96 protein-coding genes, 3 tRNA genes and 3 rRNA genes (2 of these 102 running past the window's edge) are annotated in these 115,343 nt (G+C 61.7%); 57 read left to right on the forward strand and 45 right to left on the reverse strand.

The annotated features are described in order from the left end of the window. The 4 genes from NFH97_RS11295 to speB all read right to left on the reverse strand — a co-directional run. Positions 1–969: the 5' portion of a 5-guanidino-2-oxopentanoate decarboxylase gene (locus NFH97_RS11295; RefSeq protein ID WP_222517091.1), read on the reverse strand. It extends 672 nt beyond the left edge of the window; only the first 969 of its 1,641 coding nucleotides appear in the window; it begins with the start codon at positions 967–969; the stop codon falls past the left edge of the window. After that, positions 966–1,649 carry an HD domain-containing protein gene (locus NFH97_RS11300; RefSeq protein ID WP_222517090.1) on the reverse strand — a complete coding sequence of 228 codons (684 nt, stop codon included), beginning with the start codon at positions 1,647–1,649 and terminating at the stop codon, positions 966–968. Before NFH97_RS11300 ends, NFH97_RS11295 begins: the two co-directional genes overlap by 4 nt. Before the next feature lie 13 nt (positions 1,650–1,662). Continuing rightward, positions 1,663–3,048 carry a YjiH family protein gene (locus NFH97_RS11305; protein ID WP_349624816.1) on the reverse strand — a complete coding sequence of 462 codons (1,386 nt, stop codon included), beginning with the start codon at positions 3,046–3,048 and terminating at the stop codon, positions 1,663–1,665. Between the two features lie 92 nt (positions 3,049–3,140). Further along, positions 3,141–4,091 (reverse strand): agmatinase, encoded by a 951-nt coding sequence (gene speB, locus NFH97_RS11310; protein WP_349624817.1) that lies wholly within the window; start codon positions 4,089–4,091, stop codon positions 3,141–3,143. A gap of 231 nt (positions 4,092–4,322) precedes the next feature. On the opposite strand from speB, the gene NFH97_RS11315 reads away from it, so the two are divergent. Then, positions 4,323–5,825: a sigma-54 interaction domain-containing protein gene (locus NFH97_RS11315; protein WP_222517089.1), complete on the forward strand. Its 1,503-nt coding sequence runs from the start codon at positions 4,323–4,325 to the stop codon at positions 5,823–5,825. A gap of 30 nt (positions 5,826–5,855) precedes the next feature. Here NFH97_RS11315 and NFH97_RS11320 read toward each other — a convergent pair whose 3' ends face one another. Then, positions 5,856–6,371, reverse strand: a complete 516-nt coding sequence (locus NFH97_RS11320; protein WP_222517088.1) for a DUF805 domain-containing protein — start codon at positions 6,369–6,371, stop codon at positions 5,856–5,858. A gap of 160 nt (positions 6,372–6,531) precedes the next feature. Further along, entirely contained in the window at positions 6,532–7,446 is a 915-nt protein-coding gene (locus tag NFH97_RS11325; protein ID WP_108449236.1) for a mechanosensitive ion channel family protein, read from the reverse strand. 266 nt (positions 7,447–7,712) lie between these two features. On the opposite strand from NFH97_RS11325, the gene NFH97_RS11330 reads away from it, so the two are divergent. Genes NFH97_RS11330 through NFH97_RS11340 form a run of 3 tightly spaced genes read left to right on the forward strand, consistent with a single transcriptional unit; the run spans position 7,713 to position 11,113 of the window. Then, the gene (locus NFH97_RS11330; RefSeq protein WP_045993637.1) at positions 7,713–9,101 is read left to right on the forward strand and encodes a YfcC family protein; all 1,389 of its coding nucleotides are present in this window, start codon (positions 7,713–7,715) and stop codon (positions 9,099–9,101) included. An 8-nt stretch (positions 9,102–9,109) separates the two neighbouring features. Further along, entirely contained in the window at positions 9,110–9,811 is a 702-nt protein-coding gene (locus NFH97_RS11335; RefSeq protein ID WP_222517087.1) for a DUF1028 domain-containing protein, read from the forward strand. Positions 9,812–9,862: 51 nt separating this feature from the next. Further along, positions 9,863–11,113 (forward strand): allantoate amidohydrolase, encoded by a 1,251-nt coding sequence (locus NFH97_RS11340; RefSeq protein WP_222517086.1) that lies wholly within the window; start codon positions 9,863–9,865, stop codon positions 11,111–11,113. Between the two features lie 180 nt (positions 11,114–11,293). Here NFH97_RS11340 and NFH97_RS11345 read toward each other — a convergent pair whose 3' ends face one another. Then, positions 11,294–12,088, reverse strand: a complete 795-nt coding sequence (locus NFH97_RS11345) for a FadR/GntR family transcriptional regulator (protein ID WP_258183966.1) — start codon at positions 12,086–12,088, stop codon at positions 11,294–11,296. A 256-nt stretch (positions 12,089–12,344) separates the two neighbouring features. Here NFH97_RS11345 and NFH97_RS11350 point away from each other — a divergent pair, with 256 nt between their 5' ends. From NFH97_RS11350 to NFH97_RS11365, 4 genes are all read left to right on the forward strand, one after another. Beyond that, a complete protein-coding gene (locus NFH97_RS11350; RefSeq protein ID WP_349624818.1) occupies positions 12,345–14,042 on the forward strand; it encodes a diguanylate cyclase domain-containing protein in 1,698 nt (565 codons plus the stop codon). A 521-nt stretch (positions 14,043–14,563) separates the two neighbouring features. After that, the gene (gene drt3a / locus NFH97_RS11355) at positions 14,564–15,805 is read left to right on the forward strand and encodes an antiviral reverse transcriptase Drt3a (protein WP_349624819.1); all 1,242 of its coding nucleotides are present in this window, start codon (positions 14,564–14,566) and stop codon (positions 15,803–15,805) included. Further along, positions 15,795–17,777, forward strand: a complete 1,983-nt coding sequence (gene drt3b, locus NFH97_RS11360; RefSeq protein WP_349624820.1) for an antiviral reverse transcriptase Drt3b — start codon at positions 15,795–15,797, stop codon at positions 17,775–17,777. Before drt3a ends, drt3b begins: the two co-directional genes overlap by 11 nt. A 1,562-nt stretch (positions 17,778–19,339) precedes the next feature. Continuing rightward, positions 19,340–19,978, forward strand: a complete 639-nt coding sequence (locus NFH97_RS11365; protein WP_349624821.1) for a recombinase family protein — start codon at positions 19,340–19,342, stop codon at positions 19,976–19,978. A 134-nt stretch (positions 19,979–20,112) separates the two neighbouring features. Here the strand turns inward: NFH97_RS11365 and NFH97_RS11370 are convergent, their stop codons facing one another. Further along, a complete protein-coding gene (locus tag NFH97_RS11370) occupies positions 20,113–20,679 on the reverse strand; it encodes a hypothetical protein (RefSeq protein ID WP_349624822.1) in 567 nt (188 codons plus the stop codon). Positions 20,680–20,949: 270 nt separating this feature from the next. Between NFH97_RS11370 and NFH97_RS11375 the strand changes: the two genes are divergently transcribed. Then, positions 20,950–21,228: a hypothetical protein gene (locus NFH97_RS11375; protein ID WP_349624823.1), complete on the forward strand. Its 279-nt coding sequence runs from the start codon at positions 20,950–20,952 to the stop codon at positions 21,226–21,228. Between the two features lie 207 nt (positions 21,229–21,435). Here the strand turns inward: NFH97_RS11375 and NFH97_RS11380 are convergent, their stop codons facing one another. Continuing rightward, positions 21,436–23,106, reverse strand: a complete 1,671-nt coding sequence (locus tag NFH97_RS11380; RefSeq protein ID WP_349624824.1) for a recombinase family protein — start codon at positions 23,104–23,106, stop codon at positions 21,436–21,438. On the opposite strand from NFH97_RS11380, the gene NFH97_RS11385 reads away from it, so the two are divergent. Continuing rightward, positions 23,105–23,728: an EAL domain-containing protein gene (locus NFH97_RS11385; protein ID WP_349624825.1), complete on the forward strand. Its 624-nt coding sequence runs from the start codon at positions 23,105–23,107 to the stop codon at positions 23,726–23,728. The two genes, NFH97_RS11380 and NFH97_RS11385, sit on opposite strands and share 2 nt — an antisense overlap. A 17-nt stretch (positions 23,729–23,745) precedes the next feature. On the opposite strand, the gene NFH97_RS11390 is transcribed toward NFH97_RS11385, so the two are convergent. From NFH97_RS11390 to NFH97_RS11405, 4 genes are all read right to left on the reverse strand, one after another. Then, a complete protein-coding gene (locus NFH97_RS11390; RefSeq protein WP_349624826.1) occupies positions 23,746–24,489 on the reverse strand; it encodes an SDR family oxidoreductase in 744 nt (247 codons plus the stop codon). Positions 24,490–24,571: 82 nt separating this feature from the next. Then, positions 24,572–25,534: an SMP-30/gluconolactonase/LRE family protein gene (locus NFH97_RS11395; RefSeq protein ID WP_349624827.1), complete on the reverse strand. Its 963-nt coding sequence runs from the start codon at positions 25,532–25,534 to the stop codon at positions 24,572–24,574. An 88-nt stretch (positions 25,535–25,622) separates the two neighbouring features. Further along, positions 25,623–26,771 carry a galactonate dehydratase gene (gene dgoD, locus NFH97_RS11400; protein ID WP_108449241.1) on the reverse strand — a complete coding sequence of 383 codons (1,149 nt, stop codon included), beginning with the start codon at positions 26,769–26,771 and terminating at the stop codon, positions 25,623–25,625. Between the two features lie 69 nt (positions 26,772–26,840). After that, positions 26,841–27,656, reverse strand: a complete 816-nt coding sequence (locus tag NFH97_RS11405; RefSeq protein ID WP_222517084.1) for a FadR/GntR family transcriptional regulator — start codon at positions 27,654–27,656, stop codon at positions 26,841–26,843. A gap of 144 nt (positions 27,657–27,800) precedes the next feature. On the opposite strand from NFH97_RS11405, the gene NFH97_RS11410 reads away from it, so the two are divergent. Further along, positions 27,801–28,544, forward strand: coding sequence for an Rpn family recombination-promoting nuclease/putative transposase (locus tag NFH97_RS11410; RefSeq protein ID WP_349625500.1), 744 nt, complete (start codon positions 27,801–27,803; stop codon positions 28,542–28,544). 71 nt (positions 28,545–28,615) lie between these two features. Here the strand turns inward: NFH97_RS11410 and NFH97_RS11415 are convergent, their stop codons facing one another. From NFH97_RS11415 to NFH97_RS11515, 21 genes are all read right to left on the reverse strand, one after another. Then, positions 28,616–29,443, reverse strand: a complete 828-nt coding sequence (locus NFH97_RS11415; protein WP_222517083.1) for a 4'-phosphopantetheinyl transferase family protein — start codon at positions 29,441–29,443, stop codon at positions 28,616–28,618. Beyond that, positions 29,424–29,864 carry an excinuclease ATPase subunit gene (locus NFH97_RS11420; protein ID WP_222517082.1) on the reverse strand — a complete coding sequence of 147 codons (441 nt, stop codon included), beginning with the start codon at positions 29,862–29,864 and terminating at the stop codon, positions 29,424–29,426. Before NFH97_RS11420 ends, NFH97_RS11415 begins: the two co-directional genes overlap by 20 nt. A 53-nt stretch (positions 29,865–29,917) precedes the next feature. Beyond that, positions 29,918–31,177, reverse strand: coding sequence for a beta-ketoacyl-ACP synthase (locus NFH97_RS11425; protein WP_213230398.1), 1,260 nt, complete (start codon positions 31,175–31,177; stop codon positions 29,918–29,920). After that, a complete protein-coding gene (fabG, locus tag NFH97_RS11430; RefSeq protein ID WP_222517081.1) occupies positions 31,177–31,902 on the reverse strand; it encodes a 3-oxoacyl-ACP reductase FabG in 726 nt (241 codons plus the stop codon). The genes NFH97_RS11425 and fabG overlap by 1 nt, the downstream gene beginning before the upstream one ends. Further along, positions 31,899–32,396, reverse strand: a complete 498-nt coding sequence (locus NFH97_RS11435) for a hotdog family protein (protein ID WP_108133502.1) — start codon at positions 32,394–32,396, stop codon at positions 31,899–31,901. The genes fabG and NFH97_RS11435 overlap by 4 nt, the downstream gene beginning before the upstream one ends. A 32-nt stretch (positions 32,397–32,428) precedes the next feature. Further along, on the reverse strand, positions 32,429–33,637 hold the full coding sequence (locus NFH97_RS11440; protein ID WP_348814916.1) for a beta-ketoacyl-ACP synthase: 1,209 nt from the start codon (positions 33,635–33,637) through the stop codon (positions 32,429–32,431). Next, a complete protein-coding gene (locus tag NFH97_RS11445) occupies positions 33,622–34,161 on the reverse strand; it encodes a DUF3261 domain-containing protein (RefSeq protein ID WP_213230404.1) in 540 nt (179 codons plus the stop codon). Before NFH97_RS11445 ends, NFH97_RS11440 begins: the two co-directional genes overlap by 16 nt. A gap of 146 nt (positions 34,162–34,307) precedes the next feature. Next, complete coding sequence (locus NFH97_RS11450) at positions 34,308–35,561, reverse strand: NAD(P)/FAD-dependent oxidoreductase (RefSeq protein ID WP_348814915.1); 1,254 nt, start codon at positions 35,559–35,561, stop codon at positions 34,308–34,310. Beyond that, positions 35,545–37,899 carry an MMPL family transporter gene (locus NFH97_RS11455; protein ID WP_349624828.1) on the reverse strand — a complete coding sequence of 785 codons (2,355 nt, stop codon included), beginning with the start codon at positions 37,897–37,899 and terminating at the stop codon, positions 35,545–35,547. The genes NFH97_RS11450 and NFH97_RS11455 overlap by 17 nt, the downstream gene beginning before the upstream one ends. After that, positions 37,896–38,534 (reverse strand): LolA-related protein, encoded by a 639-nt coding sequence (locus tag NFH97_RS11460; RefSeq protein ID WP_222569638.1) that lies wholly within the window; start codon positions 38,532–38,534, stop codon positions 37,896–37,898. Before NFH97_RS11460 ends, NFH97_RS11455 begins: the two co-directional genes overlap by 4 nt. Beyond that, positions 38,531–38,971, reverse strand: coding sequence for an acyl-CoA thioesterase (locus NFH97_RS11465; protein ID WP_045993622.1), 441 nt, complete (start codon positions 38,969–38,971; stop codon positions 38,531–38,533). Before NFH97_RS11465 ends, NFH97_RS11460 begins: the two co-directional genes overlap by 4 nt. Next, a complete protein-coding gene (locus NFH97_RS11470) occupies positions 38,961–40,514 on the reverse strand; it encodes an HAL/PAL/TAL family ammonia-lyase (protein WP_349624829.1) in 1,554 nt (517 codons plus the stop codon). The genes NFH97_RS11465 and NFH97_RS11470 overlap by 11 nt, the downstream gene beginning before the upstream one ends. Further along, entirely contained in the window at positions 40,498–41,436 is a 939-nt protein-coding gene (locus NFH97_RS11475; protein ID WP_349624831.1) for a lysophospholipid acyltransferase family protein, read from the reverse strand. The genes NFH97_RS11470 and NFH97_RS11475 overlap by 17 nt, the downstream gene beginning before the upstream one ends. Continuing rightward, positions 41,433–42,173, reverse strand: a complete 741-nt coding sequence (locus NFH97_RS11480) for a glycosyltransferase family 2 protein (RefSeq protein WP_349624832.1) — start codon at positions 42,171–42,173, stop codon at positions 41,433–41,435. The genes NFH97_RS11475 and NFH97_RS11480 overlap by 4 nt, the downstream gene beginning before the upstream one ends. Continuing rightward, positions 42,166–43,938: an ApeI family dehydratase gene (locus tag NFH97_RS11485; protein WP_222517073.1), complete on the reverse strand. Its 1,773-nt coding sequence runs from the start codon at positions 43,936–43,938 to the stop codon at positions 42,166–42,168. Before NFH97_RS11485 ends, NFH97_RS11480 begins: the two co-directional genes overlap by 8 nt. Beyond that, on the reverse strand, positions 43,935–44,477 hold the full coding sequence (locus tag NFH97_RS11490; RefSeq protein WP_261395575.1) for a COG4648 family protein: 543 nt from the start codon (positions 44,475–44,477) through the stop codon (positions 43,935–43,937). The genes NFH97_RS11485 and NFH97_RS11490 overlap by 4 nt, the downstream gene beginning before the upstream one ends. Before the next feature lie 8 nt (positions 44,478–44,485). Further along, a complete protein-coding gene (locus NFH97_RS11495; RefSeq protein ID WP_213230422.1) occupies positions 44,486–44,749 on the reverse strand; it encodes an acyl carrier protein in 264 nt (87 codons plus the stop codon). Beyond that, the gene (locus NFH97_RS11500) at positions 44,739–45,008 is read right to left on the reverse strand and encodes a phosphopantetheine-binding protein (RefSeq protein WP_045993617.1); all 270 of its coding nucleotides are present in this window, start codon (positions 45,006–45,008) and stop codon (positions 44,739–44,741) included. Before NFH97_RS11500 ends, NFH97_RS11495 begins: the two co-directional genes overlap by 11 nt. Next, positions 44,980–45,768 (reverse strand): lysophospholipid acyltransferase family protein, encoded by a 789-nt coding sequence (locus NFH97_RS11505; RefSeq protein ID WP_222517071.1) that lies wholly within the window; start codon positions 45,766–45,768, stop codon positions 44,980–44,982. The genes NFH97_RS11500 and NFH97_RS11505 overlap by 29 nt, the downstream gene beginning before the upstream one ends. Further along, a complete protein-coding gene (locus NFH97_RS11510; RefSeq protein WP_349624833.1) occupies positions 45,765–46,433 on the reverse strand; it encodes a beta-ketoacyl synthase chain length factor in 669 nt (222 codons plus the stop codon). The genes NFH97_RS11505 and NFH97_RS11510 overlap by 4 nt, the downstream gene beginning before the upstream one ends. A 488-nt stretch (positions 46,434–46,921) precedes the next feature. Beyond that, positions 46,922–47,569: a YajG family lipoprotein gene (locus tag NFH97_RS11515; RefSeq protein WP_124805126.1), complete on the reverse strand. Its 648-nt coding sequence runs from the start codon at positions 47,567–47,569 to the stop codon at positions 46,922–46,924. 393 nt (positions 47,570–47,962) lie between these two features. Here NFH97_RS11515 and katE point away from each other — a divergent pair, with 393 nt between their 5' ends. The 8 genes from katE to NFH97_RS11555 all read left to right on the forward strand — a co-directional run bounded on the left by katE (position 47,963) and on the right by NFH97_RS11555 (position 58,502). Continuing rightward, positions 47,963–50,113 carry a catalase HPII gene (katE, locus tag NFH97_RS11520; protein WP_213230428.1) on the forward strand — a complete coding sequence of 717 codons (2,151 nt, stop codon included), beginning with the start codon at positions 47,963–47,965 and terminating at the stop codon, positions 50,111–50,113. A 451-nt stretch (positions 50,114–50,564) separates the two neighbouring features. Next, positions 50,565–51,728, forward strand: a complete 1,164-nt coding sequence (locus NFH97_RS11525) for a Fic family protein (protein WP_349624834.1) — start codon at positions 50,565–50,567, stop codon at positions 51,726–51,728. 555 nt (positions 51,729–52,283) lie between these two features. Beyond that, positions 52,284–53,069 (forward strand): IclR family transcriptional regulator, encoded by a 786-nt coding sequence (locus NFH97_RS11530; protein ID WP_071211132.1) that lies wholly within the window; start codon positions 52,284–52,286, stop codon positions 53,067–53,069. Between the two features lie 228 nt (positions 53,070–53,297). Continuing rightward, positions 53,298–54,257 carry a C-terminal binding protein gene (locus NFH97_RS11535; RefSeq protein ID WP_124805122.1) on the forward strand — a complete coding sequence of 320 codons (960 nt, stop codon included), beginning with the start codon at positions 53,298–53,300 and terminating at the stop codon, positions 54,255–54,257. A gap of 95 nt (positions 54,258–54,352) precedes the next feature. Then, positions 54,353–55,336 (forward strand): DctP family TRAP transporter solute-binding subunit, encoded by a 984-nt coding sequence (locus tag NFH97_RS11540; RefSeq protein ID WP_071211131.1) that lies wholly within the window; start codon positions 54,353–54,355, stop codon positions 55,334–55,336. Between the two features lie 92 nt (positions 55,337–55,428). Further along, a complete protein-coding gene (locus NFH97_RS11545; protein ID WP_045993609.1) occupies positions 55,429–55,923 on the forward strand; it encodes a TRAP transporter small permease in 495 nt (164 codons plus the stop codon). A gap of 1 nt (position 55,924) precedes the next feature. Then, positions 55,925–57,205, forward strand: coding sequence for a TRAP transporter large permease (locus NFH97_RS11550; protein ID WP_108133517.1), 1,281 nt, complete (start codon positions 55,925–55,927; stop codon positions 57,203–57,205). A gap of 112 nt (positions 57,206–57,317) precedes the next feature. Continuing rightward, positions 57,318–58,502 (forward strand): alpha/beta hydrolase, encoded by a 1,185-nt coding sequence (locus NFH97_RS11555; RefSeq protein ID WP_349623001.1) that lies wholly within the window; start codon positions 57,318–57,320, stop codon positions 58,500–58,502. On the opposite strand, the gene NFH97_RS11560 is transcribed toward NFH97_RS11555, so the two are convergent. The 3 genes from NFH97_RS11560 to ispB all read right to left on the reverse strand — a co-directional run bounded on the left by NFH97_RS11560 (position 58,499) and on the right by ispB (position 60,534). Next, a complete protein-coding gene (locus NFH97_RS11560; RefSeq protein WP_213230446.1) occupies positions 58,499–59,125 on the reverse strand; it encodes a hypothetical protein in 627 nt (208 codons plus the stop codon). The two genes, NFH97_RS11555 and NFH97_RS11560, sit on opposite strands and share 4 nt — an antisense overlap. A gap of 204 nt (positions 59,126–59,329) precedes the next feature. Next, a tRNA-Pro gene (locus tag NFH97_RS11565) sits at positions 59,330–59,406 on the reverse strand. A gap of 129 nt (positions 59,407–59,535) precedes the next feature. Next, on the reverse strand, positions 59,536–60,534 hold the full coding sequence (gene ispB, locus NFH97_RS11570) for an octaprenyl diphosphate synthase (RefSeq protein WP_124805119.1): 999 nt from the start codon (positions 60,532–60,534) through the stop codon (positions 59,536–59,538). A gap of 287 nt (positions 60,535–60,821) precedes the next feature. On the opposite strand from ispB, the gene rplU reads away from it, so the two are divergent. The 17 genes from rplU (at position 60,822) to NFH97_RS11655 (ending at position 76,727) form a co-directional block, all read left to right on the forward strand. Continuing rightward, the gene (gene rplU, locus NFH97_RS11575; RefSeq protein ID WP_045994439.1) at positions 60,822–61,133 is read left to right on the forward strand and encodes a 50S ribosomal protein L21; all 312 of its coding nucleotides are present in this window, start codon (positions 60,822–60,824) and stop codon (positions 61,131–61,133) included. 62 nt (positions 61,134–61,195) lie between these two features. Next, a complete protein-coding gene (rpmA, locus tag NFH97_RS11580) occupies positions 61,196–61,453 on the forward strand; it encodes a 50S ribosomal protein L27 (protein ID WP_045994440.1) in 258 nt (85 codons plus the stop codon). Positions 61,454–61,576: 123 nt separating this feature from the next. Beyond that, positions 61,577–62,764 (forward strand): Obg family GTPase CgtA, encoded by a 1,188-nt coding sequence (cgtA, locus tag NFH97_RS11585; protein WP_108133520.1) that lies wholly within the window; start codon positions 61,577–61,579, stop codon positions 62,762–62,764. A gap of 59 nt (positions 62,765–62,823) precedes the next feature. Further along, the gene (gene proB, locus NFH97_RS11590) at positions 62,824–63,966 is read left to right on the forward strand and encodes a glutamate 5-kinase (protein WP_108133521.1); all 1,143 of its coding nucleotides are present in this window, start codon (positions 62,824–62,826) and stop codon (positions 63,964–63,966) included. A gap of 207 nt (positions 63,967–64,173) precedes the next feature. Then, on the forward strand, positions 64,174–64,947 hold the full coding sequence (locus tag NFH97_RS11595) for an SDR family NAD(P)-dependent oxidoreductase (protein ID WP_349624835.1): 774 nt from the start codon (positions 64,174–64,176) through the stop codon (positions 64,945–64,947). 344 nt (positions 64,948–65,291) lie between these two features. Beyond that, positions 65,292–65,558, forward strand: a complete 267-nt coding sequence (rpsT, locus tag NFH97_RS11600) for a 30S ribosomal protein S20 (protein ID WP_045994444.1) — start codon at positions 65,292–65,294, stop codon at positions 65,556–65,558. A 345-nt stretch (positions 65,559–65,903) separates the two neighbouring features. Beyond that, positions 65,904–67,427, forward strand: coding sequence for a murein biosynthesis integral membrane protein MurJ (gene murJ, locus NFH97_RS11605; RefSeq protein ID WP_124805193.1), 1,524 nt, complete (start codon positions 65,904–65,906; stop codon positions 67,425–67,427). 116 nt (positions 67,428–67,543) lie between these two features. After that, complete coding sequence (ribF, locus tag NFH97_RS11610; RefSeq protein WP_349624836.1) at positions 67,544–68,596, forward strand: bifunctional riboflavin kinase/FAD synthetase; 1,053 nt, start codon at positions 67,544–67,546, stop codon at positions 68,594–68,596. A 10-nt stretch (positions 68,597–68,606) separates the two neighbouring features. Then, positions 68,607–71,453 (forward strand): isoleucine--tRNA ligase, encoded by a 2,847-nt coding sequence (ileS, locus tag NFH97_RS11615; RefSeq protein ID WP_349624837.1) that lies wholly within the window; start codon positions 68,607–68,609, stop codon positions 71,451–71,453. A 37-nt stretch (positions 71,454–71,490) separates the two neighbouring features. Further along, a complete protein-coding gene (gene lspA, locus NFH97_RS11620; RefSeq protein WP_231498700.1) occupies positions 71,491–71,997 on the forward strand; it encodes a signal peptidase II in 507 nt (168 codons plus the stop codon). 62 nt (positions 71,998–72,059) lie between these two features. Continuing rightward, positions 72,060–72,506 carry an FKBP-type peptidyl-prolyl cis-trans isomerase gene (gene fkpB / locus NFH97_RS11625; protein WP_045994447.1) on the forward strand — a complete coding sequence of 149 codons (447 nt, stop codon included), beginning with the start codon at positions 72,060–72,062 and terminating at the stop codon, positions 72,504–72,506. A gap of 101 nt (positions 72,507–72,607) precedes the next feature. After that, on the forward strand, positions 72,608–73,561 hold the full coding sequence (ispH, locus tag NFH97_RS11630; protein ID WP_185696479.1) for a 4-hydroxy-3-methylbut-2-enyl diphosphate reductase: 954 nt from the start codon (positions 72,608–72,610) through the stop codon (positions 73,559–73,561). Positions 73,562–73,900: 339 nt separating this feature from the next. Continuing rightward, positions 73,901–74,275, forward strand: a complete 375-nt coding sequence (locus NFH97_RS11635; protein ID WP_162816485.1) for a type IV pilin protein — start codon at positions 73,901–73,903, stop codon at positions 74,273–74,275. Further along, on the forward strand, positions 74,262–74,771 hold the full coding sequence (locus NFH97_RS11640; RefSeq protein ID WP_349624838.1) for a GspH/FimT family pseudopilin: 510 nt from the start codon (positions 74,262–74,264) through the stop codon (positions 74,769–74,771). The genes NFH97_RS11635 and NFH97_RS11640 overlap by 14 nt, the downstream gene beginning before the upstream one ends. Next, a complete protein-coding gene (gene pilV / locus NFH97_RS11645) occupies positions 74,768–75,187 on the forward strand; it encodes a type IV pilus modification protein PilV (protein ID WP_253553893.1) in 420 nt (139 codons plus the stop codon). Before NFH97_RS11640 ends, pilV begins: the two co-directional genes overlap by 4 nt. Further along, positions 75,184–75,666: a PilW family protein gene (locus NFH97_RS11650; protein ID WP_349624839.1), complete on the forward strand. Its 483-nt coding sequence runs from the start codon at positions 75,184–75,186 to the stop codon at positions 75,664–75,666. Before pilV ends, NFH97_RS11650 begins: the two co-directional genes overlap by 4 nt. After that, a complete protein-coding gene (locus NFH97_RS11655) occupies positions 75,663–76,727 on the forward strand; it encodes a pilus assembly PilX family protein (RefSeq protein WP_349624840.1) in 1,065 nt (354 codons plus the stop codon). The genes NFH97_RS11650 and NFH97_RS11655 overlap by 4 nt, the downstream gene beginning before the upstream one ends. Positions 76,728–76,836: 109 nt before the next feature. Here the strand turns inward: NFH97_RS11655 and NFH97_RS11660 are convergent, their stop codons facing one another. Further along, positions 76,837–77,457 (reverse strand): GspH/FimT family pseudopilin, encoded by a 621-nt coding sequence (locus tag NFH97_RS11660; protein ID WP_349622996.1) that lies wholly within the window; start codon positions 77,455–77,457, stop codon positions 76,837–76,839. An 87-nt stretch (positions 77,458–77,544) separates the two neighbouring features. Here NFH97_RS11660 and thiO point away from each other — a divergent pair, with 87 nt between their 5' ends. After that, positions 77,545–78,651, forward strand: a complete 1,107-nt coding sequence (thiO, locus tag NFH97_RS11665; protein ID WP_287165640.1) for a glycine oxidase ThiO — start codon at positions 77,545–77,547, stop codon at positions 78,649–78,651. 93 nt (positions 78,652–78,744) lie between these two features. Here thiO and NFH97_RS11670 read toward each other — a convergent pair whose 3' ends face one another. Further along, complete coding sequence (locus NFH97_RS11670) at positions 78,745–79,041, reverse strand: PP0621 family protein (RefSeq protein ID WP_108133534.1); 297 nt, start codon at positions 79,039–79,041, stop codon at positions 78,745–78,747. Positions 79,042–79,139: 98 nt separating this feature from the next. Between NFH97_RS11670 and NFH97_RS11675 the strand changes: the two genes are divergently transcribed. The 3 genes from NFH97_RS11675 (at position 79,140) to NFH97_RS11685 (ending at position 84,676) form a co-directional block, all read left to right on the forward strand. After that, positions 79,140–80,771 carry an NAD+ synthase gene (locus NFH97_RS11675; RefSeq protein ID WP_213230469.1) on the forward strand — a complete coding sequence of 544 codons (1,632 nt, stop codon included), beginning with the start codon at positions 79,140–79,142 and terminating at the stop codon, positions 80,769–80,771. Between the two features lie 715 nt (positions 80,772–81,486). Further along, entirely contained in the window at positions 81,487–82,812 is a 1,326-nt protein-coding gene (locus NFH97_RS11680; RefSeq protein ID WP_249743014.1) for an ABC transporter substrate-binding protein, read from the forward strand. A gap of 97 nt (positions 82,813–82,909) precedes the next feature. Then, positions 82,910–84,676: a purine-cytosine permease family protein gene (locus NFH97_RS11685; RefSeq protein WP_108133538.1), complete on the forward strand. Its 1,767-nt coding sequence runs from the start codon at positions 82,910–82,912 to the stop codon at positions 84,674–84,676. A gap of 248 nt (positions 84,677–84,924) precedes the next feature. Here the strand turns inward: NFH97_RS11685 and NFH97_RS11690 are convergent, their stop codons facing one another. Next, complete coding sequence (locus NFH97_RS11690; protein WP_045994250.1) at positions 84,925–85,743, reverse strand: outer membrane protein assembly factor BamD; 819 nt, start codon at positions 85,741–85,743, stop codon at positions 84,925–84,927. A gap of 165 nt (positions 85,744–85,908) precedes the next feature. On the opposite strand from NFH97_RS11690, the gene rluD reads away from it, so the two are divergent. The 3 genes from rluD to clpB all read left to right on the forward strand — a co-directional run bounded on the left by rluD (position 85,909) and on the right by clpB (position 90,363). After that, positions 85,909–86,868, forward strand: a complete 960-nt coding sequence (gene rluD, locus NFH97_RS11695) for a 23S rRNA pseudouridine(1911/1915/1917) synthase RluD (RefSeq protein WP_213230473.1) — start codon at positions 85,909–85,911, stop codon at positions 86,866–86,868. Further along, the gene (gene pgeF, locus NFH97_RS11700; RefSeq protein WP_045994252.1) at positions 86,865–87,620 is read left to right on the forward strand and encodes a peptidoglycan editing factor PgeF; all 756 of its coding nucleotides are present in this window, start codon (positions 86,865–86,867) and stop codon (positions 87,618–87,620) included. Before rluD ends, pgeF begins: the two co-directional genes overlap by 4 nt. Positions 87,621–87,780: 160 nt before the next feature. Continuing rightward, positions 87,781–90,363 (forward strand): ATP-dependent chaperone ClpB, encoded by a 2,583-nt coding sequence (clpB, locus tag NFH97_RS11705; RefSeq protein WP_349624841.1) that lies wholly within the window; start codon positions 87,781–87,783, stop codon positions 90,361–90,363. A 399-nt stretch (positions 90,364–90,762) separates the two neighbouring features. On the opposite strand, the gene NFH97_RS11710 is transcribed toward clpB, so the two are convergent. Then, positions 90,763–92,139: a sugar porter family MFS transporter gene (locus NFH97_RS11710; protein ID WP_348814887.1), complete on the reverse strand. Its 1,377-nt coding sequence runs from the start codon at positions 92,137–92,139 to the stop codon at positions 90,763–90,765. A gap of 739 nt (positions 92,140–92,878) precedes the next feature. On the opposite strand from NFH97_RS11710, the gene NFH97_RS11715 reads away from it, so the two are divergent. Both NFH97_RS11715 and ilvN read left to right on the forward strand, forming a co-directional pair. Next, entirely contained in the window at positions 92,879–94,603 is a 1,725-nt protein-coding gene (locus NFH97_RS11715) for an acetolactate synthase 3 large subunit (RefSeq protein ID WP_045994255.1), read from the forward strand. Then, a complete protein-coding gene (gene ilvN, locus NFH97_RS11720; RefSeq protein WP_045994256.1) occupies positions 94,603–95,094 on the forward strand; it encodes an acetolactate synthase small subunit in 492 nt (163 codons plus the stop codon). The genes NFH97_RS11715 and ilvN overlap by 1 nt, the downstream gene beginning before the upstream one ends. 74 nt (positions 95,095–95,168) lie before the next feature. Here ilvN and ilvY read toward each other — a convergent pair whose 3' ends face one another. Continuing rightward, the gene (ilvY, locus tag NFH97_RS11725) at positions 95,169–96,056 is read right to left on the reverse strand and encodes an HTH-type transcriptional activator IlvY (protein WP_045994257.1); all 888 of its coding nucleotides are present in this window, start codon (positions 96,054–96,056) and stop codon (positions 95,169–95,171) included. An 83-nt stretch (positions 96,057–96,139) separates the two neighbouring features. Between ilvY and ilvC the strand changes: the two genes are divergently transcribed. From ilvC to rrf, 7 genes are all read left to right on the forward strand, one after another. Then, complete coding sequence (gene ilvC / locus NFH97_RS11730) at positions 96,140–97,300, forward strand: ketol-acid reductoisomerase (RefSeq protein ID WP_258184008.1); 1,161 nt, start codon at positions 96,140–96,142, stop codon at positions 97,298–97,300. Positions 97,301–97,562: 262 nt separating this feature from the next. Then, positions 97,563–98,384: a CDP-diacylglycerol--serine O-phosphatidyltransferase gene (gene pssA / locus NFH97_RS11735; RefSeq protein WP_045994259.1), complete on the forward strand. Its 822-nt coding sequence runs from the start codon at positions 97,563–97,565 to the stop codon at positions 98,382–98,384. A gap of 798 nt (positions 98,385–99,182) precedes the next feature. Further along, positions 99,183–100,720: ribosomal RNA gene (locus NFH97_RS11740) — 16S ribosomal RNA — on the forward strand. Positions 100,721–100,821: 101 nt separating this feature from the next. Next, positions 100,822–100,898: transfer RNA gene (locus tag NFH97_RS11745), tRNA-Ile, on the forward strand. A 127-nt stretch (positions 100,899–101,025) separates the two neighbouring features. After that, a tRNA-Ala gene (locus tag NFH97_RS11750) sits at positions 101,026–101,101 on the forward strand. A 200-nt stretch (positions 101,102–101,301) separates the two neighbouring features. Continuing rightward, a 23S ribosomal RNA gene (locus NFH97_RS11755) occupies positions 101,302–104,189 on the forward strand. Positions 104,190–104,284: 95 nt separating this feature from the next. Further along, positions 104,285–104,400: ribosomal RNA gene (gene rrf, locus NFH97_RS11760) — 5S ribosomal RNA — on the forward strand. Together the 16S, 23S and 5S rRNA genes with 2 tRNA genes alongside form the textbook arrangement of a ribosomal RNA operon. 548 nt (positions 104,401–104,948) lie before the next feature. Here the strand turns inward: rrf and NFH97_RS11765 are convergent. Then, positions 104,949–105,506, reverse strand: a complete 558-nt coding sequence (locus tag NFH97_RS11765) for a HutD/Ves family protein (RefSeq protein ID WP_349624842.1) — start codon at positions 105,504–105,506, stop codon at positions 104,949–104,951. Positions 105,507–105,675: 169 nt separating this feature from the next. After that, positions 105,676–107,745 (reverse strand): TonB-dependent receptor family protein, encoded by a 2,070-nt coding sequence (locus NFH97_RS11770; RefSeq protein ID WP_349624843.1) that lies wholly within the window; start codon positions 107,743–107,745, stop codon positions 105,676–105,678. 321 nt (positions 107,746–108,066) lie between these two features. Here NFH97_RS11770 and NFH97_RS11775 point away from each other — a divergent pair, with 321 nt between their 5' ends. From NFH97_RS11775 to NFH97_RS11795, 5 genes are all read left to right on the forward strand, one after another. After that, positions 108,067–109,092 (forward strand): TRAP transporter substrate-binding protein, encoded by a 1,026-nt coding sequence (locus NFH97_RS11775; RefSeq protein WP_349624844.1) that lies wholly within the window; start codon positions 108,067–108,069, stop codon positions 109,090–109,092. A 4-nt stretch (positions 109,093–109,096) separates the two neighbouring features. Further along, the gene (locus tag NFH97_RS11780) at positions 109,097–109,624 is read left to right on the forward strand and encodes a TRAP transporter small permease (protein WP_045995308.1); all 528 of its coding nucleotides are present in this window, start codon (positions 109,097–109,099) and stop codon (positions 109,622–109,624) included. Beyond that, positions 109,614–110,903 (forward strand): TRAP transporter large permease, encoded by a 1,290-nt coding sequence (locus tag NFH97_RS11785; RefSeq protein WP_349624845.1) that lies wholly within the window; start codon positions 109,614–109,616, stop codon positions 110,901–110,903. The genes NFH97_RS11780 and NFH97_RS11785 overlap by 11 nt, the downstream gene beginning before the upstream one ends. Positions 110,904–111,096: 193 nt before the next feature. Beyond that, positions 111,097–112,398 carry an ATP-grasp domain-containing protein gene (locus NFH97_RS11790; RefSeq protein WP_348827140.1) on the forward strand — a complete coding sequence of 434 codons (1,302 nt, stop codon included), beginning with the start codon at positions 111,097–111,099 and terminating at the stop codon, positions 112,396–112,398. 138 nt (positions 112,399–112,536) lie between these two features. Then, positions 112,537–114,576: a CocE/NonD family hydrolase gene (locus NFH97_RS11795; RefSeq protein ID WP_045995305.1), complete on the forward strand. Its 2,040-nt coding sequence runs from the start codon at positions 112,537–112,539 to the stop codon at positions 114,574–114,576. Here the strand turns inward: NFH97_RS11795 and NFH97_RS11800 are convergent. Further along, positions 114,573–115,343 carry the 3' portion of a helix-turn-helix domain-containing protein gene (locus tag NFH97_RS11800; RefSeq protein WP_108450166.1) on the reverse strand. Its footprint extends 162 nt past the window's final position, so 771 of the gene's 933 nt are visible here — the last part of the coding sequence; its start codon lies off the right edge, out of view — the gene reads right to left on this strand; it ends in the stop codon at positions 114,573–114,575. The genes NFH97_RS11795 and NFH97_RS11800 overlap by 4 nt on opposite strands.

Genomic DNA, 115,343 nt, shown 5'->3' on the forward strand with positions numbered 1-115,343 from the left:
GGCCACCAGTGCCAGGTCGGCATGCTGGTTGCGGGCAAGCTGCTCGGGGTCCAGGTCGATGCGAATCAGTCGACCGTCGAGGGTAAAGCCGTCGTCGAACACCACGTCATAGTCGGTCTCGCCAAGCTCGGTGCCGATGGCCAGCACCACGTCGGCTTCATGGGCAAGCTCCCGCACCGCTGGCAGCGAGGCGTTGGCGCCCAGATCCAGCGGATGGTCGCGGCCGAGCAGGCCCTTGGCGTTGATGGTGGTGACGGTGGGGGCGTCGAGGCTCTCGACCAGACGACGGGCGGCGTCCGGGGCATCGACGCAGCCGCCGCCGAGCAGCACCAGCGGGCGCTTGGCGTCGACCAGCCAGTCGAGCGCCTGCTCGAGTGCGGCGGGGGCCGGTGCGGCCTTGGCCAGCGCCGTGCGGCGCGTGCTGACAGGCTCGCTGACCGGGGCGTCGAACAGGTCGATGGGGATCTCGATATGCACCGGGCCGGGGCGGGCGCCATCGAACACGGCGAAGGCACGGGCCAGCACCTCGCCGAGGCCGTTCGGGTCGAGCAGGGTGTGGCTGAAGCGCGAGACGCCGGCCATCAGCTCGCGTTGGCCGGGGAGTTCGTGCAGCCGGCCCTGGCCGCGTCCCAGGGTGTCGCGGCGGTTGACGCTGGAGATCACCAGCATCGGCACCGAGTCGGCCAGGGCCTGGCCCATGGCGGTGGCGATATTGGTCATGCCGGGGCCGGTGATGATGAAGCACACGCCGGGCTTGCCGGTGGTGCGGGCGTAGCCGTCGGCCATGAAGCCGGCGCCCTGTTCGTGGCGCGGGGTGACGTGGCGGATGCCACTGCCCTGGTGGTCGTGTCCATTGCCGCCTTCGAGGCCACGATAGAGCTCGATGGTGTGGACGCCGGGGATACCGAAGACGGTGTCCACGTCGTAGGTGTCACGCAGCAGACGGATCAGCAGTTCAGCGCAGGTCATGCGGTACTTCCTTGAGACGGATCAGGGGCTTGAGACGGGCCAGGGGCTTGAGACGGATCAGAGGCTTGAGACGAGCCAGGGGCGAGGGCGGGGTCCGGGGCCACCGAGTAGGGGGCTCTTGCAAAGATCCGCCTGACCATGGGCTCGAAGTGCGCCAGCGGCAGGGTGTCGTAGGCGGGGTCGAAGGACGGGCAGTCCCAGTCACGACAGAAGGCTTCGCAGTCGTCGAACCAGGGATGGCCGCGGAATTGCTCGCGGGCGTCCTTGTCGCCGCCGACCTTGTCCCAGTAGTAGTGCCCCTGGAAGACGTCGTGATGCTGGACGATCCAGTGGGTCTTCTCGCTGACGAAGGGTCGCAGGATCGAGGCAGCGAAGGCGGCGTGGTCGAAAAGCGCCAGTTCGTCACCGATGTCATGGACCAGGGCGGCGACGATCATCTCTTCGTCGGCGCCGGCACGCTCGGCCCGGGTCGCGCTCTGCAGGCAGTGCTCCAGCCGGGTGATCTGGTAGGGCTGGTGGCCCTCGCCCAGCCGGGCGAGGGTGTCCAGTACGCTGTCGGCGAGGCCGGCCAGGTAGTCGGCGTCGTGGGCGGCGATCACCGCCCAGTCTTCTGCCGTGCTTTGGTCGATGCGGGTGAAGGCCGCCTTGCCGGCGGCGTGAGCATCGTTTGGGTCTGTCATGTCGGCCTCCCGATCAACCCACCAGCCAGTGGGCCATGACCACGATGATGGGCAGGGTGATGGCGGTGCGCAGCAGGAAGATCACCACCAGTTCCCACAGCTTGAGCGGGATCCGTGACTTCAGCAGCAGGGCGCCGATCTCTGACATGTAGATCAACTGGGTCAGTGACAGACAGGCGATGACGAAGCGAGTCAGTTCGCTCTCGATATCGCTGGCCAGTACCGCCGGCAGGAACATGTCGGCGAAGCCCACCAGGGTCGCCGGCGCGGCGGCCTCGGCCTCGGGCAGACCCATCCACTCGAGCACCGGCACCATCGGCATGGACAGCCAGGTGAACAGCGGAGTGAACTCGGCCAGTACCAGCGCCACGGTACCGATGGCGATGACCAGCGGCAGCAGCCCGAAGAAGATGTCGGCGACGTTGAACAGTGCCAGGCGGGCGAGCTTGAGCGGGCCCGGGGCGGTCTCGGCGCGGGCCACGGCGATGCCCAGGCTGTAGCGCAACAGACTCTGGTTGCCGGTGTTTTCTTCCTGGATCTGGCAGCCCACCGGCTCGTAGTAGGTGTTGGCCTTGCGTGACAGCGGCGGCAGGCGCGGCACGATGACGGCGGCGACCAGGCCGGCCACCACCACGGTCAGGTAGAACGGCACGAACAGGTGGTTGATGCCGATGAAGCTGGTCACCAGCAGGGCGAAGGCGATCGACACGATCGAGAAGTTGGTGGCGATGGCCGAGGCCTCGCGGGCGTTGTAGAAGCCCTGCTCGTATTGCTGGGTGGTGATCAGTACGCCGACGGTGCCGGAGCCCATCCAGGAGGCGGTGGCGTCGATGGCGCTGCGCCCGGGCAGCCCGAAGATCTTGCGAAAGGGCGTGCGCACCATGGAGCCGATGAACTCCATGAAGCCGAAGTCCACCAGGAAGGGCAGCAGGATGGCGGCAAAAAAGAAGAAGGTCAGCAGCACCGGCGCCAGGTCATTGAGCATCACCCCGCCGGTGAAGGAGGCGGTGACCATCTCCGGGCCGACCTGGAAGTAGGTCATCAGCGCGAAGGCGGCGCCGAGGGCGCGCATCACCACCCACAGCGGGGCGATGTCGAACAGCTCCTTCATCGCGCCCTGGCGGGCCCAGCCTGGTTTGGTCAGCTTGACCACCAGGGTCAGCACGATGGACAGGGTGAGCACGACGGTGGCGATGGCGGGCAGGGCGTCGCCGAGGGTGGCCTTGAGCCAGTCGGCGGCCAGACCCATGCCGATGTTGATGGTGTTACCGACCGAGAAGGGCACCAGGAACAGCAGGATGCCGATCAACGACGGGACGAGGAACTTGATCAGACCATGGGTGCTTAGCTTGCCCCCGTCGGTCGTGATCTTGTCGGCAGAATGCAGGTGGGAGGACATGGGCGATCACTCTTTGCTGTTGTAATGGTCGGCGCCCTGACGCGGGCGCCTCGTTGGCTGTCGCCAGGGCCACTCCCTGGCCCTGTGAGGATTCAGTCGCGGCGCGCGACTCCGGGGAGCACGCACAGCATTTCATAGAGCAGGGTGGCGCCCATCAGGGCGGTGTTGCCGCTGGGGTCGTAGGGCGGGGAGACTTCGACCAGGTCGCCGCCTACGATATTGAGCCCCTGGGCGCCGCGCACGATCTCCAGGCCCTGGGTCGAGGTCAGGCCGCCCATTTCCACCGTGCCGGTGCCGGGCGCCACCGACGGGTCCAGGCCATCGATGTCGAACGAGATGTACACCGGGCCATCGCCCATCTGCTCGCGCACCTCGGCCATCAGCGGCTCGAGAGACTTGTGCCAGCACTGTTCGGCCTGGACCACGCGGAAGCCCTGCTGGCGACACCAGTCGAAGTCCTCGGCGGCGTAGCCGGTGCCGCGCAGGCCGATCTGGACGACCCGGTTGGCGTCCAGCAGCCCTTCTTCCTGGGCACGCCGGAACGGGCAGCCGTGGGCCACCTCTTCACCGAACATGTGCTCGTTGACGTCGGCGTGGGCGTCGATATGGATCAGCCCGACCGGGCCATGCTTCTTGGCGATGGCGCGCAGGATCGGCCAGGTAAGGGTGTGGTCACCGCCCAGGGTCAGCGGCACGCAGTCGTGGGACAGGACGTCGTCGTAGAAGCGGCTGATGATGTCCAGGTTCTTCGGCAGGTTGAAGGTGTTGATCGGCACGTCGCCGATGTCCGCCACCTGCAGGCTGTCGAAGGGTGCAGCACGGGTGGCCATATTGTAGGGGCGCAGCATGCGCGATTCGTCGCGGATCTGGCGCGGCCCCAGTCGGGTGCCCGGGCGGTTGGAGGTGCCGATGTCCATGGGAATGCCGATAAAGGCGGCGTCCAGACCCTCGGCGCTGGTCTGGGTGGGCAGACGCATCATGGTGGCAGGGCCACCGAAGCGCGGCATCTCGTTGCCGCCGAGAGGTTGATTGAAGTCGCTCACAGGGAACTCCTGGCATCGTGGATGGGGACGGTCGCGGCCCTGGGCCTGACGGTTGTTATGGGTGATGCAGACGTCGTGCCATCTTTTAAGCATTTATACTAAAGATGTAATAGAGGTGCAGGGATTCCAAGGGAAGGTCTGCTGTGGTGATAGACGTGATCCAGAAGTGAATCGCGATCCCGACGCATCGTGATACACTTCTGAATCAATGATGCATTTATGGATCGCTGGATGAGCGACGACGACACCAAGATTCTCAAGACCATCATCGACACCGCCCACGACCACTTCTTCATCGTCGCGCCGGATGGTCGTATCCGCGACGTCAGTCCCGGGGCGGCGGCGGTCTACGGCATGTCCTGCGAAGAGCTCTGCGCCACCAGCGTGCAGCGGCTCGAGGCCGATGGCGTGCTGACCCCGTCGGTCAGCCTGGAAGTCATTCGCAGCGGGCGGCCGGCCCAGCTGGTCCAGCGCACCGGCACCGGACGCAGGGTCATCGCCCAGGCCCATCCGGTATTCGAGGGTGAGCGGCTGGTGGCGGTGGTCAGCCGCTCCATGGACTTGACCGATCTGCAGCTGCTGCAGCAGGAGTACGCGCTGTTGCAGCGCCGCTTCAGCGAGCACTTGCGCCGGGGCCATGCGCTGGAGAGCGACAGCGAAGCACTCGAGGCCGAGCTCGATGACCTGGAGGTGAAAAGCCAGCTGATGCGCGAGGTGGCGCTGCTGCTCAAGCGGGTCGCGCCCACCGACGCCACGGTCTTGATGCTGGGCGAGTCCGGGGTGGGCAAGACCGCTTTCGCCCGCCAGCTGCACCGTTGGAGTTCTCGCCGCGATGGCCCCTTTATCGACGTCAACTGCGCCGCCATCCCTGAAAGCCTGTTCGAATCGGAGATGTTCGGCCATGAAAAGGGCGCGTTTTCCGGCGCCGCGCCGGGGGGCCGCAAGGGGCTGATCGAGCAGGCCGAGGGCGGCACCCTGTTTCTCGACGAGATCGGCGAGTTGCCCCTGGCGGTGCAGACCAAGCTGCTCAAGACCATCCAGGACGGCAGTATTACGCGGCTTGGGGACAGGGCCCCGCGACGGGTCGACTTTCGCCTGGTGGTGGCCACCAATCAGGACCTGTCGGCACGGGTCGAGCAGGGCCTGTTTCGCCTGGATCTGTACTACCGGCTGAACGTGATTCCGGTCACCCTGCCGCCCCTGCGCGAGCGCCGCGAGGATATTCCCGGCCTGGTCGAGCGCCAGCTAAAGCGCCTCAATCGGCGTTATGGACGCGACAAGATGCTGGCGCGAGACGTGTGGCAGGCACTGATGGGCTGGGATTGGCCGGGCAATGTGCGTGAGTTGGAAAACACCCTGGAAAGGGCCTGGTTATCCAGTGACGATGTCATCCAGGGCGATCTGCTGGTGCCGCCCACGGGGGCCTCGTTAGGGCCGCTCGGCTCGCAGCAGCGTGAAGCGCAGCAGACGGCGGCGTCTGTCACCGGAGCCTCCGCTGCGCTGGCTGATGGCGCTACTTCACCCGCGACACTATCCGCACCAGGTGCAGCGCGACCCGAGCTGCCGCTTGCCCGGGGCGAGGGCCTGAAGGCCGCCCTGGCCCGGCGCGAGCGTGAGATCCTTGCCGACTGCTGCCGTACCCTTCCCACCACCTACGCCATCGCCGAACAGCTGGGCATCAGCCAGCCAAGCGTGGTGCGCAAGCTCAAGCAGCATGGGTTGCGGATCGGGTGACTGGTGATGAAGGGCCGAGCTCTGCGGCACTTACTGACGGAAGACGTAAAAGAACCCGACCCAGGTGGCCAGGATCAGCAGTGGCTTCAACACCAATACCGCACCGCTGGTGGAGCCCTGTTCGTCGTGCTCGGTGTCGCTGGACTCCCCGGGCTGCATGGCGAGTACCACCGTCAGCAGCAGGTTGGCGCCGGGGACCAGCAGCATCAGGCTCCACAAGCCCGCCTGGCCCAGGTCGTGCAGGCGACGAGTGCCGTGGAGCACCAAAGGCTGAAGGCTGATGACAACCCACCAGATCCCCAGCAGGCCTGCCTTGATCGTCAATGCGTCCTCGAGGGCGGGGGCGGTGATGGTGGTCGCCCACAGGGCGGCATAGTAGAACGATAGCGCCAGGGTAGCGTTGAGACAGAAGTCGAGACGACTCTCGCGCCCCGCCAGGCTGTCGAACCAGTAGCCCGGCAACACTCGCCTGAGCTCGAAGGCCTGGGGCGATGAGTGACCGGGGGCGACAGGGTCGTGAAATCCGGGAGCAGTAGGGCGATGCATCGGTATCTCGTCCTGTAGATCCAGCGTGATGCCGGTGTGCAGTTGAGGGAGACTGGTTCGATAAGCTGCGTCCTTCCGACTTGAATCCTACCCATTTTCTCCCTTGGTCTAGATAGGCGATCACGTAGTTTCTAGTACGAACCGCGTAAATAGTGCTGGTTCATAAGTCTGGTGGGCGACCTGCTTCCGAAGGATGGAAGCGTTCGGCCTCTGCCTGGTCCTTGAACACCAGAGTGCGGTAGGGGAAGGGAATCTCGATATTGGCCTCATCGAGCGCGCGCTTGATGGATGCCACCACCTGATCGCGGGAAGCGCGGATGTCGACGGGGCGGGACCCGGTCCACCAGGCCACCTCGAAGTCGATGGAACTGGCGCCGAAGGCCTTGGCGAAGACCTGCACCGCACGTACGTCGCTGCGCACCGAGTCCACCTCGGCGACCGCGCCCTGGATGATCTCGCGAGCCTGGTCCACGTCCTCGTCGTAGGCGACGCCAACGATGATGGATGTGCGCCGGATATCGCGGTTGGTGCGGACGATGACCGGCTGCTGGAACAGCAGGGCGTTGGGCACCACGATCATCTGGCCGTCGGTGCGGCGGATACGGCTGTCGCGCACCGTGATCTGCTCTACCTGACCTTCCACGTCGTTGGCCTCCAGGGCGATGTGGTCGCCGATCTGGAAGGGTTCTCGCCACAGGATCAAGAGGCCGGCGAGGAAGTTCTCGAACACGTCCTTGAAGGCGAAGCCGATGGCGATGGAACCGAGGCCCAGGGTGGTAAGGGCCTTGCCGGGAGTGACGGTGGGGAAGATCAGGGTGATGGTGATCAGAAGTCCCCCGAGCCAAAGACAGAGCCCCGTCAGCATGGTCAGGACATCGCGCAGATTGCGTCGGAGCTTGGCCTTGTCGGCCACCCGCGCCACCAGGGCGCGGCCGAATCTCGCCACCAGCCAGGTCACCAGGATCAGCAGCAGGCCGGCGGCCAGTCGTGGGCCAGCAGAACCAATGTCTGACAGGTAGGCCTGAACCTCTCCCAGCAGCAGCGACACGAAGGGTAGTTGTTCCAGTTCTTCCATCGCATCCTCCCGGGCCATGTTCAGGCGGCGGGCGCACTATCCTGCGCCCTTGTTGCTGAGCATAGCGGGGCGCCAGGCAAATCGCGCGTCACCTGCCAACGCTGGCAGTCCGGATACCTCGTCGGTTCCGACTTGACCCTCTATTTATCATGATAAATACTTTTGTTCATCTGGAGGTGGCCGCGATACGCTCGCGGCGTCACTCCATCGCCAGGCCTTCTTCGACAAACGATCCAGAACGGTTCTTCCACAACAAGGACAACTCCATGAGTGCCCACGACCAGACGCTGAAAGAGCGCAAGAAGTGGTATCGCACGGTGCCAGACCCGATGGTGCTGATCTTCCTGATCCTGCTCGCCACCTATGCGCTGACCTTCATCATTCCCGCCGGCGAGTTCGAGCGGGTCATGCAGGATGGACGCACCCGCGTGGTGCCGGACTCCTTTCATTATCTGAGCGACGTGGCGGCGATCTCGCCTTTTGACATCTTCGTGGCGATTCCCAAGGGCTTGAACGCGGCCTCGCTGTACCTGTTCATCGTGTTCATCGCCGGCGGGCTGTTCCATATCCTTCAACGCACCGGCGCCCTCGAGAACGCCATCGGGGTGGCGGTCAATCGGGTCGGCGTCGAACGGCGTAACGTCATCATCACCGCCGGCACCTTCATCTACGGCTTCTTCGGTGTGGCCGTCGGCTTCGAGAACAATATTGCGCTGGTGCCCATCGCGGTGCTGATCGCCAGCGCGGTGGGCTGCTCCAGCCTGGTGGGCACCACCATGGCGGTGGGTGGCATCGGCGTGGGCTTTGCACTGTCGCCGATCAATCCCTATACCGTGGGCGTGGCCCAGGGCATCGCCGAGCTACCGACCTTTTCCGGCGCCTGGCTGCGCGCCTTGCTGGTGCTGACCTCATTGGGCCTGTTGTCCTGGTATATCTGTCGCTTCGTCACCCGCATGGACTTCGAGGAGCCCAACGACGCCAAGGCCATGAGCAAGTCGCTGGACGAGTACCACATGAGCAAGCGCGACAAGCTCACGCTGGTGGTGTTCGTCGGTGGCCTCGCCGCCATGCTGGTGGGGGTCTTTACCCAGGGCTGGTACATCAATGAGATCGCCGGCATGTTCCTGCTGATCGCCATCGTGATCGGCATCGTCAACGGCCTGTCGGCCAACGAGATCGTCAAGCAGATGATGGAGGGGGCATCCGGCGTGACGGCGGGCGCCCTGGTCATCGGCCTGGCCGCCTCGATCCAGGTGATCCTCAAGGACGCCCAGATCATCGACACCATCGTCTACGCCCTGAGCGGTCTGATTCAGGATATCCCGGGGGCGCTGTCGGCGATCATGGCCAGCGTCGTCCAGGGGGTGATCAATCTGTTTGTGCCATCCGGCTCTGGCCAGGCGCTGGTGACCATGCCGATCCTGGTGCCGGTGGCCGACCTGGTCGGCATGAGCCGCCAGCTGATGATCACCGCCTTCCAAGTGGGTGACGGCCTGACCAACCTGATCGTGCCGACCTCCGGTGGCACCCTGGCGATGCTGGCGCTGGGCCGGGTGTCCTACGAGAAGTGGCTGAAGGCTATCCTGCCCTTCATGGCGCTGGTCTACCTGCTGTCCTGGGGTGGTCTGGTGATCGGCCATATGGTCGGCTACTAGGTCGCGCCATGACACTGTCGCTGCTGCATGTTCATCCGGCTACCGGCACGGTAGCCGCCCTCACCGCCACCGGAGGTGTGGCGGTGGGCGGCTACGTTCACCATGTGTGGCGTGGCGTCGGCGCCTGCGCGACCCAGGGGCGGGTTACCCACCCCTGGTATCCCGACGGTGTCCGCCGGGCGCTGGAACGGGGGGAGGATGCCCGCGGTGCGCTTGCCCGGCAGGTCGACGCCGACAAGGGTGCCTCGTTGCGCCAGTGCCTGGTGATGGATGCCCGGGGGCGCTCAGCGCTGCATAGCGGTGCCGACAACCTCGCCACCGTCGCTTCCTGCTGCTACCCCGGCGTGGCCGCGGCGGGCAACCTGCTGGCCAGCGCCAAGGTGGTCGAGGCCCTGGCCCACGCCTTTGTCGACACCTGTTGTACCAACGCCGACGCCGTGCGCCAGGGCGCAACGCCCGAGTACCGCGACGACTATGAGGCGTACCTGCTCGAGGGACTGATCGACGCCCTGGAGGTCGCCTTGGTAGAGGGAGGCGACGTCAGAGGCACGCGCTCCGCCGCCCTGCGTATCGAGTCGTTTACCCAGGCCCCCCTCGATCTGCGTGTCGATTGGTGTGAGGGCGATATCGCGGGCGAGTTGCGCGCCCTGGCCAGGCGTGTGCGCGCGCCAGCCTTTGCCGACTTTCTGGCGTCCCTGCCGCGTCGCTGACGCCATTCCTTCGTTATTCCGGTGCCTCAAGGCACCCGATCTGGAGATATCATGACCGCTGACCACGAGACCATGACGCTCGGCGCACAACTGCTCGAGCGCCTCGACGAGGCTGCGTGTTTCTCGGAGCCTGGTGCCGGCGTGACCCGGCTGTTCTGCTCGGAGCAACACCGCCAGGTACTCGAACTTATCGCCGATTGGATGCGCCGGGCCGGACTTGAGCCCGAAATGGATGCCTCCGGGAATCTGGTTGGGCGATGCGACAAGGCGCGCGCCGGCGCGCGCACGCTGATCATGGGGTCACACCAGGACACCGTGGTCGAAGGTGGCAAGTATGACGGCATGCTCGGCGTAGCGCTGCCGCTGCTGGCGCTGGAGCGATTGAAGAAGGATGGGATCGAGCTCGACTACGGCGTCGAAGTGGTGGCCTTCGGTGATGAGGAGGGGACCCGTTTTCAGTCGACGCTGATCGGCAGTCGTGCCCTGGCCGGTACCTTCGATCCTGCCAGTCTGGAGGCCAGGGATGCCGATGGCATCAGCGTGGGCGAGGCGCTTCGGGCCTTTGGTGGTGATCCTGAGCAAATTCCGTCATTGGCCCGAGATCCTGACTCGGTGCTGGGCTTCGTCGAGGTCCACATCGAACAGGGGCCGGTGCTGGAACGGCGCGATCACGCTCTCGGCGTGGTGACCTCCTTGACCGGGATCGAGCGTCACCGGCTGACGGTTGCCGGCAAGGCAGGCCACGCCGGCACCACGCCGATGCCGGGCCGTCGCGATGCGCTGGTGGGGGCTGCCGAGATGATCGCCGAGGTCGACCGCATCCTTAACGCCACCGAGGATTTTGTCGGGGTGGTGGGTAAGCTGGAGGTACGCCCCAACGCGGTCAACGTGATTCCTGCCGAGGTGGTGTTCACCCTCGAGCTGCGCTCTCCCCACGCCGAGGTTCGGCGTCGTGGTCGCGAGGACATTCTGGCCGCCTGCCGACAATTGGCACAGGCGCGCGAGTTGTCACTGACGGTGGAGACGACCTATGAGGCCGAGGCGGTGGCCTGCGCGGACTGGCTGATCGAGGCCTTGGGGGATGCCTGCCAACGGTGCGATGAGCCGGCTGATCTGCTGTTCAGCGGCGCCGGTCATGACGGTCTGGCGATGTGCGACCTGACCGGTATCGGCATGTTGTTCGTGCGTTGTACCGATGGCCTGAGTCACCATCCGGACGAAGCCATCACCGCGGCCGACGGTGAGGCGGCCACTCGTGTACTGATGCAATTTCTCAAGGACCTGACCGTGAAGGAGCAATAAGCGTCGCCGAGACTCGCACCTCCGCAACTACTAGGCGCTGTCCGAAAAGTCGACGAGCGAAGGTTAGACAAGGCAAAAATCGGTGAGAAAGCGCAGTTTACGGGGTGTAAATGAGCATTTTGATCCGATTTTTAACGCCGTATTACCGAGCGCAGGCACTTTTCGGACGAGCCCTAGTGGTTAACCTTCGTTGAGAAACCCGCGTCTTACCTGCGCCTCGTTGTCGTGCATCACCGCCTGGGCTTCCAGCAGATGCTCGCGCATCAGGGTGCGGGCGCGTTCTCCGTCGCCGGCCTCGATGGCGTCGAGCAGCCAGGCGTGATACTGGCAGCCGGCGGGACCGATATGATGGTCGCCGGGCTCGTACAGCCGCCGATAGACGGTAAGGTCGGACAGCACCTGGGCGGTGAAGCGGATGATGAAGGACAGCAAGGGGTTGCCGCCGGAAAGCTGCGCCAGTTGTTCATGAAAGTCCAGCGAGTCGATGTGCTGCTGGCGCTCGGCGTCCAGGTCACAGGCGGGCTCGGCGTAGCTCGCAAGCGACTGGCGCAGCCTGGCGATCTCTGAAGCCTCGACCTGCCCCGCCAGCGAGGCTACCAGCTCCGGCTCCAGCGCCAGGCGGATCTGGTAGATGTCGCGGATCGAGATGTCCTTGAAGTACAGATAGTGGCTAAGCAGTGAGATGGCGCGGGATTCGCTCATTTCCCGGATAAACACGCCGCCGCCGGGTCCGGTACGCGTCTCGACCAGCCCCTGGGCTTCCAGCACCCGGGTGCTTTCACGAACGGTGCCCTTGGAGGCGCCGAGGATCTCCATCAACTCCGCCTCACCGGGCAGGCGATCACCCGGTGACAGCTCGCGTTCGACGATCCAGCCCTTGATGGTCTCTGCCAATTGATAGGGTCGTCTGCGAGGTGTCGATCCGGTCATGTTGGTCTCTCGTCGGTGATGAAACCACAGCATATCAGAGCTCATGACGGACTGGCCGCCACCTCGTCGGTCAGGGCTGCCGCGACTGCGCAGGGCTGGACGGCAAAGATTTTGTGAATATTAGTTACATTTAGTAACAGTATGGCTATTCTAGAAGCCAAAGGGTGAAGCCTGTGCCTGAAGTGGCCTAAGCCGGTTAGACCGCAGTGCCCGTGAGGGGGTTACGGGTGACTTTATCTGCCACTCTGTGTGCAGCGTTTGTGTGGTGGTGGCGCCATCGACAATCTGTGGAGGCCTTTCGATGTCCTTTCGTGCTCGGCTACTGCTGGTGATGCTGGTCCTGACCATCGGGATCCAGCTGGTCGTGTCATGGGCGGTACTCAGTGCGCTCAAGACGACCGCCATGGAGCAGGGCGAGAAGGAACTGGGCGTGGCCTCCGGCGTGGCGCAAGCCCTGCTCGATGGCTGGGGCCAGCAATTGCTGCACAGTGTGGATCTGCTGGTGGAAGATCCGCGTTTCCGCGAGGCCATCGACCCGCTCGACAGCGCGGTGCGAGTGGACGTGCTTGGCGAGTACGCGGAGCGCATGGGTGCCAACATGGTGAGCCTGCTCGATGATGAGGGCCGTGTGATGGTGTCGAGCCATCATGATGCCGGGGCCACGGATGCTTTCCCTGACCTCCGGGATCAGGCGAGACGCACCGATGGGACCATCACCCTGTTCATTCATGATGGCGAGGCCTTTCAACTTGTCCTGCATCCGGTGCGGGGGACGACGTCCGTGGGCTGGCTGGTCATGGGGTTTCGCCTGGACGAGGACATGGCAACGGCGCTGTCGGCGCTGATTCGTAGCGACACCCATTTCGAGGTGCAGGTGGGTGAAGGTGAGGACGTTGGCCTTGTGGGGAGCGAGGGTCTGCGCCGAGCCTCGACGCTGTTCGAGGATGCAAAGGGGCGTATCCAGCTCGTGGTGGAACGTTCCTACGAGACTCTGCTGGCCGACTATCAGGCGATAAAGCGCCAGCTGGCCATCATCCTGGCGATCAGCCTGGCGCTGATGCTGGTGGCCGCCAGCTTGATCGCTAGAGGCGTGAGTCTGCCGCTGTTGCGGCTGGTCGGGGCGGCCAAGAGTGTGGGGCGTGGGGAACCTCTGGATCTCGATCGACTTCCCCGCAAGGGAGAATTTGGTCTGCTGTCCTCGACCATGCTGAAGATGCAGAACGACCTGGTGCGCCGGGAAGCCGACATTCGCAAGCGCTCACGCCAGGACCAGTTGACCGGGCTAGGCAATCGCCAATGCGCCAACGAGGATATCGAGGCTGCCATCGCCACCGGGCGTCCCTTTACCCTGCTGCGGCTGACCATCAACCATATGCGCCGGATCAACGACACCTTCGGCCATGACTTCGGTGATCAGGTACTGAGTACGCTGGCCGGACGCCTGGCGGATCTGCCGGCACCCAAGGCAGGGGCTTACCGTCTCAGTGGCGACGAATTCCTGCTGCTGCTGTCAGTGTCTCACCTCGACCCGCTGTGGCTTGAGGATACGCATCGTCGACTGACCCGGGCGATCCGTCTGGATGGGTCGCCGGTGACACTCGATTGCGCCATGGGCGAGGCGCGCTATCCGGAGCATGGCGGCGAGGCCAACCTGCTGCTGCGGCGGGCCGAGATCGCACTGGATCGAGCACGTCAGCTACGCCAGTCCTATCAGTGTTACCTGCACGGCCAGGACGAACGCCATCTGCGCCATCTGTCTCTGGTGCGCGATCTCCAGCACGCCGCCAGCAACGGTGAGTTCTCGCTGCGTTATCAACCCCAGGTGTCGGCCCTGACAGGACGGGCCCTCGGCATGGAGGCACTACTGCGGTGGGATCACCCCAGGCTCGGACGCATCCCTCCGGATGAATTCATTGCCCTGGCCGAACGCTCGGGGCTGATCCACCAGCTGACCCAGTGGGTCATCGACACCGGCTGCCAGCAGCAAGCACAAGCATGATGAATCATAATGAGAACTAAAACTGGTGATAATATGCTGATTTTTTTGAAATTTTTACATAACTGGCTCGCCAAACGTCCTATGAATATAGGTAAAGTTGCTCTTTTAGAAGTACATTATCGGTATTGAAGTATGTTCGAGTGGAAATGAGAAGGGAAACTAAGCAGTAAGTGCTGCATTGTGTATGAGATGGCACGACACCCACATTCCGTTACACGCATCCACCATATCAGTTGTCGAAAAGTGTTAAGGTTCTGTTTTTTAAATGATTTTATATTGATGTGAACAGTTGATAGAATTCGCTAAACCAACCTTCCTCATCCATGTGCCCATACGCGATGAGACCTTGACTTGAGCCTTAAACGTGACCTCTTGATTCATGAGGGCAGCAACGCCCTTTTGGCATCCGACTACCATTTGAGTTTACAATACACATGATCATAAGCTTATACTCTATGATAAGAACCCTTAGTTACAATTAGAAAATCATCTGTCGTAAAGAACCACAGAAGGGTACATATATGGATCACTCATTCACTCCAGAAAGTTTCTTAAAGATAACAACGAGGCTTGATCCCAGAAAGCACAAAATGGGGAGAAGCAAAAACGAATATGTAAGATTCCATGCGCAAAACATTGAGAAATTGCAGGCAAAGGATTTCAAGATAAGTGAGGTAATGACTTCAAAGACCGCTCATGGCAATATTAAGCATATTGATAGTTCAGCGTCACACGCAATCTTTGCAGTAAGAAAAGCCAATCAAAACATCAAATTTACCTACAAAGTAAAGCCTGCGAACCGCGAAAAAATCGTTAGACAGGTAATAGAGTTGCTAGGTAGTCGTGAACCAAAAGCAATTTTAAGGCTAGATATTTCAAAATTCTATGAGTCGATTCCAGTAGAAAAAATCGCAACAATGATTCTGGATGACTATAGAATAAACTATGAAACAAAAAACGTGCTCCTCTCCCTTTATGAGGGAAAAAACAATTCCGAATACTCGAGTCTTCATAGAGGGCTTTCACTCAGTTCTACCATGTCAGAAATGTTTATGGAGAGCACTGATAAAAAAATTTCCATTATTGATGGAGTTTACTATTATGCGCGTTTTGTCGATGACATCATAGTTTTCTGTACTGGAAAGCCGGAAAAGTTGATTAAAGAAATAAAGCGAGTTCTACCTGAAGAGCTAAAATTAAATGCTAAAAAAACCGCTATAGTAAATGTTAAATTCGATGAGAAAAATAAACTTGCCATGTATTCATCTAGAGATTTTTTTGAATATCTAGGTTATAAGTTCTCAATATCGACATCTGGAAATACAGTATCGGTAGACGTTGGTATCGCCGAAGAGAAAAAGAAGAAAATTAAAACTCGACTAATATTGTCCGCAAAACAATTTATAAAGAATGGTGATAAAAAACTTTTTTTTGATAGAGTGAAGTTCTTGACTGGTAACCACCGTATAAAAGGCTCATATGGGCGCAACAAGCTCTTTTCTGGAATTCACTTTAACTATAGGGCTATGGAAGGAAAAACAGGTTCTTCCCAGTCATTACAAGAACTGGATAGTTTTCTAACTACACTTTTGTTTAAAAGAAACTCGATGTTAAGCCATAGTTTAAGGTTACAATTAAATAAGAAAGAATTGATTGCACTATCACAATACAGCTTCAAAGAAGGGTTTCAGAATAAAAGAGTCAACAACCTTTCAGAGAAAAGAATTTCCGAAATAAAAAAGGCTTGGAAAAATGTTGCGTAACAAATCTTGGAAGAAAAAAAAGGTAGAAAAAAAGGATTATCACCGTGTCCTTCTTACCGAAACTCTACCTTATGAGGTTCCGGTCCATTTCTCCAATTTAGGGTTTTATCAAAAAGTCAAGAATAGAGAGTTTGATTACACTAGGCTCCCTCTCCCGTTCGATAACATAAAGGGGGTGTCCGTTCCCTTTAACTACGAAATCAGGAATGGTGAAAACAAAAAGAGAGTTCTTTCCATACCACACCCGGTAAATCAAATAAACTTCATAAAATTATATGAAAAATTTGAAGAGCAAATAATTTTCTTATGTTCTAAGAGTAAGTATTCTCTTAGATATCCAGCGGCCACAGGTTCATACTTCTTTGAAAAAGGAAAGAGTTACAAAAAAGAAGATGAAAGGGCTGTGGACTCATATGGAGATGATGTTATTACTGAGAGTTCATCCTCATTTTTTTCATATGATAGATATAACTTCGTATACAAATTCTACGACTCTATCGAATACTGCGACTTAGAAACTCGGTTCGGTTATTTAAAAAAACTTGATATTAAAAAATGCTTCTATAATGTGTACACGCACTCCATATCATGGGCTGTAAAAGGAAAAGAGTTTTCCAAGAAATTAAGAAACTCGTATTCGTTACCTAACGAATTCGACAGAATAATTAGAGACTGCAACAATGGGGAAACAAATGGCATTGTGGTTGGGCCTGAAGTTTCAAGAATTTTCAGTGAAATCATACTGCAAGAGCTGGATGTAAAACTGCAAAAAACCCTCGATACCCTAAATCTCCATTCAGACCAAGAATATGCCATAAGACGTTATATCGATGACTATTTTGTGTTTTCCAACTCAGAAGAAATTCTGGAAATAGTAACAGAGGAGTTGGAAAAAATACTTGCCGACTACAAGCTTCACTTAAACGAAAGTAAAACTGAAGTCACTCGGAGGCCGTTTGTCTCAGGAGAAACGGCTGCAAAAGCCAGTGCAGCAAATTTAATCGAGAAGCAGTTCGATATAATGTCAGCCATAAGAGAAAAAAAAGATGGTAATGTGAAAAGTGCCTTTCAAAGGCCGATCAATATAGAGTCAAAACTTTCGAGCATGATCAAAGATTACAGAGTTATAATCCACGAAAAAGACATTCATGCATCAAGTGTCTGCAACTATACCCTGACAATAATACTAAACAAAATTGATGAGATAGCAGCATGGAAAAATATTGAATATAATAAATCAGGAAAGAATTTTAACAATTTTTTGACTGTTCTATTATTATTCGCGCTTTATGTATTTTCTCTTGGGGTAAAACCACGATCATGCTATATTTTTTCTAGGCTTGTGATCGCTATAGGGAATAATTTCTTGTCTCCTGAAAACCCATATTCAAAAAACATAAAATCAACGATTTCTGAAAAACTCAAAGATATTATAACAATGAAGAGCGACTCGGAAGTGCACGCTGTAGAACTTTTTGATCTTGTGCAACTTTTGAGATGGCTAGGTCAGGGTTACGAAATAGGATCGAATGACTTTAAAAAACTTATCTCTAATAAGGTTGGAGAAATAGATACATCATATTTCGGGATAATGGCCGCACTGGATTATTGTAAAAATATTCGCGGGCGAAGAAATTTGAAAATAAAAATTATAGAACATGTTTCAAGCTATGTCTTAAAAAAGAGAGTGTCAACATCATCCGCCGAGTGTTTCATGATTATCTCAGATTTAATGGCATGCCCATACTTAAGCGAAAGAATGAAAAAAAACGCTTGCAGAGCCATCATCAAAAAGTATTGGAGTGAACAAGAGATTTATAAGAAAAGAGAAATGATAGACAGGTCAGCAAAGAATTTATTCGATTATTATGACAAGATTGGCGGCACGTGGTTTTACGAATGGGACTCATTATCAGAAAGCAGCTTTGCACCAAAAGTATTGAAAAGAAAGGAACTAAGGACTGCATACTGAAACTTCCTAGCTACATTCATTTGTCTGTGATAGAATGGCCATGGTTCTGGGCTAGTAGCCGTATGCAGGTGCAACACCGGCCTGCACTCGCAGATTGATTTGTGAGGAACAGGATGGACACCTTGCCAGCCTGGTAAGATCATCATCGAGTGCTAGATGATGGTTTGTCCTGGTCAAGGGGCAGTGGCTTGAACGCTGCCCCAACAGGAGTGGCAGTTCGCTAAATGCTACCGCTAATCCTGTTTGCTGTGAGGTTTGCAGCACACACACGAATGGTGAACGTCCAGGGCCATATACCCTCCCCTTCATGGTCTTAGATTAACATCCCTTTTAGTGCTTTGTGTAGGCTCTAGGCGGCTAACGCTGGGTGTGCTCGCGGTACCAACAGCCCAGGACTGTTGTCGTCGTACTTTGATGTAGTACCGAGTAGAGCGGCTCATCATCGATCGGGCTTGGCCCAGCGACTTGAGTTGAGGTTGCCAGATGCATTTTTCCTTAAAGGACTGGAAGACGCGCTCGATAGGGCTGTTGTCAGAGCCCAGGATTAAGGTTGATGAATCCGGCCCTGTGCGCCGAATCCATGTACCAGGGCCTCTTCCAGCGCCGCTTCACCCGTATTATGGCTTCCATTGTCGGATAATCGCCCGCCGAGACTCTGTCGTATACAGCAGTTGATAACCACGGCTATGCTGGCTCTCCGGTCCTTTCCACACTACACACGGGTAAGATCGGTCGCTCATCGCTCGTCAGGCCTCGAAGCAATGTAAGCAAGGCTCTGGGCACGTGGCCGAAAGCCCTGGGGCCGCTAGCGTACCTGCCAGCCTTAAGCTTCAGGGTGTTCGGATTGGTCAGCGGTCTTAACCAAACACGCACCTTGGGCGCGATAGCCATGAATCGGACATCGCTCAAGAGTCTGCCTCACACGAGCAGCCATATACGCATTGTTCTCCCGACATCGTGGATTGCGCCGGTAGTAAATAGACCTGAGTGAGAGTGCCAGTCACGTTCGTAGCTTGACGACTGATACTTCACGTCCCTGTTGGGTCAGCTCCGTGTGCAATGACGTGACAAGCTCTCGCCTTCGTCGAACAGACGGTGCCACTTTTTTGGCGCGTAGATCTGCAGGCGGGGCTCCTCAATCCGGCCCTTGACCTCGGAAAAGATGAGGCCATGCTAGCGAGCCACATCAGCGACGGTGGTCTTGCCCTCAAAGATTTCCATGACCACGGCGACTTTGCCCTTCGCAACACAGCGTTGGACGGTGGGTTCGTTTCTCATCGCGCCATACTAATCTCTGCCCTAGAGCGTGTATTGCATTGGAGGAGGCATTTCAATTGTCCCTGCAGTAATAGAAGTAGAGGTACTAGCTACATAAATGGAGTTGAATTTTAATTAGGATGATTCTTATTTGAGTTTGTTTTATTGGGTTGCGGATGTGATTTTTTGGGTATACCGTATTCAATACGCGACTTTTCAGTCGAAATTCGTGCTGGTAAGTCGATTTTTTACGGTTAAAACAATACGTTTAGATTTCATTACACCAAACCAGCACAGAGGTCATCATGTTTATTCGCGCCTATCTTCGTGCCAGCACTCATGATCAAGATGCCAGCAGAGCTAAGGATAGCCTTGAGACCTTTACGCAGGGCTTTGAAAAGGTAATCGCCTGTCAGTACGTGGAGAATGCTAGCGGAGCCACAACGGAGCGCAGAGAGCTTCAGAGACTACTTACGGATGCGCTGCAGGGTGATGTACTGTTGGTTGAGAGCATCGATAGGCTTTCGCGACTGCCTGTCGACGACTGGAAAAAGTTACGTTCAGAAATTGATCAGAAAGGATTGCGTGTTGTGTCTGTGGATCTTCCGACTAGCCATCAAGCAATGAGAGCAAACGAGGATGATGAGTTTACTGCTAGGATGCTCGATGCAGTCAACTCGATGATGCTCGATATGATGGCTGCCATAGCAAGAAAGGACTATGAACAGCGCCGAGAGCGCCAGCAGCAAGGCATAGAGAAAGCGAAAACACAGGGAAAGTATAATGGAAGGCCTGTCGATGAAGTAAAACATAAACGCATTGCCGAGCTTCTAAAGGCTGGATTCAGTATTCGGAAGACTGCTGAGCACGCTGGCGCTAGCACCTACACAGTGCAAAAAGTGAAGTCAAATATGATTGATTTGTCGTTAGACAGTAAGGTTTGAATTATGACATGAAGTGTAATGAGAAACAATAAGGCTTCGATAATATTATTGTCATAGCGAATGCCGAAATTAAAGGAGCCTTAAATGTTGGGTGGACCAAATTCTATGTTTTTTTGTTGTTGATTATTATTCTTTCAATAAGTAGAGTCGATACCACTCAGGCTTAAAGGATAAAAGCAATCAATTTTTTCTGCTATTGATTTTCCTGGCTTTTCAAAAAGTTTTGTTAAATATTTTTCTAAAGATGAGTTTTCGTCACCAGCGTAATAATCCTGAAGGTGGAACTTTGTTATTTTGTTTAGGCTTGATTGCCTTCCATTAACTAGTCTAATTTTTTTTTCGATTAATTGCTCCATTCTGTCTTTACTAGGGAGCTTGTTTTCTTTGTCAGCGATTAATATATGGTAGTGTATATTTTCCATGCCAAATGTTGATTCTTTGATAGCTATACCCTCAATAAATTGATTGTTCTTTCCATATCTTTTTTTCAGTATGGCTCTATTCATAAATTTCATCAACATGTTTAAACAACTTTCGCTTTTTGTTTCATGCATTCCATAGGAAAAGCTAACTGTTAAATGGTACCGTGTTTTTATACTTTTCAAGAAAATCTCATATTCCTTTCTAAGTTGAATTTCTGAATTGATTCTTTTCATTTCAACCAGGCTTTCTTTATTTATTTCAGTTTTGATTTTATCCATTTCTCTTCTGATCCTTTTTCTAATCTATGTATGATGCACTTTCCTTTAGGCATTAGGATACCAATGCCGTTCGTGTAGAGAAAGCATCATTTATAATGTAAAATGTAGGTAGATGAAGAGCGTTCCCGCTGTAAAAGCGTAGACTAACTTCATTTCCCTGAAGGCTCACGGCCATACCGCATGGCTATGCATTTGTGAGACTTCAGTTGTATTTATATTTCCAGCATCAAAATCCGTAGAGGCCGCGTATTTTAAGGTAGAGGGTGGGGTATGAAACTCAACAGAAACACATCTACGGCTTCCCATCGAGCAGCCGAGGTTAAGAATGAAAAACGAGCTAAACTTCGCAATCACATCGCTCAATACGTCATTCCAGATTTTTGCCGAAATAACGATTGTCCGGGGGCTTTGAAATGTGGTAAGGAAGTTTTCATGGAATGCGTAAGTTATAATGATTTGGCCGGTTCACTTAATACACTAAATGTTGAAACTTTGGCAGGAAAAAGGGGGAATTGGAAAGCGCAAATGGTTAAAAATTTGTTTAAGTAATTCTTGTGGGTGAAAGTTTATAATCCTGGTTGCGCACCTGTCTTTATGGACCCCGGTGCGCATACTTATTTTTTCTGAGTTATTTGCTCTATGCAAACATGTTTTTTGAGTATGAGTAATTTGGAAATTGTTTCTGGGTGCGCGGTAAAGTTATCAAGTAGGCGCCAAGGCCAATGGGAATATCCACCGTTGGACCTCATATTATTTCTAATTTTCTCGTGATTTTACTTTTTCTAACTCGGCCATTAACTCATTTTCACTGGCAGACTCTGCCAAAATACCGTCACGGTTTACGGCGCGCCAAGTTATCTCGCTATCTACTGTTACGGTATCTCTCACCCCTCCTTGGTCAAGATCAATTATTTCTGTTTCGAATTCGGGTATGGTCTGCTTGATGATGTAACATTTATGGCGCTGGCTTCGTTTGGTTAGTTCAAATTTATGAAGCTTATCTGATCCAAATTCGATGGGTATGGTAGCTACCTTACCTATCATTTCAATCTGATAGCTTGTCTTGCTTAGGATGGTGCGGAGGCGTGTGTCATCCTGAAGTGCAATGGATATAAACTCGTTTCCGTCAACGGCCATAGCCTCAAGCGTCTTAACATTACTTACTTGATCAACAGATAACTCTGCTTGAATAGCGTGGGCTCTAGTTTCTAACGGCTTTCTCTGCTCTGCGAGTGTTGAGAGTTTATCTCTGACCACTTGGCTGTCTGGCAACACGCTATATCCAGTTTCCAGTACAAACTTTATTTGTGTGTCAATTTCATTAATTTCCCCATTTATGGTATCAAGTTCGGTGGCGAGGTTGGACTTGGTTTGATCCCAAGCAGCGCGGCCTAGATGTTCGATAAAAGTTACGTTGAATATGTTCATCAAGGCTTCATATGGCCATGTCGTATTGTTGTCGCAGAATAGCTTGCCACGCCTTAGGTAGGTTGAACAATTTGCATAAATGATTTTCTTTCCATTGTAGTCTCGTGTCCGGTAGTACAGGCGTTTTCTACATGATCCGCATCGAACAAGACCGGATAGTAGGTACTGCTGATCCGGCGACATCGAAAGCGATCTTGAGTTTAGGCTTCGTTGTATTTTGTAGAATGTGTTTGTATCTATGAGTGGTTCATAAACTTCTTTAATAGGGTCTCCCTTGTTTTCCCATTCTCCAATGAGTGCTCTAGACTTTAGCCAGCGCTTTAGAGTCGACGGGTGCGTTTTCTTCAGTACGGGGTGGGATGGAATAAGTGTTTGTAGGATGTTCCTCGGCCCATGCCCATCCAGATACATAGAGATGCAAGATTTAATAGCCTCTGCGCGTTCCGGGATCAGAGCCCCACTGGTATTGAGCCAGAAGGGTGTGGATTTTTTGATACCCTGACCGGCTCGCGCTTTCCTTCGCTTACTTTCATACGACGCCGAGATACGCCTTGATAAATTTCGGCTGTATTCGTTTGCTTGCTGAGCCTTACCTACTAGCACATAGATCAAAGAGGAGTTGGACTGTATGACCTCTTTCGAATAAGTCTGTTGATCTTCAAGGGTGACGATGATCACTCCTTTGGACGCAATGCTGTTGACCAACGAAACCATATCCATAGCGTCTAGGCGGCCTAGACGGTCTATCGCTTCAACAAGGATGAAATCACCAGCATTGATCTTGCCTACGTCGATTGCATCCAGAATACGGCCTAGTCCATGTTTGAGGTGGTCACCTGAGAATCCACTGCGGCCTAGATCCTGCTGTGACAATGCCGATAGGTGAACATCTGGGTGCCTATTTAGCCACTCACTGACCATGGCTTGTTGGCGCTCAGTGGTAGACCCAGCACCTTGCTGGGCTGAGCTGAAGCGGATGTAGGAGATCGCTTGAGGCATGATGAAAAATGTCTTGGAAAAGGTTCATCATATACTAGCATTCTTCCAGCAGCTGGCCAGGTGGAGCGAGGCAGGGCTCAATGTGCGCCTCGGGGTGAATATCTCGGCCATGGACCTGCAGCAGCCAGGGTTGATCAAGCGGGTCGAGCGGGCGCTGGACCGCCATGGCCTGCGCGGCGAGTGTCTGTGCATCGAGCTCACCGAGAGCGCGCTGATGGAATCGCCGGAGATGGGGGCGCGCAAGCTGCAGTCATTGCGCGCCATGGGGGTGGAGCTGGCCATCGATGACTATGGAACGGGCTATTCGTCGCTGGCCCAGCTCAAGCGCATGCCGGTCCAGGAGCTGAAGATCGACAAGTCTTTCGTCATGCAGCTGGTGAAGGGGTCCGAGGACGACGTCATCGTGTCCTCCACGATCGAGCTTGCTCACCATCTGGGGCTCAGCGTGGTCGCCGAGGGGGTGGAAGACCAGACGGTGGCGGACCACCTGGCGGAGCAAGGCTGCCATATGCTGCAGGGCTTCCTGATTTCACGACCAATGACCGCCGAGGCCGCCACCGAGTGGCTGCGCAGTCGCGTCGGGGACGGCATCCGCGACGCCGCCAACGAAGAACTGCGCTGAGCCTTGACGACGCTGCTTCAGGCGAAGCCGCCATTGGCGCGGATGACCTGGCCATTGATCCACTCGGCCTCGGGGCTTAGCAGGAAGGCGATCACCGCGGCGATGTCACGCGGTTGGCCCAGTCGCTCCAGTGGTGGCATATGGGTGAACCTTTCGATCTGTTCCTCGGTCTTGCCCGAGCGGAACAGTTCGGTATCCACCGGTCCCGGCGCTACCGCGTTGACGGTGATCCGCCTGCCGCGCAACTCGCCGGCAAACACTCGGGTCAGCGACTCCACCGCAGCCTTGGTGGCGTTGTAGAGCCCGTAGCCAGGCAGATTCAGCGCCAGCGCGCTGCTCGACAGGTTGACGATTCGGCCGCCATCTTCCAGGCGCGAGGCGGCTTCCCTCAGGGTGTTGAAGGTGCCGCGCGTGTTGGTCTCGAAGTGCGTGTCGTAGTCGTCGTCCGCCGCCTCGGCGATGGGCACCGCCTTGAGCACGCCGGCATTGTTCACCAGCGCATCGACGCGACCGAAGCGCTGCATGGCAGTGTCGAAAAGCTGCGCCACTTCGTCGGTGCGTGAGATGTCTGCCTGAACGGCCAGCGCCGCGCCGCCCTGGGCCAGGATCTCCTCGACCAGGCCGTCGGCGACCTCGCGGTGATGGGCGTAGTTGACGATCACTGCATAGCCATCGTTGGCCAGACGCCGACTGATGTCGGCCCCGATACCGCGTGAGCCACCGGTGATGATGGCGGCCTTGGGAGAGTCGGATTCGCTCATGCTTCAGGCCTCTGGGGGTGCGTCGTAAACCTGGGGGCGCCGCCGATGGACAAGCCGAAAGCGGCGGCATGTGAGCAGCGATTCAGCGCAGGGCGATCGGTGGATCATCGAGCCCACGTACGCCGGGAAGCGCTTCGCTCAGGTCGAACAGGAAGGTGGCGCCGTCCTGGCGGCCTTCCTTGTGTTCTCGCTGTCCTTCGGTGGCGGTGGTGATCAGCAGGGTGGTCAGCTCACGCCCGCCGAAGGCCGGGCAGGAGGGCTGGTCGGCGTTGACCCTGACATGACCGACCTCCTCGCCATCCGGCGTCAGCCGGGCAACCCGCCCTGAACCCCATAGCGCCAGCCACATGTAGCCATCGGCATCGATCACTGCGCCGTCCGGGTTTCCCGGGTCGTCGTTGAAGTCCGCCCAGGGTTCGGGCTCGGCCAATTGTTCGGGCCTTGCCGCCACCCCGTCCTGAAGGAAGGCGCCGCCATCCTGGCGCAACGGGAAGCCCTCGGCGTCGAGCGCCCAGCGCATGACCACTCCGGTGGTGGTGTCGGTGAAGTAGCCAAGGCGACCATCCGGTGAAAAGCACAGGGCATTGGGGATGGTGATGTCTTGCTTCAGGCAGAAGATCTCGCCGCGGTACAGGCGATAGAGGCTGCCGGCTGCGGCTTCGGCGGCCTTGCCCATGGTCGAGAACCACAGCCCGCCGTGGCGATCGATGCGCGCATCGTTGCTGCGCGTCACCGGGTTGTCAGCCTCCACCTCGCGCCAGGGTGACACGCCGCCGTGGGCGTGGTCGCGTTCCTTGAGGCCGTGTTCGGTGACCAGCAGATCATCACCGCTGGTCAAGGGGGCGGCGAAGGACACCAGCTCATCCAGCGCCTGGGACCGATGATCGCCGTCTTCGAGGCGGTAGCGATGGAAGCGGTGCCCGAGGATATCGAGCCAGCGAAACTCGCCACGCCGGGCGTCCCAGCTGGGACCCTCGCCGAGTTCGCAGGGTGCCTCGACGATGGCGCGAGCCTCGCCAAGGCAGGGGGATGCGGAACGGGACATGACGTCTCCTCGAACTTGGCGGATGGCACCTTGGGGCGCGCATCCACCAGGACTGTTGTCATTGTTCGGCAACGCGATCAGCCGTCGCTCACCACTCGGCGACGGAGCCGTCATCGTGTTGCCATACCGGGTTGCGCCAGCGGTGTCCGACCTTGGCGCGTTCCTCGACGAACGCCTCGTTGATCTCGACGCCTAGGCCTGGCCCCTCGGGAATGGCACAGAAGCCGTCCTCGATCGCCAGCGCGTTCTTGTCGACCAGATAGTCGAGCACGTCGTTGTCCTTGTTGTAGTGGATGCCCATGCTCTGTTCCTGGATAAAGGCATTGTGACATACCGCATCCAGCTGCAGCGACGCCGCCAGGGTCAGCGGGCCCAGCGGGCAGTGGGGTGCCAGGGCCACGTCGTAGGCCGAGGCCAGGGTGGCGATCTTCAAGCCTTCACTGATGCCGCCGCAGTGAGACAGGTCCGGCTGGACGATATCGACCATGTTGTCGGCGAGCAGGTCACGGAAGGCGAAACGGGTGTGCAGGCGTTCGCCGGTGGCGATCGGGGTGGCCAGATCCTGGGCGATGGTCTTGAGCACCGGCAGGTGCTCGGGAGCCACCGGCTCCTCGATGAACATCAGGTGATAGGGCTCGAGCTCGCGCATCAGCGTCTTGGCCATGGGCCGATGGACACGGCCGTGGAAGTCCACCGCGATGCCCACATCGGGGCCGACGGCGTCGCGAGCCTCGGCGATGCGGGCGACCGCCTCGTCGATCTTGCGATGGCTGTCGACGATCTGCATCTCCGGCGTGCCGTTCATCTTGAAGGCGGTAAATCCCTGATCGGTCAGTGCCTTGGCGCCGGCACCCACGTCGGCGGGACGATCGCCGCCGGTCCAGGCGTACATGCGCATGCGATCACGCACCTTGCCGCCCAGCAGTTGATGCACCGGGACGCCGAGTTCGCGGCCCTTGAGGTCCCACAGCGCCTGGTCGATGCCGGCGATGGCGGACATCAGAATCGGGCCGCCGCGATAGAAGCCGGCCCGGTACATGACGTTCCACAGGTGCTCGATATTGCGCGGATCCTGGCCGATCAGGTAGTCCGACAGCTCGTGCACCGCGGCTTCCACGGTGGCGGCCCGGCCCTCGATGACCGGCTCGCCCCAGCCGTAGACGCCCTCGTCGGTCTCGATCTTGAGAAAGCACCAGCGCGGCGGAACCTGCCAGGTCTTGAGTCGGGTGATCTTCATGGTCGATGCCTCTTGTGGGGGCCTGCTTGGCCCGATGTCGATGGGGTTGGGTGAAGCGAGCGGACGGGCTTAAAGGTGTCGCGACGCCGGTGTCGTGATGCCACTGGCCGGGAGTGTCTTGTCCAGGTCACGTGCGGTGCGCTCGAGCAGCAGTTCCGTGGCGCGGCGGGCCTGCTCTGGCTGCCTCAGGCGAATCGCCTCGAGTAGCTGGCGGTGGCGCTCCAGGCTGTCGCTGAGTCCACGCGCATGGCCGCCTGCTGCGTCGTCCGTGGGGCCGTCAGAGGAACTCCCGGCATGGCGCTGCGAGCGCTGGATCAGGGCCACGATGGAAGGTCTCAACAGCAGCCCCATCTGGCGCCAGACCAGGTTGTGGCTGGCGCGATAGATGGCGTCGTGAAAGGCCACATCGTGCTCGGCGTGGGCCAGTCGCTGTGAGGCCGCATCGGCGGTCTCCTGCATGCCTTCAAAGGCGCGTTCGATGCGTGCCAGGTCTTCGCCGGAGGCGTTAAGCGCCGCCAGCTCGCCGATATAGGGTTCCGCTGCCAGGCGAAAGGCAAACACCGCCTCGACCAGTTGCGGGTGGGGCGCGTCCAGGCTGGCCATCCAGCCGCTCATCTGCGGATCCAGCAGATGCCAGTCGACGATATCGCGCACCACGGTGCCGCGACCGGCGGTGCGCTCGATCAGACCCGCCGCGCTGAGTTCGCCCAGGGCGTTACGCACCCGATTGCGGCTGGCCTCGAAGTGCTGGCACAGATCCAGCTCCCGAGGAAACAGATCCCCCGGCTGCCAGTGTCCCGACAGAATCGCCCGTGCCAGTACCTCGGCCAGCGCCGCGGCACCGCGACCCTCGGCGGGCCTCGGGAGTGAAGCGAGAGCGTCCATCCAGGCCTCCATAATGTTCGACGTTACTATAGTTAATGTCTGACATTTTAGGCAAGGCAGGAATGCCTCGAATGGGGTAGACCTTGGTGGAAGGCACGGTGCTGAACGCGTGCGCTTGTTAACTCGCCGATTAGTGGCTGCCTGATTCTCGGCAGCCTCCGTCATTACCTTTATCTACTGATCGAGTTTCAGAGCAGCGTCGATCCCTTCATGGCGCTACGCATCATGACCTACGTGGGTCTGCTGTATCAGGACCTGGTAAAGCAGAGAAAGTTGGCCAGCAAGCGCAGCTTGCCGCCGGTACTGCCCATCGTCCTCTACAATGGAGAAAGGCGCTGGAGTGCCGCGAAGGAGCTGTCCGAACTGATTCATCCCGCAGCGGCACAACTGGCTCGCTACCAACCCTCGCAGTCCTATCTGCTGCTGGATGAAGGTGCAATCGTCGCCGACGAGCGCTGGCCTACGGACACCCGCAACCTGGTTGCCGCTATCTTTCGGTTGGAGTATCACCACAGCCAACAGGACGTGATCGACACCATCGGCCAGTTGGTGGAGTGGTTGAAATCACCCGGGCAGGCTCGGCTGCGGCGCCACTTCGCGACATGGATCAAGCGTGTCCTGCTGCCCAATTGGGTGCCGGGCGGGAACGACGACCACGAGCAGTGGCAGGCGCTCAATGACCTTGAGGAGGTACACACCATGCTGTCGGAACGTGCCAAACGATGGCCTGAACAGTGGAAGCAGAAGGGACTCGAGGAAGGGCGCGAGGAAGGGCGCCTGGAAGCCGCGCGTAACCTGCTTGCGCGCACCGCCATGGATGACCGCGAAATCGCAGAAATCTGTGAACTCGAGCTTGAGCAGGTGGCGGAGCTGAGAAGACAAGCATAAGGCAGGACAGCAGTGAATAAGGCCCACCTCCTGCTTTCCAGATGGCCCCATCCGGCGCCGATGACGCTCTCTCAATCGAATGTCTGAGGAAGCCCCGTCCAGTCCGGCAACTCCAATCCACCCAAGTGCATCTCGATGGTCAGCTCGGGTTCACGGGCGCACAGGCTCAGGGTGAGGCGGTCATCCTGGGCCTGCCAGGCGTAGAGGGGATCGCTCGACTGCTGACTATTCGAATGGCTATTGGAATGGCTATTTGAATGGCTGATTATGTCGGTCAGATCAGGCGCCATCAATGAGCCGATGCGGGTGGCAAGGACGTGGTCCGGGGGCTGGCCTTCGAGACAGCCGAGCTTGTAGTGAGCCTCGTACAGGGTCCAGGCGCGGTAGAAGGCTGCCAGGGCATCCGGCGCCCGCTGGATGGCCCTGCGTACGCTGGCTTCGGGCAGCGTCGCGATCAGGCCATCGAGGCGGCTTCGGTGACGCTGTCGCTGTCGCCGGTCGGGACATTCGATATCCAGCCCTACCGGCACCTCGGCGAGCCCAGCGACGACCAGGCTGCCGCTGTGGCTGAGGCACGTGGTCCAGGGCGAGGGTAGCCCGGGGTGGCGAGGCGGCCCGGCACCGCGGGGCGACCAGCCCGCCACAGGGCAGTCAAAGCCGAGTCCGGCGGCGAGTCGGCTGAGCCGTTCACGACCCAGGTGCGAGGCAGCCTCGCCGCGAATGCCTGCTTGAATGCGTCGCGGCTGTCGTCCGTTGTCGTGTCCTTGGCGTGCTTGCTGCGACCCAATTCCCTGTAGTCTCCCCCGTGCCGCACCCTGATCGGGCGTGCCGCTGGCCGGCAGTTCGGCGATGGCCAGCAGCAGGCGTGGGAGACGAGCCTCAGCGCAGGGTGACGACATCGCCCTTCAGCGCGACACCGGCCATCAAGGCGCCGGCGTGGCACTCGTACTCGCTGGTCGAGGCGCGTGCGTTCCTGTCGTAGAAGCTCTCGATATTGACCACGGCGTTGCCGCCCTGCTGGCGGGCACTATCCTGGAGCGCGATCAGCGCCGACAGCATGACCCAGCGACAGGCCTCTTCGTCGGTCTTGTTGAAGGCGTTGGTCTTGCGGCTGGTGACCACCTCACCGAAGTCCTGGCTGACGTTGCCGCCGGCATCGGCAAACACCAAGCGGATGTTCGGGTCCAGCTTCTCCTGGGCGGCCGGTGTGGCCAGGGCTTCCTGGATCGGCAGGAAGTAGGGGGTGTCCCTGGCTTGTGCGCTGGCGGCTGCGCCAAGGCCTGCGATCAGTAGCGTCGGTGCGAGGATTCCCTTTCTCATGGTGTCGTTTCCTTTCTTTTTGGTGGGAGGCCTGGTGGCCCCTTGGGCTTCAGCTACGGCCAGCGGCGGAAGATCAAGGAGGTGTTGATGCCGCCGAAGGCAAAGTTGTTGCTCATCACGTACTCGCAGTCGATGCGTCGGCCCTCGCCGCGCAGGTAGTCGAGCTCTGCACAGGCCGGGTCAGGATGGTCGAGATTGAGGGTGGGGTGAAACCAGCCCTCGCGCATCATCTCGATGGCGACCCAGGCCTCGAGGGCTCCGCAGGCCCCCAGGGTGTGGCCGGTGAAGCTCTTGAAGGCGCTGACCGGCTGGCGCTCGCCGAATACTGCCCGGGTTGCCTGGCTCTCGGCGATGTCGCCACGATCGGTGGCGGTGCCGTGGGCGCTGACGTAGCCGATCTGGGCGGGGCTGACGCCGGCATCGTCGAGGGACTGGCGAATCGCGCGCTCCATCATGGCGGCGTCGGGCTGGGTGACGTGGCGGCCATCGCTGTTGGTGCCGAAGCCGACCAGTTCGGCGTAGATGCGGGCGCCGCGAGCCTGGGCATGCTCCAGGTCCTCGAGGATCAGGCTACCGGCGCCTTCACCGATCACCAGGCCGTCGCGGTCGCGGTCGAAGGGGCGCGGCGTTGCCTCGGGGGTGTCGTTGCGGGTGCTGGTGGCGAACAGGGTGTCGAAGACCGCCGCCTCCGAGGCGGACAGTTCCTCGCAGCCGCCGGCGATCATCGCCTTCTGACGGCCGAAGCGGATCGCCTCGTAGGCGTAGCCGATGCCCTGGCTGCCTGAGGTGCAGGCGCTTGAGGTGGTGTGAATCCGTCCCCGTAGGCCGAGAAAGACGCCGATATTGACCGGCGCGGTGTGGGCCATCATGCGGATGTAGGAATTGGCGTTGAGGCCGTCGGTGGACTTGTTGATCAGCATGTTGCCGAAGTCGGCCACGGCGTCGGGCTCGCCGGCGGAGGCCCCGTAGGCGATGCCCATCTCGCCGCTGCCCAGCAGGTCGCTGTCGAGCAGCCCGGCATCCTCGAGCGCCAGCTCGCTGGCGCGGGTGGCCATGCGCGCGCCGCGCCCCATGCTACGCAGGGCCTTGCGATGGTAGTGGGCGGGCAGGCTGAAGTCTTCCACCGGGGCGCCGAGGCGAGTGTTGAGCCCATCGTAGACGTCCCACTCGGGAAGGTGGCGAATTCCACTTTCACCGCGCTGCAGTCGGGTCTTGATCGTGTCCCAGTCGTTGCCGACGGGAGAAAAGCCGGCCATGCCGGTGACCACCACGCGGCGGCCAAGTCCATCGGCTCGATGTCCATTGTGATGCATCAGCAGAGGCCTCCATTGACGGCGATGACCTGGCGGGTGATATAGCCTGCGTCCTCGGAGCACAGGAAGCTGACGGTGGCGGCCACTTCCTCGGCGCGACCGCTGCGGCGCATCGGAATCGCCTTCAGCGCTTCCTCGCTGGCCAGACCCTCGGTCATGTCGGTGTCGATCAGTCCCGGGGCCACGGCGTTGACGGTGATCCGGCGCTTGGCCAGCTCCACCGCCAGGGCCTTCACCGCGCCGATCAGGCCGGCCTTGGCGGCGCTGTAGTTGACCTGGCCACGATTGCCCATGATCCCCGACACCGACGACATGACCACGATGCGGCCTGGCCTGCGGCGTCGCACCATGGGCATGGTGATCGGCTTGACCACGTTGTAGAAACCGTTGAGACCGGTATCGATGACGCTGTCCCAGTCGTCATCGGTAAGCGCAGGGAAGGCGCCGTCGGCGGTGATGCCGGCGTTGCAGACCACCCCGTGGTAGGCGCCGTGGACCTCCATGTCGGCCTCGAGAGCGGCTCTGGCGGCGTCTCTGTCGATGACGTCGAAGCAGAGCACGCGGGCGTCACGGCCTAGGGCGCGAACTTCGTCGGCCACCTGTTCGGCGGCGTCACGGCGGCTGCGGCAGTGGACCACGATATCGAAGCCATCGCGGGCGAGCCTCAGGGCGATGGCGCGGCCAATGCCCCGACTGGAGCCGGTGACGAGCAGGGTATCGGTCATGGCGCTGAATCCTCGAGCATGGCCGACAGGGTCTCGGCGCTGTCGGGTTGAAAGACGTTGAGGGTGGCGTGGGCCAGGTGCCGATCCTCGGTGTCGCGCAGTTCACCACGAAAGGCGCCGAGTCCATTGTCGGCGCGGTAGTCGAGTTCGACCTTGACCTCGACAGGGGAATCGAAGACGAAATGCTCGACGTCGCAGTGATAGTGCCGTGAGCCCAACAGAAAGCCGATCCGGGGTTCGCCTCCGGCCTCGCGGGCGGCCCGCCCGGACCAGGCGGCAATGGCCTGGGCCAGCCACTCCAGGCCGACCCAGCCGGGAATGCCGTGGTCATTGGCAAAGGGGTCCTGCCGGTCGGGCGTGATACGGGCGATCAGATGTTCCTCACCGATCTCCAGCACGCTGTCGAGCAGGCACATGGCGCCGGAGTGGGGCACCAGGTCGGCGATAGGGGGCAGCGCGTCTGCACTGCCGGATGAAGAGGCATCAGTGGACATAAGGGGTGCTGTCACGGGAGTCGGAAGTGTCGTCATGGCGCGCGCTCCATCACCAGGGCGATATTGTTCCCACCAAAGGCGAAGGCGTTGGTCAGGGTACGGCGCACCTCGGTGGCTGGCGTCGTATCAGATCCGCACAGCGAAAGCGCGGGCAGTTGCGGGTCTGCTGCGTGCAGATGTGGCGGCCGCCGGTTGTGGTGCATGGCCAGCCAGCAGAAGGCTGCCTCCAGCGCGCCGCAGGCGCCCAGAGTGTGGCCGGTGAGGCTCTTGGTCGAGCCACAGGCCACGCCATCGGGGAAGGCTTGAGCGACCGCCCGGGACTCCATGCTGTCGTTCTGTCGGGTGGCGGTGCCGTGGAGATTCAGATAGTCGATCTGATCCGGACCGAGGCCGGCCATCTCGAGAGCGGCGCGCATGGCCTCCAGAGCGCCCATGCCGTCGGGGCGAGGGGCGGAGATATGGTGGGCGTCGCTGGTCTCGCCGCAGCCGCTGAGCTGAACGCCACCGGGTTCGGCGGTGACCAGGAACAGTGCGGCGCCTTCGCCCAGATTGATGCCGGCGCGATCCTCGGCGAAGGGGCGACAGGGCTCGTCGCTGACCGCCTCGAGGGCGGCGAAGCCGTTCACCGTAAGTCCGCACAGGCTGTCGGCGCCGCCGGCGATGACGGCGTCGCACAGCCCCGCCTTGAGCATCCGCCTGGCGCTGGCCAGGGCCTTGGCGCTGGAGGTGCAGGCGGTCGACAGGGTATAGGCGGTGATCAGACGGATATCCGGCCGCTCGGCGGCCAGGCGCCAGGCCAGAAAGTCGGACGCTGCGCCGATCTCGTGGCGGCAGTAGTTGAAGGGCTCCGGCCACTGGCCGCTGGCGGCACGATGGGCCACCGCCGCCTCGGTCTCGCCGATACCGGAGGTGCTGGTGCCCAGCACGACACCCAGGCGTGCCCCGGGATGGCTGGCAAGGTAGTCATCAAGGGTCGGCCGCAGACGCGCGAAAGCGGCGTCCAGCAGGCGATTGTTGCGCGAACGATGGCGCGCCGGCCAGTCACCGTCGTCGGGCAACGGCGTGGTCACGGTGCCCAGCCACAGCGGCCTGCCGGGGGTGTATTCATCGTTTCGTACCAGACCGTGCTGGCCGTCGAACAGCCGCGCGGCGATGGTCGAGAGGTCATCCCCCAGGGGGCAGACCAGTGCCGGCGCATGCAGTCGGCAGGGTGTCTGCGCAGGTGTCACGTCGAGGGGCATGGTGAATCGGTCACTGCGTTATGGTTGGTGGTGGTCGTGCTGACGCTGCTGTTCGGGCTTTTGTTCTCGCGGGCATCCGGGGAGGGCGCGAGGGTCGCCACGCTGAGCCGGTAGTCAGCCTCGATATCATGAATCACGTGGCAGGTCGGCGTCATCTCGAGTCGCACCGCCAGGCGGCCCTGATGATAGATGCGGCGCTCGTGGTCGCGCTGCGCGAGCGACCAGTCACTGCCGGCGAAGGCCTCGCGCAGGCGTGCTTCGGGCCACAGGCTGAAACTCAGGCGGCTGGCCAGCCAGTCGGCGCTGAAAGGCGGCTCGAAGGCGGCGCCCGGAGCGAAGCGCGCGCCCTCGTCATCCTGCACCAGGGTCAGCAGTCGCTGGCCCTGAGGGCTTATCAGCGCCAACTGAAGCTGCTGGTGGTCATGACGCAGCACGCCGAGCAGCACGCGGCGCTCGCCCTGGTGCTCGAAGGTCAGCCGCTGGGTCTGAGCGCTGATGGGCGCAAGCGTGTGCAGTGCCGGCATCGGCGCCACGCCTGGACCCAACCCGCAGGCGCCGAGCAGGCAGAGTATCACCAGCGCCGCGAAGGACCTGCCTGGCCCACGCAGCCTGGCCCAGGGGCACGACCACCCGCCATTTGGCGGGTGGCGCGGGAGCGTAGAGCGCACCTTCACGGAGCGACGGCCTGGCTGTCCAGTTCGCAACGCTCGGCCAGGCTGGTGAGGCGTCGACGGCTGGCGGCGACAAAGGGGTTGTCGATGTCCCAGGCGTATCCCGCCAGCACCGAGGCGATCATCTGACGCACCCGGGGCTGTTGATCCGGATGGAAGATGACGCGTGGCAGGCGGCCGTCGTACCAGGCATCGACAAACTCGCGGAAGGTGGCGACACCACGGCGCAGCGGTGCTTCAAAGTCCTGCGCCCAGTCCACGGCGTCGCCGTCGAGCTGGTCTGCGACCAGTGGCGCCGCGCGCAGCGCCGAGTCCAGCGCGATGGTGACGCCGGAAGAGAACACCGGATCGAGAAACTCGCCGGCATTGCCGAGGATCGCGAAGCCCGGCCCGTGCAGGCGGGTGATATCGGCGGAGTAACCGTCGATGCGCTGGACCTCGCGGGTGGCCGTCGCGTCCTTGAGCAAGCGAGCGTAGCGGGGCTCCTGACCCAGCATCGCCCACAGCCGCTGGTCGTCGCTGTCGCCGGCGCTCTCGAGCAGCTCGGGACTGGCGACGACGCCGACGGAGGCCCGCCCGTCACGGAACGGGATCAGCCAGTACCACACGTCCGGGTGGGTCGGGTGGACGCCGATCAGAATCTTGTCGCGGTCATGCTCGGCGCGATCGATACGGTCTTCGACGTGGGTGAACAGCGCACAGCGAGTGGCCAGGCTGGAGGGGCGGTCAAGCGCCTCCAGGCGTGCCAGCACGCGGCCATAGCCGCTGGCATCGAGGACGAAGCGGGCTTCGATGTCGAAGCACTTCCCGTCATCGTCGACACAGCTCAGTCGCGGCCTGAACGGATCGGCGCGAAAGTCGCTGACGCTGACGCCGAAGTCGACGCGCGCGCCCGCCGCCCTGGCGCCCTCGATCAGGCGCTGGTCGAAGTCGTCACGGGGCACCTGCCAGGTGGTGCCGGGGCCATCGCTGAACTTGTCACGGAAATCGATGGCCGCGTAGTCGTCGCCCCGGCAAAAGGCGGCGCCATTTTTCGGCTGGTAGCCACCGGCCTTGGCCGCCTCGAGCAGGCCGCAGCGCTCCAGGTGCACCATGCACTGGGGCAGCAGGCTTTCGCCGATGACGAAGCGCGGAAAGTGGGTGCGCTCCAGCACCCTGACCGAATAGCCCTTGCGCGCAAGCCAGGCCGCGGCCGCCGCGCCCGAGGGGCCGGCACCGATGATGGCGACGTCGGTATCAGGTCGATCTTCCATGGGATGAACTCTCCAGTTCTTGGGTGTCGCTTCCTGCGACACCCCGGTGGGCGGCCACGCCAGCGCGTTCCGTCGCGCCTCGGGCCAGGGGGACCAGGCACCAGGTGGCAACCAGTCCGATCAGGCAGGTCTGACCAAGAAAGTGCAGTGCCGGCGTGGCGCTGAAAGCCAACAGGCCGAACGCCAGCAGGCTGGACGCGCAGGACAGGCTGATCGCTAGCCATGCGCCAGGGTCTTGCGGGTGCTCGGTGCTGAAGATACCGGCGTCGAGGCCGATGCCGAGCACCAGCAAAAGGCCCAGCAGGTGAAACAGGGTCAGGCCGGTGTGGCTCAGTGCGTAGAGACCCAGGGTGATGATCACTGCGCCCACCGGCGGCAGCAGCACCCGCCAGGCGTGGCGACGGTAGCGCAGGCCGAACACCACCACCAGCAGTGCCAGGGCGAGTGCCAGCCAGCGCACCAGCTCTTCGCTGAGCAAGGCGAGCTGCTGCGACAGCGCCGCGACCCGATCGCGGTAGATCACGTCCGGTGACTCGGCGAGCTGCGTCAGCGCCTTCGATGCGGTGGCGTCCACCTCACCGATGGTGATCAGGGCGGCGGGGCGTTCGAGGCCATCGAGCCAGAGCGCACGGTCGGCTTCGCCGGCGCGGCTCGACAGCCAGGTCTGCGGGGACAGGTAGGGCACCTCGTGCAGAGGATCTTCAAGGCGCGGGATCAGCGTCGAGGGCAAGCCGGCGGCCGTCAGCAGCTCCGGCAGGGCCGCGGCGTAGCGCTCGCGCACCCGTTCGAGGTTGTGCTCCTGGGTCTGCATCGACGGTACCGCCTGGGCCAGGTGGCGATGGGAGGACAGGTGGCCCTCCCGTTCGAGCCGGGACAGCGGCTCGTCAAGCTGTTCCAGGCGCTTCAGCAAGGCATCCGGGGTCTCGCCGCTGACGATCAGGTAGCGGAAGTTGGCCGGACGCTCGAGCAGCGTCTGCACCCGCTGCTGTTCGGCGATCAGCGCAGCCGGCGACGGATTGAGCTGGCGCAGGTCATGGCTGGTGGTACTCCCGGTCAGCGCCAGCACGGCAGCCACGGCCAGCACCAGCGCCAGGGCGGGATACACCCAACGCTGGCCGCGGCCGACACGCAATCGATCGAGCCACCTGGCGATGGTGGCGGTAGCCGGGTGGTGATAGAGCGGCAGCCGTGGCAGCCACAGACGCACGCTGAGCCAGGCGCCGATCAGGCCGAGTGCGGTGAAGGTGGCCATCTGGCGCAGCCCCGGCAAGGGAGTCGCCAGTTGCACCAGGTAGGCGCACAGGCTCGAGGCCAGGCCCAACGCCAGGCCCGGCCAGAACAAGCGCAGCGAGCGCCCCGGGTTGAGCTGGCGGGTGCATTGCAGGTGCAGCGCGTAGTCCACCGACAGACCGATCAGGCTGGCGCCGAAGGCCAGGGTGATCAGGTTGAGCGAGCCGAAGATCAGCCAGGTCAGCGCGCTGGCGAAGACCAGACCGGTGGCCACCGGCAACAGCAGCGTGGCGATCACCAGCGGGCGGCGGAACACCAGCGCCAGCAACGCCAGAATGCCGAACAGCGAACCCAGACCGATGGTGGCGATCTCGTGACTCGCCTGCCTGGCACCGGCGGCGGCATGGAACACCAGCCCGGCGCGCAGCAGGGTCAGCTCGGGATGCGCCTGGCCGAAGCGCTCCAGCACCGCACTCAGCTCTTGCTGCAGTGCCATGTCGTAGGGGCTGGCCGCCAGGGTTGCGCCGATCAGGCTCCACTCGGTCTTGTCGGTGACCACCCCGGGGCCGCCGGGGTGCCAGCTGACCGGGCCCTGGAAGCGCGCCTCGAGCCAGCCGTCGAGCAGGCCGAAGGGGTCGCGCTCGAGATCGGCGTCGACGCCTGGGGCGAACAGCCGTGACAGGCCGCGCTGGCGCCAGGCCTCGGCGTCTTGGCGGGCCAGCGAATCGGTCAGCAGGCGATAGCGATAGGGGGTCAGGGTCTGATCCGGGCGCGGCGGCGACTGGCTATCCAGGCTTGCGATGATGCCGCTGGCCGTCAGCGCCTGGCGAAGCTCGTTGACCGCCTCCACGGGGGCGGCGTGCGGCGTCGCGTCGCTCGCGACCAGCAACAAGAAGCGGCGCTCGAAGGTGGACGCAAGACTGTCATCGGCGCGGGCGATCAACTCGCCCTGCTGATGTTCGGGCAGCAGGGCGGTGATGCGGGTATCCAGTGGCGCACCGCGCAGCACTTGCACGGCCAGCAGCACGATACAGGCCAGCAGCACCAGTCCCCAGCCGCGACTCGCCAGCAGCGCGCCGCGGGCTGAATCAGTGCCCCCGAGACTCATGCGCCGGGGGCTCCGGTCAGGGCGTCACAGGGCAGCGGCGACAACTCGAGGCGCAGACGATCGCCGTCGGTGAAGCTGACCTGAAGGTGCTCGACCTGCTCGGCGCCGTCCAGTTCGATCCCTTGCAGACGCTCGGCGATGGCCCTGTCCAGGGGCGCAAGTTGTGCCTGCCAGTCATCGAGGTTGCCGCCAAGGCGCACGCTGAAATGCCCTTCAAGGCTCGCCCAGTTGCCGTCGAACAGTCCCGTCAGAACGGGTAGCAGGGCCTTGAGCCCCGGTGGCAGTTCGGGGTTGTCGGCGGACAGCACGACCCGATCCTCGATCGGGCTCAGGGTCTGCCACACCAGCCCAGAGGGCTCGCGACGAAAGTAGCCGGCGCTGGGCAGTTCGGTCTGCAGGTCCGCCATCCAGCGGTTCTGCTCGAAACTCACGCAGGCCGGCTGATGCTGCTCCAGTTGCCGGCTCAACTGCGGCAGACTCGGTACCGTGCCGGTGGAGGCAACAGCAGCCGTTGCCAGCATCGGCAGCACCAGCAGGGTGCCCGCCAGGGCGCCCCTCAAGGCTCGGCTTTTCCCGTGAGCCCAGTGAGGCCAGTGAGGCTGGTGTGAACGGTGGTGCGTGGAGCTGTGGTTCATGGTTGCGCCTCCTGCCAGGCGATCAGCCGCTCGATCAGCGCAGGTGGTGAGGCCAGGCGCATCTCGCCATCGTCCAGCCCCACCGCGACCTGGACCGACCAGGCGCGGGTCAGGCGCTTGCGGCTCTCGGCGCAGCGGATGGTGTAGTCGATCTTGAGGCGGTTTTCCCATTCGCTCAGGCGAGCCTCGATGGCCAGGCGCTGGGCGAAACGAGCGGGCGCGGCGTAGCGCAGGCGCAGATCGATGATCGGCCAGGCGAAGCCTGATGCGCGCATCTGCAGGTAGTTGTAGTCGATGGCGTCGAGCAGCCGGCAGCGGGCGATCTCGAGATAGCGCACGTAGTGGCCGTGCCAGGCCACCTCCATCATGTCGACGTCGTGAAAGGGCACCTCGAGCTCCACCTCGGCTCGGGGTAGCGGGCGATCGTCAGGCGTCATAGAGCCTCCAGTGACGGCGGCGTATCAGGCCACAGAGGTGGTTGAGGTCGCTGTCCATGGCGCGGTCCTCAGCCAGGGGGGCGACGTCGCGGCGCACGCTGTCGACGAAGGCCGCCAGGCGCTCGGGAACGGCGCCGGCGTCGTTCAGTCGGCTGCGCAGTTCGACGCCCTGCACCGCGGCGTGCAGGGTCGCGGCGGCGACCTGCTCGACCAGGGTCAGCACGCGCAGGGCATCGCGCGCGGCGATGGTGCCCATGCTGACCTTGTCCTGGTTGTGGCACTCGGTGGAGCGCGAGAACACGCTGGCCGGCATGGTCAGCTTGAGCGCCTCGGCGGTCCAGGCGGAGGCGCCGATCTGTACCGCCTTGTAGCCATGATTGAGCGCGAGGCGCTCGGCACTGGCGCCGCTCAGGTTGCTCGGCAGCCCATGGTTGTAGCGGCTGTCCACCAATAGTGCCAACTGCCGGTCGAGCAGGTCGGCCAGATTGGCGGCGGCCTGCTTCAGACTGTCCATGGCAAAAGCCACGTGGCCACCGTAGAAGTGGCCGCCGTGCATCACCTTGCCGGCCTCGGCATCGATCAAGGGGTTGTCATTGGCGCTGTTGAGCTCGTTGGTCAGGAACTGCCGCCACCAGGGCAGGGCGTCTTCGACGACGCCGATCACGTGGGGCGCGCAGCGGGTCGAGTAGCGATCCTGCAGCCTCGGTGAGTTGCGCGGGGTACGCGGTGCGTGCAGGTCCTGGCGCAGCCTGGCGGCCACCTGCTGCTGTCCCGGGTGCGGCTTGGCGGCGAACAGCTCGGCATCGAAGTGGTAGGGGTTGCCGTCCAGCGCCTGAACCGACAGCGCGGTGATGCGCGTCGACAGTTGTGCCAGGTAGGCGCAACGGGTGAAGGCCAGGCAGCCCAGCGCGGTCATCACCGCGGTGCCATTCATCAGCGCCAGGCCTTCCTTCGGCTTCAGTCGATAGGGGGCCAGGCCGCGCTCGGCCAGGGCCTCGGCGGCCGGACGGCGGGTACCATTGTCGATGACTTCGCGCTCACCACACAGCACCGCGGCCAGATAGGACAGCGGCGTCAGGTCACCGCTGGCGCCGACCGAGCCTTCCTCGGGAATCACCGGCAGCACGTCGTGTTCGAGCAGCCAGGCCAGCCGCTCGAGCAACTCGAAGCTGACCCCGGACACCCCCTGGCACAGCGATACCAGGCGCACCAGCACCACCGCCCGGGCTGCCTCGATGTCGAGGTCCTGACCCATGCCGCAGCCATGGAAGGTGTACAGCTGGCGGGGCAGGTCGTCGATGTCCTGGTGGGCCACCGGTCGGGTACAGGCGTCGCCGTAGCCGGTGGTGACGCCGTAGACCACGCCGTCTTCTTTAAGCAGGCGCGCGAGAAAGCGCTGGCCGCGCTCGATGCGCGTGCGAAACTCGGGAGCTGGCGACAGCGCGACGCACCGGCGGCGCTGGGCCACATCGAGTACGTCCTCCAGGCTCAGGGCGCCGCCATCGAGGATCAAGGGGGCGGTCGGCTCAGCGGGGTGGGTCATGGTCAGTCGTCTCGTCGGCGGTCCAGAAAGGAAAGAAGTTGAACCACTGCAACGGGTGGCGCTGGACGCGCCAGGCCAGGTCGGCGCAATGGCGTTGCATGGCCTCGGCGATCCAGGCGCTGCGGCCACGGCGCCCTAACCGCGAGGTGTCGTCGATCAGGTCGAAGTCGACCACGAAACCGTCGCCATCACGCACACAGGCAAGCCGGTAGAGCCGACAGCGCAGCAGGCTGGCGAGTAGGAAGGGGCCCTCGGGAAAGGGCGCCGGTGCACCGAGAAACTCGAGCGCACGGGTACGGCCCTGGCGCAAGGGAATGCGATCGGCGGCGATGACCACGAAGCCTCCGGCGCGGATGCGCGCGTCCAGGCGCTGGGCGCTGGACGGTGAAATCTCGCTGACCTCGAGAATCTCGGGGCGACGGCGGCCGGTGGCGCGCTCCAGCAGTTCGTTGAACTTGCGCGCGTTGCGGGTGTGCATGATCACCGTCAGGTCCAGCGAGGGGTGGCGTTCGCTGAGGGCGTTGACGATGTCCAGGTTGCCGTGGTGGGCGACCAGAATCAGGCCCCCCTGGCCGCCGTCCACGGCCTGGGCGAAGTGCTGTACACCGTCGCCGGACAGCCGCGAGGGGGGATACTCGCCGTTCCAGGCGGCCACCTTGTCCATCAGCGATCGACCAAAGCACAGAAAGTGACGAAAGCTACGCGCCCGCAGCCGCAGTGGCTGTCGTTCGAGCGCCGGATCGAGCCGTGTCAGGTAGTCCTGGGAGGCGCGCCGGGCGGTGCGGTGGGACAGGTAGTACCACAGGATCACCGGCCACAGCAGTAGCTGGAAGGGCCAGTCGCCGAAGCGTCTCAGCCAGACCATGAACAGCATCCCCGAGAGGGTACCGCGCTCGCCGATGGCGGCCCAGTGGCGGTTCATGGCTGCCTCCGATGGCGCCACAGCAGACCGGGCAGGCGGGGCCACATGGCCACGAACAGGCGGGCGTGCATGGCGCTGATCTGGGCGTTGTCGCGCCACAGGGCGAAGTGGCTGACTCCTTGCTCGGGGTAGTGCACCCGTACCGGCAGGTTGGTGAGTTCGCCCCCGGCCCAGTACCAGCGCACCAGCACCTCGGTGTCGAAGGTCATGCGATCACCACAGGGGTGCCGACGCAGCATGCCATTGACGGCAGCCAGGGGGTAGAGACGTACCCCACACATGGAGTCGCGAATCCGCCGCGACAGGGTGTTGATCCAGACCCACACATGGGTGGCGTAGCGGCCGTACAGCCGGGCTCTGGGCACGCTGTCATCATAGCGGGCGTAGCCGACCAGCAGACGATGGGGCGTCTGGTGCATGGCATCGATGAAGGCAGGCAGGTCGTCCGGGTGGTGCTGGCCATCGGCGTCGACCTGCAATGCGTGGCTGTAGCCCAGCCGCTCGGCCTCGAGCAGCCCACTGCGCACCGCCGCGCCCTTGCCACGATTGCGCTGGTGGGTCACCAGCGCGTGGCCGTCGCTGGCCAGACGCTCGAGCTCCCGGCGACAGGACGGTTCACTGCCGTCGTCCACCAGGATCACCGGCAGGCCCAGATCGACGAGCCGCCCGACCACTCCGGCCACACTGTCGGGGTGGTTGTAGACCGGTACCACGGCGCAGGGGCGGGGCTCAGTCATGGCGCGCCTCCAGCCGGACCCTGCCGCCGGCGTGGCGACCCTTCGGCGAGTCGAACGAGAAAGCGATGCCATCGGTACGACGCTTGAGCGTCAACGTCAGGCGCTGGCCGGGACGCAGGACCTTCTGGAACTTCAGCCGGTCGACGCCGCGAAAGGCGCAAAGCGCCGGATACCGCTCACGCGCGTGGTGGATGGCCCACTGCACCAGCACCACCCCGGGCACCAGCGCGAAGCCCTCGAAGTGGCCTTCCAGATAGCGCAGACGCTCGGGTACCTCGAGGGTGATGCGCTGCTCGTCATCGACGTCCACTGCGCCCAGCCAGCGCGGCAGACGATCGTCGTCGAGGTCATCGAAGAAGCGACGCAGGGTAGCGTGATCGTGCTTGCCCTGGGGATTGAGTGGAAGCGACTCGACGAAGCGCCAGTAGCGCGGAATCGCCGACGGCTCGTGCTCGCTGGCGAGGTGCTCGCGCAGGGTCGAGATCAGCCGTCTTCTGGCCTCGTGCTGCTGGGGTAGCGCATCGCCGGCCACGGCCAGCACCACGCCGAGCCTTCCGTCGCGCAAGTCGAGATCCACGCAGCGGGCGTCATCGACAACCTCGTGCTGACACAGACGTTGTTCCAGCGCCGTCAGCGAAACACGCTTGCCGCCGATCTTGGCCAGTCGGTCGCGGCGCCCCAGCAGGCGAAAGCCCTCGCCCTGGCGCTCGACCCGGTCGGCCTGGTCCCACCACTGCTCCGGCCGGGCCAGAAAGGGCGAGCGCAATCGCAGGGCGCTGTCATTCAGGTCCAGTTCGACCCCGGGGAACGGTGTCCAGAGATCACCGCTCGATTGCCGACGATGGGCGATGCCGCCGGTCTCGGTGCTGCCGTAGATCTCGATCACCGGGCTATCCAGCAGACGCTCGCAGCGCATGGCGTCGTCCCTGGACAGCGGTGCCCCGGAGCACAGTACCCGGGCAATGCGCTGGTGGTGCAGGGCCAGGTGCTGCGGCAGCCGCGACAGTTGCGCGGGGCTCGCGACCAGGCAAGCGTCCAGCCCGACTGCGGTTGCCTCGCTGACCCGTTGGGCCATCACCTCGGGGAAGCGGCTGTCGTCGCCACAGAAGGGCGCGCCGTGACACAGCGGTGCCAGAATACCGGCGAGCAGGCCGTAGATATGCTGGTGACTGACCTGACAGACCACGGCTGTCTGTGTCAGCGGCCACAGTGCGGCGTGACGCTCGAGCTCTTCGTCGAGTTGGCGAAAGCACTTGGGCTCGAGGCTTGGCTGGCCGGTGGAACCCGAGGTGCACAACACCACCGCCTCTTTTTCCGCCGCCTCGCTGTCAGCCGCCACCACCGTCGCACCGGCAGAGTTCCGATCGGTTTCCCGCTGTGTAGTGGCGAGGGAATCCGGGGCAGGAAGATCCTGGGTGTCTTCCGGCGATGGCTCGGCGGGGAGTCGGCCGACGACCAGCGGCATCAGTCGCGCCAGAGTGGCGGGACGATCATCGCCGGGAAGCAGCGCGCTTTGTCCGCTTTCCCAGAGTGCCAGCAAGGCTGCAGTAAAAGTGATCGGGTCTGGGTCGAGCAGCAGCCAGCGTCCGTGCGGGCGAGGGGCGAGCCAGGCGAGCCAGGCGTCGATTCGCCGGCCAAGATCCCGGGAATGGCACCAGCGGGAGGACAGGTGCCGAGCGTCCGGCCAGGCCTGTCGCCAGGGGCGATCTGCCAGACACAGATAGCCGTCACGGGTTGTCGGGGCGCCGATGGTGGGGCGTGTCATGAGGAGGAGCTCCGCAACCGGCGACGGCACAGCCATTCGCCGGTAAACATCAGGGCGATCAGGCCATAGCTGATAACGCCGTTGTACAGGGTCCAGACGTCCAGGTCCGCAAAGGCCGCCGTCCAGGCAGCGATACCGCCATTGATCAGGAAGAACAGGCACCAGGCCTGGGTGACGCGCCTGGTATAGCGCACCCCGGCGGGGGGCAGGTCGGGCTCCTTGAGACGCGCCAGGCGTTCGATCACCGGCATGCCTCGCCACAGGCTGGCGGCGAAAGACGCCAGCAGCACCGCATTGACGGCCACCGGGTAGCCGCGCATGCCAAGCTCGGCATCGACGGCAAGCCCCACCGCCAGCAGCGCCAGGGCGGCAAGGATCGCCAGACCGCGTGTCTGGGGCAGGCGCCAGGCGATCAGCCCGCAGCCAATCAGCAGCAGTGGCCAGGGCCCCAGGGTGCCCTGCAGCCACCACACCGGCAGCGGCCAGCTCAACGACAACGCGGTGGCAAGCACCACGACGGTAGTGGACAGCGTGCGCAAGACCGGGCTCAGTCGCGCATCAGCTGATCGACGGCGTTGACCACATCATCGATGCTGCGCACCGACTTGAAGGCCTCGGGATCGATGCGCCGACCGGTGAACTGCTTGAGTTCGACCACCAGATCGACGGCGTCGATGCTGTCGATGTCGAGGTCTTCGTAAAGACGGGCCTCCGGGGTTACCTCGGCAGGAGAGACTTCGAACAGCTCGACCAGGGTACGTTGCACGTGGGTGAGAATCTGCTCACGGCTGATGGCGGCTTCAGTTGACACGGCGTTCCTCCACCAGTGCTTGCAGCGCCGCCAGGCTGGCGAAGTGGCGGCGAGTATCCTCGGCCTCGGCGTCAAGGGTGACGCCGTAGCGCTTCTGCAGCGCCAGCCCCAGTTCGAGGGCATCGATGGAGTCGAGCCCGAGGCCCTCGCCGAACAGCGGCGCATGGTCGTCGATGTCCTCGGGGGTGACATCCTCGAGTTCGAGGGTGTCGATGATCATGTGCTTCAAATCAAGCGACAGCGGTACGCTTTGGTTCATGGTGGAGGCGCTCCAGTTCCCTGTTGAAGTAGTGGCTCAGTTCCCGCGTCAGTTGTCGGGCTTGCTGGCTGGTCGGTTGGTTTGACGCCGGCTCTGGCGGCAGGTCGTCGAGTATATGCAGGTCCATCTGAACCTTGCGCCGGGGGATGTGATACCAGGGCTCACCCTTGGTCAGGGTGGTGGGCGAGCATTTGATCAGCACCGGGGTGATGGCGCTGCCGGTGCGCAGGGCGATGTTCGCTCCACCACGGCGGAACTTTATCGGGCGACCGGGCGTGGTGCGCGTGCCCTCGGGAAACAGGATCAACGAATTGCCCCGGGCAAGGCTGTCCCGCGCGGCCTCGAGCAGTGCCTGGGGATCGCGGTTGGTGATATAGCCGGCGACACCGATCGGCCCGCGGGTGAAGGGGTTGGTGGCGAGTCGGCCCTTGACGATGCAGTCGGCGTTGGGGGTATAGGCCAGCAGGAACACCACATCGATCAACGACGGATGGTTGGCCAGAATCAGACGGCCGCCACGGGCGAGTCGCCCACGACCTTCCAGGCGATAGTCGAGTACCCCGAGGCCCTTCATCAGCGCAATGAAGGCGCGAAAGACCCGCTGGATCAGACGCCTGGCCAGGCGTTGGCGACGCATCGGGTCGCGCATCCCCAGGTGCAGCAGCGGTGCCACCACCAGGCCGATGATCAAGCCGCCAATGCCGAAGGCAGTGAAGGACAGGAAGGTGCCGATGCCGCGCCGCCACTGGTCCAGCGTCATGCTTCCTCCAGGCGCCAGCCCGGGGCGGCGGCGAGACGTGGACTGCAGCCACCAAGCCAGTCGATGACGTCGAGCGGCGTCGGAGCCGCCCCTGGCGTGGCGTCCTCGGTTACCAGCGCCCAGCCCTGGGTCAGTGACAGTCGCAGGCCCACCGCGCAGGCGTGCCCCGGGTGCGGCGTGCAGTCGATATAGTCGCCGGGAAGCGTCCCTTCGCTGAACACAATGACCACCGCTTCATGGCCCTCGGCCAGGTAGCCACGGGCTTCCCACAGCAAGGCGTTGAACTCGTTGCCGCTGGCGCCGAGCGCCTGTAGCGGGCGGTAGTGATGGTTGGCGATGGCGTGGACGCCCAGGGTGGCGTTGTGCACCGACATCGAAAAGCGGGTAGGCGAGAGCGGTTCCTGATTCGCCAGAGCCTTCAGCATCGACAGAGTAAAGTTGGCGTCGCCGTGGCGGGATGCGTGGATCAAGGGACAACGCGCCTCGGGATCGAGCCCTGCAAGAATATCGCAGGTGGCCCGACCGGCATTGTCCAGTCGGCGCCGGAGCATGGCCGGTAGCGAGACTCCCGGCTTGTCTGAGGGCAGTAGTCGGGCATCCTTCGTCGCGTTTTCTTCGCGGAGAGGATCCCAACCAAGCCATTCACTTAGGCGTAGTTGTTCCATGCTTAAAATCCGCCTGAGCGAAAAGGTAAATTTTACCGCTAAATCTGCACCTATCCAAGCACGTTAATTATCAGTATTACGTCGAAAAAGGGGTGTTTGGTCGCGTTTTTTTCTGATTGGTGCAGATGTCGATAGGCGCGCGGTGTAAGCAAGGTTGGGCTCGATAAGGCCTTTCAAGGAAAGTTGCTCCGGAAAGTACCGAGATCAGACACCAAAGCCACATCAAACAGGGCTTTAAGATGCGACATATGTGGGACGACATGGTGGCGTGTTTCATTGCTGTCCAGATCACAGCGGTCGCATGTGGTGTAGGAGGCCTCGGTGGTAGTCCGTCGGCGCTATTCGGGGTGCGAGCTGCTGCAAAGGCACAACCTGACTTTCTTGTCGAACCAGAATGGGCCACCGAGGCGGCCCGTTTTTGTCCGTGTACGTCAATGCCGAGCGAGTGGCCGGGCATCGGCGCAGCGAGGCTGACAGCTCGTGCCTGATCAGGGCGTCGCCTTCTGGGCGATGGCCTGGCGATAGCTTTCAAGCGTCAGCTGATTGCTGGTCGCCCAATCGCTGTCGACCACCATCTGCATGCGATCCTTCAAGTGGGCGTGGATCGGTTCCAGCTGTCGTGCGTCGGAAAAGGTGAACTCGGTCTCGATATCGGTGTTCAGGGCGATAGCCCAGAAGCCCGGCTTGACCCAGGTCCAGAAGCGGGTCACACCGATATCCACGGTGGTCACGTCGTCGCTGGCGTCGGCGCTGTTGACTACATTCCAGCCTGCGTCCTCGAAGCCTTCGCTGGCGTAGACGCGCACCAGCTCCGTGATGGTCTTGTCTTCCGGCAGCAGCACGTCGCCGAGCGCCTTGCCGTAGCCATTGCGCTTGCGTCCGATGGCCCGGGACTTGAGCTCGTCCGTCGCCGCCTCGGCGCCCTCGAAGCCCAGTGATGGAATGTCGGCGGAGCGGGGGGCCTCCTCGAAGTGCCGCTGATCAGTGACGTTGCGTATGTACAGGCTGGGGCCTGTGTGTGCCTGGCTGACTGTCCCGGTATTGGGTGTCTGTACGTCCACGGTGCTACGACTGGTGGCGCATCCCTGCAGAAGGGCGGCCGCCACAATGATGGCGGCCAGCATGATCCTTTTCATATGTCGTTCCCTGATGTCTTGATGATGAGCAATATCGTTGTCGGCAGCAGAGCGATCAGTGCCGAAGCGGAAAAATATCAGTATTGGTTGAACAAGTGCAGCTAGCACGCGCCGAGGTTGTGTCGTAAGACAATGTAATGCAGGTGTTGGAATGTAAATGTCTAACTTTTGTTAACTTTGTGTATAGGGTTTAATTTACTGATATAGAAGAAATATTCTGATGTTTTGCACGTAAGGTGCCGAGATGGAGGTTTGAGAGTTGCAGATCTCTTGCCTATAAGGGAATGGCTTGTTTGGCGGTGTGACTGGTAGTTGGCGCCGACCGGACCGATGACGGCCCACGCCTGGTGGCGTGGAAGGCTCATTTCCCGAGCAAACAACGGAGTGTTTGTCATGGCGAAGAATCCGTACACCCAACCGAATCGAGACGAGGCTCATGACACTGAGCGTCGTACCGACGCCAACAGCAAGTCCGACAATCTCGAGACCTACCGCAGTGATGCGACCGGGCATGACCTGCGTACCAACCAGGGCACCCGGATCGCGGACAACCACAATTCGCTGAAGGCCGGCGAGCGCGGCCCGACGCTGATGGAAGACTTCATCTTCCGCGAGAAGATGAATCACTTCGATCACGAGCGCATTCCCGAGCGTATCGTCCATGCCCGCGGTGCGGCGGCCCACGGCTACTTTCAGCCCTATGAGGCGGCGGCAAGGTACTCCAAGGCGGGACTGTTTCAGGATACCGGCAAGAAGACGCCGGTATTCGTGCGCTTTTCCACCGTGCAGGGCGGGCGCGGGTCCAATGACACCGTGCGCGACGTGCGCGGCTTTGCCACCAAGTTCTACACCGACGAGGGTAACTGGGACCTGGTGGGCAACAACATGCCGGTGTTCTTCATTCAGGACGCGATGAAGTTTCCCGACTTCGTGCACGCGGTGAAGCCCGAGCCCCACAACGAGATTCCCCAGGGGCAGTCGGCCCACGACACCTTCTGGGACTTCGTCTCGCTGATGCCCGAGAGCGCCCATATGGTGCTGTGGACCATGTCCGACCGGGCCTTCCCGCGGCACTACCGCTATATGGAAGGCTTCGGCGTCCACACCTTCCGGCTGATCGATCGACAAGGCAAGGCCCGCTTCGTCAAATTCCACTGGAAGCCGCTGGCGGGCACCCACTCGCTGATCTGGGACGAGGCCCAGAAGCTGTGGGGTCGTGATCCAGACTTCAACCGCCGCGAGATGTGGGGCGACATCGAGAATGGCGATGCCCTGGAATGGGAGCTCGGCATTCAGGTGGTCGAGGAAGAAGACGAGCATGCCTTCGACTTCGATATCCTCGATCCGACCAAGCTGATTCCCGAGGAGCAGGTGCCGGTGACTCCCATCGGCAAGATGGTGCTGGATCGCAACCCGGACAACTACTTTGCCGAGACCGAGCAGGTCGCCTTCAACCCCGGCAATGTGGTGCCCGGCATCGACTTCAGCAACGATCCGCTGCTTCAGGGGCGCCTGTTCTCCTATCTGGATACCCAGATGCTGCGTCTGGGTGGCCCGAACTTCCACGAGATCCCGATCAACCAGCCGGTGTGCCCGTTCCACAATCACCAGCGCGACGCTCCGCACCGTCAGACCATCAACAAGGGCCAGGTTTCCTACGAACCCAACTCGATCGAGGATGGCTGGCCCCGGGAGACCCCGCCGGCGGAAGAAAACGGCGGTTTCGAGAGCTATCAGGAGCGCATCGATGCCCACAAGGTCAGGGCGCGCAGCGAGTCCTTCGGCGACCACTACTCCCAGGCCAGGTTGTTCTGGCATAGCCAGAGTGACGTCGAGAAAGAGCACATCATCGCCGCTTACGCCTTCGAGTTGTCCAAGGTCGAGCGTCCGTGGATCCGTGAGCGGGTGATCAAGGAGATCCTGCCCAATATCGACATGGAGCTCGCGCGCCGAGTAGGCGAGGTGCATGGTGTCAAGCCGCCGGAGCATCCGCCGGCACCCTCGGAAGAGTTGGGCACCACGTCGCTGGACGCCTCCTCGGCGCTTAGTTTGATGCATCGCGGTCAGCCGGATATTCGCTATCGCAAGGTGGCGATCCTGGCCGCCGACGGGGTCGACGGTGACCAGGTGGAAGCGCTGCAGAAGCGCCTGGAAGCCGAGGGGGCCCAGGGGCTCATCATCGCGCCGTCGATGGCGCCCGTGGCGACCGTTCAAGGCGGCACCCTGACCCCGGATGCCATGCTCAACGGACTGCCGTCGGTGACTCTGGACGCCGTGGCGGTGGCCCCTGGCGATGACAGTGTCAAGGCGCTGGCGGGTTCCGGCCTGGGGCTTTACTACGTGCAGGAGGCCTACAAGCACCTCAAGCCGATCGCTGCACTCGGCGACGGTGCCAATGTGCTGCAGGCGGCTGGCATCGAGGTGCCGGAAGACGGCGTGTTCTCGGCGCAGACCGTGGACGATCTCTACGCCGATTTCCAGGAGGCGATTCGTGGCCACCGGGTCTGGTCGCGCGACGCCAAGGCCAACGACATGCCGGCCTGAGGTCCGGCGATGGCAGACCCCTTTGAACTGGCGGTCAGCACAGCAGCCCCCGAGGAGACTCGGGGGCTTTTTTTGGGTTCATCGCATTTTGCCGGGAAATGCGGCGCGGATCTTCAGGAAGAAGTACGCCGTGTCGCGTTATCCATAGGCCATCCGCCGATCGGACCTGATCCACGGCTTGCTGTTGGGGCTATTGGCCGGTCTTACCCATGCCCTGTATTCGTGGACGGCACGCCGCCTCATGCAGCGGGGCATCGCTCCCCGGGCCGCCATGAGGGCCACCTTTGACCACCTTTGGATTGGGTGGCCTGATCTGAAACCTGTCCTCATGGTCGCCGAGGCCTTATGACTCCCAGACTTGCCAGCTGAGCCGAAACCAATCATTATTCGGCTCACAATGCGAGTCGAATATCGTTGTCATTCGGCTCCTCCGCCTTCTTGGAGGCCTGGCATGACCGATCACGCCTCGACATGGATCTGGCAGCATCCTGACTGGCCGAACTTCACCTGGCACGCGGCCGAGATTCAGCCGCGGGTCCAGGCATGCTGGAGGGATCTCGGCATCTTGCTGGGACGCTCGTGGGCTCTGACATCCGCGGATGACCAGGACGCTGAGGCAAGAGCCGCCCTGGATACGCTACTGCAGAGCATCGTTACCTCTTCGGCCATCGAGGGAGAGCGTCTGAACGTGGTGTCAGTTCGCTCTTCCTTGGCCCGACGCCTTGGTGTGGAGGAGCCGGAGGGGGCTACCTCACCACGTGCTGAAGGCCTGGCGGAGTTGATACTGGATGCCACCTTCAAGCCTGACACGCCGCTGGACACCACCAGGCTGTTTCAGTGGCATCGGTGGTTGTTCCCTGATGCTGACGCGGGGCTTACGACGTTAAGGCCCGGGCAGTGGCGCGGAGTGGAGCCCATGCAGGTGGTCTCGGGTCGCCTCGATCGACCCAAGGTGCATTTCGAAGCGCCGCCGCGAGAGGGGTTGGAACATGAGGTTGATCAGTTCCTCACTTGGTTCGCGTCCAGCCGTCATGACCCCGAGTTGGATCCCCTGGTTCGAGCGGGCCTGGCACACTTCTGGTTTGTAACACTGCATCCATTTGAAGACGGCAATGGTCGAATTGCCCGGGCTATCGCTGATCGCGCCTTGGCGCAGGCGGATCAGCAGAGTATCCGCCTGTATGCCATGTCGGCTGCCATCCTGGAGCGCCGCGCTGACTATTATCGGCGCCTGGAAGCGAACCAGTGTGGCACGCCTGACCTGACGGCCTGGCTTGTCTGGTTCCTGGAGACGCTGGATGCCACCTTGTTGGATGTCCTGGGGAAGGTCGATCGGACGTTGGCCAAGGCCCGTTTCTGGCAGCACTTCAGGGCGGCCGGCCTGTTGCCTGAGCAGGTGAAGGTGTTGAACCGCCTGCTGGATGGCGGTGAGAGAGGCTTCGAACACGGCATCAGTGCGTCGCAGTACCAGAAAGTCGCCAAGGTCAGTAAGGCAACTGCCACCCGTCATCTCGCAGGGCTGGTCGAGAAGGGTTGCTTGGTAAAGCTTCCAGGAGGTGGCCGCAGCACGCGCTATCAGGTACCGGAACGGTTTCATCAGGACAGCGGGGAGTAGGTGTTCGCCGTAATGACACGAGGAGAAGGAGTGCCGAGCCATACTGCTGAGACCCGCGGTTGCGGGGAACGGTAGGAGACGGGGTGCCGCCCTCTCGACCTCGGTAAGGCACGTTGTCGACAGCTAGCTTGGCCTTTCCCCAATAGCGATAATAACTCGTTGAGACCGCCACATTTTTTTCTTCGACTCCGCTCAAGCGCACCACTGGTGACCCTGAGTGCAAGCATCAGCCGGTGTAAGCGTCACCTGGATGAAAGGTGCAGGAGTAAAGACGGTTCCCTCAAGCTAAATAAATTGCCTGAAGTGCGCATCATTGCCCGAGCTGATATCGACCTTGGTTGAGTCATCAGGAGATGTCTTGCAAGAGATATCGGCGATGACGTACTGATCGGTGAGACGTTGTTTTTTCTGCCACCGCCACTTTCACGAAGTTGGCGGTTTTTTGTTGCTGTTTCCGTTAGTTACTTATTCAAGTGACTCACTATGTGGCGGATTGGTTGACTATTTGACCGTGTATGGGGCCTTGCCTTGAATGGGATGAATCAAGGAGGCGCCATGGATGAACTGATTCCCCCAAAAGACCGCTCCGGCACCCAGACCCTGAGTCGAGGGCTCGAAGTGCTGCAGTGCGTCGGGCGTGGTATTTCCACGATCAAGGCGCTGTCCCAGGCGATGCAGCTCCCCCGCAGTACGGTGGCCCGTTCCCTGTCCTGCCTGGTCAGAGACGGCTACCTGCACAAGGTGCCCTACAAGGGCTACTACCTCGGGGCGAAGTTGATCGAGCTGGGCGAACGGGCGGCGGAGCAGCAGCCCTTGGTCGATATTGCCAGGCCGTACCTTGAGGCGCTGGCCGAACAGACGCGGGATACCGTGCACTTCGGGGTGCTCGACGGTGGCGATGTGCTCTACCTGTGCAAGTTGCCGGGCAAGCGGACTCTTGAGATGCGCTCGCGCACCGGAGGGCGCATGCCGGCGCTGGCCACTGCCCTGGGCAAGGCAATGCTGGCATCGAAGGATCCCTCCAGCTGGCCTGCCTACTATGCCGCCGTGCAGCGGGTAGCCAGGCCTCGCGAGGATGCTCCTGCACTCAAGTCATTCGCGGAGGTCCGTCGCGACCTGAAGGAAGCCGACGTGCGCGGCTGGAGCTTCGACTGGGAAGAAAACGAGTACGGCATCCGCTGTGTCTCGGCGCCGGTCAAGAATCATGTCGATAACGCCGTGGCCGCCGTCAGTGTCACCAGTGTCATCAGCTTTATGCCGAGAGACCGCATGGCAGCCCTGGGCCCCCAGGTAAAACGCACCGCCGACACCATCTCGCGGGCCCTTCGTGGTGAAAGTTAGCAAGCAGCATCGCGTCCAGGCGCGATCGCGCGTGACGCTCTGTGCCTGGCAGCCACCACCCACACCGGAGCGTGAGATGGACGTATTGGTCGATACCGGCCCCTGCAGCGCCGGGGATGACATGAAAGGACCACCGATGATGCTGGCATCACCTGTCTCTGACGATGTCAGAGAGGCCGTTTCGCCTGTGGACAGTGGTTGCCTGGGATCTTGAAAAGGACACCTGCCATGAACATTGTCTTCTCCGATCTGGATCACGCCGATCATGACATCGAGCGGGACATCCTGGCTTCCGCTGGATTCGACGCACCGATGCTGGCCTGTCGCAGCGAGCAGGATCTGGTCGATCAGCTTACTGACGTGGACATCGCGCTCAACCAGTACGCCCCCTTCACCCGTCGGGTGCTCGAGGCACTGCCACGACTCAAGCTGATCGTGCGCTACGGTGTCGGCGTCAATAACGTGGACCTCGAGGCGGCCACCGACGCCGGGGTGCAGGTATGCAACGTACCCGACTACGGCATGAACGAGGTCTCCGACCATGCCCTGGCGCTGACGCTAGCGCTCACGCGCAAGCTGGTGCCGATGAACCTTGCCTGTCACCAGGGTCGCTGGGACTACGTCGAAGCCATTCCATTGCGGCGGCAGTCGACTCAGACGGTGGGTCTGATCGGCCTGGGACGGATTGGTCGACTGTACGCTCGGAAAGTCAACGCCCTCGGTTTCCGTGTCATCGGCTACGACGCCTTCTACCGCCCCAGTGCCGAGGATGGCACCGACTATATCGAAGCCGTCGAACTCGATTCGCTCTACGGACGGGCCGACGTGGTGGCGGTGTTCTGCCCGCTGACGGAGGACACCCGTCACCTGATCGACGCAGGGACACTGGCCGCGATGAAGCCCGGGGTCTTGCTGGTCAACACCTCACGAGGCGGGATCATCGACGAGGTGGCACTGGCCGAGGCGCTCGCCTCCGGTCACGTCGCCGGAGCAGGACTCGACACCACTGAACGGGAGCCGCTGGAACCCGATAGCCCGTTGTGGGCCCAGCCAAGCTGTCTGATCACACCGCACATGGCCTGGTATTCCGAGGACGCGGCTGCCGAGCTCAAGCGCAAGGTGGCCGAGGAGGCGGTGCGCTTTGCCAGAGGGGAGGCTGTGTACTGGGCCGTCAATCGGCTCGCGTGACGAACCCTCGAGAAGCGGATGCAGGATTGCTGTGACGACGGGCGCCTTGCTGCCCGTGCTCTTCAATGCCAACAACACCAACAAAGGAAGACCTCATGCCAAGACTCTCCAGAATGAAGCTGTCCCTGATCGCCGCGGCACTGGCGATGACCCCGGCGCTGTCTCAGGCCGAAACGCTGCGCATGTCCAGCGTGACCTCGACCTCGGCCAAGGACGCCAGTGTCGAGTTCAAGCGCCTGGTTGAAGAGCGGACCGACGGCGAGCTCGAGATCACGCTGTTCCCGGATAACCAGCTAGGCGATGACAGGGTGGTGGTGGAAAGCACCATCTTCGGTGATATCGACATCGGTATCTCCTCGACCAGTCCGATGGCCACGCTGTTTGCGGACCTGTACGTGTTCGATGCTCCCTTCCTGTTCCTGTCGACGGAGGCCACCTACAGCGCCCTGGACGGCGAGGTCGGCGACAAGCTCCTCGAGTCGCTGGAAAGCAAGGGTCTCAAGGGGCTGGCGTTCTGGGAGAACGGTTTTCGCAACTTCACCGATAGCGGCAAGGTGGTGGCCGAACCGGCTGATCTGGACGGCATGAAGGTGCGGACCATGGAGAATGAGGTCCATCTGGCGGCCTGGCGCGCCTACGGTGCGAATCCGACACCGATGGCCTTCACCGAGCTGTTTACCGCGCTGCAGCAGGGGACGGTGGACGCCCAGGAAAACCCGTTGGGCATCATCGACGGCAATCGCTTCCAGGAAGTGCAGGACCATGTGTCGCTGACCCAGCACGTCTATACGCCCTACCTGGTGTTCATGAACCTCGACAGGTACAACGCCCTCGACGACTCCCTGCGTGAGGCACTCGACGCCACCATCGACGAGATGACGACCTACCAGCGCGAGCGCTCCCAGCAGCTGGAAGGCGAGATCCTCGACAAGTTTGCCGATCAGGGGGTGACGGTGACCGAGATTACCCCGGAGCAGAAGGAGCTGTGGCGTGATGCCGCCGTCGAGGCCGACATCTATTCGCTGGTCAAATCGAAGATGGAGCATCCCGAGTACCTCGACGAGCTGTTGAAGCCATGACCCGATGAGGCCAGAAGGCGCCCGCCGCACGCGGGCGCTTCGCTGTAGCCTTGCCGACTTCTGTCATCACCCCGCTGCCAGGGAGAGAGCGGATGAAACTTGTGAGATGGCTCGATGAGTACGCGGAGATCTCGATCTGCGTGGCGCTGATGTCCGCGATGACGCTATTGCTCGCGGTGCAGGTGTTCATGCGATACATCATGGGCGCGTCGCTGTCCTGGTCCGAGGAGCTCGCGCGCTACTTCTTTATCTGGTTGATTTATCTTGGGATCAGCTACGGCGCCCGGGAAATGCGGCATATCAAGATCGACGCGGCGCTCAAGCTGTTCCCACGCTCGGCGCGTCACTGGGTGGTCATCCTGGGGGACCTGCTGTTTCTGGCCTTCGCGCTTTATGTGGTCTGGACCAGCTGGGCGGTCATAGAGCGCCAGCTGATGCTCGGCCAGGCCTCCCCGGCCATCGGTGTTCCCATGTGGGTGGTCTACGCGGCGCCTTTCGTCGGCTTTGCGCTGACCACCCTGCGCCAGGTGCAGAGCATTCGCTGGCGGCTTGCGCATCCCGACGCCGTACACGACAAGGAGGTGTGAGATGACCGCGACGGTATTGTTCTTGAGCCTGGTGGTATTGTTGATCCTGAACGTCCCTGTGGGCATCGCCATCGGTCTGTCCTGTGTGGTGACCATCCTGTCCTTCGGCACCCTGTCCGAGCTCTATGTGGCCCAGACCCTGGTATCGGCCACCGATAGCTTTCCGATCATGGCCATACCGCTATTTATTCTGGCCGGCGACCTGATGGGGGCCGGCGGCGTGTCGCGGCGGATTCTCGGGGTGGCCTCGGCCTTCTTTGGTCGCTTCACCGGGGGGCTTGCCATCGTCACCGTGGTGGTGTGCATGTTCTTTGCCGCGGTATCGGGCTCGGGCCCGGCCACGGTTGCAGCGGTGGGGTCCATGGTGGTGCCGACCATGCTCGAGGCCGGCTACTCGAAGTCCTTCGTGCTGGCGCTGGTGGCGGCGGCCGGCAGTATCGGCGTGATCATTCCGCCTTCGATCCCGATGGTGCTCTACGGGGTCTCCACCGGCACCTCGATCTCCAACATGTTCCTCGGCGGTGTCCTGCCGGGGCTGTTGATTGGTCTGGTGCTGATCACCTACGCCTACTTCTATTCCCGCAAGATGGGCTGGAAGGGCGATGATACCCCCTTCGATGGGCGCAAGACCCTGTGCCTGGTGTGGGAGGCCAAGTGGGCGCTGCTCAATCCGGTGATTATCCTGGGGGGCATCTACGCGGGCATCTTCACTCCCACCGAGGCGGCGGCGGTGGCGGCGGTGTACGCCTTTGTCTGTGGGGTGTTCATCCATCGCGAGCTGTCGCCCCGGGATATCTTCAAGACCATCGCTGGGTCCTGCGCCACCACCGGCACGGTGATGGTGATCCTGGGCTGCGCCTCGACCTTCGCCCGCATCCTGACCATCGAGCAGATCCCGGTGGCGATCGCCGACTTCATGCTGCAGTTCTCGTCGAGCCCTGCGGTGTTGCTGCTGGTCATCCTGGTAATGCTGCTGCTGGTGGGCTGCGTCATGGATACCACCCCGGCGATTCTGGTGCTGTCACCGATTCTCTATCCGGTGGCGACCTCCATGGGTATCGATCCAGTGCACTTCGGCATCGTCATGGTGGTCAGCCTGGCCATCGGCTTCATCACGCCACCGCTGGGGATCAATCTGTTCGTGGCCTCGCGCATCGGCAATGCCTCGCTTGGCACCGTGATCAAGGGCATCGTGCCCTTCGTGATCGTGATGATCCTGACCTTGCTGGTGATCGCCTACGTACCGCAGCTGTCGCTGGTATTGCTGTCGGTGTTCAATTGAGCGTGGCATCGTAAGTCGCACACGCTGTCCATCAACGCCTTTATCGCCCCCGTCTTCCGCTGCCGGCCAGGCCTCGGGAGACAGGGGCGAAGCGCATGCCAAGGGGCAGCGGATGGCTGGCATATCGGGCGCTCCGGCCCTTGCCCAAGGTCTAGCGGTTGCCGCTGAGTTCGCCGTCTATGCTTCTCCTGTCGGTTCAGTGACCGCCAATGACAAGGAGATGCTCATGCTCGCCTCGTGCAGAACCGCCCTCGTTTTCACTACGTTCGCCACTATGCTTGCCCCGATGTCGCTTCTGGCTCAAACCGTCATGCAGGAGCACCGCATCAAGAGCTCTGTGGACGATGCCATCGAGCTCTATGTCAGGGAGCGTCTGCCTGATGGAGTGTCGCCCGCCGACATGTCCGAGGCGGTGCTGTTTGTTCACGGTGCCACCTATCCCGGCATTTCCTTCGACACCGACCTGGCAGACGGCAAGAGCTGGATGGATCACACCGCGGAGGCAGGCTTTGCCACCTACTACCTTGATCAGCGGGGGTATGGCAATTCGACTCGGCCGGAGGTGATGGCGCAGCCCTCTGAAGACAACGCACCTTTCGCGCGGGCAGAGACGGTCATCGACGATATGGAGGGTGTCATCGATTTCATTCGCGAGCGCACTGAAGTCGACAGGGTCAATCTGGTGGGCTGGTCCTGGGGTACCGTCACCAGTGGCATGTACACGGCGCGTAACGATGAAAAGGTGGATCGCCTGGTGCTGTTCGCGCCGGTCTATAGCCATCGTAACCAGAACTGGACCAGCAGCCTGGCCGATGCGAATGATCCTGGCAAGTTGGCCGACGTGGGCGCCTACCGGACAGTGAATCGAGAGCAGGCAGACCAGCGTTGGGCCAACCAGATCCCGCCCGAGGCACTTGAACAGTGGCGTGATCGGGCGGTTTTCGACCGCTGGTTTGACGAGATGCTGGCTATGGAGCCCGCCGAGGATTCCGACGTCGTCAAGGCGCCTAACGGCGTTCTGGTTGATCTGTGGGAGATCTTCAATGCGCGACCGATCTATGAGGCTTCGCGCATCAGCGTACCGACGCTGGTTATTCGCGGCGATGACGACCCTACGGCGACCGACGCTGATGCCAGAGGGCTTTTCGCAGAGCTGGCAGCTGAGGAAAAGCGCTATGTGGTGATTGGAGAGGGATCGCACTTTCTTAATCTGGAAAAGCATGCCCCTCAGCTATTTGCCGAGACATTACTGTTTCTCGGCGGTGGCGAAGGGCAGCCTGGACGGGCGACGGATTAGCGGTCCAGATAGTTGCGATAGATGCGCGCCATGCGCTTGCGGTCGCGGTAGCCCCTGAGTTGTTGCGTTTCCAGGTGGTGGGGGCGCGCCTGTCCGTTGTCGTCGAACACAAAGGAGCGGCTGGCCCCCATGATGCCGGGGGCGGAGCTGTAGATGTACAGCACCAGCAACTCGAGCACGTAGTCGCTGTCTTCACCCTCACACAGGGTGTTGTCTTCGTCCTCGATGTCGGCGGCGCGTGCCCGGCGCACCAGACTATCGATTTCGCCGGCATCCAGGTGGGCGTTAGATGGCAGTGGACCCTGCAGCGTCCCCCTGGAGATGGAGGTGGGGGTATCTCCGTTTTCGTCGGTATCCACCTCCGACACGGTGCAGCGGCGTATTCCGCACTTCTCGTGCAGCCACACCTGGACGGTCTCGATATGGATGCCCTCGGCGCTCATGTTGCTGATCAGGCAGCGGCCCTGGGTGGACAAGCCCATCACCTGATTGATGACCACCTTGGGGCGCCGCTGGCGACGGAAGCCGGCGTAGAGCAACTGAGCGTAGAAGATCCAGACCGCCAAAGTGCCGAGGCTGGTCATGAATTGCAGAAAGGTACCGTGGCTGGAGATCCATTCCATGGGAGAGGTCCTTGTCGGTTAGGGGAGGGCGAGATCGAATCCATGATCTCCACGTATGACGCTGCCTTTATTGTGCAGCGTCGAGCATCTAGAAAGAGTGGGTCAGCGGTGACGGACTTGCAAGACGTGGGGAGGTGAAGGGGGGCGTCCAACGAAAAACGGCCACCGCTCTGATGAGCTAAGTGGCCGTCTTTACTAAATTCTTGGTCGGAGTAGCAGGATTCGAACCTACGACCTCTGCCTCCCGAAGGCAGCGCTCTACCAAGCTGAGCTATACTCCGATGTTTGAGGTGTGTCCCTCAACGGATGCGTAGTATACGGATCCGTGTGGATGATGCAACCCTCGCGAGCCCGAGTCAGCCACTTTTTTCCAGCTTCCCCGTCACTTGAGGGCACTTGCCCGGTGATTTTCAGGTCTTGCGTTCCACCGCCAGGCGGGCCAGTTCGGCCATGCTGTCGCGGTAGGGCGAGGGCGGCAGATGGTCGAGTTCGGCCAGGGCCTTGGCGGCCATCTCTTCGGCCTTCTGGCGGGTGTAGTCCAGTGCGCCGGTGGACTTGACGATGGCCAGCACCTCGTCGAGGTGGTCGAGTCCGCCCTTGCGGATGGCGCGACGCACCAGGCGGGCCTGGTCGGGGGTGCCGGCGGCCATGGCCTGGATCAGCGGCAGGGTGGGCTTGCCTTCGGCCAGGTCGTCGCCGACGTTCTTGCCCATGGCCTTGGCGTCACCTTCGTAGTCGAGCAGGTCGTCGACCAGCTGGAACGCCAGGCCCAGGTAGCGTCCGTACAGCGCCAGCGCCTGTTCCTGGCGTTCGTCGGCGCCGGCCAGGATGGCGCCGCTGTGGGAGGCGGCCTCGAACAGCATCGCGGTCTTGCCGAGGATGGTGTCGAAGTAGGCGGCCTCGTCGGTGTCGGGATTGCCCACATTGGTCAGCTGCTGAACCTCGCCCTCGGCGATGGTGCAGGTGGCGGCGGACAGCACCTCCATGATGCGCATGGAGCCGACCTCGACCATCATCTGAAACGAGCGCGAATACAGAAAGTCGCCGACCAGCACCGAGGGCGCGTTGCCCCAGGCATCATTGGCGGTGGCCTTGCCGCGACGCATGTGCGACTCGTCGACCACGTCGTCATGCAACAGCGTCGAGGTGTGCATGAACTCGATCAGCGTCGCCAGGGTGATGTGACGATCGCCCTGATACTCCAGCGCGCGTGCCGCCAGCAGCACCAGCAGGGGGCGCAGACGCTTGCCGCCGCTTTCGATGATGTACTGGCCGATGGTCTCCACCAGCGGGATGCGCGAGGCGAGCTGGTCGAGGATGGTCTGGTTGACGGCGGCGAAGTCGTCGGCGACCACCGCGTGAATCGGCGAAGGAGCTGCTGATGGTGACGGGGTGGCGTTGACTGACATGAAGGCGGCTTCGACTGGAGGTGAGGGAGGCCGTGGGCCTTGGGTTGCCGGTCATGCTATGGGCCGCCCATGGGGGCGTCAAGACGATTAGCGCCCGGCGGCGGCCTCGCGCGGGGTTTTTTCCGGTCTCGCCACTTGACGCTGGTTGTCGGGTTGTGCCCACGCGAGGGTGTCGCTATAATACGCGGCCCACTCATCCATGCTCCCTGTCAGATGGCTGCCAAAAGGGGCGCCACTCGAAGCAGGTCGATCAAGAGCCAACCCTGATGAGTTTCTGGAGAAACAGCATGTACGCAGTGATCAAGAGCGGTGGCAAGCAGTACCGCGTTCAGGAAGGCCAGACTCTCAAGCTCGAGAAACTGGAAATCCCCACCGGCGATACCGTCGAGTTCGACGAGGTTCTGCTGGTCGGCAACGATGACGACGTCACCGTTGGTGCCCCGCTGGTCGAGGGTGCCAAGGTCAGCGCCGAAATCGTCGCCCACGGCCGTGGCGAGAAGGTGACTATCATCAAGTTCCGTCGCCGCAAGCACAGCATGAAGCGTCAGGGCCACCGTCAGTGGTTCACCGAAGTTAAAATCACCGGAATTTCTGCCTAAATACGCCTCGCCCTCGGGCGAATGCGTAGCGGACTATTCCCTCAACGAGCGAGGACTTTGCAATGGCTCATAAGAAGGCAGCCGGCTCCACACGTAACGGTCGCGACAGTGAAAGCAAACGCCTTGGCGTCAAGCTGTTCGGTGGCCAGGCCGTGACCCCGGGTAACATCATCGTGCGTCAGCGTGGCACCCGTTTCCACGCCGGCACCGGTGTTGGCATCGGCAAGGACCACACCCTGTTCGCTCTGGACGAAGGCGTGGTCAAGTTCGAGACCAAGGGTCCGAAGAACCGTAAGTTCGTCAGCGTCGTCTCTGCCTGAGACCGCCCGAACGCCATGGGCCGCCGGCGAGCGTGACTCGCTTGCCGACAGGCCCCGGAAGGCCCCGCCAAGCGCGGGGCCTTCTTGTATCATGGTGGAAAGCATCCGCCAGGAGAGTGATAGATGCAGTTCGTCGACGAAGCCTCGATCATCGTGGAGGCAGGCAACGGAGGTAACGGTTGCCTGAGCTTCCGGCGCGAGAAGTACGTGCCCAAGGGCGGCCCGGATGGCGGCGATGGCGGCCATGGTGGCAGCGTCTACCTGATCGGTGACGATGCCCTCAATACGCTGATCGATTTCAAGTATCAGCGCTTCTACAAGGCGCAGAACGGCCAGCCCGGCCAGGGTCGCCAGATGAGCGGCCGCGCCGGTGAGGATCTCCACGTCAAGGTGCCCGTGGGTACCACGGTGATCGACGAGGATACCCTCGAGGTGATCGCCGACGTGACCGAGATCGGCCAGGTGGTGCAGGTGGCCCAGGGCGGTCGCCGTGGGCTCGGCAACATTCACTTCAAGTCCTCCACCAATCGGGCACCACGGCGTACCACGCCGGGCACCGAAGGTGAGCGGCGCAACCTGCGCCTGGAGATGAAGGTGATGGCCGATGTCGGTCTGCTGGGCCTGCCCAACGCCGGCAAGTCGACGCTGATCCGCTCGGTGTCGGCGGCCAAGCCCAAGGTGGCCAACTACCCCTTCACCACCCTGGTGCCGAACCTGGGAGTGGTGAAGCTCGGCATGCACGAGCACTTCGTCATGGCCGACGTGCCGGGGCTGATCGAGGGTGCCTCCGACGGTGCCGGCCTGGGGCTGCGCTTTCTCAAGCACCTGACGCGTACCCGCCTGCTGTTCCACGTAGTGGATGTGGCGCCGTTCGATGAGTCCGATCCGGTGGAAGCCGCCGAGGCGATCATCCATGAGTTGGGCGAGTTCTCGCCGACCCTGGCCGAGCGCCCGCGCTGGCTGGTGCTCAACAAGCTCGACCTGCTGCCCGAGGACGAGCGTGAGGCTGCCGCCGACGAGATCGTGCGTCGACTCGGCTGGGAAGGCCCGGTCTTTCGTATCTCGGCGATCTCCAACGTCGGCACCGAGGCACTGGTGCAGGCGGCCCATCGCTGGCTGACCGAGCAGCGCACCCTCGAGAACGAGGATGAAGAGGCCATGGAGCGCGAGCAGGAGATGCGCCGGCGCATGGAAGATGAGGCGGTGGCCAGGACAGAGGCGCGCCTGGGTCGTCGTCGCAAGCGTGACGAAGACGACGATGACGATCTCGATGACGACGACTACGACGTCGAGGTCGAATACGTTCAATAGCGGTCGTCAGGGGAGTCGACAGCCTCCCCGTTCGGCCAGAGCAGCGGGGCGAGAAAAGGATGCACAGCGGAGAGCGGGTCCCGGGGCGTGACGCCCTGTCCAGCGCGCGACGGGTGGTGGTGAAGATTGGCAGCGCCCTGTTGACCAACGACGGGCGTGGCCTCGATGACCCCGCCATCGGTGGCTGGGTGGATCAGATCGCCGCCCTGGCGAGTCGCGGCATCGAGGTGGTGCTGGTGTCTTCCGGGGCCGTGGCGGCAGGCATGGTGCGTCTCGGCTGGCGGGCTCGCCCGTCATCGGTGCGAGAGCTCCAGGCCGCTGCGGCGGTGGGGCAGAACGTGCTGACCGAAACCTACGAGAATCACTTCGGTCGTCACGGTCTGGTGACCGCGCAGATTCTGCTGACCCACGACGATCTGTCCAATCGCAAGCGTTACCTCAACGCGCGCTCGGCGCTGAGCACGCTGGTGGACCTCAAGGTGGTGCCGGTGATCAACGAAAACGACACCGTGGTCACCGACGAGATCCGCTTTGGCGACAACGATACCCTTGGCGCCCTGGTGGCCAACCTGCTCGAGGCCGATGCGCTGGTCATCCTGACCGACCAGGAGGGCTTGTTCGACGCCGACCCGCGTCATGACCCCAGCGCCCGGCTGATCGAGGAGGGGCGCGCCGACGATGCGCGCCTGGCGGCGGTGGCCGGCGGCGGCGGCGCCCTGGGCCGTGGTGGCATGACCACCAAGGTGCGCGCGGCGCGCCTGGCCGCGCGCAGCGGGGCGGTCACGGTGATCGCCAGCGGTCGCCAGCCCCGGGTACTGGAGCGGCTGGCCGATGGCGAGCGGCTGGGCACCCTGTTGACGCCGGACCGGGCCCCCATCGCTGCGCGCAAGCGCTGGCTCGCCGGCCAGCTGCAGGTGCGCGGTACCCTGACCCTGGACGCCGGCGCGGTACGGGTGCTGCGCGGCAGTGGCTCGTCGCTGTTGCCGGTGGGGGTCAAGGCCTCCTCGGGTGACTTTGCGCGCGGCGATATGGTGCTGTGCGTCGACGAGCAGGGTGAGCGGATCGCCAAGGGGCTGGTCAACTACAACGCCGAGGACGCGCGCAAGATTCTCGGCCAGCCCAGCGGTCGCATCTGTGAGTTGCTCGGCTATATGGAAGCGCCGGAGCTGATTCACCGCGACAATCTTGTGGTGCTGGCTTGACCCAGGGCAGTAGCGCGCTTCTTGTTGCTGCTGGCGCCTCTCTTTAGGGATATGGTTCCCGTCTTTTCTCCGTGCTCTTATGCGCCGCCGACAGCAGCCGCTGTCGGCGGCGCATGCGCGACATCTGTCCTGTTGCGTGAGCCTTGAAGCTGAAGCGTGCCCTGGTGCGTGGTCTCAGCGGTCTTTGGAGAAGAGGGAGCGTTGTCGATGAAGTCTATTCTGGTAACGGGTGCTGGTTCCGGCGTCGGCTTTGAGGTCGTCAAGCTGTTTTTGGAGAAGGGCTTCAAGGTCGGTGGCCTGGATATCAACGTCAAGGCGCTGAACGAGCTGCAGGCGCAAGGGCAGGCGAACCTGTTTGCCTACAAGTGCGATGTCTCCTGTCGTGCCGGTGTGCATGACGCCATCGAGCAGTTCGCCACCGTCTGCGGTGGAGTGATCGATGTCGTCCACTCCAATGCCGGGATTCAGGCGAGTGGCCTGTTCAAGGACGTCGAGCTCGAAAAGTACGAGATGATGAACCTGATCAATGCCATGGGCACGATCTACATCATCAAGGAAGCGCTGCCTTACGTGATGGCGTCCGAGGCAGGCGCCATCCTGCTGACGTCGTCGGCGTCGGCGATCACCGGGCTGCCGATGTTCAGCGTGTACGGTGCGACCAAGTCCTTCGTGACGTCGCTGGGCGAGTCGCTGAGTATCGAGCTGGAGTCCGATGGTATCTATGTAGGGATCATCGAACCCGGTCTGATCAATACACCGATGAACTCCAACAACCCTGACTCCATGGTGTGCACGGAGCAGGATATTACTCTGGGCCCGAAGGAAGTGGCGGAGGCCGCCTACCAGGCGATCAGCACTCGCCGTCAGCTCTACTGGCACGTGGGCGAAGAGGCTCATGATCTGGCGGAGGCGATCCAGGGGCTGCGGCTGCAGGAGCGTCAGCGCTTCGTCAAGCAGATGATCCAGTCGAAGCTGAAGTGATTCGAGTGATGATGGCGGCGGCGACGTCTGGGGTGACCTGAGGCGCCCGTGGCGTTGGGACAAGTGGCGCGATGACCGCTGCGCTGGCCGCCGCTGGCCGGGCACAGGGTCGGTGGAGTGAGCCAGGCGCGCCAGGCCCTAAAAGGCTGGCGCGCAGTACCTTGACATGATAGGATGCGCCATCCTCTCAGACACGGCCCGTAACGATTGCCTCGCGACAGTGCTTGCGATGGCGGTCGGCCAGATGGCCAGGCCGACGGGGATTTTTTTATTTCCCTGTTGGATCAATACGTTATCAAGTCATCGTGCGACGGTGACGACAACTTTCTCCAAGGAGACAGTCAGTGGCTAACAGCAAGCAAGCCCGTAAGCGCGCCCGTCAGGCAGAATCTCGTCGTGTCCTGAAGGCAGGCCAGCGCAGCATGGTCCGCACTTACGTCAAGCGCGTGATCAAGGCGATCAACAGCGGTGACCACGCTCAGGCAATGGACGCCTTCAAGGCGGCACAGCCGGTCATCGACCGCATCGCCGACAAGGACACCCTGTCCAAGAAGAAGGCCGCTCGCATCAAGAGCCGTCTGAACAAGCGCATCAAGGCGCTGGCTGCGTAAGCCGGTCCCGCGCTTTCGGCGTGACGCGGATGCGTCCGTGTCGCGCACGCGAAAAACCGGCTACGGCCGGTTTTTTTGTGCCTGCCAATTGATGACCCGCGGCGCCCCGGTGCCCCTTCGTCGCCCTTCTCCGGGCGATGGAGAGCCACAGGGCGGGGAATGTCAGTGGGACAAGAGGGCCGGACAAACGAGCCGGGAATTGAGCAGGGAACCCGCAAGCAAGGAATCAGTGACGTGACCGACGAGCGTCGACAGCAGGCCTCGGATGAGGACATTGATCAGGCCCTGGAGCAGGGAGCGGGCACCTCGGTGGGGGGCGCCAAGGCGCCCGTGCGTCGGGGCCTGATGCGCTCTGGGTTGGTGGTCAGCAGCATGACCATGCTGTCCCGGGTGCTGGGGCTGGTGCGCGACGTGGTGATCGCCACCCTGCTGGGTGCAGGACAGGGCGCCGACGCCTTTTTCGTGGCCTTCAAGATCCCCAACTTCATGCGTCGGCTGTTCGCCGAGGGCGCCTTCAATCAGGCCTTCGTGCCGGTGCTGTCGGAGTACTCGACCACCCGCACCCGCGAAGAGATACGCGAACTGCTCAATGCGGTGTGCGGTAGCCTGGCGGCGGTGCTGGCGCTGATTACCGCCCTGGCTATCGTCGCCGCGCCCTGGTTGACCTGGGTGTTTGCTCCTGGCTTTGCGCGAGATCCCGACAAGCTCGCGCTGACCACCGACATGCTTCGGCTGACGTTCCCGTATCTGCTGTTGATCTCGCTGACCGCCTTCGCCGGCAGCGTGCTCAATACCTGGAATCGCTTCGCGGTACCGGCCTTCACCCCGGTGCTGCTGAACCTGTCGCTGATCGGTGCGGCGCTGGTGCTGACGCCGATGATGAGCGAGCCGGCCATGGCGCTGGCCTGGGGCGTGCTGATCGCCGGTGCCGCGCAACTGCTGTTTCAGGTGCCCTTTCTGGTGAGGCTCGGGCTGATGCCCCGGCCCTGGCCCAACTTCGCCCACGAGGGTGTGCGGCGCATCCTTCGACTGATGGCGCCGGCGTTGTTCGGAGTCTCGGTGTCGCAGATCAATCTGCTGCTGGATACCATCCTGGCCTCGCTGCTGGCGGCGGGCAGCGTGTCCTGGCTCTACTATTCCGACCGCCTGGTGGAGCTGCCACTGGGGGTGTTCGGCGTGGCCATCGGTACGGTGATCCTGCCGGCGCTGTCGCGGCGCCACGCCGAGGCGTCCACCGAGCACTTCAGCCAGATGCTGGACTGGGCGCTGCGAGCGGTGCTGCTGCTGGGGCTGCCAGCGGCGCTGGCGCTGGCGCTGCTGGCCGAGCCGCTGTTGATCACGCTGTTCCATTACGGCGCCATGACCGACAACGATATCGTGATGGCGGCAATGAGCCTGCGTGCCTATGCCCTCGGCCTGGTCGCCTTCATGCTGATCAAGGTGCTGGCGCCGGGTTTCTTTGCCCGCCAGGACACCAAGACGCCGGTCAAGGTCGGTATCATCGCGATGGTCGCCAATATGGTGTTCAACCTGATCCTGATCTGGCCACTGGCCCACGCCGGGCTGGCGCTGGCCACCGCGCTGTCGGCCTTCCTCAATGCTGGGATGCTGGCCTGGCTGCTGCGCAGGCAGGGCGTGCTGCGCTTCCAGCCCGGCTGGGGGCGCTTTGCCGTGCAGCTCGGAGGCGGCTGTGTGGCCATGGGCCTGGTGCTTGTGTTGCTGGCGCCGGAGTGGCACCAGTGGCTCGGCTGGGGGCTCATGCCTCGTGTGCTGTGGATGGCGGCGCTGGTGGCGGCCGGTGGGCTTGCGTACTTCGCCTGGCTGGGGCTGACAGGAGTCAGAGTCCGCCAGTTCCGGCTCAAGGGTTAGGGCTGGGGTTTGTCAGAAAGCTGCCTGCCCACCCAGACGCCTTCAGACGGTGGGAAGACGCGGCGCCCCGCACTTCGCTATAATCGACTCCCTTTAGGTTCGGTGTGACCCGACTCATGGAAGTAATTCGAGGCCTGCACAATCTGCGCGAGGAGCACCGTGGCACGGTGGCGACCATCGGCAACTTCGATGGGGTGCACCTGGGCCATCGGGCGATCCTTGAGCAGTGCCACGCCGAGGCGGCGCGCAGCGGACTGCCGGTGACCGTGGTGGTGTTCGAACCCCAGCCGCGCGAGTACTTTGCCGGCGACCAGGCGCCACCGCGCCTGACGCGGTTGCGCGACAAGGTCGGCCTGCTCAAGGAGTGCGGCGTCGATCGGGTGCTGTGTCTGCCGTTCAATGAATCGCTGCGCCAGCTGACGGCGGCAGAATTCATCGAACGGGTGCTGCTGGAAGGGCTCGGCGTACGCCATCTGGTGGTGGGCGACGACTTCCGCTTCGGTTGCGATCGTCGCGGTGATTTTGCCCTGCTGACCGAAGCCGGCCGCAGCAGCGGCTTCAGCGTCGAACACACCCTGACCTTTCGCATCGACGATGATCGAGTGTCGAGCACACGGGTGCGCACCCTGCTGGCCTGTGGCAACTTCGAGGCGGCGGCGCGCCTGCTGGGCCGGCCTTACCGCGTCAGCGGCCGGGTGGTGCGTGACCAGCAGCGCGGGCGCACCATCGGCGTGCCCACCGCCAACCTGCCGCTGCTGCCGGGTCCGCTGGTGCTGCGCGGTGTCTATGCGGCGACGGTGGAGATCCACGACGGCAGCGATGGCGAGGCGTCCCAGGGCTATCCTGCGGTGGTCAATATCGGCTGGCGGCCCACGGTAGGGTCGCCGCGTCCGGTGCTGGAGGCGCATCTGCTGGACATGCAGGCGGACCTGTATGGCAAACGCCTGACGGTGGTGCCCTGCGCCAAGCTGCGCGGTGAAGAGACCTTCGCGGACTTCGCCGCGCTGAAGACCCAGATATATGCCGACATCGACCGGGCGCGAGCAGTGTTTGCCCGGGACCCTGACGGCCCACGACCCTATCCTCTGGCATCGGCGCCACGTGCGCGCGAGGCCGCAACCCAGGATTCCCCGGCGGGGCAGGCCCCCGCCGATCATGACGACGGCTGACCCCAGGACTATGAGCGACTACAAGCACACTCTGAATCTGCCAGAAACCGAATTCCCCATGCGCGGCATGCTCCCCAAGCGCGAGCCGGCGCGGGTCGAGCAGTGGCAGAAGCTGGACATTTACCAGCGCTTGCGCGAAGCACGCCAGGGCCAGGAGGTCTTCGTGCTGCACGATGGCCCTCCCTACGCCAACGGCAGCATTCACATCGGTCACGCCGTCAACAAGATCCTCAAGGATATCATCGTCAAGTCGAAGAACCTGGCGGGCTTCGACGCACCCTACGTGCCGGGCTGGGACTGCCACGGGCTGCCCATCGAGCACAAGGTGGAGACCACCCATGGCAAGCACCTGGAGCCTGAAAAGGCCCGGGCGCTGTGTCGCGAGTACGCCGACGAGCAGGTCAAGGGCCAGCTTCAGGACTTCGTGCGTCTGGGCGTGGTCGGCGACTGGGACAATCCCTACCGCTCCATGGAGTACGCCAACGAGGGTGGCGAGATCCGCGCCCTGGCCGACATGGTCAAGGGCGGCTACGTGTTCAAGGGACTCAAGCCGGTCAACTGGTGCTTCGACTGTGGTTCGGCCCTGGCCGAGGCCGAGGTCGAGTACGCCGACAAGAAGTCCGACGCCATCGATGTGGCCTTCACCTGCGCAGACGACGCCAAGCTGGCCGCCGCCTTCGGGCTGGACAGCCTGCCCAAGCCGGCGGCGGTGGTCATCTGGACCACCACCCCCTGGACCATCCCGGCCAACCAGGCGCTGAACGTCCATCCGGAGTTCAACTACGCCCTGGTCGACACCGGCGAGCGGCTGTTGCTGCTGGCCGAGGAACTGGTCGAGAGCTGCCTCGAGCGCTTCGGCCTGAGCGGTGAGGTCATCGCCACGGCGCGTGGCGAACGGCTGGAGCTGATCGAGTTCCATCATCCGCTGTATGAGCGTACCGCGCCGATGTATCTCGCCGACTACGTGACCAGCGACGAGGGCAGCACCGGCATCGTCCACTCGGCGCCGGTTCATGGCGTCGATGACTTCGACTCCTGCCGTCGCTACGGCATGGACTTCAGCGACTTCATCAGCGTGGTCAAGGGCGACGGCGTCTACGTCGACGACCTGCCGCTGTTCGGTGGCATGCTGATCTGGAAGGCCAACCCGAAGATCGTCGAAGCACTGTCCGAGGCCGGCGCGCTAATGGCTCACAAGACCATCACCCACAGCTACATGCACTGCTGGCGTCACAAGACCCCGGTGATCTACCGGGCCACCGCCCAGTGGTTCGTCGGCATGGACATCCCTGGCCATGACGGTCGCACCCTGCGCGAAAGCGCGCTCGAAGGGATCGAGGCGACCGAGTTCACGCCGGGCTGGGGCAAGGCGCGGCTGCACAGCATGATCGCCAACCGCCCGGACTGGTGCATCTCGCGTCAGCGCAACTGGGGCGTGCCGATCCCGTTCTTCCTGCACAAGGAAAGCGGCGAGCTGCACCCGCAGACCGTGGAGCTGACCGAGAAGGTCGCCGACCTGGTCGACCGCGGCGGCATCGACGCCTGGTTCCGCCTGGACCCGGCCGAGCTTCTGGGCGAAGAGGCCAGTCAGTACGACAAGGTCACCGATACCCTGGACGTGTGGTTCGACTCCGGCACCACCCACCGCCACGTGCTGCGCGGCTCGCACCCCCACGGCCATCAGAGCGGCCCGCGTGCCGATCTGTACCTGGAGGGCTCGGACCAGCACCGCGGCTGGTTCCACTCGTCGCTGCTGACCGGCTGCGCCATCGACGGTCACCCGCCGTACCGGGGCCTGTTGACCCACGGCTTCACCGTCGACGCCCAGGGCCGCAAGATGTCCAAGTCCATGGGCAACGTGGTGGCCCCGCAGGAGGTAATGGACAAGCTCGGCGCCGATATCCTGCGTCTGTGGGTGGCCTCCACCGACTATTCCGGCGAGATGGCGGTGTCCGACGAGATCCTCAAGCGCACCGCCGACGTTTACCGGCGTATCCGCAACACCGCGCGCTTCCTGCTGGCGAACCTGAACGGCTTCGACCCCGAGCGTGACGCCCTAGCCTTCGACGACATGCTGGCGCTGGACCAGTGGGTGGTGGACCGCGCCGCGCAACTTCAGGCACGCATCGAGACGGCCTACGACGAGTACCGCTTCCTCGATGTCTACCAGCAGGTGCACGGCTTCTGCGCGCGGGAGCTGGGCGGCTTCTACCTGGACGTGATCAAGGATCGCCAGTACACCACCCAGTCCGACTCCCAGGCCCGTCGCAGCGCCCAGACCGCGCTCTATCACGTGGTCCAGGCGCTGGTGCGCTGGGTCGCGCCGATCCTGTCGTTCACCGCCGAGGAGATCTTCGAGAACATTCCCGGCGAGAAGGGCCTGGCCGAAGGCCGCAGCGTGCTGCTGGAGACCTACTACACAGGCCTGTCCACCCTCAGCGACGACGCCAGCATGGGCCGTGACTTCTGGGAGCGGGTGCTGACGGTCAAGCAGGCGGTCAACAAGTGCCTGGAAGACGCCCGCAACGCCAAGACCATCAAGGGCAGCCTGGCCGCCGAGGTGACCCTGCACGTCAGCGACGAGCTTGACGAACTGCTCTCGCGCCTGGGCGACGAGCTGCGCTTCGTGATGCTGACCAGCGAGGTCCACCTGGCGCCGCTCGACCAAGGAGTCGATGCCGCCGAGACCGACGTCGAAGGGCTCAAGGTGGCGGTGCGCGCCAGCGACAACGCCAAGTGCGAGCGCTGCTGGCACCATCGCCCCGATGTGGGCTCGCTGCCCGAGCACCCGGACCTGTGTTCGCGCTGCGTCAGCAACCTGCCGGACGGTCCGGGCGAGGTGCGTCACTATGCCTGACGCCACGGATTCCACGACCAAGGAGGGTGACGGGCACATGAGTTCACAGGTAGAACCGATGCGCCAGCCGCTGCGCTGGTGGTGGCTGGCGCTGGCCTGGGTCGTGCTCGATCTGGGCACCAAGGCACTGATGAGCCAGACGCTGACCTACGCCACGCCGGTGGAGGTGCTGCCGTTCTTCAATCTGACGCTTTTGCACAATACCGGGGCGGCCTTCAGTTTCCTGGCCGATCACCCCGGTTGGCAGCGCTGGCTGTTCGCCGCCATCGCGGTGGCGGCCACCGTCGGCCTGACGATCTGGATGCGTCGCCTGCGGCGTGACGAAAAGCTGCTGGGGGCGTGTCTCGCGCTGATCATCGGCGGCGCCCTGGGCAACCTCTATGACCGCCTGGTGCACGGCTACGTGGTGGACTTTCTGTCCTTTCACGCGGCGGGCTGGTACTACCCGGCGTTCAACGTGGCGGATATCGGCATCACCCTGGGCGCCATCGGCCTGATCTGGGAGTCGATCTTCGGCGAGCGCCGCCGCGCCCGGCGCGGCTAATTATCTGTTGCCGGCAGCGACGTATCGGTCCCTGCCGGTCCGTCACTCTTTCGGAGATCCCAATGAGCGACTACCGTATCGACGAGGGCATGGAAGTCACCCTTCACTTCACCCTCAAGCTGGAAGATGGCACCGTGGTGGACTCCACCCGGGACAAGGCCCCGGCGACCTTTCAACTGGGCGATGGCAACCTGCCGCCCGGGTTCGAGCAGCCGTTGAAGGGTATGACCGACGGCGACAGCGGCAGCTTCGAGGTCAGTCCCGAGCACGCCTTCGGTCAGCACAACCCGCAGAACATCCAGCGCATGAAGCGTGAGGTGTTCAACGGCGACGAGCCGGAGGTCGGCACCGTGATGTCCTTTGCCGATGCCAACGGCGACGAATTACCCGGGGTGGTCACCGAGATCGACGGCGACATGGTGGAAGTGGACTTCAATCATCCGCTGGCCGGGCGCACCCTGACCTTTGAGGTCGAGGTGCTGGGCGTCAAGCCTGCCACTACCCACTAGGCGATTCACGTCCCCGGTGTGCCGGTAAGGCGCAGTACGTGATGACCACGCGAATCATCCGCTCAACCAGGTGCCAAGACGGCACCGAGGCAAGGCAAACCATGCAAATCAAGCTGGCCAACCCGCGCGGCTTCTGCGCCGGCGTCGACCGGGCCATCGACATCGTCAACAGCGCGCTGGACGTGTTCGGGCCGCCCATTTACGTGCGTCACGAGGTGGTCCACAACCGCTTCGTGGTCGATAGCCTGCGCGAGCGTGGGGCGATCTTCGTCGAGGAACTCCACGAGGTTCCCGATGACGTCATCGTGATCTTCTCTGCCCACGGGGTGTCCCGGGCGGTGCAGGAGGAGGCCGAGCGGCGCGGGCTCAAGGTCTTCGACGCCACCTGCCCGCTGGTGACCAAGGTGCATATGGAAGTGCTGCGCTACGCTCGCCGTGGCCAGGAGTGCATCCTGATCGGCCATGAAGGGCATCCCGAGGTCGAAGGCACCATGGGGCGTTACGACACCTCCCACGGTGGCCAGATCTACCTGGTCGAGGACGAAAAGGACGTGGCCCGTCTGGAGGTCAAGGACCCCAGTCGGCTGGCCTTTGTCACCCAGACCACCTTGTCCATGGACGATACCGCTCGGGTGATCGATGCCCTGCGCGCCACCTTCCCCGACATCCAGGGGCCGCGCAAGGACGATATCTGCTACGCCACCCAGAACCGCCAGGACGCGGTGCGCGAACTGGCGGCGGGCTCCGACCTGGTACTGGTGGTGGGAAGCCCCAACAGCTCCAACTCCAATCGCCTGCGCGAGCTGTCCGAGCGAGTGGGCACCCCGGCCTACCTGATCGACAGTGCCGAGCAGATCGATCCGGCCTGGCTTGCGAATATCGGTGCAGTCGGCGTGACCGCCGGGGCCAGCGCCCCGGAGGTACTGGTCAAGGGGGTCATCGACCGCCTGACCGAGCTGGGCGCCGAGGCCCCCGAGGAACTGGCCGGCCGAGAGGAAACCATCACCTTCTCGATGCCGCGTGAACTGCGCGAGCGGGTCATCGTCAGCGACTGATGCCACCAGAGGATTGCCGTGAAGGCATTCCACCGTTCGTTTTTCCAGTGCAGCATCTCGACGCCGCCCCCAAGGGCGGCGTCCTTGTTTTCAGGCGTAGGAGAAAGCCTCAAGTCTGTGCTTAAGCGTGGTGTCGCGACACAACCTTGATCCAGCGCCTGCCGCCCATGGCGGACGTGCGACATACTCGAAGGGAAAACGAGCCGGAGAAGCCCGATGCAGGGAATACGAAAAACGCGAGGCTCAATTTACGCAGAGACGCGCTGGGATGAGCATGGATTCAGTGAGCTGGACCAGAAAGTCAGTGCCGCTTCGACACGGGCTTCGTCACCAGGCCCGATGGAGCGTCAGGGCGGTTTCACCCTGATCGAACTGTTGCTGTGCATCGCCATCATCGGTCTGCTGGCGTCGGTGGCCTACCCCATGTACACCGAGCATCTACGCGAGACCCGTGTCGCCGATGGCCGCGCCTTGTTGATGACAACCGCCTCGTCGCTGGAACGCTGCTACAGCCGTGACCAGGCCTATGATATCGCCGCCTGTGACGGGCTTGAGCGACCGTCGGAGTCCGGTTTCTACCAACTGTCGGTGGAACGCCACCCAGGACGCTATTTTCTCGAGGCCAGGGCCCTCGACGCCCAGTCGGTGAAGGAAGGCTGCGATAGCCTGACCATGGACCAGACCGGCGAGCGGGCACCAGATGACTGCTGGTAGACGCCAGCGCGGGGTCACCCTGCTGGAGCTGGTCGTCTGCGTCGCGGTGATCGGCCTGATGGCTGCGGTGGCGGTGCCTGGCCTGCACCATTGGCTGGCCGGCGAGCGTCTGGTGGCGGATACCAATCGCCTGGTCGGCGCACTGACCCTGGCACGCACCACCGCCTTGACCCGACGCCAGGAGGTCAGGGTGCTGGTGGTCGACTGCGCGGGACGCTGGCGGCTCGAGGTACTGGCGGGAGACGCGGACGCCGGCGGCTGCCAGTCCACTCCAAGCGCGCATGGCGATGTACTGATGGTCGATGAAGCAGCGCACACTGACGGTACCCGGGTATCGCCCGGTGGGGTCAGCTTCGATCTGATGGGGCGCCTGGATGAGTGCAGTTACGGTAGCCCCTGCCGTTGGCAGCTTCGCGGGACAGGAGGCGAGGGTCGCTGGGTCTCGGTGGAGCCAAGCGGCGTGGTACGTTCCGGCGATGAGGAAGATGCCGCGTGAGACGGCTGCGATCCCAGGCCGGGTTTTCCCTGCTCGAGGCATTGGTGGCGCTGGTGCTGTTGTCGGTGGGACTTTTAGGGGTGGCGGGGATGCAGTTGCGCAGCTTGCAAAGCGCCCATTCCAGTATCCAGAGATCGCTGGCGGACCTGGCCGCCCAGGATGCACGGGAACTGCTGTGGGCAAGCCTGGTGGCCAATGGCGGGTACTGTCCTGAAGGTGTGCCCGAGAGCCTTTCCCGAGAGCACTGGCGCGAGCACTGGGCCGATTTCCTTCCCGGTCTCATTGCCCTGGACGAGGCGGTGATCGCGCGGGACGACTGCGCCTTCGAGCTGCGTATCGGCTGGAAGGACGAGCGCTTCACCGAACCTAGCCTGTTTCAGTACTGGGTCAAGTTGCCCGCTCGGAAAGCACCATGAGTCCGCACCGCGTCCTTTCCCCAGGCAAGTCGTTGCATCGCCAGCGCGGCGTGTCGCTGGTCGAACTGATGGTGGCCATGGTCGTCGGCAGCCTGGTGATCCTGGCTGCGGGCTCGCTGTTTCAGGAGGTCAACGCCAATGCGCGCGAGGTGCTGCGCCTGGCTGATCGCCAGGCGGTCCTGAGCTACGCCCTCGATACCATCACCGCGGCGGTGCGCCGGGGCGACGCCTCCCCCGGCGATTACGTGCTGCGCCCGGCGCCAGATGGCGAGTCCTGTACGCTGCACGAGGTCGACAGCGGCGAGCCTCTGGTCGATGGCCTGGCCTACGATGGTTCCTGCGAGGACGATCAGGTGCTGGAAGATCTGGGTGGGGGACTCTATCGCATCACCCTGAACCTGCCCCACGCCAGTACACCGATCCGGCTGCACGCGGTGGATCGTCTCCAGGCCGTGTCCGCGGCGGAGAATGCCGAATGAAGGCGCCAGCGAGGCAGCGAGGCGCGGCACTATTGGTGGTGCTGTCGCTGGTAGCGATCGCCTCGGTGGTGGCCATGGCCGGGGTCAAGTCGGCGCTGGTGGACGAACGCCTGGCCGGCAATATGCGCGCCATGGCCCAGGCCCAGATGGCGGCGGATTGGGGCGGGGCCGAGAGGCTAAGTGAAACGCCTGAATCGAGCGGATTGTCAGCATGTGAGGTGGCCCGCGACAAGGCCTTTGATGGACAACTGATGGCTGGCTGGTCGGACGTACTCCCGATATCCGATAGCGAGACGATCGGCTATCGTTATATGGATTGTGTGTATCAGGCAACTCCAGTGCAGTTGATCAGGGGCCAGGTCAGTGATGGCGAGCAGGTTGTTGCACAACATTTCATAATGATTGGTAATAAGGCGACAGGCGATGGTATTTCTTCACTGCCTATCCCTGAGCAATGCCAACTCGGCTCTGCCGGAGCATTCAATATTCAAACTCCGGATGGAGTTTGGGCTCCCGTGGATTATGACTGCACAATCGATGTGGATTCCGTGTGTATGGATCAGCCTGTGCCCTGCGACGCCAAGATTGGCTCCCTGGCGATGATTGATGACCGTATCAAGGAGCTCGAGGAGCAAATGACGGATGATAGTTTTGACGATCTAGGGTGTGCGAGGCTGGAAGAAACTCTTTTTTGCTCAATCGATCAGGAATTTGATGGTGAGTTGGTCTTGTCGGAATATGCTCCGGTAGAAACTGTAGTAGTAAAGGGATCTGCGGACGTGATTCTTGCTGAAGGACATTACGAGAGTTCTATAGTTACATCCGAGAAATTGTCTGTTGCCATGGAAGGGGATGTGACTCTTGAAGGGAACTTGATCAGTGGAAATCAGCTGATGGTTGGCGATGCCAACCTGAATAATGGACGATTGCTCTTGGAAGGCCAGGCAATTGGTGTGGGTAGCGCTGTTGTTTATATGGACGTGCAGATTGACCCAGAAATGGCAGGTGACGATTCTGATGGGGGGGCTATCTGGATTGATGGTGGGGGCAGTGGCTTGTAACCGGAGTAAAGAGAAAGATGTTTTTACTGAATAGTGAAATTTGTCTGCGAGGTATATATGAAAGATCGTATTACAGTTCACATATTTCGATCATATATTTAGTTTTATATTAGTCCACAAGGTTTCCGCAGTTGATCTGTGCGGGCAAATTGACGCGCACTCGGCCGTAGTTGCTGAGCACCAGCCTTGCTCCGGTGTTATCTTTCGCGCAGACCTCAAAGGTCCCGTTATGTCCACTGGCGCGTCCATTGGCCAGAAAACGCACCGGCTTTGCATCCTCGCGAAAATCGATGCTTGAGAGCCGGCTTGGCGCAAAGACATGAAGTGTCGCTCCCTCCCAGCTCGGCGCTCCCGCCTTGATCAACAGCTTCCCCCTCCAGTCCTCGCCGCAGTGCACGCCGTCGTCGCTCGGGCACAGGGTGACGGGTCTTGCCCGGGTGATGGCCGTGCCCCGGGCCAGCATCAGGGCGCCTTCTAGTCGCGAAAGCTCGCTGGCGATATCCTGTCGGGCGGCCATTGCCCGGTAGCCCGGCAGGGCCACGCTGGTCAGAAGGCCTACAATAGCCACCACCAGCAACAGCTCCAGCAAGGTAGTTCCGGACTGGCGGAAAGCGATTCGATGAGGTTCGGGATGGCAAGACTTGGGACGGTAAGGTTCGGGGTGGTGAGGTGTGTGCCAGTAAGCTCGGGACATGCAGACATGACGGGGGCGTCGGGCGTCGTCGTCCATGGCGAACGCTTCCTTGTGGTTGTTGTTTGAATTCGGGGTTCCTTGAGCCTAGCTCGGAGAAGGGAGAGCAGACGTTGGAGAAGCGCTTTGAGTGATTTCCTGGTGATTGGCGGCGGCGTCATAGGGCTGATGACGACACTGCAACTGGCCGATGCCGGTCACAGTGTGACGGTGGTAGAGCGAGGCGGCTGCGGTAGCGAGGCCTCCTGGGCCGGGGGCGGGATCGTCTCGCCACTTTATCCCTGGCGCTACAGCTCGCCGGTATCGCGCCTGGCGAGCTGGTCGGAGGGGGCCTACCCCGAACTGGCCCTGCGCCTGCTGGAGGAGACCGGGGTCGACCCGGAGTATCGTCAGAAAGGGCTTCTCTACCTGAGGGTGGATGACGAAGCGCGCGCACTCGAGTGGGCGCGGGAGGTTGGCAAGCCGCTGTCGCGGGTAGGCGCTGAAGTGATCCGCCGAAAGGAACCCAATGCCCGCCGCGATATCGACGAGGCGCTGTGGATGCCGACCCTGGGCAGCATTCGTAACCCCCGTCTGATGCGCGCGCTGAGGTCCCGACTGGAAGACATGACGTCGGTGACGTTGCGCGAGCAATGCACGGTCACCGGGTTCGAGCGGCAAGGGGAGCGGGTGGCGGTGGTGAACACCGACCAGGGCAACCTCAGTGCCGATCAGGTGGTGATCTGTGCCGGCGCCTGGTCGGCGGGGCTTGCCGACATGGCCGGGCTCGATCTGCCGGTACGCCCGGTCAAGGGTCAGATGATTCTGTTCAAGGCACCACCCGGACTGGTCGAGCGGGTGGTGCTGATGGATGGACGCTACGTGATTCCTCGCGGCGACGGGCGGGTCCTGGCCGGCTCCACCCTGGAAGACGCCGGGTTCGACAAGGGCACCGACGACGACGCCCGCAGCTCACTATGGCATAGCGCTACCGCCATCATTCCGGCATTGGCCGACTGCGAGATCGAGCACCACTGGGCCGGACTGAGGCCCGGATCACCGGACGGGGTGCCTTATATCGGCCAGGCCCCCGGCTGGGACAACCTGCACGTCAACGCCGGGCACTACCGCAATGGGCTGGTGCTGGCGCCGGCCTCGACGCGCCTGCTGGTGGATCAACTGCTGGGAAGAGAGCCGATCATTGATCCCGCGCCCTATCGGTTGCAAGGACGTGTGGAAGAGCGCCCAAGCTGACCGGGAGTGAGGCGATCGAAGCAGGGGCAGGGTGAGGTAGCAATGGGCAGCGGGGCGTCGGTCAACTGGGCGTCGGCGTGACTGTCGGGGCGTTTAACGCCCCTGGGTGTCATCGCCGTTATCGCCGTCAGCATCGTCGCCTTGGCGGCTTTCGGTGATGAACTTGTCACGATGGTCACCGCAGCAGAACCACTCGCCCTTTTCGCGCAGGGCGTCCTGCTCGGGCAGGTGTACCTTGCACCAGGTGCAGCGCACCATTTTTCCTCCCTCATGGGAGGTGGGGCCTTGATCCTGCTGCTCAAACTTCCACTCGCGGTACATGCGATAAAGCTTGAGCCCGGCAAAGAACACCACGGCGAAGATCAGAAGGCGGATTATCAAGAGGTTCATCCTTACTCCACACGGATTGGAGGCGGCCTTTGCCTGTTGGCGGCCCTTGCGGGACAATGGGGGCTGATCCCCCCGATTCTCGAGAGATTTCTCCGCTCATGCAAGACCTGACTCTGGTGATGGCGCAGCTCGACCCCTTGGTCGGCGACATCCCCGGCAACGCCGACCGGGCCATCGAGACCGTACGCGAGGCTTTCCTCGAGCACGGTGCCGACGTGGTTGTTCTGCCGGAACTGTTCTTGACCGGGTATCCGCCCGAGGACCTGTTGCTGAGGCCGTCGATGGAGACCCGCCTGCGCGAGGCGCGTACCCGCATGGCGGAAAAGATGGTCCGCGACGTCATGGTCATCGTGGGCTATCCCGGCCGTCGCGAGGGCGCGCTGCACAACATGGCCGGCGTGCTCTACAACGGCCAGTGGCTGGATGAGTACGCCAAGCAGGCCCTGCCCAATTATCAGGTATTCGATGAGCAGCGCTACTTCCAGCCCGGAGACACGCCGCTGGTCGTGGAACACAAGGGCGCCAGGCTCGGCATTCTGATCTGCGAGGATATCTGGCAGGAAGCGCCGGTCCGCCAGGCTCGCGACGCCGGTGCCGATATCCTGGTCACCCTCAATGCCTCGCCCTACCACCAGAACAAGCCGGCCGAGCGGCTCGAGCTTCTCGAGCAGCGTGCCAGTGACGTCGGCCTGCCGCTGGTCTATGTCAATCAGATCGGCGGTCAGGATGAGCTGGTGTTCGACGGTGGCTCCTGCTGTGTCGACGCCGTAGGCAAGCTGGCGGTGCAGGCGCCGCACTGGGATATCTGGCTGAGCCCGGTGCACTTCGTCGAGGAGCAGGGCAAGTGGACCCCGCGCCAGGGCGAGGTGGATCTGGACGTGGCGCCGGAGGAAGACCTCTACAGCGCCCTGGTCACCGGTCTGCGTGACTACGTCAACAAGAGTGGGTTCAAGGGCGTGGTGCTGGGGCTGTCTGGCGGCATCGATTCGGCCCTGTCGCTGGCCATCGCGGTGGATGCACTCGGCCCCCAGCGGGTCCATGCGGTGATGATGCCGTATCACTACACCGCCGACATTTCCAAGGAAGACGCCGCCGAGCAGGCCCGTCTGCTTGGGGTCAGCTATGAAGTGATGCCGATCGCGCCCATGGTTGAAGCCTTCATGGACACCCTGGCCGAGAGCTTCGAGGGTACCGAGCGCGATACTACCGAGGAGAATCTCCAGTCGCGCTGTCGCGGTGTGCTGCTGATGGCGCTGTCCAACAAGAAGGGCCTGATGGTCCTGACCACCGGCAACAAGAGCGAGATGGCGGTGGGCTACGCCACCCTCTACGGTGACATGGTCGGTGGTTACAACGCCATCAAGGACGTCTACAAGACTTGGGTGTATCGCCTGGCGCGCTGGCGCAACACCGAGAACCTGGTGATCCCGGAGCGTGTCATCGAGCGTCCGCCCTCGGCGGAACTGGCGCCGGACCAGCAGGACAGTGACTCGCTGCCGGACTATGACACGCTGGACGCCATTCTGGTGCGCTACATCGAAGGCGACATGAGCGCCGAGGCGATCATCGAGGCAGGCTTCAGCGCCGAGGACGTCTACAAGGTGGTCAAGCTGGTGGACCGCTGCGAGTACAAGCGCCGCCAGGCACCGGTAGGCGTGCGCGTGACCCAGCGCGGCTTCGGCCGTGACCGTCGTTATCCTATCGTCAATGGATGGCAACCGGGCCTCTGACGAGACCTGCTTCTTTCCTCTTGTCGGTACCTCACCCGTCGGGCCAGATCGGCTCGGCGGGTGGCGATGTTATGCCCAGCCTTCGCTGTTTGTGACGTCACTTCCCGTCGTTGGTCATGATTTCCCGGGCCGGGATTTCTGTTGCGCTCGCTAGGGCTTGTCTGAAAAGTGCCTGCGCTCGGTAATACGGCGTTAAAAATCGGATCAAAATGCTCATTTACACCCCGTAAACTGCGCTTTCTCACCGATTTTTGCCTTGTCTAACCTTCGCTCGTCGACTTTTCGGACAGCGCCTAAAGCCCCGCGACCATTAGATGGTATTTTCTTTGATGCGTACGCCGTTTTTACACGGTGATCGACGTCACTTTGCATATTCGTCGGAAGAGATGATTTAAGCCTTCATGACTGAAGCGCCAATAGGCATCGTAAAGGTAATGGAGAAGAGTGCGCTGATAGGTGTAGGCGATATCGCAGTTCTTGCTGAACTAGTATGGTTGTTGGCAGTGGGATAACCGAAGAACTCTTCCTTATCTTTGTTTTCTCATGGTTTTTTTGAATCATATATGCCTAATTAAATTAATTTGTAATGGTGATTTCTGGGTGTGTTTAGACCAATGTCCCGGTAAATAAAGCGCGACATTTCAATGTTGGGACGACGCCATGGTGCTAAGGTTTTTTAGAACAGGAACCTATAACGCCGGCAGAGGGAGCGCGAATGATGACGTCCTTTCGAGTTAAAACCGCTTGTGCGCTGGTAATGGGGGGTGGGGCGGTGTTTGCCCAGCATGGCGTGGCTGCCGAGTTGACCATTGCCACGGTGGATAACCGGGACATGCTGCGGATGCGAGAGCTGAGCGAGGACTTTGTCGCGGGGAATTCCGATATTCAGCTCAACTGGGTGACGTTGGACGAGAGTACGCTGCGCCAGCAGGTCACCACCGATATCGCCACCTCCGGGGGGCGCTTCGACATCGTTACCATCGGCACCTACGAAGCCCCCATCTGGGCGGAACGTGGCTGGCTCGTACCCATCGCCGACATGCCTGGCGACTACCAGCCCGAGGATCTGCTGCCCACCGTGCGCCAGGCGCTGTCTTATCAGGATGTTCTCTACGCGGCTCCCTTCTATGCGGAGTCCGCCTTCACCATGTACCGCACGGACCTGTTCGAGGATGCGGGCCTGAGCATGCCCAGGGCGCCGAGCTGGGACTTTCTGGCACAGGCGGCAGAAAAGCTCTCGGACTCCGATGAACACTACGGCATCTGCCTGCGGGGCAAGCCGGGGTGGGGCGAGAACATGGCCCTGTTGACCGCCATGGCCAACGCCTTCGGCGGTCGCTGGTTCGATGAAGAGTGGCAGCCACAGCTCGAGGGAGGTGGCTGGCGTGATGCGCTGGATCTCTATCTGACTTTGTTGGGAGAGTACGGCCCGCCGAATCCGGAAGACAACGGCTACAACGAGAATCTCGCGCTGTTTCAACAGGGCAAGTGCGGCATCTGGGTGGATGCCACCGTGGCCGCATCCGCGGTGACCGATCCCGAGGCCTCCGAGGTCGCCGATCGCGTGGGATTCGCTCTGGCTCCTGATAACGGACTGGACAAGCGCAGCAATTGGCTGTGGGCCTGGGCGCTCGCAATTCCCACCAGTTCCGAGCAGAGCGAGGCGGCCAAGCGCTTTGTCGCCTGGGCCACCTCCCGGGGCTATCAGGAACTGGTGGCCGAGCGAGAGGGCTGGTCCCAGGTGCCGCCGGGGACCCGTGCTTCGCTTTACGACAATCCGAGTTACCGCGAGGCCGCGCCCTACAGTGAGCTGGTGCTGGAATCGTTGAGAAGCGCCAATCCGGATGACCCGACGGTACAGGCGGTGCCCTATCGAGGCGTTCAGTACGTGGCGATCCCCGCTTTTCAGGGTATCGGTACGGCGGTGGGTAACCGCTTCGCCAAGGCGTTGGCCGGAGACATCTCCGCCGAGGAAGCCATCGAAGATGCTCAGTGGGTCACCGAGAAGGTGACCGAGCAGGCACGCTTTGCTCAGCAGTAGTGGCGATCGGCTCCTCGAAGGAAGCCGGCGGAACGGGTGAGCCCGCAGGTGCGACGTTCACCCGCAAGCGAGATGAGTGACACACAAGGAGGCGCCCATGGCGACATCCGGATTTGACCCGCAGCAATCTCTAGACAGCGTCGACGATGAACAGCTGCCGGTTCCGCCCCACAAGCAGCACGGTGCCAAGCACTTTCTCGGACTGTATGCCGCAGAACACGTGGCCGCGACCGAGTTCGTGATCGGTGCCACCTTCGTCGGCCTCGGTGCCGGCATCTGGGACATTCTGATCGGTCTGGTCATCGGCAACACCCTGGCGATACTGAGTTTCACCCTGATCACCGCACCGATCGCCGTCGGCACCCGGCTCAGTCTTTTCGCCTACCTGGAACGCATCGCCGGTAACGTCATGGCGAAGCTCTACAACGGCGCCAATGTGGTGATCTTTGCTGCCATCTCGGCGGCCATGATCACGGTCTCTGCTACCGCGGTGCGGGTGCTTTTCGATGTGCCACCTCAGGTGGCGCCCTATCCCACCGACATGGCCTTCGTCATCATCGCCTTTGCCGTAGGGGCCATCGTGGTGCTGGTCGCGGCCTTTGGCTTCAACGCCCTGAGCGAGTTCGCCAGCATCTGTGCACCCTGGCTGATGGTGATGTTCACCGCCGGCGGCATGGTATTGATACCGGCGCTGTCGGAGTCGGTCACCGGTTTTACCACCTTGACGAGTTTTTCGGATTTCGTCGCCATCGCCAGTGCCAGCGTATTCACCGGCATCAACGCCGATGGCGAACCGGGGATCGGGCTGTGGGAGGTCATTGGCTTCGCCTGGGCCGCCAATACCTTCGCCCACTTCGGTCTGATCGACATGGCGCTTCTGCGCTATGCCCGCAAGAAGCGCTACGCCCTGGCCACCAGTACCGGCATGATGTTCGGCCACTATGTAGCCTGGATCTCGGCGGGCCTGATGGGGGCGGCCACCGCCGCCACCATGAAGCTCAGTATCCTGGTGGTCGACCCCGGCGATGTGGCGTTCTACGCGTTAGGAATGTCCGGCTTCGTGATCGTGATCGTGGCCGGCTGGACCACGGCGAATTCCAACCTGTACCGCGCCGGTCTGGCCGCCCAGGCGCTGATGCCCGAGGTCAAGCGCTGGAAGGTGACCATGCTGGTGGGGCTCGGGGTGATGGGCGCGAGCTGTTTCCCCTTCGTCTACCGCAGCATGTTGCCGCTGCTGACTTACGCCGGCCTGATCCTGGTGCCGGTGGGCGGCATCGCCTTTGCCGAGTACCAGCTGTTCCCGCGGCTCGGCATGACCCGCTACTGGGCCAACTTCAAGGGCCTTGCCGACAACCGGCCGGCGATCGCCAGCTGGGGTATCTCGCTGATCTTCGGTTTTGGGCTCAATGTCCTCGACGTGATGCCGTTCTACTACCTGTTCCTGCCGACCTGGTTTGTGTCGATCCTGGTCTACGTGGTGCTGGCGCGAAGGGCCGGTGCCTGTGAGGCCTATCCAGAGAAGGAAAAGGCCCAGCAGGAGTTCAACGAGCGGGTGGTCGAACATCACCGGCGCAAGGCGGCGGAAAAGTACCGCGAAGGCGTGGAGGACAAGACACTGCTATCCAAGGGCATCAAGGTGATGTGGGGGATCGTTGGACTGGGTGTGCCAGCGGTGCTGGCCTGGCGGGTGATGTTTGAAAGCCCCGACCTGTATCAGTACTACGTTAATCGTGAGCTGTTCTACGACATCACCATCTGGTGCACGGTTATCTACTTCGTCTTCGCCTACTGGGGCCTGCAGCGCTCCAAGCAGTTCAAGCGTCGGGAGCCCGAGGGCACACCGTCCCAGGCATCGACAGGTTGAGTAGAAGCAGAAAATAGCCGGAGCCTGGCCTGCGGTGGACGCCAAGGGCAGCCACAGGCCAGCGACGGCGGAAGGACGGTGGATCGCAGCCCTGGAGCGTCAATATGGGAGCTGAACGAAGATAAAAGAAGCGAAGCGCAGAGCGAATGACAGCAAGCGCTGCAACAAGAAGGGGCCGCCCATGGGCAGCCCCTTCTCCTTTCATTGGCCAGCCGGCAACCTCACGGCACCGCCTGCCTTGCGGTCGTTCAGGCGCTCAGTGGGGCGCCGTCGACGTACTTGGGTTCGAAGCGACGACCGTTGAGGCGCTCGTTGTCCGGGTCGTTCTCGATCAGCACCTGCAGCGTCTCGCTGGCGCGATCACGCAGGCCCATGCCGAGGTAGCCTTCGACCATCACCGCCAGGGCGTCGCGGGTAGCCTCGGCCTGGGGGTAGTTCTCCAACACCCAGCGACCCCGCTGCACGGCGGCCATGTAGGCCTTCTTGCGCAGGTAGAAGTCGGCCACATGCAGCTCTTGCTGGGCCAGCAGGTTGCGCAGGTAGATGATGCGCTGTTGCGCGTCCGGGGCGTACGGACTGTCCGGATAGCGGGTGATCAGGTCGGTAAAGTCGGTGTAGGCGTCTCGGGTAGCGCCGAGGTCCCGCTCCGAGATATCGATGACCTTGAGCGACTCCAGGCTGAAACGACCGGCCTGCCAGGCGGCCAGCCCGCGCATGTAGTAGGCGTAGTCGACCTGCGCATGGTTGGGGTGCAGGCGAATGAAGCGGCTGGCGGCGGCCCGGGCGGCTTCCCAGTCATCCATCTCGTAGTAGGTATAGATGAGTTCGAGCTGGGCCTGTTCGGCGTAGTCGCCGAAGGGGAAGCGGGTGTCGATGGCTTCCAGGCGGTTCATGGCCGTGGTAAAGCTGCCGTTCTCCAGGGCCTGGCGACCTTCCTGGTAGAGCTGGCGTTCGGTGGCGCCGTCGTAGCGCTCTTCCTCGACGTCGTTGCTGGCGCAGCCGCCGAGTACCGCGCCCATCAACACCAGGGCGCCCAGGCGAGCGGCGGAAGTAGTGAAAACGCGCATCTTGGTCCTCGTGTCAAACAACCCGGGTCGGCCGTGGTAGAATCGGCCGCGATCCGCCCACTATAAAGCACCTTGCCTGGAAACGCAGTCTTCCTGCTGCGGGCCACGTGTTTTGTGCGCGAGTTGCCATCAATCTTCGATCCCCACAGAGAAGTGTTCCGAACCATGTCACAGACCCTCGACGTCCACAGTCGCATTCCCCTCGACATGGCAGGCTATCGCCTGGACCAGGCCGCAGCGGAATTGTTTGCCGACTATTCCCGGGAGCGGTTGAAGGGTTGGATCAAGGACGGTTCCCTGACCCTGGATGGGGCTGCGGCCAAGCCCAAGGACAAGGTCCACGGTGGTGAAAGGCTGGTGCTCAAGGCCCTCATCGAGGATGACACTCGCTTCGAGGCGCAGGATATTCCGCTTGAGGTAGTGTTTGAGGACGACCAGGTACTGGTGGTCAACAAGCCGCCGGGGCTGGTGGTTCACCCCGCTGCGGGCAACCCCGATGGGACCCTGCTCAATGCCTTGCTGCACCACTTTCCCGACGCCGCCACCTTGCCTCGTGCCGGTATCGTGCATCGCCTCGACAAGGACACCAGCGGGCTGATGGTGGTGGCCAAGACCCTGGCCGCCCACGCTGACCTGGTGGCGCAACTGCAGGCGCGTAGCGTGTCGCGGGAGTATGACGCCATCGTGGTGGGCAAGATGACCTCTGGCGGCACCGTGGATGCGCCGATTGGCCGGCATCCCAAGGACCGCAAGCGCCAGGCGGTTACCGCCTCGGGCAAGCCGGCGGTGACCCACTATCGGGTGGTGGAGCGCTTTCGTGCCCATACCCACGTTCGCTGCAAGCTGGAGACCGGCCGTACTCACCAGATTCGCGTGCACATGGCGCACCGACGCTTTCCGTTGATCGGCGACCCGGTTTACGGTGGGCGACTCAAGCTGCCGCCCGGAGCGGGGCCGACGCTCAAGGAAATCCTGCGCGAGTTTCCGCGCCAGGCGCTGCACGCGCGTCGACTGGCCTTCGTCCACCCGAGTCGTGGTGAGGAGGTCAGCTTCCAGGCGCCGCTGCCGGATGACCTGCTGATGCTGCTGGACTTCCTGCGTGACGATGCGGAGACCATGCAATGATCGATGCCCTCGACCTGCGCCCCAGCGTGATCGTGCCCGACTGGCCTGCTCCGGCCAATGTCGGTGCCTTCGTCACCACCCGCGAGACCGGCCCCAGCCAGGGACCCTACGCCGCCTTCAACCCGGCGAGTCACGTCGGCGACAAGCCGGAACATGTGGAGCTTTGTCGGCGCCAGTTGAGCAAGGAACTGGGCGATGAGCGTCCGCTGCTGTGGCTCGATCAGGTCCACGGCGCCAGCGTCCAGCATGGTTTCAGTGACACCATACCCAAGGCCGATGCCTCGGTGGCGACCACCCGTGACTACGCCTGCGTGATACTGACGGCGGACTGTCTGCCGGTGTTCTTCTGTGATCGTGGCGGTGAGCGCGTGGCGCTGGCCCATGCAGGCTGGCGCAGCCTGGCCGGTGGCGTGCTGGAGGCTACCGTGGCCTCCCTGGGCACTGCGCCTGGGGAACTGATGGCCTGGTTGGGGCCGGCGATCTCCAACGCTCAGTTCGAGGTTGGCCCCGAGGTGCGTGAGGCCTTCTGCGGCGTGCACCCCGAGGCAGCCAGCGCCTTTGAACCGAGTCCCTATCGCCTGGGGCACTATATGGCGGACCTTTACAAGCTGGCGCGTCTGCGGCTTGAACGTCTTGGCGTCTCCCACGTCAGCGGCGGGCACTTCTGCACCGCCTGTGAATCACGCTTCTATTCCCATCGTCGTGACGACGGCGTCACCGGGCGCATGGCCAGCGTGATCTGGCTGCGATAGAACGGACTGACGTCGTACTTTTCCCGAGACTCCCCTCTAGACGTGAAACTGCTTCACTAGACTTGAAACGTCCCTAAAGCACCGCCATATCTCTGTCAAGTCACATTGACAGGGTCAAGCGGTGCGTCCGAACGCATCGCCATCCCGAAAGGAGATATCGATGCGTTTTGACAAGTTTACCGCCAAGCTGCAGCAGGCTATCGCCGACGCCCAGTCCCTCGCCGTGGGGCGCGGGCACAATCAGATGGAACCTGCGCACCTGCTGCTGGCGCTGCTCGACAACCGCGACACCGGCGTCAAGGCGCTGGTACAGAAGGCGGGGGGCGACGCCGGTCGGCTGCGTGACGCCCTGGCGGGCCAGATCGACGATCTGCCCCAGGTCGCCCAGTTCGACGGCGAAGTGCAGCCGTCCCGGGATCTGATCAAGCTGTTCAACCTCACCGATGCCGAGGCCCAGAAGCGTGGCGATCAATACATCGCCAGTGAACTGGTACTGCTGGCGGCAATCGCCATGAAGCATGCCGTGGCCAAGGCGCTGACCCAGGCTGGCCTTGCGCGCAAGTCGCTGGAGGGCGCCATCGATAGCGTGCGCGGTGGCCAGAAGGTGGATGACGCCAACGCCGAGGACAGCCGCGAGGCGCTGGAGAAGTACACCCTGGATCTGACCCAGCGGGCCGCCGACGGCAAGCTGGATCCGGTGATCGGGCGTGACGACGAGATCCGTCGCACCATCCAGGTGCTGCAGCGGCGCACCAAGAACAACCCGGTGCTGATCGGCGAGCCCGGCGTCGGCAAGACCGCCATCGTCGAGGGGCTGGCCAGCCGCATCATCAACGGCGAGGTGCCCGAGGGGCTCAAGGACAAGCGCGTGCTGTCGCTGGACATGGGCTCGCTGCTGGCTGGCGCCAAGTTTCGCGGTGAATTCGAGGAGCGCCTGAAGGCGGTGCTCAACGAGCTGTCCCAGGAAGAAGGGCGGGTCATCCTGTTCATCGACGAATTGCACACCATGGTCGGTGCGGGCAAGGCCGAGGGCGCCATGGACGCCGGCAACATGCTCAAGCCGGCGCTGGCCCGGGGTGAGCTGCACTGTGTCGGTGCCACCACCCTGGACGAGTACCGCAAGTACATCGAGAAGGATGCGGCGCTGGAGCGGCGTTTCCAGAAGGTGCAGGTGGACGAGCCCAGCGAGGAAGACACGGTGGCGATCCTGCGTGGCCTCAAGGAGCGCTACGAGGTGCACCACGGCGTCGACATTACCGACGGCGCGATCATCGCGGCGGCCAAGCTGTCGACGCGCTACATCACCGATCGTCAGCTGCCGGACAAGGCCATCGACCTGATCGACGAGGCGTCGTCGCGCATTCGCATGGAGCTCGACTCCAAGCCGGAGGAAATGGACCGTCTGGATCGTCGCCTGATCCAGTTGAAGATGGAGCGCGAGCACCTCAGGAAGGAAACCGACGAGGCCTCACGCAAGCGCCTCGATACCCTTGAGGAACAGATCGGCGAGCTCGAGCGCGAGTACGCCGACCTGGACGAGATCTGGAAGGCCGAGAAGGCCAGCATCCAGGGCGCGGCCCAGTTCAAGGACGAGCTAGACCGGGCACGGGTCGACCTGGAGCAGGCTCGCCGCCAGGGTGACCTGGGGCGGATGTCGGAACTGCAGTACGGGGTGATTCCGGAGCTCGAAAAGAAGATTGCCGAGAGCGGCGATGCCGAGGCGGACACTCGTCACCACAAGCTTTTGCGCTCCAACGTCACCGAGGAGGAAATCGCCGAGGTGGTGTCACGCTGGACCGGCATTCCGGTGGCCAAGATGCTCGAGGGCGAGCGCGACAAGCTCCTGCGCATGGAGGAGGCCCTGCACCAGCGGGTCATCGGTCAGGACGAGGCGGTCACCGCCGTGGCCAACGCGGTGCGGCGCTCCCGCGCGGGCTTGGCCGACCCCAACCGGCCCAACGGCTCCTTCCTGTTTCTCGGCCCGACCGGGGTGGGTAAGACCGAACTGTGCAAGTCGCTGGCCAACTTCCTGTTCGACACCGAGGAAGCCATGGTGCGCATCGACATGTCCGAGTTCATGGAGAAGCACTCGGTGGCGCGGTTGATCGGCGCGCCTCCCGGCTATGTCGGCTATGAAGAAGGCGGCTACCTGACCGAAGCGGTGCGCCGCAAACCCTATTCGGTGCTGCTGCTCGACGAGGTGGAGAAGGCCCACCCGGACGTCTTCAACATCCTGTTGCAGGTGCTGGAGGATGGTCGCCTGACCGACGGCCAGGGGCGCACGGTGGATTTCCGCAACACCGTCATCGTGATGACCTCCAACCTGGCGTCCGACATCATCCAGCAGTTCGGTGGTGACGACGCCGACTACGACAGCATGCGCCAGACGGTGATGGAGGTGGTCGGAAGCCACTTCCGGCCTGAGTTGATCAACCGCATCGATGAAGTGGTGGTGTTCCACGCCCTCGGCCAGGATCAGATCCAGGCGATCGCCGGCATCCAGCTTGAACGTCTGCGCACGCGGTTGGCAGAACACGATCTCGGGCTCACGGTCTCCGACGAGGCGTTGGCACTGTTGGCAGTGGTCGGCTTCGACCCCGTCTATGGCGCTCGTCCGCTCAAGCGCGCCCTGCAGAGCCGGATCGAGAACCCGCTGGCACAGGACCTGCTGGCCGGCAAGTTCAGCGCTGGCGACGTGATCCGCGTGGTCGCCGACGATGGTCAGTTACGTTTCGACCGCTGACCACGGGTCGATCACGCAAGAAGGCCCCTTCATCAAGGAGGGGCCTGATGCCTTCGGCTGGCATTCGTGCATGATGGGTAATTCGAATACCCATTCTCAAGCAAATGGTTAATCGGTCGCTATACTGAAGGTCAGGTTGCGTCCTGTGACCCCCTTGCCCGCCCGGTTCCCCACCCGGCGGGCTTTTTCGTGGCGTTCCTCAAGGCTTGGGCTCTGCCCGAAAGGGCAACGAGCGCGGGCTTATTCTTGCCAAGCCCTAGGGCTTGTCTGAAAAGTGCCTGCGCTCGGTAATACGGCGTTAAAAATCGGATCAAAATGCTCATTTACACCCCGTAAACTGCGCTTTCTCACCGATTTTTGCCTTGTCTAACCTTCGCTCGTCGACTTTTCGGACAGCGCCTAGCGCGTCGCCCGGGCGCCGGACAGGTGCACGCGTCGCAGGCGTACGTTGTCGCCCACCAGGTGCTTTTGCAGTTCCTCGAGACTGACGTTCTTGGTCTCTGGCATCAGGAATATCACGAACACCAGTTGCAGCAGCATCATTATCGCGAAGAAGGCGAACACCGGCCCGCCGCTGAAGGTACCCAGCACCCAGGGCATTACCAGGGTGATCAGCGCAGCGAAGACCCAGTGGATCGAGGCACCGAAGGATTGGCCGCGGGCACGCACGTGGTTGGGGAAGACCTCGGAGATGAACACCCAGATGACCGCACCCTGACTGATGGCATGGGCAGCGATGAACAGTCCCAGCAGCAGCGGGACTTCGAGTCCGCCCAGGGCGTCGGCGAAGAAGGCGCGAGAGATCAGCACCAGCGACACTAGATAGCCGGCCGAGCCGATGAACAGCAGGGTACGGCGGCCGAAGCGGTCGATCAGCGACATCCCGATCATGGTGAAGACCAGGTTGACCAGACCAATGCCGGCGGTGGACAGAAGCGCTGCCTGGCTACCGAGTTCGGCGGCTTCGAGCACCCGGGGGGCATAGTAGATGATGAAGTTGATGCCCGAGAGCTGGTTGAAGAAGGCGATCAGGAAGGCCAGCAGAATCGGCAGACGATAGCGACGCGAGAAGAAGGGGGCCTTGGCGGACGCTTCGTCGGTTTCGGCGGCGCGAATGGCGTTGATCTCGGCGTCGACATCGGCGTCAGGGTTGATCTGGCGAAGTACCTGGCCGGCTTCCTCGATAGCGTTCTTCTTGAGGATGAGCCAGCGCGGACTGCGCGGGACACGGGTAATCATCAGGGTGTAGATCAGTGCAGGGATGGCCTCGATACCCAGCATCCAGCGCCAGGCGTCGTCGCTCATCAGGCTGCCGATCACATAGTTGGAGACGAATGCCATGAGGATGCCGAAGACGATATTGAACTGGTACATGGCGACCAGAAAGCCACGATGGCGCGGCGGGGCGATCTCGGAGATATAGGTGGGGGCCGCCACCGACGAGATGCCGACGCCGATACCGCCGATCAGGCGGAAGAAGGCGAACAGCCAGGGGTCGGACACCACCGCCGAGCCCACCGCGGAGACCAGGTACAGCACACCGATCATCAGCAGGGTGGCGCGCCTTCCCAGCGCATCGGTGGGCCAGTTGCCGAAGATGGCACCGATCACGGTGCCCCAAAGGGCCATGGACATGATCAGCAGGCCATGCTGCAGGTCGCTGAGACCCCACAGCGCCTGGATGGGCTTGTCGGCCCCGGAGATGACCGCGGTGTCGAAGCCGAACAGGAATCCTGCCAGCGCCACGGTGATGGACCATTGCACGATGCGAGACATGTAGTGCTACCTCCTGTGAAGGGGGGCGTTGTTGTGGTTGTCGAAAAGACCTTGTGGTTGTCTAGAGAAATCCTTGGATGAATCGATTCTCTCTTGAGGCGTCAGCGATCCAGATGGCAAGTGTCAGCGACCCGGTTTGAAAGCGTCGGTGAGTCGTTCGCTGATCCTCAGCGGTGCCGGTCAGTCCCGGGGCGGGGCAGAGAGAAACTCTCCTGTCGTCATGCTCCGGCTGTCGTGGCGACTTTCCGCCGCACCCTCTCCATCGGTGTCTGGTAAAGTAAGTGAATCGTGTCACCTGGCGTCATTACAGCAGCGTCATGGCCAGATTTCGAGAAAACGGCGTTAGACATTGGTCTTGCTGCACCCGCGAAAAGAGGCCTTTCAGAGTGCTCTGACCGAGCGCGATGGGAACGGCGGTTGACAGTCACAGAGCGCTATTGGAATCTTGAGGGTTCCTGACTGCGGGCGCGGCACGATGGGTGACCCCCAACGCCGCGTGAAGGGTAGGCCAATGGGCCTCTACCCGCCGAAGGACTACCAGGTTCGGGTTAACCGCCCCGCCTGGCCAACGCCCCGACGCGGTGACCCGCCGTGATGAGAGTGCAGGCCCCAACCGGGCCGACGGACGCCAGGGTTTGGCATCAGGTGCCGGTGCGCCGGCAGCAGCATACCGCTGCACTCGACTTCGTACCCACGACAGGTGCGAATCGCACTCGAGACCTCCAGGGGAGATACATCTGTGGAATTGCTTTCAGGCGCGGACATGATCGCCCGCTTCCTCCAGGATGAGGGCGTGGAATACATCTACGGCTATCCGGGCGGCGCCGCACTACACATCTACGATGCCTTGTTCCGTCAGGACAAGGTCAAGCACATCCTGGTTCGCCACGAGCAGGCCGCGACCCACGCCGCCGACGGCTATGCACGGGCGTCCGGCAAGCCCGGGGTGGTACTGGTCACCTCGGGGCCGGGGGCCACCAATGCGGTGACCGGCATCGCCACTGCCTATATGGACTCGATCCCGATGGTCGTGCTCTGTGGTCAGGTGATGAGCCATCTGATCGGTGACGATGCCTTCCAGGAGACCGATATCGTCGGTGTCACCCGGCCGATCGTGAAGCACAGCTTCTCGATCAAGCACCCGAGCGAGATTCCCGAGGTGCTCAAGAAGGCCTTCTATCTCGCTGCCACCGGGCGTCCCGGTCCGGTGCTGGTGGATATACCCAAGGACATGACGGCGCCCACCGAGCGCTACGAGTACGTCTATCCGAAGAAGGTCAAGATCCGCTCGTACAACCCGGTCAGTCGAGGCCATACCGGACAGATCAAGAAGGCCGTCGAGCTGATGCTCAAGGCCCGTCGTCCGGTGTTCTACACCGGTGGTGGCGTGGTCCAGGGGCGTGCTTGCGAGGGGCTGACCGATCTGGTCAAGCAGCTCGGCTTTCCGATCACCACCACCTTGATGGGCATCGGGGCTTACCCCCAGAGCGACGATCAGTGCCTGGGCTGGCTCGGCATGCACGGCTCCTATGAGTCCAACATGGCGATGCATCACGCCGACCTGGTGATCGCCATCGGCGCGCGTTTCGACGATCGTGTGACCAACAATACCTCGAAGTTCTGCCCCACGGCCAAGATCATCCACGTGGATATCGACCCCAGCTCGGTGTCCAAGACGGTGCGCGCAGACGTGCCCATCGTTGGACCTGCGGCCAGCGTGATCAACGAAATGATCAGCCTGGTGCAGGGCCATGAGATCGCCAATCCCGACGCGCTCAAGGACTGGTGGAAGACCATCGACGAGTGGCGCGACGAGCGCAAGGGCAAGCTCTACGAGCCGTCCAGGCCCGGCGAGGTGCTCAAGCCGCAGGAGGTGATCGAGGCCATCTGCCGGGTGACTCGTGGCGAGGCGTACGTCACCACCGACGTGGGTCAGCACCAGATGTTCGCTGCCCAGTACTACAAGTTCGACAAGCCTAATCGGCTGATCACCTCCGGTGGACTCGGCACCATGGGCTTCGGTTTTCCCGCGGCCATGGGCGTCAAGCAGAACTTCCCCGATGAGGAGGTGGTCTGCGTGACCGGCGAAGGCAGCTTCCAGATGATGATGCAGGAACTCTCCACCTGTAAGCAGTTCGGTGGTGGGGTCAAGATCATCAATCTAAATAACGGTTCGCTGGGCATGGTGCGCCAGTGGCAGGACCTCAACTACAAGTCCCGCCATGCTCACTCCTACATGGAGTCGCTGCCGGACTTCCAGATGCTGATCGAGGCCTACGGTTTCACCGCGCTCAGGGTCGAGAAGAAAGAGGATCTGGAAGAGGCGCTGGCGCGTACCTTCGCCGACACCCATGAGCTGGTGTTCCTCGACGTCGCGGTGGACCCGCACGAGCACGTCTATCCGATGCAGGTGCCTCTGGGCTCCATGCGTGACATGCTGCTTTCCAAGACGGAGCGGACCTGATGCGACATATCATCTCGATTCTGATGGAAAACGAACCGGGTGCGCTGTCGCGGGTCGTGGGGCTGTTCTCCCAGCGCAACTTCAACATCGAAACCCTCAACGTGGCGCCCACCGATGACCCGACCCTGTCGCGTCTGACCGTGACCACCGTCGGGGACGACCGGGTGATCGAACAGATCACCAAGCACCTCAACAAGCTGATCGACGTGGTCAAGCTGGTGGATCTCACCGAAGGCAACCATATCGAGCGTGAGTTGATGCTGGTGAAGGTCAAGGCGCTGGGCGCTGCCCGCGATGAGGTCAAGCGCACGGTAGACATCTTCCGTGCCCAGATCGTCGACGTCACCCCGAGTCTGTACACCGTGCAGATCACTGGCGATGCCGAGAAGCTCGACGCCTTCCTGCAGGCGATGGGCCCCGTGGGCATTCTCGAAGTAGCGCGCACCGGCGTCTCGGGTATCGCCCGTGGTGACAAGGTGCTGAGCCTCTAGCAAACCGCTGGCCCTGGTGGGCAGCCGGTGAACCTGTTACGCCGCCTCTCGGGGCGGCGTTTTCGTGCCCGGCCTCAACGCTCCACGACTTCCTGCCACAGGGCGTCGATCAACGGACTCTTCAGACGCCGCTCCAGCACACAGAGGCCCACGTCGTAGTGCGGCAGTTCCGGCTTGACCGGGAGTATTCTCACGCGTTCGGCCAGCGGGCTCGCCTCCAGCACGATGCGTGGCACCACACCGATGCCGAAGCCGAGTCCGACCATACTGACGATGGCTTCGTGGCCGGCTACCTGGGCGTAGATGGTCGGGGTCACGCCCAGCGCCTTGAACCAGGTGTCGGCCAGTTCCCGCGATAGCCCAGCCTCCGACAGGATCATTGGCACCCCTTGCCACTGTGTCTGGCTCGGGCTCATCGGCTGCTGTGGCACCCACGGTCGTTGCTCTTGTGGGGCGATGAACACCAGTGCCGAACGGGTCAGCGACTTGAAGGCGAGACCATCGGGCAGGCGGCGCGGGCGTGAGGTAATGGCCATGTCTTCGTCGCCGGCCAGCACTCGCTGGATGGCTCGGGCTGGGTCGCCGGTGTGCAGCTTGAGCTCGATGGCGGGATAGCGCTGGCGGAAGTCGGCCAGCAGGCTGTAGAGAAAGCTGTAGCTCGCGGTCACCGAGCAGTAGATGCTGATTTCACCACTGAGGCGCTTGGCCTCGCTCTGCAACGACAGGCGGACCTGTTCCCACTCTTCCAGGGCTTCCTTGGCATAGCGCTGGAAGCGCTTTCCCTGGGGGGTCAGCACCACGTGGCGATTGTCACGGTTGAACAGCACCACGCCGAGCTGTTGTTCCAGTTGGCGAATGGAGCGGCTCAGGGTCGATGGGCTCACGTGGCAGGCCTCGCTGGCACGGCCGAAGTGCAGTGAATCGGCCAGCATCAGAAAGTGCTTCAGGGGGCGGAAGTCCATGGGGAGTCCTGACCTGTAATTGCATATTTTGGCACGTAGTATTGCAAATATAGCGTTTTACGCAACACGGGCGCTGGCGTAAGGTGGGATGCATCGACGGAGGGCGAGCCCCCTCGTCTGCCCAGCGCCGCACAAGACGGCGCGGGTGGCCATCAACGCTGAACGCAACACGACACAGACAAGATCTCTTCTATCGCCGAGCAGGCACTCGTTTTCAGGAGCACCAGATGCGCGTTTATTACGACAAGGACTGCGATCTTCAGCTGATCCAGAACAAGCAGGTCACCATCGTCGGTTACGGCTCCCAGGGCCACGCCCACGCCAACAACCTGAAGGAATCCGGCGTCAGCGTCACCGTCGCGCTTCGCCCGGGTTCTTCTTCCGCCGCCAAGGCGGAGGCCGCCGGCCTGAAGGTGGCCTCTGTGGCCGAGGCTTGCCAGTCCGCCGACGTCGTCATGGTGCTGGCGCCGGACGAGAACCAGAAGGCTATCTACGAGCAGGAAATCGAGCCGAACCTCAAGGAAGGCGCTACCCTGGCCTTCGCCCACGGCTTCAACATCCACTACAACCAGATCGAGCCACGCAAGGATCTGGACGTGGTGATGATCGCCCCCAAGGCGCCGGGCCACACTGTGCGCTCCGAATTCGCCCGTGGCGGCGGTATTCCTGACCTGATCGCCATCCACCAGGATGCCACCGGCCAGGCCAAGGAACTCTGCCTGTCCTACGCCGCCGCCATCGGTGGTGGCCGCAGCGGCATCATCGAGACCACCTTCAAGGACGAGACCGAAACCGACCTGTTCGGTGAGCAGGCTGTCCTGTGTGGTGGCGCTGTCGAACTGGTCAAGGCCGGCTTCGAGACCCTGACAGAAGCGGGCTACGCCCCTGAAATGGCCTACTTCGAGTGTCTCCACGAGCTCAAGCTGATCGTTGACCTGATGTACGAAGGCGGCATCGCCAACATGAACTACTCCATCTCCAACAATGCGGAGTATGGCGAGTACGTGACCGGCCCTGAGGTCATCAACGACGAGTCGCGTGCCGCCATGCGCAACGCCCTCAAGCGTATCCAGACCGGCGAGTACGCCAAGATGTTCATCAACGAGGGCAACAGCAACTACCCCTCGATGACCGCACGTCGTCGCCTGAACGCCGAGCACGAGATCGAGCAGGTCGGTGAGAAGCTCCGTGGCATGATGCCCTGGATCGCCGCCAACCAGCTGGTCGACAAATCCAAGAACTGATGGGTTCCTGGTAACCCATCGTCGGGCTTGCCCGCCGATGGGGACAGAAACGGGGGAGGAGCACACTCAGTGCTCCTCCCCCGTTGCGTCATGGGTGAACGACTGAGTGGTCATGGTGCTGCCGCATGAATCCTGCGCTGTGCCTTGCGTTTGGCCCGCAGGTGCCCGAGGCTGGGGGAGAGGGCGGCTGCCGCGAGGTTGGCGGTAACGGCCGGCCGGTCGTGTAGAATGATCCCATACTCGAAGCCAATGGATGACAGAGATGAGCGAAGACGCAGGCAAGCGTGAGCAGGAACCACGAGAGCCCCAGGATGAAGATCTGGCCAGCGCCTTCATGCGGGAATCCGAAGTCGTGGAAGAAGCGGTCGAGGACGGCAAGAAGGTGCGACGGCGGGGGATCTACCTGTTGCCGAACCTGTTCACCACCTCGGCGCTGTTTTCGGGATTCTTCGCCGTTGTCGCCGCCCTCAATGGCGATTTCACCGCCGCTTCGGTGGCCATCTTCATCGCCATGGTGCTCGATGGCCTCGACGGCCGGGTAGCCAGGCTGACCAATACACAAAGCGAGTTTGGCGCCGAATATGACAGCCTTGCTGACATGATCTCCTTTGGCATGGCGCCGGGGCTTGTCGCCTTTACCTGGATCCTGCAGGACATCGGCAAGACCGGATGGGTGGTGGCGTTCCTGTACGTGGCCTGTGCGGCGCTTCGCCTGGCGCGGTTCAACGTGCAGATCGGCAGCGTCGACAAGAAGTGGTTCATCGGCTTGCCCAGCCCGTCGGCGGCGGCGCTGGTGGCGGCCAGTGTGTGGACGTTCCACAGCTTCGACGCCACCGCTCTTGGCTTCAAGCTGTTGATGCTGCTGGTGGTGGGGGCGGCTGGCATTTTGATGGTCAGCAACATTCGCTACTACAGCTTCAAGGATGTCGATCTCAAGGGGCCGGTGCCCTTTGTGGCCCTGCTGGCCATCGTGCTGGGATTTGTCGTGATCTCGATCGAGCCGTCGGTCATGCTGTTGCTGCTGTTCGGTACCTATGTGGCGTCCGGTCCGACGATGGCGCTGATGCGCAAGCTCAAGACCTAGCCCAGGATCATCTTGCGGTAACAATAGAGGCCGATGTGAGCAGCAAGCCCAACGCTTCGTTATACTGACGACCGACAGGAACGCCCGCCTAGCGCGGGCGTTCCTGTTCTTGTATGAGTGCCGAAAGCGCCTTCTGGGGAGTCTGTGCATTCATCCACAGGGGGGGGGTCCATAGAGCGGTGTGGACAAGATGGTGCCGCTGTTGGATCGACACTGCTCGATGATCTGGCATTTTTTTACGAAAAGCGCTTGCCAAGGCCGGAGGTGATGCGTAAAGTACGCATCCGCTGCCGGCGACGAGCAAACGTCACAGGCGGTGAAGGGTGGTAAAGTGATTGTTTTGAAAAGGCTTTTTCAAGTCTTCGAAAAATTCTCCACTTGACGGGCAACGAGAAATCGGTAAAATGCTCGCCACTCGATCGGAGTCGCCAGGACGGCATCGCAGGATGCGCGTCAGGCTCGCTTCGCTTTCTCTTGGGTCCTGCAGGCATCGCTTGTACGGCGAAAAAAGAAAGCCTTGACGAAACGCTTCGATTCTGTAGAATACGCCTTCCTCGCAGGGCGCTGTGACAAGGGCTCGGGTTAACGATTCGGGCTGCGGCGCAGCAAAGCGAGACGCTCTTTAAGCTCTCTATAGAGTCCAGAGCATGCTCTTTAATAATTTGATCAGGTAATTCATGTGGGCGCTTGCCGATGAGTCAGTGACACTGTCACTGAAATATCAAGGCAAGCGACTCGTCAAACGAGACGTTTGAACCTTGAGCCAAGTTTGGTCCGCTTAACGGACTATCAGACTTTAAACTGAAGAGTTTGATCATGGCTCAGATTGAACGCTGGCGGCAGGCCTAACACATGCAAGTCGAGCGGAAACGATCCTAGCTTGCTAGGAGGCGTCGAGCGGCGGACGGGTGAGTAATGCATAGGAATCTGCCCGGTAGTGGGGGATAACCTGGGGAAACCCAGGCTAATACCGCATACGCCCTACGGGGGAAAGCAGGGGATCTTCGGACCTTGCGCTATCGGATGAGCCTATGTCGGATTAGCTAGTTGGTGAGGTAACGGCTCACCAAGGCTGCGATCCGTAGCTGGTCTGAGAGGATGATCAGCCACATCGGGACTGAGACACGGCCCGAACTCCTACGGGAGGCAGCAGTGGGGAATATTGGACAATGGGCGAAAGCCTGATCCAGCCATGCCGCGTGTGTGAAGAAGGCCTTCGGGTTGTAAAGCACTTTCAGTGAGGAAGAAAGCCTTGAGGTTAATACCCTCGAGGGAGGACATCACTCACAGAAGAAGCACCGGCTAACTCCGTGCCAGCAGCCGCGGTAATACGGAGGGTGCGAGCGTTAATCGGAATTACTGGGCGTAAAGCGCGCGTAGGCGGCTTGATAAGCCGGTTGTGAAAGCCCCGGGCTCAACCTGGGAACGGCATCCGGAACTGTCAGGCTAGAGTGCAGGAGAGGAAGGTAGAATTCCCGGTGTAGCGGTGAAATGCGTAGAGATCGGGAGGAATACCAGTGGCGAAGGCGGCCTTCTGGACTGACACTGACGCTGAGGTGCGAAAGCGTGGGTAGCAAACAGGATTAGATACCCTGGTAGTCCACGCCGTAAACGATGTCGACTAGCCGTTGGGCTCCTTGAGAGCTTTGTGGCGCAGTTAACGCGATAAGTCGACCGCCTGGGGAGTACGGCCGCAAGGTTAAAACTCAAATGAATTGACGGGGGCCCGCACAAGCGGTGGAGCATGTGGTTTAATTCGATGCAACGCGAAGAACCTTACCTACCCTTGACATCGAGAGAACTTTCCAGAGATGGATTGGTGCCTTCGGGAACTCTCAGACAGGTGCTGCATGGCTGTCGTCAGCTCGTGTTGTGAAATGTTGGGTTAAGTCCCGTAACGAGCGCAACCCTTGTCCCTATTTGCCAGCGATTCGGTCGGGAACTCTAGGGAGACTGCCGGTGACAAACCGGAGGAAGGTGGGGACGACGTCAAGTCATCATGGCCCTTACGGGTAGGGCTACACACGTGCTACAATGGCCGGTACAATGGGTTGCGAATCCGCGAGGTGGAGCTAATCCCATAAAGCCGGTCTCAGTCCGGATCGGAGTCTGCAACTCGACTCCGTGAAGTCGGAATCGCTAGTAATCGTGAATCAGAATGTCACGGTGAATACGTTCCCGGGCCTTGTACACACCGCCCGTCACACCATGGGAGTGGACTGCACCAGAAGTGGTTAGCCTAACTTCGGAGGGCGATCACCACGGTGTGGTTCATGACTGGGGTGAAGTCGTAACAAGGTAGCCGTAGGGGAACCTGCGGCTGGATCACCTCCTTAAACGACACGTCATCTGACTGTCGGTAAGTGCTCACAATGAATTACCTGATCAAGCAAGAGTAACGACTGTTTGGGATTTATGCCCAATATTGCTCGGCAATGGGTCTGTAGCTCAGTTGGTTAGAGCGCACCCCTGATAAGGGTGAGGTCGGCAGTTCAAGTCTGCCCAGACCCACCATCTTCATAAGTTCAGCGAGTGCACGCCTTTGGTGTGGTGAAGATCGGTGAGCTCGCCGGGTAGCATCGGATTTGCCCAGGCCCATCGTTTGATAGCTGGTTCTGGTCAAGCATACCCGACAGGATATGGGGCCATAGCTCAGCTGGGAGAGCGCCTGCCTTGCACGCAGGAGGTCAGCGGTTCGATCCCGCTTGGCTCCACCATTTCTCGATTTCGAGTAAAACAGTCGTCAAGTTCTAAGCAAGATGCTTGTTCGCCATCAGGCGATATCAAGTCTCTCGCTTAGAGCTTTTGCTCTAACGCTCTTTAACAATGTATATCATGCTGACAAAGTAAGATACGTTTCAAGCGTATCCGGCAATTGTCGTGACATCATCGATTGACAGACCCTTTGGGGTTATATGGTCAAGCGATGAAGCGCATACGGTGGATGCCTAGGCAGTCAGAGGCGATGAAAGACGTGGAAGCCTGCGATAAGGTTCGGCGAGGTGGCAAACGACCTGCGACCCGGACATCTCTGAATGGGGAAACCCACCCAAGGTAACTTGGGTATCTCATGTTGAATATATAGACATGAGAGGCGAACCGGGGGAACTGAAACATCTAAGTACCCCGAGGAAAAGAAATCAACCGAGATTCCCCTAGTAGCGGCGAGCGAACGGGGACCAGCCCTTAAGCAACACAACTGGTAGGTGAACAGACTGGGAAGTCTGGCCATAGTGGGTGATAGCCCCGTAACCGAAACCTGAGTGTTGTGAAATCGAGTAGGTCGAGGCACGTGAAACCTTGACTGAAGACGGGGGGACCATCCTCCAAGGCTAAATACTCCTGACTGACCGATAGTGAACCAGTACCGTGAGGGAAAGGCGAAAAGAACCCCGGAGAGGGGAGTGAAATAGATCCTGAAACCGTATGCGTACAAGCAGTGGGAGCCAACTTGTTTGGTGACCGCGTACCTTTTGTATAATGGGTCAGCGACTTATTTTCAGTGGCGAGCTTAACCGTATAGGGGAGGCGTAGAGAAATCGAGTCTTAACTGGGCGACCAGTCGCTGGAAATAGACCCGAAACCGGGCGATCTATCCATGAGCAGGTTGAAGGTTGAGTAACATCAACTGGAGGACCGAACCAGGATCTGTTGAAAAAGATTTGGATGACTTGTGGATCGGAGTGAAAGGCTAATCAAGCCCGGAGATAGCTGGTTCTCCTCGAAAGCTATTTAGGTAGCGCCTCACGTATCACCGCCGGGGGTAGAGCACTGTTTCGGCTAGGGGGTCATCCCGACTTACCAACCCGAGGCAAACTCCGAATACCGGTGAGTGCAAGCGTGGGAGACACACAGCGGGTGCTAACGTCCGTTGTGAAAAGGGAAACAACCCAGACCGTCAGCTAAGGTCCCGAAATCCTGGTTAAGTGGGAAACGATGTGGGAAGGCTTAGACAGCTAGGAGGTTGGCTTAGAAGCAGCCATCCTTTAAAGAAAGCGTAATAGCTCACTAGTCGAGTCGGCCTGCGCGGAAGATGTAACGGGGCTCAAACCAGGTACCGAAGCTACGGGTTCGCCGAATGGCGAGCGGTAGAGGAGCGTCGTGTAAGCCGATGAAGGTGTGTTGAGAAGCATGCTGGAGGTATCACGAGTGCGAATGCTGACATGAGTAACGACAAGGGGAGTGAAAAACTCCCCCGCCGGAAGACCAAGGGTTTCTGTTCGACGCTAATCGGAGCAGAGTGAGTCGGCCCCTAAGGCGAGGCCGAAAGGCGTAGTCGATGGGAAACGGGTCAATATTCCCGTACCTCACAGTATTGCGATGGGGGGACGAAGAAGGCTAGGTGAGCCAGGCGTTGGTTGTCCTGGTGAAAGCCGGTAGGCTGAGGATTCAGGTAAATCCGGATCCTCAAGGCCGAGAGGCGAGACGAACTGACTACGGTCAGGAAGTCATCGATGCCACGCTTCCAGGAAAAGCCTCTAAGCTTCAGATACTGTGAGACCGTACCCCAAACCGACACAGGTGGTCAGGTAGAGAATACCAAGGCGCTTGAGAGAACTCGGGTGAAGGAACTAGGCAAAATGGTGCCGTAACTTCGGGAGAAGGCACGCCGCATTAGGGTGAAGGTCCTCGCGACCGGAGCCTGACGCGGTCGAAGATACCAGGTGGCTGCAACTGTTTATTAAAAACACAGCACTCTGCAAACGCGCAAGCGGACGTATAGGGTGTGACGCCTGCCCGGTGCCGGAAGGTTAAGTGATGGTGTTAGCTCACGCGAAGCTCCTGATCGAAGCCCCGGTAAACGGCGGCCGTAACTATAACGGTCCTAAGGTAGCGAAATTCCTTGTCGGGTAAGTTCCGACCTGCACGAATGGCGTAATGATGGCCACGCTGTCTCCACCCGAGACTCAGTGAAATTGAAATCGCAGTGAAGATGCTGTGTACCCGCGGCTAGACGGAAAGACCCCGTGAACCTTTACTACAGCTTCACACTGGACGCTGATGTTGCTTGTGTAGGATAGCTGGGAGGCTTTGAAACCCTGTCGCCAGATGGGGTGGAGCCAACCTTGAAATACCAGCCTGGCATCATTGGCGTTCTAACTCAGGACCGTAATCCGGTTCGAGGACCGTGTGTGGTGGGTAGTTTGACTGGGGCGGTCTCCTCCCAAAGAGTAACGGAGGAGCACGAAGGTACCCTCAGCACGGTTGGAAATCGTGCAGTGAGTGCAAGAGCATAAGGGTGCTTAACTGCGAGACAGACACGTCGAGCAGATACGAAAGTAGGTTCTAGTGATCCGGTGGTTCTGTATGGAAGGGCCATCGCTCAACGGATAAAAGGTACTCCGGGGATAACAGGCTGATACCGCCCAAGAGTTCACATCGACGGCGGTGTTTGGCACCTCGATGTCGGCTCATCACATCCTGGGGCTGAAGTCGGTCCCAAGGGTATGGCTGTTCGCCATTTAAAGTGGTACGCGAGCTGGGTTTAGAACGTCGTGAGACAGTTCGGTCCCTATCTGCCGTGGGCGTTGGAGATTTGAGAAGCGCTGCTCCTAGTACGAGAGGACCGGAGTGGACGTACCTCTGGTGTTCCGGTTGTCACGCCAGTGGCATTGCCGGGTAGCTATGTACGGACGGGATAACCGCTGAAAGCATCTAAGCGGGAAGCCCCCTTCAAGATGAGATCTCCCTGAGGCCTTGAGCCTCCTAAAGGACCCAGCAAGACCAGCTGGTTGATAGGCCGGGTGTGGAAGCGCTGCAAGGCGTTGAGCTAACCGGTACTAATGGTCCGTGAGGCTTGACCATATAACACCCAAAGGGTTTTGGTCGATGATGTCTCGAATCAATTGACGGATACGATGAAACGTATCGTCGGCATGATATATATTGTCTTTTTTCCGCCTGACGACCATAGCGAGTGGGAACCACCTGATCCCTTGCCGAACTCAGAAGTGAAACCGCTCAGCGCCGATGGTAGTGTGGGGTCTCCCCATGCGAGAGTAGGTCATCGTCAGGCATTTACATAAACAAAAACCCCCAGCTCCGAAGGAGTTGGGGGTTTTTGTTTATGTCTGTACGATGCCCCTTCCTCGCATGCGAGAGTAGGGTGAGAGCCGCCCGGACAATGCAACGCATTGTCAGGCTCGAACGGGCGAGGGATGTAAAGCCGCTTGCGGCGCCCCGAGCCCAGGCTCAAGGCCACGAAGTGGCCGCAGAGGCGTCAGGCATTTATTCAGAAGTAGGCCCGATTATCGAGAGATAGTCGGGCCTTCTTTTTGTAAAGAGCGCATGCATGGGCTCTCTACAAGTTCAGCCCCTCTCTTTATATGTGGGGCCGCGCCGATCCCCCCCCGGCGCGGTCCGGCCTGGCTCTTCTAAAGGGCGGGCTCGCGTCGTTCGTCCCCCCTTGCAGCTTCGCTGCAAACCCTGGGGTGACTCACCCCCATGCGACTACCCTGTCGTGAACAGATCAGGCATGTATCACGAAGAAGCCCGCTTCCGAGAGGAGGCGGGCTTCTTTGGTTTCAGGCAAGTTTCAGCAAGACGGTTGTCGCGGCTCTGTGCCTAGAACGCGATGGTGGAGACGACCAGTTGGCTCGCTTGCAGCGAACGCAGGCCCAGGCGGTCGCCGGGTTCGATGACCAGAAGATCACCGGCCGCGAGTACCTCGCCGGAGACGAGTTCCACATGACCACTGATCAGGTACCAGGCTCGAAGTAGTGCGGGTTCCGGTGACAGGTGCAGGGTTTCCTGTTCGCTCAGCAACTGGTGTGTGAGGTAGCCGCGACTGCCGTATCTCACCATCAGGTTGAAGTCGCGATAGAGCCCCTGGCTCAGGGTTTGCCAGGCGCCGTCAAAGGTGTCGACTTCGAAGCGCCTGAGGTCCCTGGAGCGGTGCCCTTGATGCTCAAGGTGGGCCGCGCCTTCCAATACCATGAGGTGTCGTTCGTAGCCTGCCAGAGGGGTGAACAGGCACTCTTCGGACTCTACCGTGGCGGTGCTCAGGCGGACCTGAAAGTTCCGGTCGGCATAGTCACTGTCAACGGGAGCGATGAACAGCTCCCGCGTCGTGCCGCCGGACCAGAGGCGCGCGGGTGTCTCGGATGAGCGTCGAATGATCATGGGAGGTTGGCCAGCGAGTGCTGCGCCTCCTTTTGCCAAGGATCGTTTCATCGTCTCAAGGGTTTAAGTCGATGTGCTTGATCTGGCTCAAGAGATGCTGGGGTAGAGCGACTCTCGCTCGGCGCTGACTCCCGAATCACAACAGTTCGGTGAAAAAGTTGTGCTTACATCAAAATGATAGTTCTACGCCTGCATAGAAGGAACGGTCCGGCGCCGGTTCGAAATAGCGGTCGTTGCTGGCATTGATGCGGACATTGGCATAGTGGTCTTCGTCAAACAGATTTCGGATGCCGAGGTAGGTCGACAGTATCTGGTTGCCGCCCAGTCGCCAGCCGTCACCCGCACGAAGGTTGACCAGCCAGTAGCTGTCGATGTCTACCCGGTTGGCATTGTCCGCGACCATGTCGCCCACATACTGGGTTTCCAGGGTGGCAAAGTAACGTGTGTCCTGGCTACCTGTCCCGTACCAGGTGAGCTGGTTGACCCAGGTTGTCTCCGGAAGCCCGGGCAGACGGTTGCCGTCCAGGTCACTACCGGAAACCTGGTCGAACTCGTAGCGTGCCAGGGTCAGGGCGGTATTGAGCTCCAGACGCGCCGAGGGCTGCCATCCTAGCGCGACTTCGAGCCCGTCGCGGCTGGTGTCGCCAAGGTTTTCGTAGAAGGTGCGATCGCTACCATCGATCTCGTAGGGGACCAGTTCATCGTCGACGTCGATCGAGAACAGGGTGACGTCGTAATCCAGTCCGGTGGGCAGGGTGCCGCGCACCCCGAGCTCACGGCTCCAGCTCTCCTGGGGTTCGACGTCGGGGTTGAAGCCACCACCTGCGGGATTGGCAAACTCCGAGAAGGTCGGTGTCTCGAAGGCGGTGGAGGTGTTGGCGTAGACCTGATGCAAGGGATGGAAGCGATAGCTGATTCCCAGGCTTCCATTGGTTTCGTGGAAGGTGCGTTCACCGCTCTGGTCGCCATCGTTGTCGTAGTCGTCATCGATTTCCATGTCGATGCGATCGAAGCGTCCGCCGGCCGACAGTGTCCAGTGCTCATTCAGGGCAAGGTCGCCCTGGGCGAAGATACCCAGGCTGGTCGCCGTCTGGGTCTCGTCGGCCACTTCTCCCGTCACGCTGCCATCGAAGGCTACATCGCGGCGATGGCGGTCGTCTTCCTGGCGAGCGCCGTCGATACCCACCATGCTGTCCAGCGTCATGCCGGCGAGGTTGAAGCGTTGGTGATATTCGGCGCTGCCACCGAAGTGGTGACGTCGGTAGTCGATCAAGCTGTCGCCCGGATAGGGCAATTGCTGTTCGAAGTCTCGCCAGGTGGTAAATCCCTTGAGGTAGAGCTCCCCGGGGCCGAAGCCAAGATCCTCGTACTGCAATCCCACGACCTGCTGGTCCACCTTCTGGCCGGTGTCGTAGTCCTCGGTGAAGCGGCCCGCCTGTCGGCGATCTTCATCGACCTGGTCCTGGGTCAGACCACCAGGATCTTCGGAACGGGGGTTGTCGAGCAGGTTGATGATGGCGGTGAGACGGCGTTGATCGCCCATATCCCGTGACAGGCTGGCGTTCAGCAAGCGCTTCTCGGTGCGGCTGTGATCCCGATAGCCGGCCAGTTCCAGTCGCGAGGCACCCAGGTGGTAGGCCCAGCCGTCGTGCTCGCCGCCGGTGGAAAGGGATTGCTTGTTGTAGCCGTCGCTACCGATACCGGCACGTATCGTCGTCGAGTCGTCACCTTCGTCACGCCCGTCCGCCGTCGTGACCGAAATGACACCACCGGCGGCATTGCCGTACTGAACCGCCGCCGGTCCCCTGATGACCTCGATCTGTTCTGCGTTGTCCAGGTCGATGGCATCGAGCTGGGCCTGGCCATCGGGGAGGGTGTAGGGAATACCGTCCACCAATATGGTGATGCCGCGCACACCGAAGGGAGCGCGGGCACCAAAGCCCCTGATGGAGACACGAGCACCCTGGGCGAAGTTGTCGCGATTCTGGATGAACACCCCAGGCACTCGAACCAGGGATTCATCGAGACGGACCCGCTGCTGACCTTGATGGATGTCGTCTTCATCGACCATCGAGACAGCCATCGGGGTGGTGAGTAGCTCGCGCTCCAGGCGCGGCGCCGACACCGTCAACACGGGTTGCTGCAGCTCGACGGCGCGGTCGTCGGTTGCGGCAGTCTGTGCGGTGACAGGCGTTGTCAGCGGGAGCAGCAGCAGGGCGGCGGCCGGGCGAGAGGTCATCAGGTTCATCCTTGAACGGCGAGGCGAGAAGGGAGTGGTGGCTCGAAAGAGCATCTTTATCGTTTAAGCACAATTCTAGAGAAGTCGCCTCCTTGGCACCACTCTGGGGAAGAGAGCCTGGTTCCCGTCGGTGCCTGGCCTTCCGCTAGACCAAAGTCGCTTTTCGTTGTGTGGCCAGGTAGTTTATCTTTTGAACTGAAAAAACGAACAGAAGTTCACTATGCGAACGAGCGCCGCTGGTCGAGTTGCCGGAAACGGTGTCGAGCGAGAGACCAATAATGAGCGCGCGTCGACGATAACGATAAAGTCCGGAGGATCCCCATGAAGACCCCCCTCGCGTGCCTGATGGCCGCATCCCTGACGGCCCTTTCCTGTGCCTCGGTTCAAGCGGCGACCACGCTGCGCATGGCCCACTTCTGGCCTGGTGCCTCTGGTATCAATACCCAGATCTTCGAGCAGTGGGCCAAGGCGGTGGAGGAAGACTCCGGCGGTGATCTGCGTGTTCAGGTCTTTCCCGCCGGTACCCTGGCCAAGGCTGACGACATCTATGAGGCGACCGTAAACGGCATCGCCGATATCGGCGCCACCGCTCAGGGCTATACCGCCGGGCGCTTCCCGCTGTCGCAGATCGTCGAACTCCCCGGGGTGGCCGATTCCGCGATACAGGGTTCATGCATCCTGCAGACCCTGCACGACGATGGCGGCCTGGGGGGAGAGTACGACGATACTCGCGTGTTGTTCATGTTCACCACCGGTCCCGGTTACATCCATACCGTGGATACCGACGTCCAGGTACCGGCTGATCTGGAAGGGCTGCGAATCCGTCGCCCGACCGCGGTGGCAGGCGATATCCTCGAAAACATGGGGGCAAGCCCGGTAGGCATGCCTGCCCCGGATATCTATACCTCCATGCAGCGGGGCGTGCTCGATGGCTTGAGCTTTCCCTGGGAAGGCATGAAGGGGTTTCGTATCAACGAGCTGGTCGAATACCACACCCAGGTGCCGTTCTATTCGCTGATCTTTGTGGCGACCATGAGCCAGCGTGCCTACGATCGGCTGACGCCGGAGCAGCAGGCGGTCATCGATGCCAACTCCGGCATGCAGTGGGCACTCAATGCGGGGGAGGTGTTCCACGCCATCGACGAGGTGGGGCGCCAGGAAGCGGTGGATGCCGGCCACACCATTCGGGTGGTCGATGCGCCCCTCGACAACGCCGACTGGGCGCCGCCGCTCCAGCAGGGCATCGAGGATTACCTGAGCGGACTCGAGGAGCGCGGCTTGAGCCAGGCGCATGACGTCTATCAGGCGGCGCTGGCGGCACGTGAAAGCTGCGTCGGGACGGAGTGACGCCATGCAACCCTTTCTGGAAGGGGCCAGCCGTTGGCTGGCCCTGGTCTGTCGCTGGGTGGCGGGCGGCTGTCTGATACTGATGCTGGCGGTGACCATCGCCGACGTGGTGACACGCTACCTGCAGCGTCTGACCGATGGCGCCATCTCCTTTCAGGTCTTCGGCAGCGTCGAACTGGTCAGCTACCTGATGCTGTTTGCCTTGCTGGCGGCCATGTCGGCCAGCGTGGAGAAGAGCCAGGTGGTGGTCGAGGCCTTTTCCCACCGTCTTCCTGCGTCCATCGCAGCGCGCCTGCATGGCGTCTATCTGCTGGGCTTTGCGGTGCTTGGCGGGGTGCTGGCGACGGGCCTGGTGGGTGCGGCCCACGCCGCTGTCGAGTACGGCGAGGTCACCCAGGACCTGAGGATCTCGCTCGGGCCGATCTATCTTGTCGCTGCAGTGCTCAGTGCTCTGCTGGCGTTGCGCAGCCTGCTGCACGCGCTCCTGGGGGCGCTGTTCGGCCAGAGTGCGGAGGTGTCCCATGGCGACTGAGACGATCGGCGGGTTCGGGCTGCTGCTGTTGCTGGTGTTGATGATCCTGCGGGTGCCGGTAGCTCTGGCGATGCTGCTGGTCGGTGTCGGTGGTTTTGCCACCATCATCGATCTCGGCGCGGCGGTATCGATGTTGAAGTCGGTGCCGGTGGAGGTGTTGTCCAACTACAGCTTCAGCGCGATTCCGATGTTCATCCTGATGGGCGTGCTGGCGGCGCATTCTGGCATGGCCGGCAAGCTTTTCCAGTCGGCTCGGGTGATCTGCGGTGGCTGGAAGGGCGGCCTGGCGATCGCCGCCGTCGGCTCCTGTGGCGTCTTTTCGGCGATTTCCGGATCTTCTCTGGCCACCGCCAGCACCATGACCCGGGTGGCCCTGCCGGAGATGGAGCGATACGGCTACCATCGTGGCCTGGCCACCGGGGCGCTGGCCGCGGGCGGCACCCTAGGCATCATGATTCCGCCCAGTATCGCCCTGCTGATCTATGCCATCCTGACCGAGCAGTCGGTGGGTGACATGTTCATGGCGGGTCTGGTGCCCGGGCTCCTGGGACTGGTGCTGTACGCCCTGACCGTCAGCGTGGTCATGCGGGTCAAGCCGGAACTGGCGGTGGCAGGGGAAGCGACGAGCTGGGGCGAGAAGCTTGCCTCGCTCGGCGGGCTGGTGCCCTTCTTCGCGGTCTTCCTGGTCATGATCCTGGGCATCTACCTGGGCATCTTCACTCCCACCGAGGGGGCCAGTGTCGGTGCCTTTGCCACCCTGATCTACTCCCTGGTCAAGGGGCTGCGTGCACGGGAGCTGTGGTCTGCGGTCCAGGAGACCCTGGCGCTGTCGGCGGTGGTGTTCTTCATGCTGGTCGGTGCCGAGGCGCTGGGCTACTTCATTTCGCTCTCACGCATCTCGTTCTCCATCAGCGACAGTCTGTTTGCCATGGAGCTGACGCCCTTCGTTGTCGTGCTGTGCATCCTGGCCATGTACTTCCTGCTCGGCATGTTCATGGACTCGATCGCCATGCTGGTGATCACGGTGCCGGTGGTGTTCCCGATCATTCAGAGCCTGGGTATCGACCCGGTGTGGTTTGGCATCGTCACGGTGCTGACGGTCGAGTTGGGGCTGATCACGCCGCCGGTGGGGATGAACGTCTTCGTGATCAAGGCCATGGCGCCCCATGTGGGACTGGGAGAGATCTTCCGAGGCGTCTCTCCCTTTATCGTGTCTGACTTTGTGCGCCTGGCTCTGTTGCTGTTGTTCCCGACCTTGAGCACCCTCTTTTTGCTGTAGTCGGCATCGAAGCGGCGGCCAGTATTACGCTCAGCTCACCCCAAGCCCGCCATACGGCGGGCTTTTTTGATGCATTTAATGTCGGTTGGATGAGGTTTCTGATATGACGCTCTAGTCCAATATGAGCCTTTGTGGGAGGCGCGTTTCACTAAGCTTGCAGCGTGACACCATCGTAATGACGCGAGGGCTTGACGTGAGTGCGCGCAATATTTTTGTGGTGGGGCTGAACGATGACAATCATGAGCGTCTGCTGCGCTTGAAGGGTGCCGAAGAATGGCGCTTTCACCGAATTATTGCGCCGGAGGCGGTCTATGACACCGAAGAATTCGATATTCCCGCGATGCTCGAGGAAGCCGGCCAGACCCTGGACCGATTCGGCAGGCCGATAGACGCGATCATCGGCTATATGGATTTTCCGGTATCCACGATGCTGCCGATCCTGTGCAAGCGATTCGGTACCCGATCGACGTCGCTGGAAAGCTTGCTGAAGTGTGAGCACAAGTACTGGAGCCGTTGCGTTCAGCGCGAGGTGGTGCCGCAGTACATCCCCGGGTTCACCGCCTTCGACCCCTTCGACGAGGCGGCGTTGGGTCAGATCGGTGCGGCGGGGCTGTCCTTTCCCTTCTTCGTCAAGCCGATCAAGTCGTCGGGCTCACGGCTCGGTTTTCGCATCGAGACGCCGGAAGACTTTGCGCTTGCCATTGACCGTCTGAAGGCGGAGATCGGTTCCATCGCCGAGCCGTTCAACAGCGTGCTGGATCAGGCCAACCTGCCTCCGGAGATCGCGGCGATCGATGGCCATTACTGCATGGCCGAGGAAATCATCGGCGGCTGGCAATGCACGCTGGAAGGCTACGTCCACGATGGCGAGGTCGTGGTCTATGGTGTGGTCGACTCGATTCGCTACCCAGGGGTGTTGAGCTTCTTCCACTATCTGTACCCCTCGGCCCTGCCACAAAGGGTTCAGCAGCAGATGATCGACGCCACCCGCCTGGTCATGACCCGCACCGGCTTCGATCAATCCGCGTTCAACGTCGAGTTTTTCTGGGACGAACTCCAGGATCGCATCTGGCTGCTCGAGATCAACACACGCATTTCCCAGTCACATTGCGACCTGTTCGAGAAGGTCGACGGGATCAGCCATCAGCAGGTGACGGTGGACCTGGCGCTGGGGCAGCGTCCGAGACTGCCCCACCGGGAGGGCGCCTACGCGGTCGCGGCCAAGTTCTTCTACCGCGTGTTCTTCCATGACGCCACCGTCGAACGGGTTCCCTCGGCGCAGACCCTCGCACAACTCGAACAGGACTACCCCGGCACGGTGATCAGTCTGCAGGTGGAGGAGGGGCAGCGTCTGTCGAGCCTGCCAGAACAGGATAGCTACAGCTTTGCATTGGCCTATATTTGGATGGGGGGCGACGACTATCAGGCGCTGCTTCGTCGCTATCAGCAACTGGCGGCCCGACTGATCTTCGCATTCGGCGATATCGATAGTTGAGTCGGCGCGCCGCCGCTGTACCGAGCGTCACCGAGAGCGCTGGAGTGGCCAGGCTGCAGGGGTAGGGCGATCTCGGCAGCGCGGTATGGACAGGGCGATCTCGACAGGGTGAGCTTGAAGCCAGTGCAAGGAGCGACGATGCGGGTGGTCAGCGATTTTCCGCGCAAGGTGATGGAGCAGGAAACCTGGATTCCACTGGCCGACGGCACGCGGCTGGCTGCCCGTATCTGGCGGCCGGTCGACGCCGACGATGATCCGGTGCCGGCGATCCTCGAGTACCTGCCTTATCGCAAGCGTGACCTGACCGCGGAGCGAGACGCTCAGGTGCATCCTTACTGGGCCGGGCATGGCTATGCCGGGGTTCGCGTCGATATCCGAGGCACCGGCGAATCCGATGGCGTACTGACCGACGAGTACCTGCAGCAGGAACTGGACGACGGGGTGGCGGTACTCGAGTGGCTGGAACGCCAGCCCTGGTGTACGGGAAGTGTCGGCATGGTCGGTATTTCCTGGGGGGGCTTCAACGGCCTGCAGATCGCCGCCATGCGCCCACCGCAGCTCAAGGCGGTCATCACCATCTGTTTTACCGATGACCGCTACGCCGATGATATCCACCATATGGGTGGCTGCCTGCTGGCCGACAATCTTTCCTGGGCGTCGACCATGTTCGATGGCAATGCCATCCCGCCCGACCCGGCGCTGGTGGGTGGCGACTGGTTCAGGATGTGGCTCGATCGCCTGGACGGCAGCGGCCTCTGGCTTTCGCGCTGGCTTCAGCACCAGCGACGTGACGACTACTGGAAACATGGCTCGGTGTGCGAGGACTACAGCCGTATCCAGGTGCCGGTGTACGCCATCAGCGGCTGGGCGGATGGTTACTGCAACGCCGTCTTCCGGCTGCTGGCCGGTTTGACCTCGCCACGCAAGGGGCTGGTGGGCCCCTGGGCTCACAAGTACCCCCACCTCGGGGTACCGGGGCCGGCCATCGGCTTCCTGCAGGAAGGGCTACGGTGGTGGGACCACTGGCTGAAGGACCAGGATACCGGGATCATGGACGAACCGATGCTGAGGGTCTGGATGCAGCAATCGATGCCGCCATCGGCGCGCTACAGCGCTCGTCCCGGTCGCTGGGTCGCCGAGCCGAGCTGGCCCTCTCCCCACATCATGTCCCGGAGCTGGCGGCTGACCAGCGGACATGACCTGCGTGGCGAGGACGGCACCGACGCGAAGGACGGCGATGACGACGAGAGCCTGGATATCCGCTCGCCGCTGTCGGTGGGCCTGTATGCCGGCAAGTGGTGTTCCTACAACGCACCGCCGGATCTGCCTCACGACCAGCGTGACGAGGACGGCGGCGCCCTGATTTTCCAGACGCCCCGGCTCGAGCAGGATCTGGAAATCTGTGGTGCCCCATCGGTGCAGCTGGAACTGTCCGCCGACCAGCCGGTGGCGATGGTGGCGCTGCGTCTTGTCGATATCGCCGAGGACGACAAGGCGACACGGGTGTCCTATGGGGTGCTCAACCTGACCCATCGTGACAGCGACGAACACCCGGAGCCTCTGGTGCCGGGGCGCCGCTACCGCGTGACGGTGTGTCTCAAGCATATTGCCCAGCAGTTTCCGGCGGGGCACGCCATCCGGCTGGCGATCTCGACCAGCTACTGGCCGCTGGTATGGCCTGCGCCAAGGCCGGTACGCCTGACACTGTGGCCTGGTGCCTGTCGCCTGGTGCTGCCGACCAGGGTCCCCAGGCCGGCGGAAGAAGCGGCTCTGCGCCCCTTCGAGGAGCCGGAAGGGGCGCCACCGCTGGCCAAGACGCTGCTGCAGCCTTCCCAGGAAAGCTGGAAGGTGATCCGAGATCTGGCCAATGACCAGACCACACTGGAGGTGTTCCACGACGAGGGCAGCTACCGGCTGGACGATATCGCGCTGGACATCTCCGGCTCGGTGACCGAGCGCTACAGCTATTCCTACGGCAACTACGACAGTGTTACCGGCTGGACCGAGTGGCAACGTACCTTCCGCCGGGGGGACTGGGAGATCCACACCCTGACCCGCACTCGGCTGACCAGCGACGCCGACAGCTTTCGGGTGCGTGCCACCCTGGACGCCTGGCAGGGCGATACTCGAATCTTTTCGCGAAGCTGGGATGAGGTCTTCCCCCGGGATCTGGTCTAGGGTGAGCTTGGCGATCCGTCGCCTTGACGATGGAACTGGCGGCGGCGGAAGTCGCGGGGAGCCACTCCGCTGAGCCGCTTGAAGAAGCGGGTGAAATAGGCGGGCTCGGAAAAGCCCAGGCCATCGGCGATCTGGGCGATGGTCAGGTTGGTATAGGTCAACTCGCGCTTGGCTTCGAGCAGTAGACGCTGGTGCAGCACCGCCAGGGCGCTTTGGTCCGCCAGGCGCCGGCACAGGGCGTTGAGGTGGGCCGCGCTGATGTCCAGCTCGCGCGCCATTTCCTCGATGCTCGGCTGCTGGCGAAAGCGCCGCTCGATCAGTGTCTGGTAGCGGGCCAGGTGGCCGTGGCCGGGATCGGTGCTCACGGCAGACCTGGCCCGGGTGGCCGGATGCGTCGCCAGGCGAGCCGCTTCCACCGTCAGCGCCTGGATCAAGGCGTCGAGCAGCACGTCGCGGTCCCGCGCCGGCCGTCGGTATTCCCCGTCGATATGTTCCACCAATGCCTGCAGTCGGTGTCTGGCGTCGGCTAGTGCAGTGACTCCCGCGCTGCGCCAGACCCTGCTGGCGTCCGGCAGTACCTGCTCGAGGTGGCTGACCAGCGGTGCCGCCAGGGTCAGGATGTGGCCCTGGATGTTCGGAGCGAAGGCAAACCCGTGAATGGTGAGCGCAGGCACCAGGATCAGCAGCGGGGCGGCCCGCCGTTGTCGGCTGTCTTCCAGTTGCAGTTCGACCTCGCCCGCGTACAGCAGCAGCAGGTGAGTCAGGTC

Origin of the sequence: Halomonas sp. SCS19, from assembly GCF_040147015.1 — a bacterium.
GTDB classification, from domain to species: Bacteria; Pseudomonadota; Gammaproteobacteria; order Pseudomonadales; family Halomonadaceae; genus Halomonas; species Halomonas litopenaei.

Excerpts from the sequence above, each read along its gene's own strand:
- NFH97_RS11300 (WP_222517090.1), bottom strand. The coding sequence starts at position 1,649 with ATGACAGACCCAAACGATGCTCACGCCGCCGGCAAGGCGGCCTTCACC.
- NFH97_RS11305 (WP_349624816.1), bottom strand. The coding sequence starts at position 3,048 with ATGTCCTCCCACCTGCATTCTGCCGACAAGATCACGACCGACGGGGGC.
- NFH97_RS11315 (WP_222517089.1), top strand. The coding sequence starts at position 4,323 with ATGAGCGACGACGACACCAAGATTCTCAAGACCATCATCGACACCGCC.
- NFH97_RS11320 (WP_222517088.1), bottom strand. The coding sequence starts at position 6,371 with ATGCATCGCCCTACTGCTCCCGGATTTCACGACCCTGTCGCCCCCGGT.
- NFH97_RS11325 (WP_108449236.1), bottom strand. The coding sequence starts at position 7,446 with ATGGAAGAACTGGAACAACTACCCTTCGTGTCGCTGCTGCTGGGAGAG.
- NFH97_RS11330 (WP_045993637.1), top strand. The coding sequence starts at position 7,713 with ATGAGTGCCCACGACCAGACGCTGAAAGAGCGCAAGAAGTGGTATCGC.
- NFH97_RS11335 (WP_222517087.1), top strand. The coding sequence starts at position 9,110 with ATGACACTGTCGCTGCTGCATGTTCATCCGGCTACCGGCACGGTAGCC.
- NFH97_RS11340 (WP_222517086.1), top strand. The coding sequence starts at position 9,863 with ATGACCGCTGACCACGAGACCATGACGCTCGGCGCACAACTGCTCGAG.
- NFH97_RS11345 (WP_258183966.1), bottom strand. The coding sequence starts at position 12,088 with ATGAGCTCTGATATGCTGTGGTTTCATCACCGACGAGAGACCAACATG.
- NFH97_RS11350 (WP_349624818.1), top strand. The coding sequence starts at position 12,345 with ATGTCCTTTCGTGCTCGGCTACTGCTGGTGATGCTGGTCCTGACCATC.
- drt3a (WP_349624819.1), top strand. The coding sequence starts at position 14,564 with ATGGATCACTCATTCACTCCAGAAAGTTTCTTAAAGATAACAACGAGG.
- drt3b (WP_349624820.1), top strand. The coding sequence starts at position 15,795 with ATGTTGCGTAACAAATCTTGGAAGAAAAAAAAGGTAGAAAAAAAGGAT.
- NFH97_RS11365 (WP_349624821.1), top strand. The coding sequence starts at position 19,340 with ATGTTTATTCGCGCCTATCTTCGTGCCAGCACTCATGATCAAGATGCC.
- NFH97_RS11370 (WP_349624822.1), bottom strand. The coding sequence starts at position 20,679 with ATGGATAAAATCAAAACTGAAATAAATAAAGAAAGCCTGGTTGAAATG.
- NFH97_RS11375 (WP_349624823.1), top strand. The coding sequence starts at position 20,950 with ATGAAACTCAACAGAAACACATCTACGGCTTCCCATCGAGCAGCCGAG.
- NFH97_RS11385 (WP_349624825.1), top strand. The coding sequence starts at position 23,105 with ATGATGAAAAATGTCTTGGAAAAGGTTCATCATATACTAGCATTCTTC.
- NFH97_RS11380 (WP_349624824.1), bottom strand. The coding sequence starts at position 23,106 with ATGCCTCAAGCGATCTCCTACATCCGCTTCAGCTCAGCCCAGCAAGGT.
- NFH97_RS11390 (WP_349624826.1), bottom strand. The coding sequence starts at position 24,489 with ATGAGCGAATCCGACTCTCCCAAGGCCGCCATCATCACCGGTGGCTCA.
- NFH97_RS11395 (WP_349624827.1), bottom strand. The coding sequence starts at position 25,534 with ATGTCCCGTTCCGCATCCCCCTGCCTTGGCGAGGCTCGCGCCATCGTC.
- dgoD (WP_108449241.1), bottom strand. The coding sequence starts at position 26,771 with ATGAAGATCACCCGACTCAAGACCTGGCAGGTTCCGCCGCGCTGGTGC.
- NFH97_RS11405 (WP_222517084.1), bottom strand. The coding sequence starts at position 27,656 with ATGGACGCTCTCGCTTCACTCCCGAGGCCCGCCGAGGGTCGCGGTGCC.
- NFH97_RS11415 (WP_222517083.1), bottom strand. The coding sequence starts at position 29,443 with ATGTCGTCACCCTGCGCTGAGGCTCGTCTCCCACGCCTGCTGCTGGCC.
- NFH97_RS11420 (WP_222517082.1), bottom strand. The coding sequence starts at position 29,864 with ATGAGAAAGGGAATCCTCGCACCGACGCTACTGATCGCAGGCCTTGGC.
- NFH97_RS11425 (WP_213230398.1), bottom strand. The coding sequence starts at position 31,177 with ATGCATCACAATGGACATCGAGCCGATGGACTTGGCCGCCGCGTGGTG.
- fabG (WP_222517081.1), bottom strand. The coding sequence starts at position 31,902 with ATGACCGATACCCTGCTCGTCACCGGCTCCAGTCGGGGCATTGGCCGC.
- NFH97_RS11435 (WP_108133502.1), bottom strand. The coding sequence starts at position 32,396 with ATGTCCACTGATGCCTCTTCATCCGGCAGTGCAGACGCGCTGCCCCCT.
- NFH97_RS11440 (WP_348814916.1), bottom strand. The coding sequence starts at position 33,637 with ATGCCCCTCGACGTGACACCTGCGCAGACACCCTGCCGACTGCATGCG.
- NFH97_RS11445 (WP_213230404.1), bottom strand. The coding sequence starts at position 34,161 with ATGCCGGCACTGCACACGCTTGCGCCCATCAGCGCTCAGACCCAGCGG.
- NFH97_RS11450 (WP_348814915.1), bottom strand. The coding sequence starts at position 35,561 with ATGGAAGATCGACCTGATACCGACGTCGCCATCATCGGTGCCGGCCCC.
- NFH97_RS11455 (WP_349624828.1), bottom strand. The coding sequence starts at position 37,899 with ATGAGTCTCGGGGGCACTGATTCAGCCCGCGGCGCGCTGCTGGCGAGT.
- NFH97_RS11460 (WP_222569638.1), bottom strand. The coding sequence starts at position 38,534 with ATGAACCACAGCTCCACGCACCACCGTTCACACCAGCCTCACTGGCCT.
- NFH97_RS11465 (WP_045993622.1), bottom strand. The coding sequence starts at position 38,971 with ATGACGCCTGACGATCGCCCGCTACCCCGAGCCGAGGTGGAGCTCGAG.
- NFH97_RS11470 (WP_349624829.1), bottom strand. The coding sequence starts at position 40,514 with ATGACCCACCCCGCTGAGCCGACCGCCCCCTTGATCCTCGATGGCGGC.
- NFH97_RS11475 (WP_349624831.1), bottom strand. The coding sequence starts at position 41,436 with ATGAACCGCCACTGGGCCGCCATCGGCGAGCGCGGTACCCTCTCGGGG.
- NFH97_RS11480 (WP_349624832.1), bottom strand. The coding sequence starts at position 42,173 with ATGACTGAGCCCCGCCCCTGCGCCGTGGTACCGGTCTACAACCACCCC.
- NFH97_RS11485 (WP_222517073.1), bottom strand. The coding sequence starts at position 43,938 with ATGACACGCCCCACCATCGGCGCCCCGACAACCCGTGACGGCTATCTG.
- NFH97_RS11500 (WP_045993617.1), bottom strand. The coding sequence starts at position 45,008 with ATGAACCAAAGCGTACCGCTGTCGCTTGATTTGAAGCACATGATCATC.
- NFH97_RS11505 (WP_222517071.1), bottom strand. The coding sequence starts at position 45,768 with ATGACGCTGGACCAGTGGCGGCGCGGCATCGGCACCTTCCTGTCCTTC.
- NFH97_RS11510 (WP_349624833.1), bottom strand. The coding sequence starts at position 46,433 with ATGGAACAACTACGCCTAAGTGAATGGCTTGGTTGGGATCCTCTCCGC.
- NFH97_RS11515 (WP_124805126.1), bottom strand. The coding sequence starts at position 47,569 with ATGAAAAGGATCATGCTGGCCGCCATCATTGTGGCGGCCGCCCTTCTG.
- katE (WP_213230428.1), top strand. The coding sequence starts at position 47,963 with ATGGCGAAGAATCCGTACACCCAACCGAATCGAGACGAGGCTCATGAC.
- NFH97_RS11525 (WP_349624834.1), top strand. The coding sequence starts at position 50,565 with ATGACCGATCACGCCTCGACATGGATCTGGCAGCATCCTGACTGGCCG.
- NFH97_RS11530 (WP_071211132.1), top strand. The coding sequence starts at position 52,284 with ATGGATGAACTGATTCCCCCAAAAGACCGCTCCGGCACCCAGACCCTG.
- NFH97_RS11535 (WP_124805122.1), top strand. The coding sequence starts at position 53,298 with ATGAACATTGTCTTCTCCGATCTGGATCACGCCGATCATGACATCGAG.
- NFH97_RS11540 (WP_071211131.1), top strand. The coding sequence starts at position 54,353 with ATGCCAAGACTCTCCAGAATGAAGCTGTCCCTGATCGCCGCGGCACTG.
- NFH97_RS11545 (WP_045993609.1), top strand. The coding sequence starts at position 55,429 with ATGAAACTTGTGAGATGGCTCGATGAGTACGCGGAGATCTCGATCTGC.
- NFH97_RS11550 (WP_108133517.1), top strand. The coding sequence starts at position 55,925 with ATGACCGCGACGGTATTGTTCTTGAGCCTGGTGGTATTGTTGATCCTG.
- NFH97_RS11555 (WP_349623001.1), top strand. The coding sequence starts at position 57,318 with ATGGCTGGCATATCGGGCGCTCCGGCCCTTGCCCAAGGTCTAGCGGTT.
- NFH97_RS11560 (WP_213230446.1), bottom strand. The coding sequence starts at position 59,125 with ATGGAATGGATCTCCAGCCACGGTACCTTTCTGCAATTCATGACCAGC.
- ispB (WP_124805119.1), bottom strand. The coding sequence starts at position 60,534 with ATGTCAGTCAACGCCACCCCGTCACCATCAGCAGCTCCTTCGCCGATT.
- rplU (WP_045994439.1), top strand. The coding sequence starts at position 60,822 with ATGTACGCAGTGATCAAGAGCGGTGGCAAGCAGTACCGCGTTCAGGAA.
- rpmA (WP_045994440.1), top strand. The coding sequence starts at position 61,196 with ATGGCTCATAAGAAGGCAGCCGGCTCCACACGTAACGGTCGCGACAGT.
- cgtA (WP_108133520.1), top strand. The coding sequence starts at position 61,577 with ATGCAGTTCGTCGACGAAGCCTCGATCATCGTGGAGGCAGGCAACGGA.
- proB (WP_108133521.1), top strand. The coding sequence starts at position 62,824 with ATGCACAGCGGAGAGCGGGTCCCGGGGCGTGACGCCCTGTCCAGCGCG.
- NFH97_RS11595 (WP_349624835.1), top strand. The coding sequence starts at position 64,174 with ATGAAGTCTATTCTGGTAACGGGTGCTGGTTCCGGCGTCGGCTTTGAG.
- murJ (WP_124805193.1), top strand. The coding sequence starts at position 65,904 with ATGCGCTCTGGGTTGGTGGTCAGCAGCATGACCATGCTGTCCCGGGTG.
- ribF (WP_349624836.1), top strand. The coding sequence starts at position 67,544 with ATGGAAGTAATTCGAGGCCTGCACAATCTGCGCGAGGAGCACCGTGGC.
- ileS (WP_349624837.1), top strand. The coding sequence starts at position 68,607 with ATGAGCGACTACAAGCACACTCTGAATCTGCCAGAAACCGAATTCCCC.
- lspA (WP_231498700.1), top strand. The coding sequence starts at position 71,491 with ATGAGTTCACAGGTAGAACCGATGCGCCAGCCGCTGCGCTGGTGGTGG.
- fkpB (WP_045994447.1), top strand. The coding sequence starts at position 72,060 with ATGAGCGACTACCGTATCGACGAGGGCATGGAAGTCACCCTTCACTTC.
- ispH (WP_185696479.1), top strand. The coding sequence starts at position 72,608 with ATGCAAATCAAGCTGGCCAACCCGCGCGGCTTCTGCGCCGGCGTCGAC.
- NFH97_RS11635 (WP_162816485.1), top strand. The coding sequence starts at position 73,901 with ATGGAGCGTCAGGGCGGTTTCACCCTGATCGAACTGTTGCTGTGCATC.
- NFH97_RS11640 (WP_349624838.1), top strand. The coding sequence starts at position 74,262 with ATGACTGCTGGTAGACGCCAGCGCGGGGTCACCCTGCTGGAGCTGGTC.
- NFH97_RS11650 (WP_349624839.1), top strand. The coding sequence starts at position 75,184 with ATGAGTCCGCACCGCGTCCTTTCCCCAGGCAAGTCGTTGCATCGCCAG.
- NFH97_RS11655 (WP_349624840.1), top strand. The coding sequence starts at position 75,663 with ATGAAGGCGCCAGCGAGGCAGCGAGGCGCGGCACTATTGGTGGTGCTG.
- NFH97_RS11660 (WP_349622996.1), bottom strand. The coding sequence starts at position 77,457 with ATGGACGACGACGCCCGACGCCCCCGTCATGTCTGCATGTCCCGAGCT.
- NFH97_RS11670 (WP_108133534.1), bottom strand. The coding sequence starts at position 79,041 with ATGAACCTCTTGATAATCCGCCTTCTGATCTTCGCCGTGGTGTTCTTT.
- NFH97_RS11675 (WP_213230469.1), top strand. The coding sequence starts at position 79,140 with ATGCAAGACCTGACTCTGGTGATGGCGCAGCTCGACCCCTTGGTCGGC.
- NFH97_RS11680 (WP_249743014.1), top strand. The coding sequence starts at position 81,487 with ATGATGACGTCCTTTCGAGTTAAAACCGCTTGTGCGCTGGTAATGGGG.
- NFH97_RS11685 (WP_108133538.1), top strand. The coding sequence starts at position 82,910 with ATGGCGACATCCGGATTTGACCCGCAGCAATCTCTAGACAGCGTCGAC.
- NFH97_RS11690 (WP_045994250.1), bottom strand. The coding sequence starts at position 85,743 with ATGCGCGTTTTCACTACTTCCGCCGCTCGCCTGGGCGCCCTGGTGTTG.
- rluD (WP_213230473.1), top strand. The coding sequence starts at position 85,909 with ATGTCACAGACCCTCGACGTCCACAGTCGCATTCCCCTCGACATGGCA.
- pgeF (WP_045994252.1), top strand. The coding sequence starts at position 86,865 with ATGATCGATGCCCTCGACCTGCGCCCCAGCGTGATCGTGCCCGACTGG.
- clpB (WP_349624841.1), top strand. The coding sequence starts at position 87,781 with ATGCGTTTTGACAAGTTTACCGCCAAGCTGCAGCAGGCTATCGCCGAC.
- NFH97_RS11710 (WP_348814887.1), bottom strand. The coding sequence starts at position 92,139 with ATGTCTCGCATCGTGCAATGGTCCATCACCGTGGCGCTGGCAGGATTC.
- ilvN (WP_045994256.1), top strand. The coding sequence starts at position 94,603 with ATGCGACATATCATCTCGATTCTGATGGAAAACGAACCGGGTGCGCTG.
- ilvY (WP_045994257.1), bottom strand. The coding sequence starts at position 96,056 with ATGGACTTCCGCCCCCTGAAGCACTTTCTGATGCTGGCCGATTCACTG.
- pssA (WP_045994259.1), top strand. The coding sequence starts at position 97,563 with ATGAGCGAAGACGCAGGCAAGCGTGAGCAGGAACCACGAGAGCCCCAG.
- NFH97_RS11765 (WP_349624842.1), bottom strand. The coding sequence starts at position 105,506 with ATGATCATTCGACGCTCATCCGAGACACCCGCGCGCCTCTGGTCCGGC.
- NFH97_RS11770 (WP_349624843.1), bottom strand. The coding sequence starts at position 107,745 with ATGACCTCTCGCCCGGCCGCCGCCCTGCTGCTGCTCCCGCTGACAACG.
- NFH97_RS11775 (WP_349624844.1), top strand. The coding sequence starts at position 108,067 with ATGAAGACCCCCCTCGCGTGCCTGATGGCCGCATCCCTGACGGCCCTT.
- NFH97_RS11780 (WP_045995308.1), top strand. The coding sequence starts at position 109,097 with ATGCAACCCTTTCTGGAAGGGGCCAGCCGTTGGCTGGCCCTGGTCTGT.
- NFH97_RS11785 (WP_349624845.1), top strand. The coding sequence starts at position 109,614 with ATGGCGACTGAGACGATCGGCGGGTTCGGGCTGCTGCTGTTGCTGGTG.
- NFH97_RS11795 (WP_045995305.1), top strand. The coding sequence starts at position 112,537 with ATGCGGGTGGTCAGCGATTTTCCGCGCAAGGTGATGGAGCAGGAAACC.